Origin of the sequence: Rhodopirellula bahusiensis, from assembly GCF_002727185.1 — a bacterium.
In the GTDB taxonomy this organism is placed as follows: Bacteria; Planctomycetota; Planctomycetia; order Pirellulales; family Pirellulaceae; genus Rhodopirellula; species Rhodopirellula bahusiensis.
This window is the reverse complement of record NZ_NIZW01000018.1, coordinates 1-115,343: the sequence shown is the minus strand read 5'-3', so window position 1 is coordinate 115,343 and position 115,343 is coordinate 1. Positions and strand designations below refer to the sequence as shown.

Genomic DNA, 115,343 nt, shown 5'->3' with positions numbered 1-115,343 from the left:
CTGACAGCATGGATGCAGTGATGGCAGCAACAAGCAGGCTCGATTGGTAGGCGGTGCGTTTCGACATGTTGGACTCCGTTGATTGTTGTGAATCAGAAGGGGGCCGTCATTCTATGATGTGACAGAGGGAGGTGTTTCGAAATGGCTTGAGATCTCTCGCTATGCTTGCGTGGATGGTTTGATGTCGTGCAGCGTGACGCGAATGGTGTGGAGTGAGCTGGGTTGCGACGTGGCTTGGCCGTTGAGAGATGCCCGACGGAGCAGTTAAGGACAACTGTCCTGCTCTGGTGCAGGGACTTGGATCGCTTCGCGGACGAGATGCGCCGACATCGCCCCAGAGGGGCCGTCTTCAATAGCTCGGGGTGGAGGCCCCGAGAATGAAGATGGACTTTGGCTAGACCGCTTTCGAGACGAACGTTTTGAAGCGAGGTTGCATTTCGTCTACCGGCTTGAAAGCCCGTGCTAGGGTCATTCGGGTGACGGTTGGAACTCGCGAGCGAACCGTTGGACAACTGGTCGCTGGGTCAGACGCGGGTTGATGTGCGGTCGCTTCTCAAGCAGCCACGCTTGGGCTTCGTCGGGCGTCATGCCTTTGTGAGCGATCAGCCAGCAGATTGCGATCGTGGCGCTGCGAGCACGGCCGGCTTTGCAGTGGATGTAGACCGCTTTGCCGCTTTCGACGTGTCGCTGAATGAACGCGACTCCCGTCGTGACGTCTTGCAGACTGGGGTGGGTGAAGTCGGTGATCGGAAGGTGCAGTTGCTCTATGTCATGCTTGGCATACTCATCGACTGGGCCGCAGTATTCTTCGCAGGTGTTGACGACACCGCCGACGTTGAGCTTGGCCAATCCCTCGACGTCGCGTGCAAATGGTCGAGCACCGACGATCACCAAAGGATCGATCCAGTCGAACCAATTGCGAACTTTCAAGACGCGTCCGAGCAGCATGTTCCACCACAACGTTGGTAGGAACACGACGCGGGCGTACAGGCGCCTCAGCCAGCCAGATTCGGTAGGGCCACTCACGCCGTGTGGATCGCCCGATCGTCAACCGCCATCGCGGCTTCGTGAACCGCTTCCGAAAGCGTCGGGTGAGCGTGACAGGTTCGAGCGATGTCTTCGCTGCTGGCTCCGAATTCCATTGCGGCGGCGGCTTCCGCGATCATGTCACCGGCTCGCGGGCCGATGATGTGGACTCCCAGAACACGATCCGTCGCCGCATCGGCGAGAATCTTGACGCGACCATCGATGTCGCCCAAAGTGCGGGCTCGTCCGTTGGCACCAAGCGGGCAAACGCCCTTCTTGTATTCGATGCCGGCTTCCTTCAGTTCTTCTTCGGTCTTGCCAACCATCGCGATTTCGGGATGGGTGAAGACGATTGCTGGGATGACTTCGTAATTCATTTCCGACGCGATGCCGGCCATCAGTTCGACGCAAACGACGCCTTCCTCCATGGCTTTGTGAGCCAACATCGCGCCGCCGATGCAGTCACCCACCGCATAGATGCCCGGCACGGAGGTTTCGAACTGATGGTTGACTTGGATGAAACCGCGTTCGTCGAGTTTGACGCCGGCCTCCTCGAGTCCCATGCCTTTGGTTGCCGGAGCACGTCCGGTCGCCAGGAGCACTCGATCGCAACGGATGGGATCGCCATCTTTGATTTCGACGACGCAAGGTTTCTTGTCACCTGGGTTGGGATCGACTTTGGCAGATGCGACAAAGGTTCCGGTTCGAGTTTCGATGCCCTGTTTCTTGTAGCTTCGATGAGCCAGGTTGGCCATCTCTTTGTCGAGACCCGGCATGATGCGGTCAAAGGCTTCCAAAACAACAACGTGGCTGCCGAGTCGGTTCCAGACGCTGCCCAGTTCCATGCCGATGTAGCCGCCGCCGATGACAACCAGTTCTTCAGGGACTTCTGGGAAGGAGAGGGCCGTGGTGCTGTTTCCGATTCGTTCGCCGTCTTCTTCGACGAAGGGCAGTTTTGCTGGGACGCTGCCGGGGCACAGCATGATCTGATCAGCGGAGACCAAGGTCGGTTGGTCGTCGGCAGCGCCTTCGCTGGGCGTGATCTCGATCGTTTCCACATCGCGAAGTTTGCCGCGACCGTGATAGGCAGTCACACCGCGGCGATCGAACAGCATGTCGATTCCGCCGGTCAGCGATTCGACGATCTTCTCTTTGCGTTTCATCATCACGTCGAGGTCCACTTCGACGTTGCCGACGTTCAGCCCATGGTCAGCAAATTTGTGCTGAGCCTCTTCGTACAAGTGGCTGGATTCCAAAAGCGCCTTACTGGGAATGCATCCGACTCGAACACACGTCCCGCCATAGCGAGGGTTGTCGTCGATGCAGGCGACGTCAATTCCCAGTTGAGCGGCGCGGATGGCGGCGACGTATCCGGCTGGGCCACCGCCCAAAATGACGAGTTCGTGACGAGCCGTTTTCATAGCAATTGAGATCGAGTGCGTGGCGAGAATCGTTGCAAATCAGGATGAATTGTCAGATACGCGAAGCGGTTTGTCGACCGGAGCGCGGTTGCTTTGCCGAGACAGGGACTTTGCGACGCAGAACGATCGCCAAAGGACGGCGGGCGATTCCATAGACGGCGGGCGATTCCATAGTCGCTTTCGCCGCGTCAGCCCGCGGTCGCGAGCGAGAACAGACGCCGACTCACACGTGAAAGCGTGCCGTAGGCGTCAGGTGTGGAGAGCAAGCTGCAGACTCGAGTGAGCCAGCGTTGCGAATTCCGGTGGCCTTCGGAGTGGCTCACTGGCTGGCGATTGCGCCGTCCATCGCGATGGTGTCGGCAAAGTCGTACGGGTGGAAGACTCGGCCGATGCGTTCAGCCAGCATCTGCAAGTAGAGCTTGCGGAACTTCGACTCGGTCGTTTCGCTGGTGTATTGGCCAGCGGTTGCCGGGTACATGAATTCGTCGATTTCTTTTCGGAAGACCACGGTTTCGGTTTCCACGTCCAGAACAGTCAGCATCACAGCGGCGGACCCGCGATACAGCGTGGCTCCTTCACGAAGCTTCATGCCCGTGAGTTCGATTGCCAAAACCTTCTCTGCGTCCACACCCTTGCCGATGTCCAGGAAGTCTGAGTTTTCCCAGCCGTGGGTGTCGCGGAACTCTTGGATCTCATCTTCGCGAACGAGGCGAATGTCTTTGATTTTGTTGAGCATGATGTCGCTGACTTTTCGCGACAAAGTTCGAGCAGCAATGTCTTCGCTGTATTGGCTGCGGTCGGTGAAGGTCACGATGGCGACCTTCGAATCCTTCAGCAGTTCACATTCCGCAGGGACTTGGTCAGCACCCACGGCGTGCATCAGGTTGGACATCAAACCCAGGCAACCGGTTTGAGTTGTCAAAAGCAAACCAGAAATCAGCAACGACGAAACGGTGCAAATGAGAGCGGTGGATCGAGCTGGCATGTTGAACGTCAAAGGGCAAGCGGCAGGAAAGACGACCGGAAACTTGGTCGTAAGCACTGCCAGCATTTCGACGCCACCCCAATCCGAACCCGTTCGCAAAATGCGTGCGAAATTCAGATCGAACGCTTGGCCTGATGTTCGGCTTCGCCGCTACAGAACCACAGGTGCGACGATCAATTCGCGTTCGACTTGGAACAACGAAACCTGCCAATCCGACTCGTCCTCATCGCGTGAAGGAGTCCATTGCAGTTCGATTTGGATCACGCCCTTGAATTGCCCGGTCGGATCTCGCCAATACGTGTCAACTTTTTCGCGACCGTATTTCTGGAAGACCCGTGGTCGACGATCGAGTTCCCATTCGACATCCGGTCCGACACGTTTGACGTCGGCGTAGGCACCGCTGCGAAAATTCTCAAGTTGCTCTTGGGCCGATTGGTCCATCTCGTAGGCGGCGTCCAACTTCATGGTGGAAACCTGGCGGTTGGGGGCCGATTTCTGCAGCTCCAACGCCAGGGCTTCTTCGCCGTTGGCCGCTAGTTCCAGGTACTGCTGAGCGAAGTAGCTCGCCTGGTCGCCCAGCGTTCGGTATTTCAGGTAGTGGACGAAGAATCCCGTCGATCCGAACAAGCAGGCCAGCACCAAGCCGATTCGAGCGACCATGGTTCCGACCGGTTTTGCTTTGCCGTCGTGTTTTCGCAGTGCAAACAAGCAAATGACGAACGCCAAAGCGGGCAGAACCAGCATCGGCTTGGCGACGGCGGCGGTGAAGCTGGTCAGCGAAATCAGAAAGCCGATGAAGGCACTGATGCGTACTGGTGCGACGTCGTCGACCACGACCGCTTCGTAACCCGACTCCGCTCCCATGCGGGGAACATCCCGTTCGCGATTGGCGGCGGTGGCCTTGGCGGCGCCGCCCAAAAACAACGACTTGGATGATTCAGGCTGGTTCATTTCGGCGAGGTGTACGAAAAGAGGACCGCGGGGAAAGATGGACCTGGGCTCTTACGCAGCTTCCCGCATTTCGGTTTGCATGCGGAGAGAATTCTTTTCGGAGAGCGTTTCATCGACGCCGAAGAGCCGAGAACGCAGCAATTCGGCGGCTCGTTGGGACGCACCCGGGCTCGCATGCTCATCTCGCAGCTTTTGCAGATCGCGACGAATTTTGGCGTAGTAGAAGCTGTCTTGCAGCATCGCTCGCATGGTTTCGGTCAGGAAATCGACCGCGGGTGCCGGGTCGCCTACGGAAATGAACTCGGGGAAAAGTTTGCGGCCGGCCATCAAGTTCGGAAGCGTCACGCTGTCGATTTTCAAAACGCGTTTGCCGACGGCGTGCAAGACTCGGCCGACGCGGTAGATGACTGCTGCGGGAGTTCCCCGGGCCAGTAGTTCCAGGCTGACGCTGCCGCTGACCATCATCGCGCTGTGAGCGGCTTCGATGATCTCGGACGTGCAATCGACGTAGAAATCGATCGGCAGGCTTTTGTCTTGTTCCGACAACTGTTCGCGGCACCAAAGGCACTGTTTGTCTCGGTAGGCCGCTACCGCGAATCGCACGTTGTCGCCTGACTCACCCAATTCGCGATGCAATCGCCGGATTGTTTCCAACTGGATCGGAAAGTTCGAACGGACTTCGTGATCGCGTGATCCGGGCAGAACCGCGACGATTCGTTCACCGGTTGATTGTTGGGAGTGAAAGCGACGCATCACCGCGGTGTCGAGTTGTTGTTCGGCGACGGCGTCGAAGAACGGGTGCCCGACCAGGCTGACGGGGATTTGATGCTGGTTGAAGAAAGTCTTCTCGACCGGCAGCACGGCGATCACGTGGTCCACGCTGCGTTTCATCTTGCGGGCTCGCCACGCACCCCAGGCCCACAATTGCGGCGGGCAATAGTAGTGAACAGGAATGCCGTACTTCTTGGCTCGTTTCGCGATGTGCCAGTTGAACCCGGGGAAATCCACCAGCACGACCGAATCGACTGATCCGGATCGAAAAATGTCTTCGGCTTGGTCCGCGAAACGAAAGAATTCGCGGATTTTGGGCAGGACTTCCACGATCCCGACGACGGCGTGGCGGGTGAGGTCCAAATCGACGCGACATCCGGCCGCGAGCATCGATGGGCCACCGAATCCACGGCAAACAATTCGTTCGTCGTTTCGCATCGCCAAGCCGCCGGGATTCGCCAACTGACGAATCAATCGAGCGGCGTGTTGGTCACCGCTGGGTTCCCCGACGGAAAAAAAGATGGTCTTGGTCACGTGTGACGGTCCCCGGCGATCGTGGAGCAAAGTTCAGCGTAGTGATATAGAAAACCGCCCTTCGGGAACGCAAGTTCGATCCGCTCTTGCCACTCCACCAAACCCGCGATACGCTTCGAAATGTTGAACAGGATGTTTCACACCGTGATGGTCAAGGAGGCCGATTCGGATGCGAAAAAATGGACCCCATGAGGCAGGAAGCCTCTCAGCAACGCATCCGTCGGCGTCGCTCTTTGGCTCCGATTCGAACCAGCCAGCTGCTGGCGAGCCATCGATTTCGATGGTGTCAATCAACGAATCGGCATCGGACGAAGCCGCTGATTCTTTGTTTTCTTCCTCTGCGACCCCCGCGGACGGTTCCGGCACCAACGGTCAGCAAGAATCGTCTGAGAAGACCGAGGCGAAGTGGTCCAGTCGCATTCCTCGATTGCGAACCGATTCCCGAGTCTGGCGTTTATCGCCGCAGGGGAAATTCCCAAAGATTGGTTCAATCCAAGTCAAATTACTGACCGGGACTCTGGTTCTGGTCGCTTTGGTGATCACGCTTGGCGGCGTTGGAATCATCGGTCTGTATCAGTACCGAAACTTGGCGGACGCGATCAGTTCGCGAGCCAAGGAATTGCCGATGGCGACGCAAATCGCTCAAGCGGCTGCGAAGGCTCGTGACAGCAACACGCGGCTGTGCCAGATGCGTGCGCAAGCCACGATGATCGATCCTTTTGGAATGCCGCACTCCAATCTGCAAATGGAGAATGACGAATTCCAAACCACGATCAATGAATTGGATTCAGCGCTCAGTCGTTACTCGACCATGGTGACGGCGAAGATCGAGCAACCAAAAGAAGTCGAGGCCGGTTCGACGCTGATCAATCCCGAAACGCAGCTCGCTTCGTTGGACACCATCCGAAGCATCCTGAACAACATTCAAAGCAATCAAAACAACCTGGACTATTTGGTCATTGATCGAAGGTCCAGTCGCAACAAGCTTGGCGAAAAGCTGGATGAGTTGGTCGGTCAAACTCGCGATCACTTGGTGCTGATTCACAGCCAAATGGCGGCGTTCAGTGACCACGTCAAAAGTCGATATCGACTCGGAATCGTTGTCGCCTGGGTCGCCTTTGCTGCCGCGATGCTGATCGCCGCCGTGATGGTGTGGGTGTTTCAAACCAGCGTGCTGGCGCCCTTCAATAATTTGGTCATCGGTGCTCGCCTCGTTTCGCGAGGTCAGTTTGGGCACCGCATCGATCTTGGCACCGGGGACGAACTCGGTGAGTTGGCCATCATCTTGAACGAGATGACCGATCGCTTCCAAAACAGCATGGCTCACATCGAAAAGATGTGCGACGAATTGGATCAAGAAGTGAAGGTGCGTTCTCAAGAAGTCATCCGCAACGAACAGCTTGCCGGCGTTGGATTCTTGGCCGCAGGGTTCGCTCATGAGATCAACAATCCGATGGCCGCGATCGCTTGGAGCGCTGAAGCGATCGAGTCGCGAATGAATGACTTGATGATGTTGCCTGACGACGAGCGTTTGCTCGACAGTGAGATGACCGAGAACTGGCGAGAGAACTTGCAGCGCATCGAAGGCGAAGCGTTCCGTTGCAAATCAATCATCGAAAAAATGCTGCTGTTCAGCCGCATGGGCCAAGTCGAGAAAACATCCTTTGACATCGTGCCGTTGGTCAACGATGTGATCGAAATGGTTGGGACGCTTGGCAAATACAAGTGCCAATCAGTCCAGTTGTTCGGCGCGGATTCGGCGACCGTCTATGCCAATGATCAAGAGATCCGACAGGTCATTTTGAATTTGGTGACCAACGCGCTGGAAAGTGTTGACTGCGATGGCAACGTGAACATCTACATCAATCAAGGTCCCAAGACGTCGACGATTCGTGTCAAGGACACCGGTTGCGGCATGTCCGCTGAAGTCCAGGCCCACTTGTTCGAGCCTTTCTTCACGCGACGTCGTGATGGCACCGGCACCGGATTGGGGCTCAGCATTTCCCACCGAATTGTTTGCCAGCATGGCGGCCAGTTGAGTGCTCGCAGTGAAGGCGAGAACCGCGGCAGCGAATTTGAATTGCGATTGCCAATCGCTGCCATCACAGAAGAAGTCACCTCTCCCGCGTATGAAAGTTGGAAATTCCAAGATGCCCAGCAAACCCAAGCAGCCTAAAGCCGACGGCATGCACATTCTTTTCGCGGACGATGAACCTCAGTTGCAAAAACTGATGGGCACCGAATTGCCGCGAATGGGATACCGAGTCACGGTGTGCCCGGATGGCGAAACCGCGGTCGATGTCCTGTCAAAGGAATCAATCGATTGTCTGTTGGTTGACCTCGATATGCCCGGGATGAGCGGCATTGATGTCATCGCTCGTGCACGCGAAATCCGGCCGGAAATCGAAGCGGTAGTGATGACAGGAAAACCCAGTCAAGAAACCGCGATCGAGGCTCTGCGTCACGGCACGTTTGACTACTTGATGAAGCCTTGTCGTCTGGCGGATATCTCCGCTTTGATGGGGCGAGTCAGCGAACGCCGGGAATGGAACCGTTTGGTCGCCGCTCTTCGCCATCGCTTGCAGCGAGCTGAAGGCGACTCTGATTTGATTGGTGAGAACCAATCGATGAACGCAGTGCGGAAGCTGATCGCGAAAGTGGCCCCCACCGAGTCGACCGTCTTGATTCGCGGCGAGACCGGCTGCGGCAAGGAGTTGGTCGCTCGAGCAATCGCTGACGAAAGCCTTCGCAACGAGCAGCCCTTTGTCGCGATCAACTGTGGTGCTCTTCCGGAAACATTGATCGAGAGCGAACTGTTCGGTCACATCAAGGGTGCTTTCACGGGAGCTGACTCGGGACGCATGGGGCTGTTCGAAGTCGCAAGCGGCGGCACCTTGTTCTTGGACGAAGTCGGCGAGCTTCCTTTGGCGGTTCAAGCCAAGTTGCTTCGCGTTTTGGAAACTGGTGACATTCGTCGGCTTGGTGATAACCAGAGTATCAAAGTGGACGTGCGAGTCGTTTGTGCGACGCACCGCGATTTGGAAAAGATGGTGACGGAAGGCACGTTCCGCGAAGACTTGATGTTCCGCATCAACACGTTTGAACTTCGATTGCCGGCCCTGCGTGATCGCATTGATGATCTGCCAGCACTCGCCGAACACTTGCTGCGTCGCCATCGTGCGGATGGTGCCGACGGTCAGCTGTTCACGGAAGCCGCGATGGCTGAGTTGCAATCGCACCAGTGGCCCGGCAACGTTCGTGAGTTGGCCAACGTGATCGAGCACGCTTCGGTGCTATGTGATTCGTTGCCGATCGATCTGGAGCACTTGCCACAGCATTTCGCACGTCGGCAGCTTCGTGCGGACTTGGCTGATTCCGCTCCGATGACAATGCGAGAGATTGAACAGCGGGCGATCGAGCGATCGATGACTCGGCACAACGGCAACAAGAAGGCCGTGGCGGAAGAGCTCGGGGTGTCGCTGAAGACGCTCTACAACAAGCTGAACGCGGCATCCGAAGCAGCTGAAGCGGCCTAGCTCTTGCGTCACGCGATCGTTGAATCAACATCCGTGCGATGGACTTCCAAGTCCGTCGAAAGTCTTTGCCCCCGACGGACTTGGAAGTCCATCGTACTAGGAATTGGCCGATGGCTGGCTCGTCTATTTGTCGGGATTTGGTTGACTCGGGTGTTTGGGGGTAAGATATTTGCGCCGCCTCAATTTTGAATTGTGGGCACCCACACGCAAGTATCCCCATCCCGCCCGGTTTTCATGAAACTCATTCTTAGAACCATTGCCACCGTTTTCGCGGTTGTCATGGTGCCCGCTCTCACGCACGCTGAGACGAAATCGCCCAACGTCCTGATCGTCATGGCGGACGATTGCACGTACAACGATCTGCCGATGTACGGGGGCCAAAACGCGAAAACGCCGAACTTGGATCGGCTTGCGAAAGAAGGCATGACTTTCGACCGAGCATTCCTCGCCGAAGCGATTTGCCAGCCCTGTCGCGCCGAATTGTATTCGGGGCTGTACCCGATGCGGAACGGTTGCAATTGGAATCATTCCGCCAGTCGCGGCGACATCGAGAGCATGCCGCAGCATATTTCGAGAGCAGGCTATCGAGTCGGTTTGGCAGGCAAGGTTCACGTCTCGCCGGACTCCGCGTTCCCGTTTGAAAAGGTGGATGGTTGCGACAAAAACTGCGTTCGCAATCCGACTCGAGAGATGGAGTTGGATTCCATCCGTGAATTCATGGCTCGCGATGAAGACCAGCCCTTTTGTTTGGTGGTCGCTTTGGTCGAGCCGCATGTGCCTTGGGTGATGGGTGACGCCAGTGCGTATCCGCCTCGCAAGTTGAAGTTGCCACCCAACATTGGTGACACGCCCGAGACTCGATCGGCGTTTGGTCGCTACTTGGCCGAGATCACTTACATGGACGACCAGTTCGGCCAAATCGTCCGAGAGCTGAATGCGGTTGGGAAGTCGGAAGACACGCTCGTTCTGTTCACGTCCGAGCAGGGCTCGCAGTTCCCAGGCAACAAATGGACGAACTACAACACGGGAGTCCACACGGGTTTGATCGTGAAGTGGCCCGGAGTGGTGAAGCCAGGAACCAGGACCGATGCCTTGGTTCAATACGCCGATGTGTTGCCGACTTTGATGGATGTGGTTGGTGCGAAGTCGCAGACCGATACCTTTGATGGATCCACCTTCGCAAGCGTGCTTCGCGGCGAGAGCGACGCCCATCGCGAGTATGCCTATGGGACGCACAACAATGTTCCCGAGGGACCGTCGTACCCAATTCGGTCCATCACCGATGGACGTTACCACTACATCCGCAATCTGAAGAACGAGAACCTGTACATTGAAAAGCACTTGATGGGCATCAAGGGCAGGGGTGAGCTGAACAACAAGTACTGGCAGACTTGGGTGTTTCAGAGCTTTGAACAGCCGGAAATTCTACGACTGATTCAGCGGTACCAACTGCGTCCCAGTGAAGAACTCTATGACTTGACGAACGACCCGTACGAGATGACCAACTTGATCGACGATGCAAGTTTGGCCGGAGTTCGCGAGGAACTGGGGCAAGAGCTGGATCGATGGATGGAGTCGCAGGGCGACCCGGGCGCGGCGCAAGATACCACGGAGTCCTTGCGGGCAGCCAAACGTGGTGAGCATCGGTTCGGGGTTGGAACCGACAGGTAAGGTATGTTGGCGATCGGGGGCCCCGATCGCTTACTCGCGGGTCGACCGAGAGGCCTCGGTCGACTACAGCCAGAACGGTGGGCGGCAGGCGGATCGGTCGACTACAGCCAGGTCGGCCGGTGGAAGAAGGATCGGTCGTTTACAGGCGGATCGATCGACTGCGGCCAGGTTGGTCGATGGCAGCTTGCCTAGATCACTGGGCAGACGTCGAACCATTCGCGTTTTTGATCAAACAGCCACTGCGAGCATTCTTCCGGGCCCCACAGGCCGGTCGGATACGTGTGCAGTGGCGGTGCGGCTGGGCTGCGCCATGCTTCGATGATCGGATCGATGATGCTCCAAGCGAGTTCGACTTCATCGCCGCGGGCAAAGAGACTGGCGTCACCTTGAACCGCGTCGAGCAACAATCGTTGGTAGGCGTCGGGCATCTCTTCGCCGCCAATCGAGTCTTGGAAGTTGAAGTCCAAGTGATTGGTTCGGGTCTTCATTCCGGCGTCGGCAACTTTGGTTTCGAAGTGCAGCTGGATGCCCTCGGCCGGTTGGACTTGGATGACCAAGCGGTTGCCGAGTTTGGTCTTCGACTTCGATCCACCAAACAGTTGGTGAGGAACGTTTTTGAACTGAATCACGATTTGAGTCGTTCGGCATGACATCCCCTTGCCGCTTCGCAAGAAGAACGGAACGCCCTGCCATCGCCAGTTGTCGCAGTAGAGTTTCAGTGCGGCGAAGGTTTCGGTTTGACTGTTCGCTGGCACACCTTCTTCTTGCAGGTAGCCGGCGTATTGACCGCGAACGGTTTGGGCAGCGAAGTCGCCGCCGGTCATTTTGCGAACGCTGTGCAGCACCTTGACCTTTTCGTCGCGAACCAACGCGGCATCGAATTTCGCGGGCGGTTCCATCGCCGTGATCATCATCAATTGCAAGATGTGATTTTGGAACATGTCACGGAGAATGCCACTGTTGTCGTAGTAGCCTGCTCGGCGACCGATGACGACTTCTTCTGCCACCGTGATCTGCACGTGGTCAATGTAGTTTCGATTCCACAGCGGTTCAAAGATGCTGTTGGCAAACCGCAATGCAAAGATGTTTTGCACGGTTTCTTTGCCGAGGTAGTGATCGATCCGATAGATCTGGTCTTCTCGGAAAACGTGGTGGATCGATTCGTTGAGGCGTTGTGCTGTTTTAAGATCGGTGCCAAACGGTTTTTCGATGATGACACGTCGCGGTCCGGTCTTGTCGCACGCGAGACCCGCGGCACCAAGTTGTTGGATCGCTTCTTCGTACAACTGTGGCATCGTCGACAAGTAGTAGACTCGCCCGGTTGATTTGCCTTCTTCGATTTCGTCCAGGAACTTCGCGAGAGACTGAAACGAATCGGCGTCTTTGATGTCGCCGGCTTGGTAATAGATGTTGGGAGCGAACGAGTCCCATGCTTCGGCGCTGAACGATTTACCGACGAATTTCTCGGTCGTTTCGCGAAGAGATTTTCGCCATTCAGAGTGTTCGTAGGGGCTTCGCGAGACACCGACGATGCGAGTCGATTCAGGCAGACGGCCGCGAGAAAAAAGTCGGAAGAGCGCCGGCACCAATTTGCGGCTGGTCAGGTCGCCACTGGCACCAAAGATGACAATTGTATGAGACATGGTCTGCGCTGCGGGTCAAAAGGAATCGCGATCAAACGGAAACAGAAAAGAGATGTGCGTTGATTGGTCGGAACCGAAGTTCGCCGCAGAGAGCTTTGCCGTGAGGTCGCAAATCGCATCGCCGAGGCTCAGTCATCTTCATCGTCCGGCTTGTCGGGGTCGAAGGATTCCGGGTCGAGGTACTCTGTGCCACTGGGGTCAAACTCGCTCGAGCCAAATTCATGATCGTCCAGGAAGGCTTCGTCGACGTCATCATCGAACGATGCGAGATCATCGTCGATCGTGCCGGGATCCAAAAGGTGTTCAGGGATGTTGCGGCCGTCTTCGGGGATCCAGCGGATGGTCGGGCGAGGTGGATCAGACAGTGACTGGTCGCATTCCATCGCCAGCCAAGTTTGACCTCCGGGGCCGTCGGCGGTGTCGCCCGTCGTCACCTCTTCATCACCAGCCAGCAGGTACAGCGAAGCGTGTCGAAGGAAACGTTCCACGTCTTCGGCCACATATTCCGCGAGTGGGAAGACAGCTTCCATGTCGGGCAAATCGAATTGGCCGTTGCCGACCGTGTCCATGATCGCGAATCGGTTGTCGTCGACATAGACGCGGACGTTGGTCCACATGTCCAGTGGCGGCAGTTCCAAATTCCAAGCGTGATTGAGTCCTTGGCGCAGGACGTTTTCATCGCACAGAATTTCGCCGCCAGGATTGAAGTAGCAAATCGCATCGGGTGACTCGAGGATCGCTGCGACCGCTTTTGTCAAAAAGTGCAGCTCATCGATGGCTTCGTAGTCATCAGGGACGAGCGGCAGGTCGTCTTCATCCTCGTCGTCCTCTTCTTCCGTGCCCAAGACGTAGCTGATCAGCAAGCGAATGTGGCTGGTGTGTTCGGATTGGATGTCCGGCATGTCATCCCAGTGCCGGGTTTGGTCGCAGGCTCGGGAAAGGCAGCCGGGGAACGCAAGCGGACCGAATTGGCCCAGCGACCAAGCGACAAAACGCTCGGGCGATTCGTCTGGATCACCCATGTCATCGGGCCAGGGAATCGAGGCGGGAGTCACCAGCAGATGGCCGCCGACTTCTGGTCGGAAATCAAAAATCAGGGTTTCTGGCGAGTCTTCATCTTCGAGTGACTCCTGGCGACCCGCCAACTGAAATTGGCTCAAACGCGACTGGATTTCGTCCATCTCGAGCGGACGGCGCAATAGCACGCACATGCCCTGGGTGAACAATCCTTTCGCCATCAATCCAATTCTCCGTGTCCGGTTGGGTTCAAACCGCGAAGTTTACCCGCATTGCACCAGTCTCACGACCCCCGCACGCGCGGAGGGAATGAAGCGTGTTGGTCGTCTGCGATCAGGGGGAAAAGGCGCGGTTTGAAGCGTTGAGCCTACTCTGACGCAAACGTGACCGCGCACTTTTATGGCGTGTTGTTCGCCCTAGGGTGTTCATTCTAAAGGCGTGGGCCCCCTGGCGGCAATGTTGAGTCAATTGTGTATTCGGGCTTCACAATTTTACTTGAGTGGAGCGTCTCTCCACTTCGGCACACGTAACGGTTGTAAGATCTTTTCCTGTTAATGCGTTTGGTGATAGGGCGCAAAATTTTTCATGTGAAAGGCGATGGCATGCCGCCCAACCTGGGTACCCTCTCTGCGGATTTTGCGCTAAACTTGCGCGTTGGATGCAGACATTCCTGAGAAGGCAATGGTTGGTCTGCTTCACCTTCGAACCTGCAAAGTGCAGTGTTTAGTGATCCGAATGCGATGGCCGGTCGTAGAAAAGATCCAGTGGCAATTGGCCGGGGGTGGAGGGGAGGCCTGCCCTTTCATCGGCGGATGTTAAATCGGTACAGGCATTCATGATTGATGGAAACTTTTTGAAGGGGTTTCCAGATGATTACGTTTACCAGTCGTGTGACATAAATCGATTGAAAACACCCTTGTAGTGATGTAGTTTCAGCTACTGCAGGGGGGTAAAGTTGAGCGTTGTTTGATTTTCTAAATGTCTCTCTCGCTAGAGGGGATAGTTGGAAACATCCCTTTTTGCTTGCATTGCGTGTTTTTCCACGTGATTTGCATGGGGGGGATAGGTCACTCATCGCTCGGATGACCGGATCGTTCCTGGCCTCTTGGCGTTAATAAGCTAAGATTTGATGTGCAAAGGATCGTGCGGTGCGACGTCGATGGTTAGATGCGTCACATGTCAACTAAACCGGTTTTCGTTATTAGTTGCTTGAGTTACAACCCGCTATTTACCCCTTGATTGCCCAGCAGCCCTCCACGGCTCCCGCTCATACCTCTTCTCTGAATGGAAAAACTGATGTCAAAACGCCTACTGATCGTCGACGATCACGAAGTCTCCCGCTTGGGGACACTATCCGCCCTTGAAGGGACCGGAATTGATGTGGTCGCGCAAGCTGACAAAGCAGCCGACGCTCTGGAGATTGTTTCGAACACTCCACTCGATGCTGTCTTGCTCGATATCCGGATGGAAGGCGGAGATGGCCTGAACACTTTGGGCCGTATCAAGCTCGATCACCCAGACCTGCCGATCCTATTGTTCTCGGGTTATGACAACCCAACCTACGTCGCTCGTGCAGTTGCACTGGGTGCCTGTGGTTACATCCTGAAGACGGCGCCCGTTTCGCGTCTGATCGAAGCCTTGAACTTGGCTTTCGATGGTCAGCAGTCGTGGACCCGCGAAGAACTTCGCCGAGTCACCGGTGCCTTGGCGACTCCTCGCATGAACCAAGACATCGACGTTCCGTTGACTCAACGTGAAAGCGAAGTCCTGCGTCAAATGGCTTTGGGTTTGACCAACAAAGAAATCGCCAAGATGCTCGGCATCAGCTACGAGACCGTCAAAGAGCACGTGCAGCACATCCTGCGTAAGCTCGGCGTTTCGGATCGAACTCAAGCTGCTGTATGGGCCGTTCGCAAGAACTTGGTCTGATCTTTTAAAAGTTTGTCGATACCGGTCGCCCTCTCGCCATGATTGCGGCGATCGGAGAATGAAATTGACGTCTCGCACTTTGGCAACGCATTCACGCGGTTGCCGAACTTCTTTTCTGCGGACGTGTCTGGCATTGGACGAGTCGAATGATTCCTCGTCCCGCAGAGTTTGCAAACCACTTGCTGCTCAGACTGCCTGGCCACTCAGACTGTTCGTTTCGAACGGATTTTGGCCCGTGAAATGTTTTGAGAAAACGTTAAACTGCTCGCTCGTTCCATGACCCTCTTTTTTGACTTTTGTTCCGGACGTACTTGATGTCTCCTAGAAAAGGCAGCGATTTCGCTGGTCTGTCCACCGCCATTGTGACCCCGTTTCGTGATGGACAAGTCGACGAGAAACGTTTGGCTGAACAAATCGATTTTCAAATCGATGCTGGCGTGACATGTCTTGTCCCGTGCGGAACCACCGGAGAGTCGCCGACGCTGACACACGACGAACACGAACGCGTGATCTCGCTGACGATTCAGCACGTCGCCGGGCGTGTCAAAGTCATGGCGGGCACGGGCAGCAACAGCACGGCGGAAGCGTTGAGGTTAACTCGTCGTGCCGCTTCCGAAGGTGCCGATGCGACTTTGCAGGTTGCTCCGTACTACAACAAGCCAACCCAAGAGGGCATGTACCAGCACTTCAGTGCCGTTGCAGAAGCCGTTGACATTCCAGTTTGCGTTTACAACATTCCCGGACGCTCGGCGAAGAACATCGAAGTCGACACGATCGTGCGATTGGCGGAATTGCCAAACATCACGATGGTGAAGGAAGCCACCGGATCGTTGGACCAGTGCACCGCCGTCTTGGGTGCCACGAACCTAACCGTGTTGTCGGGCGACGACTCGTTGACCTTGCCAATGATGAGCGTCGGAGCCGAAGGCGTGATCTCGGTCGCTGCCAACTTGGTCCCATCGGTCTTGTTGGAAATGGTTCAAACCGCGGCAGCCGGCGATTACACCAAAGCGGCTGAACTGCACCATCGTTTGTACTCGCTTTGCAGCAAAATGCTGGGCCTCGCGACCAATCCAATCCCGGTCAAAGCGGCAATGCAAATGGTTGGTCGCGACACCGGTGAGATGCGTTTGCCAATGGTTCCACTGGACGATGCTGACCGAGCGATCTTGCAAGAAACGCTGACGAAGTTCGGCCTGGAATCGGCGATCACCGGTCAGTTGCAAACCAGCGGTGCTTAAGCGTTTGGTAAATCGGAATCACTGAAGCTGAAGAATGCGGCGTCTTTGGGATGCCGCATTTTTTTGCGCTTGTGGGGTGTTCGGCTGGCGTTGGGGTTTGGCGATTGAGTGGCCAACTGCCGGCATTGGGTTGGCGGGGGACGCCTCGCTTTGTTCCAAAGCATCGGTTGGGGCGCCAGGTTGAAACCTGGCCTACGTATAGGCACCGTCGACGGCTGGTTAGGACAGTGGCGAGAAGGGGGGCGTGCCGAGTCTGATATCACTCAAGCGGAGATTGGGTTACGCACCTGCTAGTTGAGCTTTGGCGTCGACGCTTTCGCCTGAGTGCCAGATGGTGAAATCGTTCTCGTCGCGAATCACTCGGTTGTAGGTCGTGTCGCGTTCGATCGGATCGCGGCCTGCTTCGCGAATCAGGTCCTTGATTTGATCGACGGACATGAACTCGGGGGTCTTTGCTCCAGCGTCGTGATAAATCAACTCATGGCGGACCGTTCCGTCGATGTCGTCGGCACCGTAAGCCAAGGCAGTCTGAGCGGTTTCGATCCCCAACATGATCCAGTACGCCTTGATGTGTTGGACGTTGTCCAGCATCAAACGGCTGATCGCCATCGTTCGCAGATCCATCAAGCCCGATGGCTTTTTTAGATCGGAAAGCTTGGTGTTGTCGGGGTGGAAGGCGAGCGGGATGAAGACTTGGAACCCGTTGGTTTTGTCTTGCAGTTCACGCAGTCGCATCAGGTGATCGATGCGGTGGTAGGCTTTTTCGACGTGCCCGTACAGCATCGTGCAATTGGTCTTCAAACCAATTTGATGGGCCGTTCGGTGGATTTCGAGCCACGCGGGCGTGTTGGCTTTGTGTTCACACAGTTGGTCGCGAACTTCGGGATGGAAGATCTCGGCACCGCCGCCGGGCATGCTGCCCAGACCCGCGGACCGCATGTCATCGAGGACCCATTCGAAGGACTTCTTGGTTTGAAAGCGGAACCAATCGATCTCGACAGCGGTCCAGGCTTTCAGGTGAATCTTCGGGTAGTTCTCTTTCAGCATCGAGATGATATCGCGGTACCACTCGTACTTTCTTTGGTGGTGCAATCCGCCAACGATGTGCATTTCGGTGCAACCGTTGGCCGTTGCCTCGGCACCTCGATGCAGGATCTGCTCATCCGACATCGCGTAACCGTTTTCGTCCCGCAAGTCTTTCCGAAAGGCACAAAACCGGCATCGATACACGCACACGTTGGTCGGGTTGAGGTGCGTGTTGATGTTGTAATAGCCGACGTTGCCGTTCTTTCGCTCGCGAACGAAGTTTGCCAGTTCACCGATCTGCTGAATCGACACTTCCGGTTCGTAGAGAAACAAACCGTCTTCCATCGACAGGCGTTGTTCTGATTCGACCTTGTCACGAATTTCGCGAAAACGGGCGTCTCGTTCGTTGGCTTGCATGGTGATGATTCGAGTGGAAAGGCAAATCGTAGGAGGAGTCGGCTGGCTCGTTCTTAACCGCTAAACGAAGCAGTCGATCACTCCGGCGGTCATCAGGATCACGCTGACAATCGCATTGGTATGAAAAAAGGCTTGGTTGACGCGAGACAGGTCGCTCGGCGAAACCAAGCGGTGTTGGTAAATGACCAAAGCGGCGGTCAGCAACACGGCAATCAAAAACAAAAACCCCAGGCCGGACGCACTTCCGGTCCAGGCCAGCAGCCCCAGTGCTAAAATCATCGCGACATGCGAGATCGCCGCAACCCGCAGGGCACCGGAAACGCCTCGTCGAGACGGGACGCTGTGCAATCCCTCCGCGGAATCGAACTCGGCATCTTGGCACGAATAGATGATGTCGAAACCCGCGACCCAGAACGCGACCGCGACGGCCAGCCATCCAGGAACCCAGAAATCGCCGGGGTGTTGAAGCACAACCTCGCCGCGAATCGCCGCCCAAACGCAGATCGGCGATAGGCTGAGCGCGATCCCCAGCCACAGGTGCGCCGACGAGGTGAAGCGTTTTGCCAGTGAGTAGCCGCAGAGGAAGAGCAGCACCGGGATGGAAGCAAAAAGCGGCAGTCGGTTGGGAAGAAAAAGCAGTGTCGCGGCAATGAAACCGAGGCCGCACACAACGGTGAAGCCGAGCACCGCCGGAGCAGACAGCTTTCCCGCCGGAATGTGCCGAGTCGCGGTACGTGGATTCGCGGCGTCAATTCGCCGGTCGACCCAGCGGTTGAATGCCATCGCGGCGCTGCGTGCCAGAACCATGCACAGCAGAATGCCGACGATATCCTGCAACCGGACGGTGGGATAAGTCGGCGGTGAGGTTCCCGGCATCGGCGTCGACCACGCCAGAAACGCAGCCAGAATCGCGAAAGGCAACGCGAAAATGGTGTGCGAAAAGCGAATCAGGCCGAGCCAGTCGTTCAGTTTTGCCATCGTGGTCAAATTCTCACGCGTCCTTCCATCGCTGGATCAATCCATTGTCCAAACCAATTTGGTCCATGATCCTGGCAACGACAAAGTTGACCAGGTCCTCGATGCGTTGGACGTCGTGGTACCAACCCGGCATCGCGGGCAGCATCACGGCCCCGGCTGCGGCGAGTCGGTGCATGTTCTCGATTTGCAGAACGCTCATCGGTGTTTCGCGAGGCACGATGACCAGTTTGCGGTGTTCCTTCAGGTGCACTTCAGCGGCTCGTTGAACCAGGTTCGATGCAGCCGAACGAGCGACGCCCGACAGCGTGCTTCCGCTGCACGGGCAAAGCACCATCGCGTCGGTCAGGAACGAACCGCTGGCGATGGGAGTCATGTAATCGTCGTGTTGGTGATAGTGCAAGCGATCGTCGCCCGCGGAGTCGATCGTATCGAATTGCGGAGCAGGTTCACTGGCCCAAGCCGGCACGCAAGCGAGCAACGCGTTGAGGTCAGGTGATCGCAGATCCAGTTGCAGGCCCATCTCTTGTTGCAGCACCGCCGCACCACTGGGGCTGATCGTCAGATGAACCTCCACGTTGGTGTCCCGCCGCATCACTTGCAGTAAACGGACCGCGATCGGAGCGCCCGAGGCTCCCGTGATCGCCAGCACAATTCGGCGGCGACGTTTGGAATCGTCACTCATGTCGCCACCAAGGCTTCACGTTCGCGATGAGCCGCCATCTCCGCGTGGTTGGTTTTGCCACCGGGCTTTTCGCCCACGTAGATCGTCGCGACACCCAGCGTCAGCGGACGGAAAGTGACGTGTTCCAGACCGATGTTCCGCATTCGATTGGCCAGGGCGTCGCCGCAGGGAAATTTGCCGACGGATTCAGGCAAGTACTCGTACGCGGATTTGTCGTTGCGAGCCATCCACTGGCCAATGCGAGGCAGGACGTGCCGGAAGTAAAAGTTGTAGGCCTGTTTCAAAACCGGCAGCGTTGGTTGTGAGAACTCGAGCACGAGGACTTGGCCGCCTGGTTTGCAAACGCGAGCCATCTCGGACAAGCCCTGATCGGTGTCGGCGATATTTCGCAAGCCAAACGCGACGGTCACGCACTGGAAGGAATCATCGTCGAACGGCAGCGCCATCGAATCGGCTTCCAAGAACGGGATCGTGTGTCGTCCGGATCCACCCGCCGCATCTCGCGTTCGTTTCGACTCTTTGTCTCGAGCGATTTCCAGCATCGCGTGGCAGAAATCGCTGCCGACGACTTGGACGTCTGCTCCCGCCGAATCGGCGATCGCGATCGCTAAGTCACCCGTTCCGCAACACAGGTCCAGAATCGGAGCATCCCCATCGATGTTCAACGTTTGAACGGCTTTGCGTCGCCACCACTTGTCGATGTTCAGTGACAACAGGTGATTCATCACGTCGTATCGCGGCGCGATTTGCCGGAACATTTCGCGAACTCGCTCACCGCTCTTGTCCAACCCCTCGTTCGACGGTGCGGGACTCGCCGACTCATCCGCCGAAGCATTGGACTGGTGGGACGGGTCAACGTTTGGGACACTCATGTGACAACTTAGGAAGACAACGAGATGGAAGGGGCAGTGGTTAGGTGCGAGTGTTGCTATTTGACATCGACGGGACGCTTTTGACGACCGCCGGTGGTGGGAATCGGGCGCTTCGGCAGGCGATTGAAGAGGAATTTTCGGTCGAGGATCCGGACACGCGAATTTCGTTTTCCGGCCGAACAGACAGAAGTCTGATGGTCGAATTGTTGCAACGGAACAAGGTTTCGCCGACGGAAGCCAACTGCGGTCGATTGCGACGGCGGTACGGAGGCCTGTTCGGAGCCGAACTGCGGCGATCGGGCGGCACCCTTCTGCCGGGGATCGTGCCGTTATTCGAAGCCTTGGACGGGATTCCTAATCTGGACGTTGCAGTTATGACCGGGAATTTCCCCGAGACGGCAACGAAAAAACTGGAGCATTTCGAGATCCGCCGGTGGGTTCGCTGGATCATCGGAGGCGATCTGGACGTGCACCGTGACGACATGGCTCGGCGAGCCGCCAGCGTTGTGGCGCGGCGTCATGGCGATTCTCACCAAGAAACCATCGTGATCGGCGACACCCCCGCGGATGTGTTGTGCGGCCGAGCGATCGGAGCGAAGACGTTGGCGGTCACCACCGGCGAATTCTCTCGAGATCAATTGGCGCCGGCCAAACCGACGTTGTTGCTGGACGACTTGTCGGACACCGATCGAGTGGTGCGATTCTTGGTCGATGACGAGCTTCTATCGGACTGACGGAGCCATCTTTTCGCACTTTTCGTTTCACGGCTGTGGACCGCGTTCTGGCGAACCAGCCGGCGGTCGGTCGGAGATTCTTGAGCAAATCCACTCGTTTTTTCAAAAGTCGATTCGAATCGGTGTTGTGACTTGCCCGATTCGTTTCGTAACGTCCCTGCCATGAACGTTTTTCGTCAACGCTCCGATATGGCTTTCCTCGCGGTCGCACTTGTGTGGACCTGCGTTGCAGTGGGCTGTTCACAAAACCCGTACTTGGCGGGCGGCGGAACTTCCGTGTGGCAACCGCCACCGAGCACCACCGCGGTCAATGGCATCCAGGCCCAGGTCGCTGAGCTGAACCGTCGGGTTCAATTGCTGGACGACAACAATCGTCAGCTGACAACGCAGTTGGCCCAAAGCGAGCAACAGTCGCAAGTTTATCGCGACGAATTGAACTTGGTCCGCAAACAGTTGTCGGACACGACTCAGCAATACGAGTCCGCTCGGATTGTCGCACAAGACGCTCAGAGTCAGGCACGCAGTTTTCAAGCGTCCGCACAAATGCGTGGCGGTGCGACGATTCGAGCCAACACAAACCTCAATCAAATGGCCGGTCGTCTGAACTTGGGCGGCTTGAAAGTCGAACAAGACGGTGAGGTGCTGCGAGTCATCTTGCCGAGCGATCAATTGTTCGCGCAAGGCACCGGACAACTGCAGCCTTCCGCGGGTTCGATTTTGGATCCGACCGCTGCTCAACTTCGTTCGGTGTTCCCTCGTCAGCGAATTGGCATCGAAGGCTACACCGACAACGCTCCCATGTATGGAGGAGCGGCCGGCAGCGCTCATCAACTCACGTCCGCTCAAACGGGCGCGGTGTTGGATTGGTTGACTCGCCGAAGCGGCATGCCAGCACAGCAATTGTTCACGGTCGCACAGGGATCGAACAACCCTCGCCAAGACAACACGACTCCCGCCGGACGCGCCGCGAATCGCCGCGTCGAGCTGGTGATTTATCCCGAGTCGTTCTAAGCGACGAGATCGACTTTGCCGTCGCTGGTTCCGAATTGTTCCGCTTCGATTCCCATCGCGTTGAACATCGAGACATACAGGTTGCACAGTCGGGATTTCTCGGGTGCAACCAGGCGTCGTCCAGTTCGAATGGCGCCGCCACCTCGACCAGCCAGCAGCAGCGGCAGGTTCTCGATGTCGTGTTTGTTGCCATCTCGGATCGTTGAACCGAACATGACCATCGAGTTGTCCAGCAACGTCGAGTCGCCTTCTTTCAATGATCGCATTCGGTCGATCAGGTAGGCGTATTGTTCGATGTGCCAAGTCCCAATGCGTTCGTACTCCGCAATGCGATCGGGCTCATTCCGGTGATGCGAGATCCCGTGAAACGAACTCTTCACGCCGTCGATGAACGAGAAGTTTCGACCGGTTTGGGCATTGCCCATCATGAACGTCGCGACGCGTGTTGAGTCGGTCCAAAACGCCAGGATCATGATGTCCATCATCAGACGAACATGCTCGATGTGTTGCTCAGGCAAACCCGGTCCCGGTCGCGGCACGTCGATCTTGCCTTCGTTGATCCAGCGTCTTTGAGGCTTCATCGATGCTTCGATGCGTTGTTCGACGCTTCGGACGCTTTGCAAGTATTCATCCAGCTTCGCACGATCCTCGCTGCCGAGTTGTCGCGACAAACCACGAGCGTCTTCCAACACGACATCTAGAACGCTGGTCGTGTCTCGTTGCAGCGACTTGGCGACTTGCGGGTCATGCAAATTCAATCCGGATACCGGAGGCGAAGCGGCACCGCCTCGGAACAGTCGATCGAATGCGAGTTGTGGAACGATCTCGTTGGGCAATGGCGTGTGACGGTCTCGCCAAGCGATGTGCGAGCCATAGATCCGAGTGAATCCGCCACCGACATTGTCGACTCCGGTGTACGCGGAATCGACGCCGAGTTCTAGGCTTGGCAATGGCGTATGCGATCCGATCTTCGACGCGATGAATTGGTCGGCTGACATGCTGCCGGTGTCCATGTCGCGGCCCGATGTTCGCAAAACGAATCCGCCGGATAAAAACGCGGGCACCTTGGGCCAGTGACCGTTTCGCATGTTCACATTGGGGTGATGCAGGTTCTCAAGCAGCACCACTTCCTCCCGAACGTCAGCCAAAGGTTGCAGCATCGGCGTCAGCTCAAATTGGTCGCTTTCGGCGATCTCTGGAGGCGTCCAGTTCGGTGGGTTCACGCCGTTGGGCATGAACAAGAACGCGGTGCGGACTGGCGGGCGGTCGAGCGGTTTGACTCTGCCGTTCTCGTCCACGACCGGAGGCGTGTCGTCAGGCGATTCACCCGCCATCGCATGCAGCCAAGGCAGGCTCATCCCCACCGCGGAACCCTGGGAGAGTCCGCGAAGCAACCGGCGTCGTGACAGGCGAGCTTGCTTGTTTCGAAACAGCATCGTTTAGCCTCGGTTTTGAAAGGGAGTGCTTTGGATGATCGCATGGATTAATTCGCGAGTTTGCAGGTTGTTGTCCTGCAAATGCTTGCGGATCGAATCGATCGTGCATGCGTCGGCTTCTTCGAGACTTCTTGCCAACGCGAATCCGAGCATGCGTCGAATGTACTCGTCCAGGAAAGCGTCTTGGCGAGCGACCAAAACAGCTCGCAGTTCATCGACCCCGTCGAATGTTTCTCCGCTGGGCAGGCGTCCTGAACTGTCGATCTTCGGAAGTTTCGCGACTTTCTCGGGTTCGCGTTTGACTTTCTTTTGCCAGTCCTCTTCGCTCGCCGGTCCGCGTTCATGATCACGCCATCGGCCGATCACATCAAAGTTTTCGAGTGCGAATCCGATGGGGTCGATCAAGTCGTGGCATGCCGCGCAGGTCGCATTGTCACGGTGTTGCTCGAGTCGTTGGCGGACCGTCTTCTTGCCGCTTTCTTTTTCGCCGCCGGGCAAAGAAGGCACATCTGGCGGTGGTGCGGGGACTCGTGTTCCGAAGATCGTTTCCAACACCCACGCTCCCCGAAGCACCGGACTGGTTCTTCGTGAATAGCTGGTTAACATGTGAACCGCGCCCAACCCCAACGCTCCGGTCCGTCGCGACGCCTCGAAATCGTCCGTCCTTTGGATCGCCACGAATCCTTCTTCGTTGCCCTCCAACTTTTTCGCGGCCGAGACCATGCCGTAGTGTTTGGCTAGTCGGTGGTTGATCACAACCGTGTCGGAATCGATCCAGTCCGTGACCGGTCGATTTTCGCGAATCATCCAGGCCATCGTCTGGCCGACTTGTTCACGAAGGTCGATGACCAATTCATCGGAGTAGGCCGGTTTGAAAAAGTTTGTGTCCGGGATGACTGTGTTGCCAACCGCGGCGGTTCCCAGCCACTGGCTCGCGAAAACGTCCGCGAAGCGTTTCGAGCGAGGGTCGGCGAGCATCCGGTCGACTTCCTTGCGAAGCGTTCCGGAATCGCTCAACTCGTTCCGCTCAGCCAATTGCAGCAAGCGTTCGTCGGGAATCGAATACCAAAGGAAGAATGACAATCGCGTCGCGAGTTCCAGGTCCGTGATCGGATGGATGCCGGGTTCGTCTTGGTCGGCTTCGCTGATGTAAAGAAAATGCGGTGAAGTCAAAACGGCTTGCAGAGCCAACTGCAACGCCGCGCGAGGTGACTCGCCACGATCAACGACATGGTCGAACAGTGACATCCATCGACCGATGGTTGCTTGCTCAACCGGGCGACGCCAGGCTCGTCGGGCAAAACGCACCAGCGCCAACTTCGCCTCCTCTCGAGACAATCGATGCGTCAACGCATCGTCGTCCGAGGATAGCCCAAGTAATTTCGCGGTTGCGGCCAAGCGTTTCGCCAACGACTCACGCCCGTATTCTCTGAATCCTCGATGGAATTTGGGTTCCAGTTGATCGATCGGGACTTCCGCGTTTTCTGTCGCAAACTCTTGAACGACTTTCGACATCTTCTTGCGGTCGCGTTCGATCTGCTGGCCTTTGCGATACTCAATTCGTGGCAATTGAAACAGACGGACTTGTTCGATTCGGGGCGACGGCGTGCCGTTTGAATCGGTCGTTGGTTCCGCTTGGACGGAAATGTGATGTTGGCCTTTGGGCAGCGAGAGCGTCATCCAATGCTGGCCATGTTGTTGGTCGCCGGCATCTCGTGTTGCAGCAACGATGCCATCCACTTTCACTCGAACCCGCGCGTCATTCCGAACGGCTTCAGGGAGTCGGATGGAGAGCCCGTATGTTTCGTCGGTGCTGCACAGCAACGTATGAAAGACGTTGCTTGCCGGATCATTGGTGTTGTCTTCCGATTCAAATTCAACGATGAGCGGCTTCAGTACAATCGCTTGGTCGATGACTTTGGCGGCGACTTCCAAGTATCGCTCCATCAACAACGGCGGCATGAACAGCGTTTCGCCGTTGTTGTTGAAACCTTCGCCGCCACCGCCATCCGCCGGAAAGGTTTCGACGAAGTCAAAGTTCAGACCTGTCAGGTCATTGATCGCGTGCGTGTACTGGTCTCGGTTGAGGCGTCGAGGCAAGGGACGCCCCGCGAACTCGCCGCCGGCACACGCGGTCGCCTTCAAGTGATCTTCAATCCATTGACTCAGTTGCAAACGTTCGGCTTCGGTTGGTTGGTCCGAATCCGCTGGCGGCATCGTGCGGTTGTGCAGTTGTTCGGCTGCGCTCGACCAGACTTCGCGGCGAAGTTGAATCTCTTCGGTGGTTGTTGACTTCAGGAAGCCGACCGGGTCATCCTCGTCGTCGGGTGCGTGGCAATCGCCGCAGTAGGTCGCAAGCAATGGGCGAATGTGGTCTTCGAAAGAGGTTTGCGAGACAGGTGTTGGGATCGCTGACGTGTTGTCTGCTTTGGAATCTTCGCCGAAACACAGCTGACAATCGGATATTGCGCAGAGAAACACGAATGACGCAAGCAGCACTGCGTGAAGCAAGAAGGCGAGCCTGGTTGGCATAAGCACTCGGCGAGCAAAAACAATCGCGATCACAACACGATTGCTTTGGGAGGTGGGGCGGGAGCGGCGAGGGAACTCGTGGCGGGACGTTTATTGTCACCGCTGGAGAGGGCCGATGCAAGTTTCTCAGGGTGACGTCTCGACCCGCAGCATGCTGAGGCTTTTCTGCGCCGCATCGATCTCGAATTTGAATTCACCGAGGTAGCTCATCCCTAGCATGGGATCGGCTCGCGAGGCGACCGGATCCAAGATCGCACAGGAGACATCTTTCGCTTCGAACGGGCCCACGCGAACGGAGTCCAGGTTGACTCGTTTGGCCGAGATTTCGTCGCCGTTCGCCATTACCAGACGCAACAGCGGCGCGTCGGTGGGGACTTCAATCTTCAATTCTTTCGCGGCTTCGGCGGTCAACGTCACCAGCGTCGCCCCGCTGTCGACGACCATGCGAACAGGTTGGTTGTTGACGCTGGCGGTCACGTAAAGCGAACCATTGCGTTCGATCTCGAGTGGGATTGATTCCGAAAAGACTTCCTGTTCGATCTTTGCCAGGCGCAGTTCAATTGTGTGCAGGATGTCTTCGGCTGATATCGAGGACGGAACACCCTGATTTGCATTCATGACCTGGATTGCAATTTTGACTTTGGCGTCTTCCAAAATCTTCCCGATCGAATCTCGCAACGCGTCCAAGTCCTTGCGGATTTGAAACACGGATTCAGCGTAGTCGGCTTGCTTTGAATTGAGCTCTGATCTTTGCTCGTTGGCAAGCTCTTGAGTCTTGGTTCGTTGTGATCGCAACTGGCCGACGCGAGTTCGGTTGGCATTGATCAAAGCCACAATTCGGTTGTTCGCGCCGACATCGTTTCCCGCGACGCGGGCCAATTGCAGGTTCAGTTCTCCGTCTTGATTCTCCGACACTCGTATTTGTTCGTTGATCTGCTGGACCTGGGCCAGCAATGCGTCGAGCTCTTTCTGTTCCAAGATCAGTTCGCGTCGCTGCTTGATCAGAGCAGTCATCGATCGGGCGATGTCAGCGGACTCATTCGCGACCAAGGATTTTCCGCTGCGTCGCAGGCCAGCGTCTTGCAAGATTTTTTCCGCCTTGGCTTCGACGCTTGCGGAATAACGAGTCACCTGGGTTTTGCCGGCGGGCTGTTCAGTTGCTTCGTCTTCGCCCGTCGTTGGGGCAGTGATGCCCAGGGTCGCGAGCAACAAGGCTGCGATGACCAAGTATTGGCCGGCCGAGGATCGGTGGCTCCAAACTACGACCGAGTTCACCGGGTGTGACGGTTGGTTGGTTCGATAGCCCGGCGGGAGGCGGCGATGGCATTTGGATTGCATCGGTCGAGCTTGACGAAAGGACGTGGGAAAGCCAGTTTGATTGACGAAGGCGTTGCGGCCGAAAGGTTGACTCGATCCAATCCTTTTGGGATCAACCGAGTGGGGCGAGTTTCGTGATTGAAAGCTTCACCGAGTGCAACACTGAATGATTGTAGCCGAGCCCTCCTGTGGGAGGAGGCCTTTTTCGGTCAAGGACGAACCTGCATCCGAATAATGCCGACGACGATTGACCAAGTGAACCGATTGAGGAGCCCATCATGGAACCGCCTGTCAGACTCAATTGCCCAACCTGCAGCCGCCGTTTTCTATCGGATGAGACGCCAGCGATGCCGTTTTGTTCCAAGCGTTGCCAGCTGATCGATTTGGGGCGTTGGATGAACGAGGAGATCGGTTTGCCTCACGAAGGCGATCCCGGCGACACGCCCGTTGAGTACTTGGATGATCGCGATCTGTCTCAGCCGACTCCTGAGCGGCACAACCAGAGTGCTCATCGATTTGACGGCTAGTATCGTGGGTCGGCAGTTCATAATTGCGCGGTTTGATTGCCGTTGAATGAATTGAATCGATTGGCCAGCTGGGGTGGCTTCAGAGCACGGCGTTGCAAATCGGGTGGGTCCTGGGACTGGACTTTTCAATCGGACTGGTCGACAATTCAGGATTGCGAACGAACCTTTCCCTTGGGGAAGGTTTCTTTTTTTATGTCTCCAGCCAAACACACGTAGGATCGCGACAATGGTCGAATCGGTGCCAATGACCCGAGAGGGCTACAACAAGATCAAGGCCGAGATCAATCGCATGGAAAACGAAGAGATGCCCGTGATCGTTCAGAAAATCGCGGAAGCTCGTGAAGAAGGCGACTTGAAAGAGAACGCGGAATATCACGCCCAGCGTGAGAACCAAGGCATGTTGATGGCGAAGATCAACGAGCTGCGGGACAAGATCGCTCGCGCGTCCATCATCGACGTGTCGTCGCTTCCCAAAGATGAGGTCGTGTTTGGCTGCACCGTGACGGTGGAAGACGTTGCCTACGGCGACGAAGAACAGTTCACCTTGGTCGGTGCTGGCGATGAAGACTACGACAGCGGCAAGATTCTTGTCACCAGTCCGTTTGGTCAGGGGTTGGTTGGCAAGAAGGTTGGCGAAACGGCTGAGGTCGATGTGCCCGCAGGAAAATTGAAGTTCAAAATCCTGAAAATTGAATTCGATCTGTGAGTTCGACCAACGATGACAAAGAACCGGCTTTGGATGATTCCGAGGCTGGTTCGGATTCTGAAACTTCTTCGACCAGTCCACCTGGTCAAGAGGCCAGCACCTCGGCGCAACAAGAACCGGGGTGCATGCCGATTGTGGTTGCATGCACGTTGCTGATGGGCATCGTGTCGTTCGTGTTCTGTGGCGTTACGACTTGGGTGTTGTTCCAAAAACGAACGGAAGTTGCCGTCCGAACATTGGTCGGCTACGTCGACGTCATCGAGCAGAGCCTGTTGCCACCGGACGAAAAGAAGTCGGTCATCGATCAGTTGGAAACAACGATCAAGCAAATGCAGGCGGACGACTACCCGCAGGAGCAGGCCTCTGCGGTGATGCAACGATTGGTGCGATTGCCGATCCCACAATACGGCGAACTCGACGTGATTGATTCGTTCGTCAAAGAGAATTTCGATGACGATGAACGCGACAACGCTCTGAAACAGATTTCGCGACTTCGGCGTGCGATCGAGCGAGGCAAGGCGACGGTGATCGACGTCAATGATGTTTTGCTACCGACAACCCAGGTCGATACCACGCATCCGCTTGGTCGCGTGTTGAAACAGCCTCTCGTCGAAGACGACATTCGCGACGTGGTTCAACGAGCAAAGTTGATTGGCGACCGCGACGATCTGGAGGATCAGTTCTTTGAGCGTAAGCCGATCGACGAGATTTTAAAGCGGGAACTGAGGGCAGCTATCGAGCAAGGCGGATATTAAGTTCGCTCGTACGTACGCTGCTATTGACCGTGCGCCAAAATGTCCAGTTCGGTATTGCTTGCAATCCAAATCGCTGGAACGGGGCTGGATAGTGTTTTCTTCAGCAAATCTTTTTATCGCCACAGGACGAATTCGGTTTTTGTGATGCGTTCCAAGCCATCGATTTGAGAACGCTTCTCATTTGGGGGGTGATGGAAGACACGCAAATCGTTGCTTGTTTGCCCGCCAGGCTGCCAGAAAGGCACTCAGGCCGACTGCGGATGCCCGCAGGGTCAAGCTAGGACGCACGAGACGGTGCGTTACTACCCCATACGAGCGACGGGAAGGGGGTTCTGAGTTGCAATTCCCGCCGTGGCTTGGAATAATGGGGTCGCTAGCGATCGAACAGACCGGCGACTGCCGGATCGCGTCGTCTCTTATCTCTTCGCCTATGGACACCGCCATGAAAACCAAACCATCCGGTTTCACTCTCGTTGAATTGCTGGTGGTGATCACCATCATCGGCATTTTGATGGGGCTGCTCATTCCAGCTGTCAACTCAGCTCGAGAAACAGCCCGCCGCAACCAATGCAGCACGCAGATCAAGAACCTGTCCTTGGCGGCGATCCAGTATGAAAACTCGAAAGGCGAACTGCCTGGATATATCCAGAGTTTTGGCCGATTTGCTGGCGGATCTGACCCATCCGACCCGTTGAACGGAAGCCTGCCCGCACACATGAAAATTGGGACGTGGACGGTAGCGTTGCTTCCATGGCTCGACGCACAGCCTACATACGAGCACTGGAGTGAAGATCGCTACCCGATCGTTCACCTAGGAGCCGCGGACACAGAGCATGAGCCAACGAGTGGTGCATCCGGCAATGATTTTCACTCGCTCGCTGCGCCAAACCTGGCAATCATGCAGTGCCCAAGTAATCCTGTTGCGCAAGGTGAAAGCGGGAAGAACAGCTACATTGCAAATACAGGGTTGGCCCACTTTTTTAGCACTACAGGCGGAGCCGTTGGTACACCTCTACCTATCGGAGGAAGCGTAACTTCGATGAGCGCGGATCAAGCTTTCGAGGAATCTCAAAGTCGAGCTAACGGAGTATTCAACTGCAAATACAATATTATCGGCGGGAAACACCAATACGAGGGTCCAAAGGTTCGACTCGACGATTTTAAAGATGGCGCTGGTAATACGATGTTGTTCTCAGAGAACGTTCAAGCGATGCCTTGGCATCGCGCTGGCTTTATTGATGCAGGGAACTTGCCAGCCGATGAAACTGTGACATTCAACAACTCCGACACGAGTTCTCCTGCTATTTTCGCTGCTCGGTTCTCCAACGGAATGGCTTGGCACTACGCCGATCCTGACGCCTCGAAAGGGAGTTCGTTTCCTTGGAATAGTAAAGTTGGTTCAGTGCCGATGGACACGGCTAACTTCACAAAACTACGTATCAATGGCGGAGGGACCTCGGTTTCGGATGAAATCTTCAATCTGCAAATGACCGCGGCAAATTCGCCCCAGCTAGCACGGCCTTCCTCGGCACACAACGACGGAGTTAACGCGGCGATGGCTGACGGCGGTACTCGGTTTATCCCCGATTCTATCGACTATCGAATCTACCAAGCCCTGCTGACTCCCCGTGGAAAGAGCAGTCATGTGCCTTGGCCTGAGTATGTACTAGACACAGAGGCGTTTTAATTAGAGCTTCGTTGCTGCGTCCTTTGAAGTGATTTGGTGCGAATGGCACTCGTTTTGGGTGCCATTCTTCGGAATCGGATAGAAGCTGTATTGTATCGCTGCTTTGGAGCGTTTTGTCTGACCTGAGCGATCAGGACTTCCAAGCGTTTCCTATCGCAGATGTTCGCCACAATGCTTTTGCGGCTATCGCCGAGTGTTGCTTCAGCGGACAATCTTGGGTGAAAGCCAGCGTCAGTCGCATATGACGCGGCACTAATGGCTGGCGGGAAGACCCTGGTTGGTTCATCAGCCATTGCGTAGAGGTCACCAACAAACGGCGACGGGAATTCTTTAATTTCAGCGGTTTCCTTTCGCCCCCCGCGTGGATCGGCTAGTTATACTTCCGGTGGTGGACTTGTTAGGTCAATTCCTAGCTCAATCAGACTCACGGTGCCGGAGAAATAACTTGTTTCGAATCATTGTTTTTGGTGCGATATTGCTCACTCTGCAATTGGCGACGTTAACTCTCGCAGATGCAGCCGTAATCGTTGATCAGAGCCAACTGGCTGGGGCGCCAAGTGGAACAGCAGGGAGCCTGTCACGTATCGCCGAGTTTTCTCAAAACGACCTTGCTCAATCGTTTCGCCCAACTCTAGACAATATTACCGGCGCCAGGGTGCATCTTTGGGGCGGCAGCGATGCTGGTATCGGCAGCGGCAACATTACGATCGAGCTTTTTAGTGCTCTGCCTAATGATTCGGGGGTAATGTTGGGTTCAGGTACGTCTAATAGCGTTAGCCCAGGACAATATGCAGTAGTTGATTTTGGGAGTGTTTCTGTTGTGCCCGATCAAACGCTCTATCTCGTATTTACTAGCACTAACGACACCTTGGCTCTATCTGGATCAGTTAATGATCCGTATTCACGTGGCAATACGTTTGCGAATACTGGTTATATGGCATTCCCAAACTTCGATTATACGTTCGAGACCTTTGGCGCTTCTGCAGTACCTGAACCTTCTGCTTTCGCCCTGCTTGGCATCGGTGCATGTGCGGCTATCGCGCGACGACGTAGACTGATACCGACTGCTGCGAGCTGACTTGCTGTTTGGGGGGGTGGTTACTGCGGCCATACATTTTCATGGATAGCGTATTGAACTTGCCGGGCTGGATTCGATGTCTAGGTCATCCAGGTTGACTTCGTCGAGGGTTTTGGCTGAGTCAGTATTGTTATATAGCTCTATTGATTCTGCTGATTCGGCAGGCATGTCCGTTTGGGATTCTTCTGCGGTTGCTGATCGAACCTGCAGTTTTCCGGCTTGGACTCGGACGACTTTGATTGGATCTCCGCTGTCAATTGGCATTCCGGTGCTTACTGCGTCGACTTTGTGGCCGTCGATGATGACTCGGCCTGCTGGTAGTAAATCGGATGCGGCGACTCCGTAGCGGCCGATTAGGTCGACCAGCGGGGTGCCGTCGGGGGTGGTTGCGACGGGAGCGGAGCTTTCTGTTCCGTTGGAACGACGGTTCAAGATCTCTTTGCCGATCGCGGTTTGCGGCCAGAATCTCAAGACGATGCTGAGCAGGATCGGCGTCAGTACGAGCAGGGCCAAGACGATCGCCAGACCGAAATTCAGGCTGACGGTGAATGCGATCAGAACCGCGGTGATCGCTGCGGCGACCGCGAATAATCCAAGCAGGCCGCCACTGGGTACGATGATCTCGGCAATCACCAAAGTCAGGAAGAGTACCAACAAGCCGATCGTGTAGAGAACCGGCATCAATCCACCGCCTCGACGGTGATTCGGTTTCCGAGGACTTGGATGACACGAATGGATTGACCGGCATCGATCGCGGTTGCGTCGCTCACGACCGGAACGATTGTCTCACCGAACCTTGCCTTACCGCTGGGCCGCAGCGGCGTGGTGGCTTCGCCGGTTTGGCCCATCAGATTGTCGTAGTGAGCCAAGCGTTCCGATTCATCCAGGTTGGCTTCGGGGACGCCCATCGACAATCCAGTCGCAAGAGCTGCTTGTGGCAGATACATCCGGACCAAAATCATGCCAAGAACGCAGCCGCCTAGTCCTCCAAGCGTGACCCAAAGGCCTCGTGTCAGTTCACCGAGCTGGTAAGCGTTCTGTGGAACGACGAACGTTTGGCTCATGAGCATCACGCCGATCGCTGTCAAAATCAGGCCGCCGACTCCGAAGACTCCAAAGCCAGGCAGCACAAATATCTCAATGCCGATGCAAGCCAGGCCAAGTCCAAAGGCGAGGAGCTCTGCCCACTCAGCGGTCCCGGCGAGATACTTGATCCAAAAGAAGAATGCGAAGCAAACCAGAGCGATGAACCCGGGAAAACCGAGTCCCGGGGCGCTTGCTTCGATCGACAGCATCATGAAGCCGACAACCAACAGCGACATCGCGAGTCCGGTTTGGCCTCCGAGTCGTTCAACCCAGCGAACCAGTCCGCGGTCCGATAGTTCTGGCGGGATGCCGTTCAGGCCGACTGCTGCGGAGGCTGTTTGCAGAGATTCGGATGTGCCATCGGCCAATCCGAGTTCCATGGCTTGGGAGGCGTTGAGACCCGACGCGAGTTCGATCTTTTCCATCCGCTGCCAATCGCTGGTTTCGTTTTCATTTGAGTCCAGGCGGATTTGATCCGAGGTTGCGTAGCGGACTCGTCCCGAGCGGCGGTGAACGTATCGGTGCACTGAAAGGGAAGGATCCAGCAATCCGCGAATGAGCGCGACGCTTCGGCCGGTCGAGTCCGCGACCATGTCGATCAGCTCTGACTGACGCTGCACGTCGGCGGGTGACATTGCGTCGGCGCCACTGCCGCCGATTGTCGAATCCGGCAACATGATTAGTGGTTGGCAGGCCAGCGCGATCAACGCCGCATCCCCGCGAGCTTCGCCGGTCACGCAGCCTCCCACCGCCTGAATGGCGATGCCGGGATCCGCCAGGGTCGCAGCGAGCGATGCACTTCGATTCAAATTGCCGCCTGGTGAATCGATGGCAATCAACCACGTGTTCACGTCTGGCGAATCGATCGTCGCGGCCAAATTGCTCTGCCACCGACGGACGCGAGATCCGGTGATATTGCCGGTGACTCGGACCAATCGCCCGACCGCTTCGTCCACTGATCGCGAATCGTCGCTTTGCAGTGCACTCAGTTCCAGCCAGTCCGAAACGGTCTCTTCTGAATCGACGATCGCCGCGGCGGCCCGAATTTGCCTGAGCTGATTGGCGTCCAAGACGAGTGGTTCGCCGGAATTGGCCAGGGTGTTTTCCGAAGCGACCCGCCCAGCCGAGCGAGCGTCCAGCAGCGATTTCCCGGACAAAAAGCTTGACTCACCGTCGATCAAATTGACCTTCGCAACTTCGAGACTGGAGTCGACCAAACCACCGACCAACTCCAGCGGTATCAAAGCCCTGCGGCGGGCGATGGATTGATACAAAACTCCGATCGTGTCGTCGAGCTGTGGCTCAAACCGACCGGCGTCACCGATCGATCCAGACGATGAAATCAGCAACGTTTCCGAAGCGAGCGGTAGCAGCACATCGTGCCCGGACACGGCTCCATCGACCCAGGCGACCACCCGGACGCGTTTGAGATCAGAACTGGAAACCGCTCGCGCGATCTTCAGTGCGTCCTCGAATGCAGTGGCTCCACCAGCGGAATTCCTGGCCTCTGAAGGCGTCGATTGTTCGCTGCTTGGCGCGGCCGAATCCGCTTGTCCACCTCGGCCGGTTTCTCCGAGTCGCAGGACCACAGTGGTTCGGCCTCTGTCAGATGCATCGCCGCGTTTGGATGCGACAGCGATCTGAGACAAGCGAGCCAAGATCCGATCAACGTCGCGACTGTTCAGAGGAGACGGGACGTCGATCAGCACTCCCGTTTTGGGCGACGTATCCGTCTGTGCCAGTCCAAGATGAATGGGCAACAGGCCAAGCAATATGACTAGCATGCACCAAAGTGATCGCCCCCAGCCGGGGACCACACTGTGCCGGAAACCAACCAAGACAAACCGTTGACCGCTCATGCAACGATTATACGGCGGATGGAAGGCAAAAGAACATGACGGATCCAATTCGCCAGCGTTTATGAGGCCAGGATGAAGATCCGATGTTCCAGTGCTCTCGCGAGCAAAGGCGGATCGCTTTCTATGAAGTTCTCGATGGTTCGGGGTCTGGGATCGTCGTGCCCACGACCGCCGCACCGATGCTGTCGCCCAAAACGTTGACCGCGGTTCGGAATCGATCGAGCAACCAATCCACCGCGAGGATCAGGCCAAGGTATTCCAAAGGCAATCCGACAGCTCCCAGGACAATCAGCATCGTGACCAGCCCCGCCTCCGGTATTCCCGCGGCTCCGATTGCGGCCAGCGTCGCGGTGACCGCCACGATCAATTGGTCTGAAAGTGTCAGGTCGAAGCCGATGGCTTGGGCGATAAAAATGGCCGCGGCAGCTTCGTACAACGCGGTGCCATCCATGTTGATCGTCGCTCCCAATGGGATCACGAATTCAGTGGAACGCTTTGAAACGCCAGCGGATTCAGCGCACTCCAGTGTGACCGGCAACGTCGCCGATGAGCTGGCGGTTGAGAACGCTGTCAGCAACGCTTGACTCATCGCCGCCATGTAGTGATAGGGATTTTTCTTGGTAACCAGATAGTAAATTGTCGGAAGGATAACGAAGCCGTGGATGGCCAAGCCGATCACCACCGCGGCGAAGTACCAACCGATCTGGCTGATTTCTTCAAAGAAGCGACCGTCGGCTTGAGCTTTTCCGAATCTTGCAGCCACCAGGCAGAAAATCCCGATCGGTGCGAGCTTCATCAAAGCCATGACAAACCGCAGCAGCAAATCATTGGCTTCGGTGACCAAAGTGGCGATCGACCGAACGCGATCCATCATGGTTGTCATCAGCGCCCCGATTGCGATTGTGAACACGATGATCGGCAACAACTGAGTGTCGGCTGCGGCAGCGAACAAGTTGTCCGTGATCAGCATCAACGCAAGATTCTCGAGCACAACGCCCATGCCGGGTGCCTCTGTTTGACCGTTTGGAAGTTCGGCGCTCTCAGCAAACTTTTCGAGAACGGCAGGATCGACCGTTCCGACTCCCGGGCGGATGACATTGACCACGACCAATCCAATGACCACGGCCAAGACGGTCGTGCACAGGTAGTACCCCACCGCGGTCGCGCCCGGACGGCCTAGTTGCCGGACATCGCCCAACCCCAAAACTCCACACAACACGGAAGTGAACACCAAGGGCACCACAATCATCTTGAGCGCCCGAAGGAACAGTTCGCCACCGATTTCGAAGTGCACCGCGATATTCGGAGCAGTCAGTGCAACTGCGATCGCCGCCACAATCGCACCCGCAATCCAATACGTCAGTGACTGATTGTGCTTGGGTGATTCCGTCATGCTTGTTCCTTGGGGGCGTTCATCACGCGGGTTTGGCTGTCTACAGCGTCACAAAATAGCGGTTTCTTTCCGAGCTCGCACGGCGCTGCCAATGAGAGCGACCTAAGTTTTGGATGGAATGGTTCGTTCCCCACCCTCCTGTATTTCTTTTGGCCATTGGCCACGCCTCAGCCCAATCAACGAGTAGTCTCGGATGCCCTCCTCAAAACGACGTAACACTCGACGTGCAGCAGTCGGCAGCGTTTTGTTTTCGGCCGGTCTCTTTTGCGGAACCCTTGTCGCCGTTCCCAAGCTTCATCGGGCATTGTCGTCGGAACAAACTCCCGTCGAAATGACTTGTGCGGAGCTGGTTCAAAACGGAATTGGCGAGTCGTCGGTCGTTCGGCTGACTGACGCGACAATTGCAGAGCCATCCGAAGAGATGGACTTCGCCATGTTGGCACCCGATCCCAATGCGGCTCAAGCGTTGCCTGTCGGCACGGGGATGCGAGCTTGGATGTCGGGTGACAAAGTTGCGATGGCCAAGTCGACCATCTCGAAAACACTGAAGCACCCAAGGTCCAAGAAGCTAATTGACCAGATGGTGCGCGGCGAAGTCATTCCGCGGGACTTTGTCGGCGCTTCAATGCCACAACCGCTCAAACTCTCGCCCGGTCGCGACATAGCTGCCTTGGCTTTAGAAGAAGTCAAAACAACCGGAACGTTGACAGCTTTCGTCACGGAAGATCCAACATCGAAGTGGATTGCCAAATCAGGTGACTACCTGGGTGTCGAACTACCAGAGCCGTTTGTGAAGTCAGCTGAAATGGATCAGTACTCTTTGCACCCCATCTCTCAAACCGAATCCGTTTCAAACGCCAGCATTTGGATCGGTGCGTCCGCCTTTTCGATGACCATCGGATGGTTGCTTTGCAGTTCGGCTGGTTGGGGGCTTTGGATCCTATTCTGTCCCGTCGCCGCGATTGTCGGTGTGTTCGGGATTCCATTGCGGTCCGGTCGTGGCAACCGAGTCACATGGATGCTGGCGTTCTTCGTCGGTGGATTCAGTTTGGCCGCCGCATACGGGTTGGCATTTGTTCTCGGTGGATTGGGGCAAGCTCAATCGATGTGGACGATGCAGGCCGCCGGTTTCATCGCGGCTTGTGCCGGAATGGCCACTTGGTTGGGGATTCGCGGGAGCATAAAGACCAAACGCAGCATGGTGTTGTCGCCAGGATCACTGGACGATTTAATCCTGCCAAAGAAAGGTCGAGCGAAGAATGCAAAGCCTTCGAAAAAGCAAAAGCGAGCGAAGAAGTCCAGCGGCACGGATGTCGACGCGGATCAGTACACAACGACTGGAGTTCGACAAGACGCGTTGCAAGAAACGCTGAATAAGAACGCCAGCTATTCTCGCAAGTATTTGGATCCTCGATTGAGCGTGCCTGCCAACGCACAAGCATCACCCGAGGCGATGGAGCACAACCTGCTTTGGCAAAAAGCTGATTTCGAAGAACCGTTGTTGGTGGAAATTGGTCGCGGCGATGCGGCATGCCAAGCTACGATCCAGGTCGGGTGTCAGAATCTGGTTCTAGGCATGACGGATGAGCTTGACGGGCAAGTTCGTCTGCGGATGATCAGCGTGCTGGAGGACGGGCACTGTTTGGTGAGTGTCGACGACTCGTATCCCGACCTTCAAATCGGTGGTGCCAACGAACAGGCAACCTTGTCCATGTATGAATCTGTTAAAGCACCGAAGTTGCTCGCGAAGCACTTGGAGAACGCCGCCGATCTGGCTGAGAAACGCAGTTCAGGTTTGGTAACACTGGATAGCAACGAGTGGCGTGATGTCGTTCTGCTAACGGAACGGGTGCTCAAGTCCGTCTTGCACGACGAAGGGCATCAAAAGTGGGAGATCTACGACATGACCTATGGTCGCTTTTCCTATCCGGTCCAAGATGTTCGGATGTTTGAAGAACCATCGCCCGTCTGAGGCAATCCAAGCTAGCGAGCCATCGAAAAACGCGAACGACTTAGCGAGGCGGGATTTCGTAGACTCCAAACTCAGCCCACACCGGCATGTGATCGCTGACCTTCAAGGCTTCTTCTTCGGTGATGCGAAGTGCGGATTTTAGGTCCAGCACGCCCGCTCGTCCGGTGAATTCTCGAGTCGTCGCTGAATCAATCAGCAGGTGATCGTAGGTCTTCGTCTGCAATGTGTTGGTGGGTTTATCACCGACCAGTGATGTCACGTTGGAGATGCGTCCCGTTTCCAAGAGCCACTGCGTGTCGACATTTAAGTCGCCCATCAGGATGAAGTCTTCTTCGCCGGTGCTTTGGTATTCGTACATTCGAACGCTGTGAAAAACATCGTCCAAGACGTTCATTTCGTTCTTCGGAGTGTCGCCCATGCGGGATCCGACTTCGTCTGGGTCCGTGTGTGCATTTAGCAATGTGAATCGGAATGGTTTGCGAGTCGCTGTGGGAGTCACGCGAGTTTGAAAGCTAGCCACCATCGGTGCGCGATGCATCCGATCGAGTTCGTCACTCACCAAGTAGTCAGATTCCGGGATCAGATCAATGCGATCGGTGTCCCAGACGTACCCGTATCGTTCGGTTTGTGATGTTCTGCCTTGGGGAGCGCTCACGGTCGCGTCATACCGACCACCCAAACTGGCAATTTCGTCCAGCAGTCCATTGATAGGAAGTGCTGGATCACCTTTGATCTCTTGGATCGCGACAACATCGAACAACAAACAAACCTGAGCGAGATGACGCATCACTTCAGGCTTCGATGACTTGCTTTTGCCAAACACTTGAATGTTGAAAGTCGCCAGCCGAATGGACGCGTCGTTCTTCTGATTCCGACCGCTGACGGGCGTCACCAAACTAACCGGTGCAATCTCGCCAATGGGTGCTCTCCCGGAGTAGCCACGGGACGCCATTTGTTCGGGCGTCAAAGATGCGGCCAATGGGTCTTCGTAGACCGGTTCTTCGTTTCCTCGAAGCGAATCCAAGGTCGGCAAGTTGACTTGTCCGGTCAACGCAGCGATGACCAGTGCGATGACTCCGGTGACCGAGATCCCAGGCGTGAACCAGCGCAGGATGGAACCGCTGGATCGACGAGACCGTCGCCGCGATTTGGATTTATCGCCCCAGATCAATTTCCATAACAGTTTGATCACCACGGCCTCCTTGCCGCGTGTATCACAAGCTCATTGGCGGTCGCTGAGAATCTTTCTCGATGCGTTCCAATGGCTCTCGCGAGTCACTTTTCTGTTTCACGATCTGTACGAAATGCATCGCCATGCGGCGGAAGCGTCAAGCGATCAATCGATAGCAGAACCAACTTGGGCGATAGCCAATCCGTTTCAATCGCGTCAACTGCAATATCAGGTGTACACCTGCTAGCCCGCATGATCGCATCCCCCAGTTGACCGATGATGTCTGTCGAGTCGAAGCGAAAGAGACCGCGTGCAATCGTGTCGTAAATTTGAACAGCTAAAACTGTTTTTCCGCTGTTTCAATTGTGTCAGCATGTCACTCTGCATCAATCGCTTTCCAGTCGCGTCCGTGATCACCGGGCTGGTCCTCGCCATGACCGCCATCGGTTTGTTGCAGATGCCTCGCTCTTCGATGTCGGCAACCGAGAACGATGCAGCGGAGAGTGAACCATTGCAATTGGCGCCTGCCCAGGAAGGCCTGTTGATCACGTCGGTGGTGAACACGCCCAGTGTCGAAGGTGCCGCGGCAAAGCCCGTTGATCCGCACTTGACCATGGGCAGTGAGACTTGCGTCAAGTGCCATGCCAACGAAGTGAAGGTTTGGAAGGCGACGCCTCACCAACGCACGTTCGATGAACTGCACCGTCGTCCAGAAGCGAAAGCAATCGCTTCGAAGCTTGGCATCCGTTCCATCAAGTACGACGGTCGGTGCGTCGATTGCCACTACACTCAACAGGTTGATACGGCTTCGGGCAACGTGCATGCGATCGAAGGAGTCAGCTGCGAATCATGTCACGGATCCGCCAAGCAGTGGTTGGACCTGCATCATGACTATGGTGGCGAACAAGTCACACGAGCGATGGAAACTCCGGAGCACCGTCAACTGCGTTTGGCACAAAGTGTTGCTGCCGGCATGCGAAATCCCGTCAACGTTTACCTTGTTGCACAAAGCTGCTTGCGTTGTCACACAACGGCCGACGAAGAACTCGTCAACGTCGGCGGCCATTCGACGGGCAGCCTTGACTTCGAATTCGTTTCGTGGAGCCAGGGCACGATCCGCCACAACTTCATCGATTCCGATGGTCAGAACAACGACCAAAGCAGTCGCGATCGTTTGCGAGTCATGTTTGTCAGTGGCATGATCGCGGATTTGGAAGCCAGTCTTCGAGCGACTGCCGAAGCGACCCAAAAAGCGAAGTATGGTGTCACCGCGGCAAAGCGAGCAGACCGGGCAGCGAAACGACTGTTATCCGTTTCTCAGAAAATCACTTCAAAACACATCGAAGATGTTTTGCTGGTCTACAGCGGCGTCACTTTGAAACTGAACAATCGTGAGCAACTGGTTCAGGCAGCCGATACGATCGCCGAGATTGGTTTCCGCTTTGCCGCCGAAACAAACGGTCACGTGCTCGCGCCGTTGGACGCTTTCATTCCGCCTGCGAATCGCTGGAAGTAGCAAAGAGTTCGTTGACCTGCCGCCTCACCGCTTTGGGCAGAGGGCCTGCGGATGCAAAGTCGGCGATTTGTTCGGGGCGATGAGCACCCACGAGGGCCGCCGTGACTCCGGGTTGCGAGACCGCCCAAGAGATCGACAAATTCGCAACCGAGCGACCTGTGTCGGCTGCGATTACTTTGAGTTGATCGACGATGTCATGGGCTCGTTCGCGGGCCGCGCCTTGAAAGATTGGATAGTTGGGTCGGCTGTCACCTTCGGCGAAGACATGGTCACGCTCAATCTTGCCGGCCAGCAAACCCTTCATCAGCGTCCAATAAACCCAAGCGTCGCAGTCATGCTCTTTCGCGTCTGCGATTTCGTTTGAAAGAGGCTCCTGCTGAAGGCCATTGAGCGGACACTGAATCGCGGAACATGGAACGACGCTCGCAAACGCCGCACGTTGCTCTGGGGTGGCGTTGCAGACCCCCACTCGTTTCGCCATACCGCGTTGCATCAAACGCTGCAGCGCCCAAGCACTCGCTTCGATCGGAACTTCCTCATCGACGCAGTGCAGCATCAACGTGTCAAAGCACCTGATTCCGATGCGTCGCAAAGAGTTTTCCGCGTCGACGACCAGTGTCTCGGGATTTCCGTCGTTCACTCGGGCACCATCCTCGCCGTATCGCTGCCCGACTTTTCCGATGATTTGAATCTCGTCGCGAGTTGGCCCGTCGAGGTCTTTTAGGACCGCCCCCAGGCGTTCGTCCGCCTCCCCCTGCAGGCCGTAACTGTAGGCGGTATCGAATTGGCGAATGCCAGCATCAATGGCCGCATGAATGGTTGCGATCGCGTTTTCGCGAGTCACGCCAATCGTGGTGACGCCCGCGATGGGCCAGAGTCCCAAAATGATGTGTTGGTTCAAAACAGTTGCGAGATTGAAAAAGGGAACTAAGTTGGGCGCAGGACGTGGTTAATTCGTAGTGAGAATTGATGATCGTTCAATCCGATGACCTCTAAGAAGAACAATTCAACAGCAAGATGGCAACGACACCCACCACCGCAACCACGGTTGCCCCCGGGATTACCCGAGTCGAAAAGAACAACTCGAAGGGCTACGTGGTCCGCGTTTGTCGCGATGGCGTGCGAAATTCCGAGTACTACTCCGACAAAATGTGCGGCGGAAAACGCAAAGCGTTGCAGTTGGCAAAGCAAAGCCATGCCGCGTTGCTGGAGGTTCTCGGCCCGGCGAACAATTCCACCAAAGACAAATTGACCAGTCGAAACACCACCGGCAAGGTGGGGGTGCACTTGGCCCATTCAGTCGACAATCGCTATCCCGGTTGCGAGTACCAAGCGTATTGTGCGTCGTGGAAAACGGAGGACGGACGACGTCAGAAGATCAGCTTCGCGTTCAACCGATATGGCGAAGACGAAGCCTGGGAACTCGCCTGCATCGCTCGGGATCGTGAGACGGTCGACCGAGAAGAAGTGATCGCAGTTCGCGAACGCCAACTGAAACGGAAGAGTCGCAAAACCAAAGCTCGCCGGAAATAGTTGGTGACAGGACGGATCACTTTTTCAAGCAGTACCGATTGAGCGTTGCAGCTAGACCAATTGCGTTGCAGGAACCGGTGCTAACGCACATCGGCTGATACGCTCAAACTCTGACAATGAGTCACCTGGGTTCGGCGAAGAATCGTCGGACCCTTTTTTGATTCTGGCTCTGCAGAATCGAGCCAGTCAATCGTCTTGGCAACGGCTCACGAGAGCAGCAATTGCTGACCGGGTTCCGCGTCGTCGATCTCTCGGCGGATCTCACGCAAACCGTAGGCACACAGTTCAAACTGGTCGCTCAACCGATCCAGCAACTCGCATGGTGGTCGCGATTCATCGGCTTGAATTGTCGATGCGATTTTGTAGGACCGTTTACCGTGTTGGAAATAGTCCAGAAGTTGATCCGGTGAGTCCTTGCCATCGCCACGCACGGACTCAGGAAACATCCCGGCCCAAAACAAAGTCACGTCGCCGATGTGGCGATGCACTTCTCGCTTGGCGATCCCGATTCGGCGTTCAGCCTCGCACAACAACTGGAAAACTTCCGTTGCTGGGCGCCCGTCATTGCGACGCATTTTGTGAACGGCATCGATGCGAACAAATCGAAGCATCAGGTCGCTGACGTAACCGATCAACTGGACGTCCGTGACGCCCAACTTGGTTTGGAAGATCGACTCACTGAGGCCGCTTAGGAAGCGATCAAGTGCTGATCGTTTTTCAGGTGTGTGTTCAGTTGCCACTGCATCATCCCCTTGTTCAGGCTGCGAAAGGGGGCCAATTGAAAGACCTGAAATCCACAACTAGTAGCCCGCGAACCCAAAGTCAAGACATCTTTTGGCGTGCATGATGCCCCCGCCGGTTCAACATGGTGTCCGCGTGAGATTCAGCTTCAAGGATTCTACGGCGTGATTGAGCACGTGGTTCCGTTGAAAAACCCTAGCGGAAGAAACCTCTTCACTGATTCTGGTTCAGCGTTGCGGGCGGCGACGCGTAGGTCGGTCGAATCCCATTCAAAATAGCTGCACCAGAAATGGCAGATAAGAATGCAATCAGCAGCCATGCACCGCGAGCGACCATCGGGCCGTAGTGCTTTTGAATCGCCGCGATCGAACGAATTTGATAGGGGGCGGTCCATGGACCGATCGCAATCGCGGTCGTGATGGCCGCGACTATCAAAGCCAAGCCGCCAACCAAGGTGTCATCTTGAATCACAACGTCTTCCTACACTCGAGTTCAGACGTCGCTTTGACGCAGACGGCGACGGATGACTCGACGTTGCATGCGAGCGGTTTCGACATCGGGATTGATGTCCAGGCAACGGTTCAAAGCATCGAGTGCCTTGTTGCCTTTGCCGAGTAGAACTCGAACCTTGGCCAGGCTCTGCCAAGCCGTGTAGTGAAACCGGCAATGCCACAAGCATGATTGATAGGCTGCTTCAGCTTTCTCAAAATCTTCCAGCCCGTGCCAGCAAATCGCGAGTTGATGATGAGCCTCGGCGTACAGCGGGGCTTGGTCAATCAACACCATCGCGGGCGACAATGCCGCGGCGTACTCGCCGCCATCGATCAGGTGGATGACTCGAAGGAGCTTTTGATGGTGCAACGGAGCCGCGTCGCGAACGATGACTGAGTGGAATGAGTCGTCAGCAACCAAACGCACTCCGCGATCGCAATCCGAGAGAGCTCGTCCCAAGAAGTCGACCGAGTGGCGATCGCCCAACATTCCCAGTGCCAACGCCGCGGCTCGTCGATGTTCCACTTCGCCACGCGAAAGGAGTGCGGTCAGGGTGGCCGACGTGTAATGTTCGTCTACGTCGTGAGCGAATCGGGGAGCGTCCGCTGAGCCGAGGTATCGCCGGTAAGCAGCGACCAGGCGAGTCGTGTGGACGATGGGAGCTGTCACGTTCGATTCCACCTTGGGCTAGTCAGGACGGTCTGGGAGGATTGGGCGGGTCAAACGGCCTGGAGCCGACGATTCACTTGCAATTTGGCTGCTGCGGTTTGACTTCTCGATGTTAGACCGATCAAGCTGTCGGGCAAGACGGCACACCAAAAGAACTTTCCAACGCACGGATTGTCGGATGCTATCCCAACCGCTTTTCCACCTTCGCTCTCCTCTCGCGAGCGTGTGTCGACCCCGCGAAAACACGGTGGTTCAGGCGACAAGAGGCTGTCCATCGGTCATGCAAGCGTTGCCCATGCGGACGGTTTGGAAACCTTGCGTGAGACATTTTTTGGCCGCTTTGTTGGGCGTGACGTTTTCCTTTTGCTCGACATTATCGGCGTTTTGTCAGCCGCCAGCGGATTCGCCAATACAAGCGGCCGCGTTCACTCGGACTGTCATCACGATTTCGTTGGATGGTCAAACGGCGGAAGAGGCGATCAACCAAATTGTGTCGCAGGTCAGCTCCGGCAGCCCCGACCGAAGGTGGACTTGGTGGCGAGATGGCGGCGTCGACCCAAACAAAATCGTGTCGCTGAATTTGGCCGGAGGCTCCGCGGCAGAGGCGATGACCCAACTGACCGGTCCGCTGGGCTGGGAAGCTTTTCCGATCCCGGGAATTTTGCTGGTTGGGCGACCCGAATGGATCGATCGGACGCTCGGTACTTTGGTGACTTCCGCCAAGCAGCAAACCATCGATTTGAAGCTGCCTCAAGGAACGTCTTCCAGGGCGACGCTGAACACCATTGTTGGCCAAGCCGAGAACCGACGTCTGGATTTGGATCGCTCGGAATCTAGCCAAGCGATGGGACTGCAATGGCTGCCTCACGATGTGTGGCCAGAGATCCATTTGCAGCAAGTCGATCCGTGGCATGCGGCTTCGCTTGCCTTGTCTGAATTTCAGATGGCAGCGCGTCGAGGAAGTCCACTGGCGCGATTGCGTTCGCGCGATGAGTCCTTGCCCGATGGCGTTGAAATGGTTGAAGACAGCGACACGAGTTGGCGAGACACCAAGTTTTTGATGACCTACCCAACGGAAGAGAGCGAGGCCGAGGTGCGCCGCGCCGTTCAGGCGGTGGATGCATCCGCGTCGTTCCGTTCGGGACGCGATCCAAAGACTCGCAAGAAGTCGTTGCGAGTTCACACGAATCCGGCCGGGCACCGTGCGGCGCTCGCTGCTCAGTGGAATGCTGCTGCGGCACCGGCCCAAATCGCGGCTTCCGGACGCGAAGCCACTTACGATCTAAAGCTGCTCAACAAACCAGCCAACGAAGTGTTGCAACAATTCGCTGGCGCGGCGGCGAAGAAGCTGGCCATCGACGAGGATGCCAAGCTGAGAAGCCAGACGATCGTGAGTTTGGATGCGACCAAACAAACCCTCGAGCAGTTGGCTCAATCAATTGCCGATCAAGCCAACTTGCACGTCGTCTGGGGTGACCAAGTCGTTCGCGTCAGTTTGCCGAAAGACTAAGCCTTGGGCTCTTTGCGAAGCTGGATCCATTCGCTGTGGAAGGTGCCTTCCTTGTCCAATCGCTGGTAAGTGTGGGCACCGAAGTAATCGCGTTGGGCCTGCAGCATGTTGGCTGGCAAGCGTTCCATGCGGTATCCGTCGTAGTAGCAAAGCGCGGTGCTGAACGCGGGGACGGGAATGCCCATGATCGACGCAACCGCGACAACCTTTCGCCACTTCTCTTGTGCGTTTTCGACCGCATCTTCGAAGTATTTTGCCAGCAGCAAGTTTTCCAGGTTTGGATCGGCATCGAATGCTTCTTTGATGCGATCGAGGAATTGTGCACGGATGATGCAGCCACCTCGCCACAGCAACGCAGCGGCACCGTAATCCAAGCCCCAGTTGTGCTCGGCCGATGCGGCTTGCAGCTGAACGAAGCCTTGTGCGTAGGAAACGATTTTCGAAGCGTAGAGAGCTTGGCGAACCGCTTCGACGAATTCAGCTCGGTCGCCGACCAGCGATTGAGCGATCGCACGCATTTCTGGGTTGGCCGATTCAGCAGGACCGTTGAGAGTCTTGCTGGCACGAGTCCGTGCTTCTTTCTGTGCTGACAATCCGCGAGCGAACACGGCGGTTGTGACCAGCGTGCTAGGAACGCCGAGGTCGAGAGCCAATTGGCTCATCCATTTGCCCGTGCCCTTCGCACCAGCGACGTCCATGATTTGGTCGACGAGGTAGCCGTCGCCGCCCTGGTCGTCTTTAACGCTGAAGATGTCGCGTGAAATTTCGATCAAGTAGCTTTGCAGGTCACCGCGATTCCATTCGTCGAAGACGTCGTACAGTTCGTCGTTGGACAAACCGCCGAGCTCTTTGAGCAATTGATAGGCTTCGCAGATCAACTGCATGTCGCCGTATTCAATTCCGTTGTGAACCATTTTGACGTAGTTGCCCGCACCGCCGGCACCCAGCCATTCGCAGCAGGGGATGTCGTCGTTCGGGCCGACCTTCGCCGCGATCGATTGGAACATTTCTTTGATGTGAGGCCACGCGTCGGCACTGCCGCCGGGCATCAACGAAGGACCCTTCAGGGCACCCTCTTCGCCACCGCTGACGCCGCAACCGACGTACAACAATCCCGCAGCTTCGACTTGTTTGGTGCGACGTTCGGTGTGAACGTAGTACTCGTTGCCGCCGTCGATGATGATGTCGCCGGGTTCGCAGTGCGGCAAAAGTTGCTCGATCAACGCGTCGACGGCGGGGCCGGCTTTGACCAGCATCATCAATTTGCGAGGCCGTTTGACTGATTTGACGAATTCTTCGATCGAGTGACAGCCGACGAAGTTCTTGCCCTTCGCACGACCTTCCATCAAAGCGTCAACTTTGGAGGTGGTGCGGTTGTAAACGGCGACTTTGTAGCCGCGGCTCTCGACGTTCAAGGCCAAATTTTCGCCCATGACGGCCAGACCAATCAGGCCGAAATCACAATCACCACTCATAGCTGTACTTTTGTTCGTGTGTTTGACGGGGACGTGACAACCCGGGGTGCGGCAATCCAAGCGTGCCGCAGCGGCTCACGCGGGCCAGCAGTGTAAATGACTGGGGCACGGCGAAAAGGCCCATGCGAGGTTTGTACCCCGCGTTTGGCTCCATACACTCTGGCTCTCAAGCGTTTCAACCGTCGCAACCCGCCCATTCTCGGCACTCGCCCGCGTTGACCAGACGTCCCGGAGAGCAGCCAGCCGGGACAAATCACTTTCTAAACTGCACCCATCAGCCGTTGGCCGTCAGGCCCGGTTGGATCGTGGAAAACGCTGCGAACGCACTGCGGCTGAGATTCCGAAACCCGGCGATTGAATCACACAGGAAAAGCCAATCAGGAATTTCGTTGAGGTTTCCGGCGTCCGTTATTAGACTGATCGTCGGCTGCCGGTCGGAATCCGATTGATGTCGGCCCTCATTCTCACCCTCGACGTTCTTCTCTGCAAAAGAATCCACCGATGCGACTGATCGATCGCCACTCTCGAATTCGCACCTTGGCCAGTTTCGCGTTCGCAGCGTTGTTGGCGACTGCTCTGGCACCCTCCAGCTTTGGCCAGGACGGCGGTGGCGGCGGAGACGTCACAAATAACTTCGGCACCCAGCCCGCCGGTGTGGATGTCGATGCGACCGGCGTCCTAAAAGTTCGGACAATCGACCCGCGTCTGGCTCGCCAGCAGTGGATGCAGTCGCGAGCCAATGCGACTCCCGGCGAGTCGATGGAAACAAGCAAACTGCGAAAAGTCTCGCTGAACCGTTTGGAAGCAGCCATTTCTGAATACGTCGAAGCGGATCGTCCGCTCCCAAGTGAGATGCTGGCAATGGCCGGGCTGACTTCGGTTGAGTACGTGTTCTTCTATCCCGATTCCAACGACATCGTTTTGGCTGGTCCAGCCGAAGGTTACGTCGCCGATGCAACCGAACGTTTCGTCGGCATGCAGTCGGGACGTCCCAGCGTTCTGTTGGAAGATGTCGTCGTTGCTCTGCGAGCCTTTCCTCCACAAGGCAAGCCTGCCCGAGTGATCTCGGTGTCGATCGATCCAACCCCAGAGGGTTTGCAGCGAATGCAGCAGTTCCTGATGCGAGTCGGTGGCCGGGCCGGACGTGGTGACACACTGCAACTCGTTCGTGGACTGAAAGAAAACCTCGGGCTGCAAACGGTTTCGATCGAAGGCATCCCAGCCGCCAGCCACTTCGCTCGCGTGTTGGTGGAAGCCGACTATCGAATGAAGTTGATCGGCATTGGTTTGGAACAACTGCCCGTTCCCGTTCGCAGCTACGTTTCTCGCACCAACCCCGTCACCGTTTCAGCCAATTCAATGGAACGTTGGTACTTCCAACCCAACTACGACGGCGTGTCGGTCAGCGAAGACAACCTGGCAATGCGAATCAATGAGCGTGGCGTTCAATTGGTTGGTGCCAATGAGCGTGTTCAAGGCGACGGTGCTCGCGTCGGGACCGGCCGAGTGAATCGTGCCAGCCAAGCGTTCACGAAAGAGTTCACCGAGAAGTACAACCAAATCGCTGACCGCGTTCGCGTTTACGCTGAGCTGCGTCAGTTGATCGATTTGTCGATCGCAGCCGCCTACATCCACGAGCAAGACTTCTACGGCCAAGCCAACTGGGACATGCCCGTTTTGGGCGATGAGGGCAAGGTCAGCGTGCAGACTTACACGGCTCCAGAGAAGGTCGAAACCGCTGTGAATGCGATCTGGAGAGGCAACACTTTGATGACTCCGTTGGGTGGCGGCGTCAACGTCCAGCCACGGATTGCACTGAAGAAGGACCGCGTCACAATCGACACCGAAGGCCAGCATGTGCAGGTCAAACATTCCTCGGGGCCAGATCAATTGGCACCCGGCCAATGGTGGTGGGACTGATTCAAGATGAAATCGACTGATACAACTCTCTTCGCCGTCGCGGCTCGTTTCGCGGCGGCGTTTTCTTTTGTCGCATGCTTCAGCTTCGCGTCGCCTAAGGACGCCAGCGGAAACGAAAGCACTGGGCGGCCACAAACGATGCCGTTAATCGTTGCGCATCGCGGGGCATCGCATTCCGCACCGGAAAACACGTTGTCCGCGTTCAACCTGGCATGGGAAGAAAACGCCGACGCGATCGAAGGTGACTTCTACCTTTCGTCCGATGGCGAAATCGTTTGCTTGCATGACAAGACAACTGCTCGCACCGCACCGGGGTCACCCTCGCTGAAGGTCTCCGAAGCGTCATTTGCACAGCTTCGCAAGCTGGATGTGGGCACTTGGAAGAACGAGCGATATGCCGGCGAAAGCATCCCAACTTTGAAGGAAGTCATGGCGACAGTGCCCGATGGGAAGGGAATCTTCATCGAAATTAAATGTGGGCCGGAGATCCTGCCAACATTGAAGAAACAATTGGAAGAATGCTCGTTGAAACCGGAGCAGATCACGATCATTTGCTTCAATGCCGAAGTCGTTCGCCAGGCTCGTCAGACAATGCCTTACGAGGTCAATTGGTTGTCTTCGTACAAGAAGCAATTGACCGGCGGTTGGAAGCCGAGCGTGAGCAGCGTGACCGACCAATTGAAGTCAACTAATGCAACCGGGTTTGGGACTCAGGTCAAAGCCGGGTTGGTTGGTTCGGTTCTCAACGAAGCATTCTGCGACGCCGTGCGTGGCACGGGCTGTGGCATGCACGGTTGGACGATCGATGATGCCGCGGTTGCCAAGCAGTTGGTTGAACTAGGGTTCGTTAGCATCACGACGAATCGCCCGGCCTACATCCGAGACGCTTTGGCTGATTGAAGTCAGCGAAGTTCGAGAACTTTGCGGATCTTCGTGGCGACGTGAAGGTCCGATTCGACTTTCAGTCGTTCGTGCAATCGTTGTTGGACCGTTCGGTTCTTTGACGGGGCCAAGATCGAAAGCACGTGCAAACGAACATGACGGTCGCTGTCGTCAAGCATCATTGATAGCCACGGCCAAGCGTTCAGGCCGCCGGACTTCAGCATCGAGTCGATCAGCGTGATCCGATCGCGGGGTTCGGCGATCGCGATTGCGGTGCCAAATTCCAACTGAACTTTCGTGAACCCACGCTCGGTCAGTTCTGCTCGAGCTTGTTCGGCCAGCGAAGCGTCTGGGTTGCCCAGGTGCCGCAGAATCGTTTCGTCATCCATCGCAGTGAATGGAGACTGAGTCAGCTCCGCGTTGACGCGAACGACTCGTCCTTCGGTGGACTTTGCCAGTCGAGGCATTTCAGGAACGCGGTGGACCGGAGTGTCCGAGGTGGCTGGAACCTGAGTCAAAGGTACCGTGACTCCTTCAGGGACTGACTCAAGTTGTCCGCTGTCTGGATCAGAAGTTCCCGGCGACTGCAAACGAGTCGCTGTTTCTTGAACTTGGACGGACTGCGATTCGGATGTTCCCGAGCGGATGATTGCGACCGGACGCGATGGTGGCCAATCCGTCCACATCGAATCCGTGTCAGCACTCGGCAATTGGTTTGCTTCGTCAGACGCAACCGGAGCTTTCGCGAGCGTCCGTGTTGATTGATCGAGTTGGGCCAGCGTATCCCGTGAGCTTTGCGACACTTCTGCAATCAGCTCTCGAAGTTCAGTGCTCATGTCTGACTCGCCCAGCGTTTCGGTGCCGGCAAATTCCAGCATCGTCTGGCGAAGCAACGAACGTGTCCGAGCCGTTTGGCGAGGCGTCCATTCCGCGAATGGCTTCGCCTTCAGATTCTCGCGAACACCGGCGATCAGATGTTGGTGCGACCGAGCGGCCATCTCCGGAGAGAGCGTGGTCCAGTCATTTTGAAGTTGATTCAGGAGCCCAAAAGCGACTTCCGAGACCGAGTCTTCTTCGTCGATCAAAGTCGCGGCCAGCGGTTCAATCGCGTCGATCCCGAAACCAGCAATCTGGAACAATCGATCATTCTTGTCCGACACGCTGAGCGTGGGCAGTTCTTGGACGAGCTGGTTCAACAAATACTGTTTGCCGTAGACTGTCACCAACAACCAAACCGTGGTGATAGCCGCTGCAATTCCTAGGAACTGAAGGGCGTGCACGAACCGCTGCTTCGCTCCGCTGGCGGGAGGCAAAGCAATCGAAAAAGGGTTCGGCGTATCGGCCGCGGAAAGCGATTCGGAAGGGGGCGTCGGCATGGGGGGATTGTGCCGATCCAGGCCATCCGACAACAAGATCAATTCGAAAGCGTGCCATTCTGCTTTCTACACACGAACTACAAGCGTTCGCCATGATTCGCTCCGGGCAGCTCATTGCGTCGTGATTTCGGTGGAAAGATACGCGGGTTGCGCAACGGAGTCCTCTCGATTCGATAGGTAGGGTAGATCAGTTTTTGAAGGATTTACCGTTTCCTCCGGGAATCTGGCTAAGCCTTTTCGATCCGGCGGACCGATACTACCCGCACAACCCAATGCGGTTTGCTCAAAAAGTGGGGCGGCGGCGGGACTTAACAGTGATCAGCAGTGACGTTGGTTGAGCGAGTTCTCAATCGAACGTGACGGCAACTCCTAGCATGACGGTGGAACAACGATGTCGGTACGGAAGCTGACTGCAAAACTATTGGCAGCCCTGGCGGTATTTGCTGGTGGCGCTTCGGTGTCTGCCCAGGAGCATGCTTTGGCGGACCCCTTCGCGTTTGACCCAGATTTTCAATGGTTCGAGCCGATCTACGATGCTGACATCGTGGACACGAAGCCAAAGAAGCGGGCTCATACGGGCTGGTTCGGAACTTACGACAAGCTGCACTTGTGGGGCAAACGCCCTGACGAAGCAAGCGGAATCGGCGACGGTTATCAACTGGACTTTGGCGAAGGCAACCGATACGAATTCGGTTACATGACGCCGGGCAAAGACACCGGGTGGCTGTTCGGTTGGTCCGACTTGGACGTCGCGGCAGCCGATGTGACTCGGTTCGATCGTCTCAATCGGCTGAACGACGAACAACTCGACGGAGAGCCAGAGTTTCCTGGCGGCCAGTTCGGGACGAACGTGTTGACTTCGGACAACAACAACTTCGGTTACGACACTCGGTTCTACGAAATTGGTCGTTCGACCAACATCGTCGAATACGACAGCTACGAAATCAACAAGACTTGGCGAATGGAGCCGTACCACTACGGCGGAATTCTTGAACCCATGCTTGGCGTTCGATTCGTAACGATGGACGACTCGGCGTTCAACCGGAACTACAGCCGAACGAAGGATGCAACCACGGCACCTTCTGCTTCAGCCGCACCGTACTTCACTGACCTCGGTGTCTCCGCGGATGCATATGAAATCTTGGATGAAGAGCTCCAGGAAATTCAAAACGAGATGTACACCATCCAAATGGGTTTCCGGTACTTTAAGTTCGTCAATCGCTTCCGCTACTCAGCTGAGTTCCGAGCCTTCACCGGATTGAACTTGCAGAATGCGATGCGACGTACCCGGCAGGAAACGACCTACTACGATGGGTTCGACACTGGTGCAGAAGTGACCGACTACTTCAGTTCGGAAAGCTTGGTGACGTACGAACGCAGCGATGAGTTCTTCATCGGATACGACGTGCGAGCTGAGGTTGGATACCAACTCACGCAAATGATTCACGTTCGCGGCGGTTTCCAACTGCTCGATCTGGCCAAGGGCGTGTGGCGAAACGAACGTGCTGGCAACAGCAGCAACTTGAGCTACGGGGCCACTGACCAGAACTTCCTGGCCGTTGGCGGAACCTTCGGGATCGAACTGAACCGCTAATTCCGACACCGTCCCACTGCTAGCTGATCACATCATTGAAGCCGGCGAGGTGAATTCACCTCGTCGGCTTTTTGCGTTGAGTCGTGGCGTTTCATTGGATCGATCTTCGATTGGTGCATTTGATCGCTTGGTGCGTCTGACGTCGGCGGATGAGGTATGATGCGAGTCCAATCGCTACGGCGATTCCCCGCCTCAACTTTCTCCCCCGCCTCAAATGGAGTCTTGCCATGCGTCATGTCAAGAATCGACGTTCTTTCATGAAGTCCGCTGCGATCGCCGGCTCAGCGATCACGCTTCCCGCGTTGCAGTATTCTCGCGTCTACGGCGCCAACGATCGTCTGCAAATTGCGAGCGTCGGTACCGGCGGCAAAGGTTGGAGCGATTTGCTCGGGGTTGCCGCCAGCCCGCAAGTGGAAGTGGCCGGGCTGTGTGACATCGACAGTTCCGCGAAACACCTCGGCCAGGCTGCCGATCGGTTCACCGCGGCACGTCAGTACGATGATTGGCGTCAGTTGCTTGATGAAAGCAGTGATCTGCAAGGTGTCTTGGTCTCCACGCCTGATTTCATGCACGCACCAATCTCGCTCGCGGCGATGCAATTGGGCAAGAACGTGTTTTGTCAAAAGCCTTTGACCCACACCGTCTTGGAAGCCCGCCAGATGCGAAGGGCGGCCGACAAGTTCGGCGTGGTGACGCAGATGTGCAATCAGATTCAATCGCACTCAGCCTATCGCACAGCCGTTCACTTGGTTCATGAAGGAATGATCGGCAAGGTACGCGAGGTGCATTCGTGGCAAGGTGGCCAACCGTCCTGGCCTCGACACATTCCGCGTCCAAGCGAGAGCGATCCGGTTCCGGCGAACGTGCGGTGGGACTTGTGGCAAGGCGTTGCTGCCGAGCGTCCCTACAAGATTGGTATGTATCACCCGTTCAATTGGCGAGGATGGCAAGCCTACGGCACCGGGCAGTTGGGTGACTTCGGATGCCACATCTTGGATCCGGTCTTCAAAGCACTGGAGATTCGTTCGCCGACGAAGTTGACGGTCGATGCACCCGAGCTGATGCCAGAGACATGGACCGATCGAGCAACGGTGCAGTACGAGTTTCCTGGTACGAAGTACACGGCGGGATCAACGCTGCCGGTCACCTGGTACGACGGTGTTGGCGTGTCGCCGCCGCGAGAGACGCTGGCTCACATTCCAAGCGACGCGAAACTGCCGGGCGCGGGCTCGGTGCTGGTTGGCGACAAAGGCACGTTGGTGATTCCACATGTCGCGATGCCGCAGCTCTATCGGCCTGATCAATCCGTTGCTGCCGATCTACCGGTGATCCCTTCCGTCGACCACTACACCCAGTGGGCGGACGCTTGTCGCGGAATGGGAGAAACAACTTCGCACTTCGATTACGCGGGGCCGCTGACGGAGACGGTCTTGCTGGGAACCATTGGGATCCGCTTCCCAGGTCAAAAACTGCAGTGGGATGCGGAGGCGATGAAGATCACCAATCACGCGGAAGCCCAGCAATGGATCTCCAAGCCTTACCGCAAAGGCTGGGAACCGAACTGGATCTAGGTTGTTGGAAGTTGGTCACACCAATCTCCTCGCTGATGGTATTCGTTCTGTGCCTATGAGCCGGAAATGTGCGTACTTGTCGGGCTCGAGGGACGTCCTACGATGAATCCAAAAGCACGGAGCGGCGATGCGGATTGCACGTCGCTGCCTGCTGGGAACGGATCACGCCGTTCGACTGGAACGCGTTTTCGCATCGGTTGCGTTTGCTGTGTCTCGCGGTCGGGCGACCACAAGCAGGAACACCACGATGAAAGCCGTTGCATACAAGACTCCTGGATCAATCGACCGGGACGACTCTTTGCAAAACATCACGCTTGAAAAACCCACTGCGGAAGGTCGTGATCTGCTGGTCAAGGTCCACGCGGTTTCGGTCAATCCCGTGGATGTGAAAGTCCGCAGCAAAACTTCCCCGGAAGGCAGCGAATGGCGGGTGCTTGGGTTCGATGCGGCTGGCGTGGTCGAATCAGTTGGTCCGGAAGTGGAAAGTTTTCAACCCGGAGATGCAGTCTTCTATGCGGGGTCGATCGCACGCCCGGGCACAAACAGTGAGTTTCACCTGGTCGATGAACGCATCGTCGGGCACAAGCCTTCTACCTTGAGCGACACCGAGGCCGCGGCGCTGCCACTGACCGCGATCACCGCGTGGGAGATGTTGTTCGATCGGCTCGATGTGGAACGTCCAACGCCTCAGGGTGGCGACACGATCCTGGTCGTGGGCGGTGCAGGAGGAGTTGGCTCGATCACGATTCAATTGCTGCGAGCGTTGACGGACATGACGATCATCGCCACCGCTTCGCGGCCCGAAACCCAAGACTGGGTCCGTGAACTTGGTGCGCATCACGCCATCAACCATCGTCAGCCGATGGCGCCGCAGGTGAAGGCACTCGGAATCGGCGACCCCGGTTTTGTGTTCTCAACAACTCACTCCGACCAACATCTCGAAGACATTGTCGAGTTGATGGCACCGCAGGGACGTTTCGGATTGATCGATGATCCGCCGCACCTTGATGTTAGCAAGCTGAAACAAAAAGCACTGTCGTTGCATTGGGAATTCATGTTCGCTCGATCGCTGTTTGGCACACCCGACATGGACCAGCAACGCAAATTGCTCAATGAAGTTGCCTCGTTGGTAGACGCTGGGAAGATTCGATCCACCGCAACGGAAACGGCGGGCAAGATCAACGCCGCCAACTTGAAGCAAGTCCATGCGAAGATCGAGAGCAACACCGCTCGCGGCAAGATCGTGCTGGAAGGTTTCTAAGCAACGCAAGAAGAACAGTCGTCAAACTTCGTAGTGGATGAGGCAACAAATCATGTATCTCAAGACTATCGCCCAACCCTTTTTTGCGATGACAGCATTGCTTGCCGTCTGGTTGGTCTCGAATGCGACGGCGTCGGCTCAAACGACAGCGGTTGAGTCGGGGCAACTGTTCGGCCGTTAGGCAACGGTCCGGCTGCTGATGGCTAATCGATTCAGGTCAAACGCAACCGTTGGCAGGCAAACTGGATCGCATCCATCAGAGCGTCAACGTCGTCACGCGAGTTGTAAACTCCGAAGCTTGCTCGCACAGTCGCGCTGACGCCCAGCAGATCGTGAAGCGGCATCGTGCAGTGGTGACCATGCCGGACGAAGACACCCTTTCGATCGAGTAATTGCGCCAAGTCTTCCGGATGGGCTCCGTCGATTGTGAAGCTGGTGATCGCTCCTCGGTGCTCGACGCCAGGACCATAGATCCGCATGCCGGGGATTTCTTGCAGACGATTGTAGGCGTATTCAAGCACATTCCGCTCGTGTTCCTGGACCTTGTCCATTCCGAGCGTGCCCATGTAATCAATCGCCGCGCCCAACGCGATCGCTTGAGCGATCTGAATCGTTCCCGCTTCGAACTTGGCGGGAGAAGAAGCCCATGTGGAGTGATCTTTGTATACGCGATCGATCATGTGACCGCCGAATAGGATCGGGGCGGTCTGTTCGAGCAGTTCGCGTTTTCCATACAGCACGCCAACGCCGCTCGGCCCGTACAACTTGTGTCCCGAGAACGCCAAGAAGTCGATCCCGCTGGCGACAACATCAGTGTGCTCGTGAGGAACGCTTTGCGCTCCGTCGACAACGATCACCGCGCCGGCGTCGTGAGCTTTTTTCGCGAGTTCATCGATCGGGTTGAGCGTGCCGAGCATGTTCGACATGCCGGTGACCGCCACAATTTTGGTTTTGTCGCTCAGCACTTCGCCGATGCGGGCCATTTCCAAACGACCATCATCGGTCAGCGGGAGAAAGCGGCATGTCGCTCCCGTTTGCGCGGCGAGTTGTTGCCAAGGAACGAAGTTCGCATGGTGTTCCATCTCGTTGATGAGGATCTCGTCGCCGGCTTTCAGGTTTCGCTTTCCCCAGCCACTGGCGACCAGGTTCAACGACATCGTGCAGCCGGAGGTGAAAACGATCTCGTCGGAGTGTTCGGCACGGATGAACTGCCGGACTTTCTCGCGTGCACCTTCGAGCTCCTCGTCAACGATCGCACCAAATCGGTACACGCCGCGATACGCGTTGGCGTAATAGTTCTCGTAGACCTCTCGTTCTTTATCGATGACGCACTGTGGCTTTTGCGCCGACGCTCCACTGTCGAGATAGACAAGCGGCAAACCCTTGGGAAGCGGTTTCTGCAGAATCGGGAAGTCGCCGCGGACGGCTTCGATGTCGAGTGGAATCATGATTGGGCCTCTGCCTGGACGGCTAGTTCTCGAACGCGTTGGACCATGCTGTACAGCCCGTTCCGTCGTTGCGGACTGAGGTGCCGCTCGAGTCCCAGTTTCTTGAACGCCTCTTCGGCATTGATCGAGATGATCTCCTGCGGTGTCTTGCGGGAATACAACGCTGCGATCACCGCAATCAAACCGTTGACGATCACAGCATCGCTGTTCGCCAGAAACTCCACAGTCGGTGGGTTGGACTTTTTGATGTCGGCAACCAACCAAACATTGCTCTGGCAGCCATGAACTCGGTTTTCCTCGGTTTTGGATTCCGCGGGCAACTCAGGCAAGCTGAAACCCAGGTCAATCAAGTAATCACAACGCTCGTCCCAATCGGGCAAGTCCTCGAATTCCTCGTACAATTCTTCGATCGTTAAATCTTGCAATCCAATCTACCTCTGTTTGTGGTTTCGCCTTCTTCGCTGCATTCACTTCCCTAGTTTGACGCAGAAACGCCGATTCCAATAGGTCACACGATCTTGGAAAGCTGCGTGGACCGGCCGATTCCGCCCGATTGAAGGGGCTCACCCAGGACAATTTGTTCCGACCGGCCTGGTGACCGCTGCAGTGTTGACGTGGAAGGCCACTCGAGCAACATCCAATCCGCCGTCAGCACATCGCTTGCCAGCACAACGATTGCCTGCCCAGCAAAACTATACGTGCGTGCATAGATGCGGGGCCATGCTCGCAGCATCCTGCGAATGCCGCCCGCGAGAAACTCTGCTCCGCGTCACCACCTCATCCCACCGCGTGACGGGTTGTTGATTTAGTCGTATACCGAATGGCAATTATTAGCCGATGAGCGTTCGCACCGGATTTCGAGACGCAACCGGGCCTAATGTCCGTCGGCTGATGAAGGCCGTTTGAAACGGTGATTTGCCAAGCACGAATTTGTGTTCAGAAATTCTGGGTTTGGGTTCCGGCGTGCGGTCGATAGCGGCCGGCCACCAACGAAAATGAGCCGAGGCTGCATCAAAACAGCGTCGGCTCGTGGGGGGAAAAGAAGGGAATTGCGCCAACCGAATCAAAGCATTGGCTGAAGGGTCTTGAGCTGCGTCGAAATCTTCTCGAAGACGATATCGACGTCGACTTCTTCGCCACCGTGAAGCGTGTTGTCGAGTTCTCCAAACGCGTTCATGAGTGCTTCCGTGGCCTCGCTCACAGTGTCCTGCTGTTCGCTCGAGAGATCAGCCTTCTTCGCCAGTTCTGGCAGGCATTCGATCAAGTGTCCAATTTCGTGAAGTTCGCCATGCGCGTCGTTCGGTTTGCCGCTGGCGAACGCTGTCGTGATCTTGCTACCCATTTCTTCGATTTGTTCCACGGCTTGGTGAAGCGTTTCAGGGTCGCCGCATTCCTCGGGTTTCCCGATTCGGGACGGGTGGTTCCCGCTTCAGTGTCCATTGCAGCGAGCGACAACTCACATCCACCAAGGCTGTTGGATCCGGGATTTGACAAATTCGATTTTGAGAGTTGACTAAATCGCCAGTGGCTGTAGAGTACAGGTAGATGGCTTTTGGAAACGGGTGCGCCCTACACGCACGCCCGTTTGGTTGACTGGTCGGTCAACGTGAAATCGCAACTCTAACGGTGCAGAAAGATGAGCTCATTGGAAACTCGTCACGTTCGACTTCCCCGTCTCGCGTTCGTTGTGCGGAATCTCTTCGCGCTCTTCCTGTTCGGCACGGGAATCATGACGATGGGGTTTGGATTGAACGGGTACCCGGTCGATCAAACGCCTGACGAAGTGGGGCGGTTCATGATTGCACTCCAGGCAACGGGCTACCTGATCTTTTGGGTGGGCCTGTTCAAGACAATCGCGGGCGGGTTGATGTTCTTTCCACGCACCGCCCCACTCGCGATCCTGATGTCACTTCCGTACGCGTTCAACATCCTGCTCTATGTGACGCTATTTGCTCATCAATTCTTGGTGATTGGGCTACCGGATTTCGGGGCATGTGTGTTTCTGCTTTACTGCTATTTCGATTGGTATCGACCGATCTTCGCTGCCCAAAATACGAGTTCGCTTCCCGATCCAATGAAGGATGCAAACGCAGTTTGATTCGGAGTCCTCGCCCGGATTCGCGATTGGGCGCGTCGCCTCTCTGATTCGATCTGAAATGGCGTCGGTGTTGAAGAACGCAGATTGGCCATTTTCACCGGAAGAAACACAGACCTTGATCACGTTGCCTGACGCTGGCAATCCACGCTCCAGGAGCGAATTGGCATCTCAAATGATCTGTCCTGCCGTTGCTGGATGACTTGGGGAAAGCAACGCTCAAGGGCATTTCAAAATCTGAGCTCAGCGGGATGCGACTCGCTCTTCCAAAGATGCAACAGAACTTGCCGAAACGACTCGAGTGCGATCGTTCATAAAGACGCGCAATCCGCGATGGGCAGCACGCATCGGTTTCGCATTGCAAATTCAGAAGCGTCACGCTCTCGATTCGAAGACTGACGTGGCGGAAGGAGAACCCCTTTGACGTTTTAACGATGTGATGCAACTTCCATCTGCAAACGGAAACGACTGAGATGAACGAAACGACTAACAAGACCGCGATCGTGACGGGGGCATCGCGAGGGATCGGCGCCGCCGTTGCAAAGCGGCTCGCCAGTGATGGTTTCAACGTCATCGTCAATTACGCTGGCAGTCAGGATGCGGCAACCGAGGTTGTGAACACCATCGAAACGGCGGGTGGTCATGCCTTTGCGGTCCAGGCCGACGTTTCCGATTCCGCCGCGGTCAAACGAATGTTCGATCGTGCTGAGTCAGAATATGGCGGTGTGGATGTGCTGGTGAACAACGCGGGCATCATGAAGTTGGCGCCGATTGCGGAATGCGATGATTCCGTGTTTGACGATCAAGTCGCTGTCAACTTTCGTGGCACGTTCAACACGTTGCGGGAGGCTGGAAAGCGATTGCGAGACGGCGGGCGAATCGTCAACTTTTCCACGACCGTCGTGGGATTGAAGTTCGAGACGTACGGTGTTTATGCAGGCATCAAAGCCGCGGTCGAAACAATGACCGGGATCATGGCGAAGGAAATGCGAGGAAGGAACATCACGGTCAACGCCGTCGCACCTGGACCGACGGGCACTGCGTTGTTCCTCGACGGCAAATCCGACGAATTGGTGGAGAAACTATCCAAAGCGGCTCCATTGGAACGACTGGCGACGCCGGAAGACATCGCAGGTGTTGTCTCGTTCTTGGTCGGCCCCGATGGTGGCTGGGTGAACGGTCAAACGGTTCGTGCCAACGGAGGCATGGTCTGAGCGATGGAGGCGTTGAACGCTTCGGCTGCCGGGTCCGGAACAGTGTCTGAACGGTAAAAGCGTTGCGCACCAACTTGAAGAGGGCAGAACCACGAAGATCCGAGTTGCCGCATGCTGAGTTGCGAACTCGACCGTACAAGAATCCTCACAGAGCAAAGTTTGAATCGATGGCAAAACGCCCCGAAAGGGAACTGGAAGTGATCCGGTCGACTCCCATCACCGAGCATATGTTGCGCATTACATTGGGCGGCGAAGAGCTCGCGAGCCTTGCCGCGGATCAAGAGAGCGCGTATGTGAAGTTGTTGATCTCTCAGAGTGATGGTGAACCGCCTTTGAAACGCAGTTATACGATTCGCCACCAGCGACCGACAGAAATTGACATCGACTTTGTCTTGCATGAGTCGCCTGGACCGGCGTCTGCTTGGGCGATCGGTGCTCAACCGGGAGATCGGATCACTGTCGCGGGGCCAGGCCCGAAAAAGCTGATCAATCACGCCGCGGACTGGTTCCTGTTGGCGGGAGACATGACGGCGATTCCGGCGATCAGTGTGAACTTGAGGCAATTGCCCGAGGACGCAATTGGCTACGTCGTGATCGAGGTCCCCAGTCCGGCGGACATTCAGGATCTGGAGCATCCGGCAAAGGTGGAACTTCATTGGGAGGTCAACCCGGAACCTGATGTCGATGGCTTGTTCCTTGCTTCGAAGGTTCGAACGCTATCGTGGTTGGAAGGCCAACCTGCGGTTTGGGCCGCCTGTGAGTTCAACAGCATGCGGGTGCTGAGAAGTTTTCTGGGAGAGCACGACAATCTTCCCAACACGCATCTGTACCTGTCGAGTTACTGGAAGCTCGGCCAATCCGACGAAGGTCATAAACAAGCCAAGCGACTCGACAGCGAACAGGAAGAGGTGAACAAGGGAGCGTGACGCATTGCTGTCTCCTGACGAAAGCAGCGGCGGGAGGTTGACCACGATTCGTTGAACGAGCTTCCAAGCGAAGCTTCAATCGCCCTTCCGACTGAATGGTCGGTAGGCGAAACCTCATCTCGAATCGCATCATCCAGCCGATGGCCGTTAGGCCCGGTTCAGTCGTAGAACTGGTGTGAACGCACATCGGCTAATGTTCTCAACGTCTTCGATGTATCTGCACTGTGGACGCAACTCCTTGGATGGTGTTTTGATTCCGTTTGTGCTACCAAAGCAACCAGTCAAACATTGATCCTCTGACCAACCGAAAGAGTCGCTATGAGTGATGCTGAACTTGAGTCTATCGAGAAAGCGGCGGAAGACTCGGCGTCCGAGCCATCCACCACAGAGCGTGTCGCGAACGAGTTGAGTCCACTTCGAGTTTGGCCAGCGGTTGTGCTGCTGGTGCTGATGGCGATCGCCCGATTTGTGCCTCCGACGATTGAAGACGCTCCGCTGATCTTGATGATGGTGGCGGTGATTGGCCCGGTGGTGTTGGGGGCATTGATCTTGCTGTGGTGGCTGACCTTCAGTCGTGCCTCGCTGAAAGAACGCTTGGTCGGGTTCTTCGGAGCGTTGTTGATCGCCCTTGGTTGCATCTTGTCGTTGGACAAAACGATGATCGGCCCGGGCATCATGATGGTGACTGTTCCACTTGGCACGGCCGCGTTTGGCATCGGGGCCGTGTTGCTGAGTCGTTGGCTTTCTTTCAACCGAACGATTGTCGCGCTGCTACTGGCATTGTGCGGGTTTGGGTATTCGACGCTCCTACGAAGCGAAGGCATGTGGGGGCACTTCGCTTTGGATCTTCATTGGCGTTGGGAACCGACGGCGGAAGAGTTGATGCTGGCCGATCGAGCGGATGCACCGACTAGCGATGCTGCGATCAGCTCGGACGCCGAAATGGACGAGTGGCTTGCCGATCCACAATGGACTCAGTTTCGTGGACCAGGACGAGTGAGCCAACAGCACGGACCAGCGATCCAGACGGACTGGTTGACGAACAAGCCCGAACTGATTTGGAAGATTCCCGTTGGTCCCGGGTGGTCGTCGTTCGCCGTGGCTGGGAATTTGTTGTTCACACAGGAACAACGCGGCGAACAAGAGACCGTGGTTTGCTACACCGCCGATGAAGGCATCGAAGTTTGGTCGCAGGAAATCGAATCGCGGTTCTTTGATCCGCTGGGTGGGCCCGGCCCAAGAGCCACGCCAACGCTTTTTGATGGCAGCGTTTTTGTTCAAGGAGCGAGCGGGCAACTGCAGCGACTGGATGCCAAAACTGGGGAATCGATTTGGGAAGTGGACGTGCGAGAGGTCGCTGACCGGGAGCCGCCGGTGTGGGGATTCTCTTCGTCTCCCTTGGTCGTTGGTTCGGCCGTGATCGTTCACGCGGGAGGCGAAGATGACAAGGGCACACTCGCTTTTGAAATCGAGTCGGGCGAATTGAAATGGTCCACCGCGGCTGGCGATCATTCCTACAGCTCCCCGCAATTGCTGAATCTGTTCGGCGAAGACTACGTGGTGATGTTCACCAACGCTGGCATGAATATTCTGGATCCAGAGTCCGGCGAATCGCGTTGCGACTTCGAATGGAAACTGGAAGGCTACAGTGCCGTGCAACCTCAGGTCATCGCGGGCAATTCGATTGTGCTGGCCAGCCAACAAGAAACGCGGTGTTTGGACCTGACCCAAACGGCAGACGGATTCGAGGTCGAAGAGCGTTGGGCCTCTCGAAAGCTGAAGCCGGACTTCAATGACTTCGTGATTCACGACGGTTATGCGTACGGCTTCGATGCGGAGATCTTCGCATGCGTTGACTTGGAGACTGGCCAACGAGAATGGAAGCGTGGACGTTACGGGAAGGGCCAAGTTTTGATGCTCGCCGACTCCGGTGTGTTGTTGGTGATCGGCGAACGGGGCGAACTCATTTTGTTGGCGGCGAATCCGTCGAAGCATGAAGAGCTCGCGAGCTTCGAAGCCCTCGACGGCAAAACTTGGAACCATCCGGTGGTCATTGGCGACCGGTTGTACGTTCGCAATTCGCAAGAGGCAGCCTGTTATCGCTTGCCGGTGGAGAACGAGTCAGAAAATCCTGATGACTTGGCGGGTCAATCAGCTGCACCGCTCTAGCGGCGAGTTCGGTTCGCTGTCCGATGCTCTGCCGCACTGAACGCTCTGATTGATTTCGGCCTCGTATCGAACCGGAGTCGGTTCGGATACAGTTCATGATCAATCCCCTATCTGTGGCCGAGGAAAGCATGGCAAAAGTCGATCAACCAGCCCCGAAGAACGATGACTCCGAGGACGTCGCCGATCACACGGCGACCATCAAGTCGCAGATTCTCGAAAAAATTGGCAAGCCGCCGCGATTGGATCGCGTCGAAGTCTGTCGTCATCACAATGGAAATTATCGCGTCAACGTCTGGGAGGAGCTCGAGCCTCTGGGAGAGTTCTCGTTGTCGAAACGGATCCACATCGGGGCGTCCTACTACCTGAAAGTTTCCGATTCGGGCGAAATCATTCACAGCAACCCGCCGCTGGTGAAACGCAAGCACTCGTCGTGAAACCATCCTCCCCATCGACGGCCAAATGGAGCGTCGTTGATCGTAAAATCGGCCGCAGATTGATTGCATAGAAGATTCAACATGTTGATAGAGATTGGCGGCACGTATGACTTGGAAGTGGTCAAGAAAACCGACTTCGGAATGTTCTTGGACGCCGGAGATCTAGGCGAGATCTTGCTGCCCACAAAACACACTCCGGCCGACCTGGGTCCGGGCGACATCGTCGAAGTCTTTCTATACCTGGACTCGGAAGACCGGCCGATCGCGACGACTCAGGTGCCCAAGGCGGAAGTTGGCGAGTTCGCGTACTTGGAAGTCAAGGAGAACACCCCGATTGGCGCGTTTCTGGACTGGGGATTGGATAAAGACGTTTTGGCTCCGTTCGCGGAACAGCATCGCCCGATGGTCGTGGGAAAGTCCTACCTCGTGTTCTTGTATCTCGACAACCAAGATCGAATCACGGCGACATCGAAAATTGACAAGTACGTGAGCAATGATCCCGAGCATGGTTTTTACGCTCAGCAGGCTGTTGAATTGATCATCGCCAACAGCACTGAAATGGGATTCAAAGCGATCGTCGATCAGAGCCATTGGGGTTTGTTGTACAATGACGACGTGGATCAGCGGCTGAGTTTTGGTCAGACCATCGAAGGCTACGTCAAACACGTCCGAGCCGACGGGAAGATTGACTTGAGCCTGAAGAGCGGTCAGCAAATTCGCGATGACTACAGCCAGATCATTGAAGACTATTTGCACGATCACGAAGGGTTCGCACCGGTTCACGACAAGTCGCCACCAGAACAAATCTCCGAGCTATTTGGGATGAGCAAAGGGCAGTTCAAGAAGGCGATTGGTGGGCTGTACAAACAGCAACTCATCACGATCGCGAAGGACGGGATCCGATTGGTTTGATCGCCAGGACGTAAGAAGCGGAGCCGTTCGGATCGACAGAGCTGGAAACGCCAAGCATTCGGAGATGAGCGATGCATCGAACCATTCCGCAGAAATCGTTCGCTGTTCGGTCGATTCAGTCGCTTGATCGAGACACGCGGATGATCCCAATCGTTCGGGAATGCGTTTCTGTCGTTGCTTTCGTCATCGTCCTAATGGTCGCAGTGAGGACTGGTTGGTCGGAAGACGACGCAAAGCTTTCTGCAGAAGCAAAACCAACTGCCGATCAACTCGATTTCTTCGAGTCCAAGATTCGCCCGTTGCTGATCGATCATTGCTACGAGTGCCATGGAGAGGAATCGCAAGAATCCGAACTTCGAGTTGATACGCTGGCGGGGATGTTGACGGGCGGATTGGCCGGAGCGTCGGTGGTGCCAGGAAAACCCGCGAGCAGTTTGCTGATTACGGCGGTTCGATACCAAGACAATGATCTGAAGATGCCGCCGGACGCGAAGTTGTCCGAGATACAAATCGCCAATTTGGTGCGATGGGTTGAGATGGGGACGCCGCATCCCGATGCAGATTCCGTTGGCCCGATCGCTCAGCGAGGTGCGGTCGATATTCAGGAAGGCCGCAAGCACTGGGCGTTTCAACCGCCCATCAAAGTTTCCCCGCCATTGATTGAGAGTTTGCCATCGCCCAACGAGGCAGTCCCCTATCAAAGTGCTGCCAATCCGATCGACGCGTTTGTGCAGGCCGAACTGACCAGCATGGGACTGCGTCCGAACCCACCCGCCGACAAACGCACGCTCATTCGTCGGGTCACATTTGACTTGATCGGGCTGCCCCCGACGACAGGCGAGATTGATGCATTTCTAGCGGATCAATCACCCCTCGCGTTCGCGAAAGTAGTCGACCGGTTGCTTGCTTCGCCGCACTATGGAGAGCGATGGGGGCGACATTGGCTGGACATTGCTCGCTACGCCGATTCCAACGGTCTCGATGAAAACGTGGTCCACGGAAACGCTTGGCGGTATCGCGACTACGTTGTGCGTTCACTGAACAGTGACAAACCCTACGATGAATTCGTCGTTGAACAACTGGCGGGCGACTTGCTGGAATCTGGCAATGACACACAGCTTCGCCACGACCGTTTGATTGCGACGGGATTTCTGGTCCTCGGACCAAAGGTTCTGGCTGAGCAGGACGAAGCCAAAATGGAGATGGATATCATCGATGAGCAGATCGACACCGTTGGTCGCAGTCTCATGGGCCTGACACTCGGCTGCGCACGCTGTCACACGCACAAGTTTGATCCGATCAGCCACCACGACTATTACGGTTTGGCTGGGATCTTCAAAAGCACTCGAACGATGGACAGCTACGCAACCGTCGCGAAGTGGCACGAGAACACAATTGAGTCAACTGAGCAAGTGACTCAACGGGAACTGCATGAAAAGCAAGTTGAGTCCCTTGAGCAGCAAATCGCTGGACAAATCTCAGAGGCGGCTTCCTCTCTCAATCTATCGGAAGTCGAGGCAGCACCCGACGAGATCGAAAAACACCTTCCCGATGAGACGAAGGTGAAGATAAAGTCTCTCCGCGGAGAGTTGGCGAAATTGGAAGCTTCGGCTCCGGTTTTGCCGACCGCAATGGGCGTTGTCGAAGGGGAAGTGGCGGACACGAGCGTGCATCTTCGCGGCAGTCATCTCACTCTCGGTGACGTTGTTCCTCGTCGCGTTCCGGAGGTCCTGGCGATCGGTGGCCAGCCCGCTATCGCGTCTAATCACAGCGGGCGACTTGAGTTTGCACATTGGCTGACCAGCGGCGATCATCCACTCACCGCTCGGGTGATGATCAATCGCTTGTGGCGAGGTCACTTTGGACGAGGACTGGTGAATACGGTCGACAATTTCGGCTTGAAAGGCAGTCCACCAACGCACCCCGAATTATTGGATTGGTTGGCGGTCCAGTTTATCGAGGAAGGTTGGTCGATCAAAGCGATGCACCGCCTGATCCTATTGTCACAAACCTACCAGCGAAGCAGTGACTTCAATGCGACGAACGCGGAGATGGATCCCGACAACAAATGGCATTGGCGATTCAACATCCGGCGACTGGAAGCAGAAGCCATTCGTGATGGTTTACTGGCCGTCAGCGGGCAACTGGATCGCACGACGGGCGGCAATATCATGCCCTACGGAAATCGCGAGTACGTCTTCAATCACACTTCGGAAGACAAGTCGAAGTACGATACGAAGCGGCGTTCAATCTATGTGCCGGTGATTCGAAACCATCTGTACGACATGTTTCAACTGTTCGACTACACCGACGCGAGTGTTTTAACCGGGGACCGAAACACCAGCACGATCGCGCCGCAAGCTTTGTTCTTGATGAACTCAGAGATGCTGGCGGACCGGACGTTTGCGATGGCGGATCGCTTGTTGAACACCGGCGAGAATTCAGTTCAACGAATCAGCCATTTGTACCTGGAAGCGTACGGGCGACCTCCCACGGATTCGGAGTTGTCAGATGGCGTGCGATTTCTCTCGCGGTTCGAGAGCGGAGTGCGAGAAAATTATGTTGTTTCCGGTGTTAGCAACTCTTACCCAGAACGATTGGCGTGGCAGGCGTTGTGCCAAGCTGTTGTCTCCTCCAGTGAGTTTGTCTACATCCGCTAACGCTCATTCAGAGATCTAAACATCTTAGCGGAGCGGCGCAAGCCGCCCGGTCCTGACGCGTGACCGGAGGGCTTGGGTCCTACCGCTATCATGGCTCCTTCCACTTGGTCAATCTGATGCAATTCTCACGACGACATCTCTTGCAAAACACCGCGGCGGGTTTTGGATCGCTGGCGTTGGCGTCGTTGTTGGCTGATGAAGTTCGAGCGTCCAACGGTACCGGAGCGTCGCCAGGTTCGGGGACCCCGCATTTCCCACCAAAAGCGAAACGCGTCATCTTTCTATTCATGAAAGGGGGCCCGTCGCACATGGACACGTTTGACTACAAACCGCAGTTGCAAAGGGACGACGGCAAACCGTTGCCTTTTGAAAAACCACGCGTCCAATTCGCTCCGACCAGCAACCTGCTGGCTTCGCCGTGGAAATTCACTCGACACGGAGACAGCGGCATCGCGGTCAGCGAATTGTTCCCGCATGTCGCGGAGTGCGTTGACGATCTTTGCATCATCAATTCACTGCATGGAACCAATCCGGCGCACGGAGGCGCCAGCATGAAGTTGCACACCGGCAGCGATGTGTTCGTGCGTCCCAGCATGGGATCGTGGGTCAACTATGGATTGGGAACCGAAAACCAGAACCTACCCGGATTCATCACGATCTGTCCGACTTTGGCTCACGGTGGAACGAAGAATTGGGGATCCGCGTTCCTGCCCGCTAGCGTTTCGGGGACCCCCATCGGCAACGCCAGCCAATCATCCGATCAGGCTCGTGTGAAATACGTCCAGAATTCGCGAATGTCTCGCGAAGCACAGAGGATGCAACTGGATCTGACGCAGTCGATGAACCGTGAGTTTCTGAGGACGGCTGGACCCAATTCGGAACTGGAGGCTCGTATTGAATCGTTTGAGCTTGCGTTTCGAATGCAGACTGAAATGCCGGACGCTTTGGATTTGGAAGCCGAAACGGAGGCAACGCACAAACTCTATGGGATCGACCAAGAGACCACCGCCGACTTTGGCCGCCAATGCTTGATGGCACGTCGATTTGCCGAACGCGGTGTGCGGTTTGTCCAGATCACTCACAGCAACACGGAAGTGCAGTGGGATCAACACGGCAATCTTCGCAAAGGTCACGAGCAGAATGCGGCAGAGGTTGATTTGCCGATTGCCGGGTTGTTGAAAGATCTGAAGGCACGTGGACTGTTGGATGACACGCTGGTTCTATGGGGCGGCGAATTCGGACGCACGCCAACCTGCGAAGGCTCTGGACGGGATGGACGCGACCACAACCCGGAAGGCTTCACGATGTGGATGGCGGGCGCCGGCTTAAAGACCGGAATCCAGTATGGAGCCACGGATGAATACGGCTACTACGCGGTCGAGAACAAAGTCCACATCCATGACCTGCATGCCACGATGTTGCATCTTCTCGGGCTAAACCACGAGCAACTCACCTACCGTCGCGCCGGCCGGGATTTTCGCTTGACGGATGTGGCCGGCAAAGTTGTCCACGACTTGTTCGCATAGACGCGTCAGAACAATCACTCAAGATTTTTGCGGTGTCGATACGTGGTCTGATGTGGCTTTCGTCGCAAATGGATTGGGGTGCACTTCGCCGACGATGTTGTTCTGCGAGCTGATCCAACTACGGATTTGACCTTCGGATTGATAGCCGACATGGTCGCCCAATTTTTGTCCATTGCGGAACAGCATCATTCGCGGGATGCCGGTGATGTTGTACTTGTACGCGAGGTCTTGATTGGAGCAGACGCTGAGGCAATGGATCTCCAAACCTTTTGGCGAATCGGATTTGATCGCAGCGAGTTCTTCGTCCAATCGGTTGCACGGTCCGCAGGTGGACGATCCGAACTTCACCAAGATCAACTTGTCTTGATCGATCAACTGTTCGAACGATTCCTCGCTGTACGCTCCCGTGATTTCCGACATGCTGCAACCACCACCACCGAACCCAATGATTGCAATCGAGAGGAGCAAACAAAACTGAGCCGCAATCGGATGATTCATCTGGATGTCGTTCGAGGTGAGAAACGTGCAATCACCGCATCGAAGCGGGATCAGGTGACCATGGTCCTTCGCGGGAACTCTTGGTCGCAAATGACCTCTTGTCAAATGTTTTGGGAAGAAGCCAGAGTCATGACCACGACTGAAATGCTTTTCTTCTCGCTGCCGCGGATGCATGCGGCTGCGATGTGGTCGGAACTAGAGTGCCGCAACACCGCACTTGGGGCACGTCACTCCAAAGCTGAATGGCCTCGTCCGCGGTTCTCGCCAACCGTCTCATTCGGTTGCCCAAACGCTCCGTCCGTGTCATCAGCGAAGAAGCAGGAGACTCGCTTCGCGTCAACGTCGTGAAGGTACAAGGAAAGGCAACCACGATTTCGTGGATGGCTTTGCGAAGATTCAGATTGGTGTGCTGGTGAACGCCTCGTTTAAATCACTGCTTGGTTCGTCTTTCGACGTCGCAATGCGAGTCCCACACCGCCCATAGCAATGATCGCAAGTGAGCTTGGTTCGGGGACAGCAGTCGGTACCGTTGAATGTAAAATCATCGAGTGAGTACGTAGTTCAGGGCTTTGTTCCCGTATCAAATGTACTCTAAGCGTAAAGCCTAAATTCGATTGTCGAACCGATGCCTTGATACTGTGCACCTGTCAAACTAATCGTCTCACCGTCAATATCTGCTACTCCAATATCTGATCCGAAGCCGTCCAGGCTTGAACGCAGTGCAAACTTCGTTGGTCCAATCGTTGCGAGTGGTGATCCACCGAACGTTTGGAACCCGGAATAGTCGAAGCTTTCGAAGTCAATTGCGAATCCTGCGAGAGGACTGATTTCGAATCCGAAGGAAGTACATCTCAAGGGAGGTGTCAAGATCGCTGGTGATTCTATGCATTTCGTCTGATGGGTTCCCCTTCACTACGGCAGGTGCGTCAATGAAACAACATGCCGCGGGCGGTGAGGTAGCCGACGAGGAAGCCGATGGCGGTGAAGGCGAGGATGCTGGCCAACCAGGTGATCGTTGAGATGCCGATCGCTTGAGAAGGTGCTGAGTTGGGGGCATCCGCCTGAGGTGCTTCGGGTGGTGGTGGCGGGGTGATGGATGAACTGCTGCCTGAAGCAGGGGGTTCGGCGGACGCACCATCGGAGCCGATGTTGTCCCAGCTCATTTCGTCAAGCATTGATTCGCCGAGCGAGTCTTCGGGGCGAGGGATTCCCGCCGCGGGAATTGCAACGGGCTGCATGCCTTCACCGATCTGAATCGACCCGGCATCGTTCGTGTCAGCGTCCATCGTTGCCCAGGGGCTCAATCGCATCACGACTTCGGCGGCGGTGGTGATGCGTCGAGACACATCCTTTTCCATCATGTCGGCGATGGTGTCCACAAACGCTTCGCTGAGGTCCGGCGCATGTTGAGTTGGCTTGAGCGGCATCTCGTTCAAATGCCGACGGCACTTCGACTTCGAATCGCCACCCGGGAACGGGACCGAACCGGTGCAGGCGTAGTACAGCGTGCATCCGAGCGAATAGATATCGCTGGGAGGTCCGACTTGATCCGGCGTTCGGATCTGTTCGGGTGAAAGGTAATCCGCGGTACCCACCACCATGCCGGCTCGCGGATCATCGTCGGGGCCGAACGATAAAGCCGCCAGCCCAACGTCTGAGACTTTCGCGTGACCATCCGGCGTCACCATAATGTTGGCCGGTTTGACATCGCGATGGACCAAGCCGGATTCATGCGCATAGGCCAGACCCGCGGCGGCTTGAGCGATGATCGATGCGGCTTGTTGCATCGACAGTCGGCCGTGCTCTCGAACCAGACGACGCAGATCGGTGCCCGGGACATACTCCGTAACCAGGTAATGGACCTTGCCGTCTTTGCCAGCGTCGAAGGCTCGAACCAAGTAGGGGCTGTCCAAGTTCGACTGCAGCCGAATTTCGCGAGCGAAGCTTTCCAGGCTCAGCGGATCGGACTTTTGCAGCGGAAGCACTTTGATCGCACACTGCCTGCCCATGATTTTGTGCACGCCACCGAAGACCTGACCCATGCCACCTTGGCCGAGGAACTCAGTGATGACGTAGTTGCCCAGAGTCAGCTTGGTGCGTCCGGCTCGAATTTGCTGGGACTGGTAAGGCGTCAAAATTCGATCGCGAACGAGAACCTTGGACATTTCCTCACAGACCAACTCGGGATCCAATCGGTCTTCGCTCGCCAGGTTTTGCTTGACTTCTTTGGCCGCGCGTTCCCATTGTTCTGCCTTGAGCAGATCAGAACGCAAGGCGGCTTCGCGAAAAACGGCGACGGGAGAAAGCGACTCGGACATCAGCTCACTTGTTGGTGTCAAAGACGACGCACAAGTGAGTCACACCGTGACCCGAGGACGCCCATTCGATTCGATCGTCTTCGCATTTCACCTCGCCATCAATCGATGCGGCGTCGATGGTTTGAATCGAAACGGGTTTCGGCGAAGACGAGTCATCGCCCGTGCCATCACCAAGCGGTCGCGACAAGGGGGAGATCGGATGAGCCAAGGCAACCGGTTGGCAGAATCGCACGACGCCACGAATCGATTTGCTGGTTGTTTGAATCGCTCGCAAGTGCATCACCATTCGGCCATCGTCCAGCAAGCCGGTCGCGACGACTTGAACGCGGACAGTCGATGGCGAGGAGTGCATCAACCACGATCCAGCCGGCACTCCTTTTCGAATCATTTGCCCATCGGGAACCTGCAGCACGGTCGGCGAGCGCCAAGGTTGCATGGCCGCATCGATCGGGTGCGGTACATCAAAACCAAACGCGAATTCGTGCCAAGGCGAATAGCCATCAGTGGCTTCGTCTGATGAGGTCGCTGCGTTGGCGAGAGGCAACAAGGTCTCGAGGAACCGGTCTTCGCTGCGGCGATGGAAGCTGTTGCCGTGGGTGGCGACCAAGGTTTGGCATTCGTCTTCTTCGTGAACAAAACCAAGTGGCGCGAGGAATCGCCGAGCGCTCGTCCGGTGCAGTTTCTCTCGCACGATCGCTCGCACCACGGGGCTGGCACCTGGAAAGGCCATCCGCAGGACCGGGTGATCGATCCAGTTCAGCGGGCCGTCCGCTTCGGATGATTGGTCGGATGTGCTGATCGGTGCTTCGAAACGAACTCGGTATCGAACCAAACGGCTGCCGCGTACCAGTTCAATTTCCGACTGCCAATTCAAGGGTGATTTCGCGGAGGGCAGTTCGATGGAACCTTGCAGAGCAACAATCCCTTTCGAGACGGAGTTTTCCTTGATCTGCATCGAATTACATTTCGCAACGAAGCCGTCGGGTGTCTCGCCGCTGGACTTTCGCTTCGCAGGAACAAATTCGATTCGCGTTGACATACGATTGCCGCGGACCTTTCCGCTGTAAACGCCTTGGATACCACCGTGTTCCGGATTGATGTTCAGTTCCAGGAATTCGTTGCTCATTCGATCGCCATCCACGATCGCGCCGGGCCCGCGACTCATTGATCGACCAAGTTGCTTTGCCCATCGGATCAAACGAGGATTGTCGCCGTCGGTGGGATTCGATGTTGCTGTGTTGGTCGCGTTCGTCAGCAATGCTTTGGCGGCTGAGTCGGAACTGGTCCATCGGTAACCCCAGGCAGGGACGTCCAGCACCGCGTCCGTGTTGCCTCGGTCGGCGTGAGCATGAAAGATCGAACGATCGTTCGTCGGCAGTTTGCCTTTGACGATGACGCGTTGACGAGTTGGAACGCCGCTGCCGTTGACGACCAAAATACTTTCGGTTGGTTTCACACCGCTCGCCGAATCGACAACCGCCGACACTTCGGTGCAGTCCGTCAGTCCCAGCGATTCTGCCAAGCCGAGTGATGAATCGGTTCGACGCGGGTTGGCCAACATCGACAGACCGTCGGCATCACGTTTGGATTGTTGGCAAACTTGGGAAGCGTAGTGCGTTGCGGAATCTCGAGCCGCGGTAGCACCGGCTCGCATCCGATCCGCTGGCGAATCTTTCCAAGAAGCGGACGAGCCATGGTGATAGGGGTGTTCGCCGTCGATGAAGTACTCGTCGATCTTCCAAAACCGTCCCAGTGCGAGCGTCCACGTCGCGGCACGGTTCAAATCGTCAAAGCTGTTGCAGCCTTCACCGGGCCAGTGCACCAACAACGCGGTCGCGATTTCTCCCGAGTCGATCGCTTCGCCCAATCGAGTGCCCAAGGTCAGGAAAGAAGACTCGTTCTTGGCGTCGATCGGTTTGGCAGTCAACGCTTCGATTTCGTGACCGCTTTCTCCAAGAATCACTTTGGCCTCATCGCCGAAGCCGGTTCCGTTCAGGAAATCGATCGGCAGCAAACCACGGCACTGACCTTGTGATTGGCCGTCGTGCTTGTGGCTGGCGAGCGCCGCGACGATCTCCGGTGTCGTGCTTCCGCCCAATCGAGCGTGAACGACCATCGGTTGGCCGACCGCACGTTGGACTTGTTCGATCGACTCACGCAGTGATCGTTCCATTTGGTCGATCGTTAGTTCGTCGTAGCAAACCGACGAGGCTGGTCCGCCGCCCGCCCAAGACATCGCATCGCCGGACAAGCGATTTTGAAAAGCAGTTTGTACCGATGCATCTGAGTTCAGAATCGCGTCGGCGACGGCTTGATCAACCAACGCGTTGCGAGGCGTCGACAGGATCGCTTCGGTTTCGGGATTCGTCGGTTCGGGCAATTCCAAGAACCGATCGACCGTTGATGGTGTTAGCAACGTCAGGTCGATCAACGACGGGTCGGAGGCGAAGTAGTGATCACGTTCTTCGGCCAAAGCGTCAAAGCAATCGTGCAACGCCGCGGCGGTGGCTTCCGCATCGTTCCGCGTCCAGGCCTCGGCTGCGTCGAGAACTCGCGTTTCGAAGTAAACTTGATCGAGGTTGCTGGTGTAGCGAAGCTTTCGCGTCAAAACCTGGATCTGCCACCACGTGTAGCCAAGGGCAAAGAAATCCGCCTGCGAGATTTCGCGACCATTTTCGGTCGTCAGACGAACGTCGGCAGTGAGAGAGGAAGAAAGATTCGGCCAATCAGCGTCCGGATTCTTTTTCACCGAGCTCGAGTCGCCGAACCAATCGGCTTGGATCGACGAATCAATGAGTGCCAATGCGTCTTCGCGACTTTGGCATCGAACACGGATGTCGCGATGGGAATCGAGTTCGACTGTGGCGCTGCGATTGGCGGAGTCTCTGCTCGGCAAAGATTCGCGAACGGAGGCGGTCAATTTCGACAGGCTGGCTTCCGGTACCAGGAGCAAACGTACCGGACCGGCGATCGATGGTGCGGATTCTTCGGGCGATGCCGTTTCGGAGGATTCCGCGAGGCTGCCAATCGGAGTCGGAGGCGAAGGCAAATCGTCGGCCCGATGCCAGGTGGGTAGTCGCCCCGCCTGAGTGAGCAGGCGAGGGTGCCAGGCTGCGGTCAGCGTGCCCAGCAGGCTTCGGGCGGCGTCATGATCCAACCGGGAGGGGAAATCTTCGATCGTGGAGCAAGGAATTAGGACGCAACATTCGGCAAAGGACGGCATGAGCGACTAAAATTTGACGTGAAGGAGCGAAAAGGGGATACTAGCGGTTTGGCGAGATCGCCGGCACCTCCCGGACTCGCCCCTGGTGTCAACTTTAGCTGACACCTCTCATCGATTTGAAAAATCTTGTCTCTTCGTGTTGAAAGTAAACCATGGCCGGATCCGGCGGCGTTTGGGGAATTGAAATTGGTCAGAGCGCGCTCAAAGCGTTGCACTGCGTCAAACAGGGCGATGAGATCGTTGCTGATGCCTTTGATCTGATCGAGTATCCCAAAATTTTGGGACAAGCCGATGCGGATCCAGACCAACTGATCGCCGATGCGCTCGATCAGTTGATGCAGCGAAACGACGCGATCCGTGACCGAGTCTGCATCAGCGTTCCTGGTCAGAGCGGTCTGGCGAAGTTCTTCAAACCACCACCGGTGGAACTGAAGAAAATTCACGACATCGTCAAGTACGAAGCCAAGACGCAGATCCCGTTTGAGCTTTCCGACGTTGTTTGGGACTACCAAACGATGCCGGGTGCCACCATCCAAGAAGGCTACGCGCTGGAAAGCGAAGTCGGTTTGTTCGCGATGAAACGTGAACAGGCCTACCGCCAACTCGCACCGTTCAAAGAAGCCGACATCGAAGTCGACATGGTGCAGTTGACTCCGATTTCGCTCTACAACATGGTGGCGTACGACCGGTTCCATGAGCGGATTGAAAACGAGTCGTTTGATCCAGACGAGCCACCGACATCCAGCGTTCTGTTGTCGATCGGTACCGACAGCAGCGATCTGATCGTGACAAACGGTTTCCGGATCTGGCAACGCAGCATGCCGATCGGTGGTAACCACTTCACGCGTCAGCTAACGAAAGACCTCAAGCTGACTTTCGCGAAAGCGGAACACCTCAAACGCAACGCTCGCGAAGCCGTCGATCCAAAGCTGGTCTTCCAAACCATGCGACCGGTCTTCAATGACTTGGTCACTGAGGTCCAGCGTTCGATTGGTTTTTTCCGCAGCATCGACAAGAAGGCTGAGATCACCGAATTGTTGGTGACCGGCAACACGGTCAAAATGCCCGGCCTGGCCGCGTACCTCGGCAAGAACCTCGGCTACGAAGTCCACACGCTCGACCGATTCAATCGTTTGTCTGGCGACGACGTTCTCAGCATCCCAACCTTCCGTGACAACGCGCCGACTTTCGCGGTTTGTTACGGGTTGTGTTTGCAGGGACTCGGACTGAGTCAGATTCACACGTCGTTGATCCCGGCCGAGATCAAGACCGAACGCATGATCCGTGCAAAAAAGCCTTGGGCTTTGGCGGGCATGGCAGCTTTGTTGTTGGGAGCGACCACTCAGTACGCGTTGACTCAGCGGTCTTGGCAAACGACGCACGAAGACCTTTGGTCCAGTGCGTCGCAAGCCGTCAAGAACATGTCGTCCCACAGTGCTGATCAAAAGTCAGAGGACACGTTGTTGGTCAGTCGTCTGACCTTTTTGAACCGTCTTGGTGAAGAAATTTCGGGCAACGCCGAGCGTCGTTTGGTGTGGTTGGAAGTCATCAACGCGGTCAACGCCGCGATTCCGCGAGCGGAATATCCGGATGACAAAATTCCGAGCATCAAAGAGTTGCCGTTGGAGGATCGCATCGATTTCCACATCACGGAGATCGATACCAAATTCTACGAAGACCTTGCTGAAGACTGGTATTCGGAGCGACTTGACACTCGCTACAAAGAAGAGATGGTCAACTACTATGACTTGATGTACGACACGGCGCCTCCGGAAGAACTCGCCGACGATACCGGTCCCGAAGAAGAAGGCTGGGTCATTCAGCTGAAGGGATACCACTACTTCAATGCCCCGAAACACAAGGGCGAAGAGGGCAGCCAACACGTTCGGAAATACCTGACACACAATTTCCGACAAAAGCCAATCACATTGATCGATCCGGAAGGCAACCCGATCACGTTCACGCCGGAGGAATTCGGATTCAGCTACCCAATGCTGCTGAACGACAACCAGCCGAAGTTGACGCAGGTTCCCAACCCGGACTACGACCCGGTCGCCGCGATGACTGCGATGCAGTTGAAAGCCGAAGGTGACGAAGATGTGGAGGTCGAAACGCAGTACCTCGAAGTTCTGCGACTCGATTTCGTGTTCCAAGTCGTTTGGAAAGAAAGCGTTCTGAGCGAACGAATCGAAGCAAAACGATTGGCCGAAGAAGAAGCGGCTGCGGAAGCAGAAATGGAAGGCTCGGGTGACGATTCGGGATCCGAGGATGACTCGGATGCCGATCCCGATTCGGTCGCGATGGCCAACTGATTGAAACCCTGGCGATAGCCTCGCCACCCACACACAACCTTTTCTCTCTCGACTCGGTCTGATCGATGGATCAACTCAAACAATCATTCGCTGCCGCAGCCAAGTATGGCTTTTGGATTGGCACCGGCGTCATCACCATCGGTGCATTGGCAATCTGGTTCATCGTCACCGGTACCCTTGTGGAGGAGAACGAGAGTCGGGCGCAGAAGATCAAAGGCGAGGTCAGTTCGGTTTCGGCACTTCGGTCCGAATTGAGCGAACATCCCAATGAGATTTCCAAGGCGGCGATGGATTTGCTGGTCGAGGGCCGGCAAGAGGAAGTCTTGCAGGTCTGGCAAGAAGTCTACGACGCGCAGCGCGACATCCTGGTTTGGCCGGAAGAAGAGCTTGGCGAGGAATTTGTCGACGAATTTCGCGACTTGGTTCCAATCGAAACTCACATTGCATTCCCGCCTGAACCAGACGAAGAGAAACCGACTTCGTTTCTGAATCTCTATGCCTTCTACATCAAGAACGTGTTGCCGAGCATCGCGGAAATTGCCAAGGCTGAATGGGAAGCCGAATTTCGTTCCGCTGGCGCTGGCGGGATGGACGCCATGATGGGTGGCGGCATGGATATGGGAATGGGGATGGACATGGGGTACGGCGGAATGGGCCGTGGTCCAATCAACATCGCCGGAGTCGAAGACGTGCCGTTGGTCGATTGGCCTGTCAGTTCCCAATCGGCAATCATCACGGAATTGTTTCCATGGCAAGGGCGTCAGCCTACGACCTTGGAAGTCTACTACAGCCAAGAGAATCTTTGGATCTTGCGTCAATTGCTAGCGATCGTCGCCGATGTCAACGGCGACGCTCAGCAACCCTTCGAAGCCAAAATTCACGTCATCAACCACCTCTCTCTCGGTAAAAAGGTCAAGTTCACCTCCGGTGCCATCCAAAAACCTGGCGTTGCCATGACCGGCGGCATGGGAGGAATGGGAATGGGCATGGAGATGGGGATGGGCGGAGATGACATGTACGGTGATATGGGAATGGGCGGAGGCGACATGTACGGCGACATGGGTGGCATGGGAGGAACCATGGAACTTCCCGATCCCGGCGACAATCGCTATGTCGATACCGCCTACGAGCCCATTGATGGGGCGACGTTGCGATCAGCTTTGGAAAGCGAGTCCCCGGAGGATGCACCGTTGAAGGTGGCCAAACGCGTGCCAGTCATGATGTCTCTGCAAATTGACCAGCGTTACATTCCTGAACTGTTGGCGGCGTGCGGTAGCGCTCCATTGATGGTGGAAGTCAAGCAGACCCGGATCCTTCCAAAATCGGCTGGTTCCAGTGCCGTTGGTTCGATGGGTGGCGGCGGCATGGACTCCATGATGGGCGGTGGCATGGGGATGGGGATGGATGAAGGCATGGGAATGGGGATGGATGGCGGTATGGGCATGGGCGGCATGGGCATGGGCGGAATGATGGGAGGCGGAGCGTCCCAAGGTCCCAAAGAGAAGTTCCCGCTTGATGTCACCGTCGAGGTGTACGGTCTGATTCACATTTACAACCCGCCAGATGAAGACAAACTCGGTGTCGAACAGGTGACTGAAGACACGATGCTGGATGGCGAAACGATGGCCGAGAGCGCAGAAGATGACTTGAAAGAAGCCAGCAACGGCACCAAAGCTGCTACCGATGGGACGGCACCTGTTGGTACGCCAGACTCCGCTTTGCCACCGCCTGCCGCCGACCCCGCGACGTCAGATCCAGCGGATAATACGACGGCACCTGATGCAACCGACGGAGCACCCGGTACTGCCGAAGAAGCAGCCGTTCCTAGCGGATCTGCTGCCGCGACAAGTTAGCTAGAACTTCCAGCGTTGAAGTTGGTTGAGGCGACCATCCAACTTGAATCAGTTCAATGAACCGAGTTGTCGCCAACGTTCCCTTTTCCTTTTCGTTCGTGCGAGTCAAACCATCATGGATGCCGACAAAATCAAACAATTCTTCATCCATCATGGTGAAAAATTTGTCGTCGGAATTGTTGTTCTTGCGGCGGCCTGGATGGTCTATGCCGGCCTGCAGATGCCCAACATGCTCGATGAAGTCCAGCCGGAACGCTTGACCACCGATGCCAACACGGTTCGCAACAGCATCGACGATGATCACAACGAAAACATCCTTCCGGAACGTGAGCCCGAATTCGATATTCTGGCCGAAACCGCTCGCAAGCGAACGCCGGTGGATTCGACGGCTTACAAAATGCCTCACCTGCTGGAACGCAAAACAATCGACACGTCGATCCGTCGGACTGATCCGGTGATTCACGCTCCCTTGGAATTGCGAGTGGACAGCCACATCGCGTCCATTGCCATGCTGTCCTCTAGCGGCGATTACGCACTCAAGGACCTAGAAGGAGCTGAGGCACTGGAAGTTGTCGAAAAGGAAAAACCGCGTCCCACTCGACGGGGACGTCGCGGTGCGATGAACGGAATGGGAGACATGGAAGGCATGGGCATGGATGGAATGGGCATGGAAGGAATGGGCATGGATATGGGGATGTACGGTGCCGACATGGGCATGGGAATGGAGATGGGCATGATGGGCGGTGGCATGGGAACGATGTCAGCGACCGCTGCGGGACGTCGATTCGACCCGAAGCACAACTTCGGATTCGCTGCGATTCCGAAGGACAGTATGAAACCCGTGCCGCAGTACGCTTGGTTCATCTCCGGTACCGCGGTGATCCCGCACAAGGCGATGGCGGAATCATTCCGCGAAGCATTTCGAGAAGCAGACGGTTACCTTCCAATCCGAGATCAACCGTTGTATTTCAACTACGAAGTCCAGCGTGCTGATGTGACGAGCAAGGGCGTCGACGAATTGACGGACGAAGATTGGATCGTTCGTTACACACGTGAACAGAACGTCTTAGAAGCCGCAAAAATTTGGGCAGGTTATGCAACTGAAGTGGTTCCTGAGGAATACCGTGACATGAACGTCACTGCTTACATTCCGCCGATTCTGCTTGCTGACTACAAAAAATTCGTGACTCACCCATTGATTCCGATGGTGTCTCGCCGCGAGGAGCAAATGAAAGCTCGCGAAGAGATGATGCAAGAAGAGCAGTTCGGTGTAGACGACCTCGAGTTGGCCGGACCTGGCGCAACCGGAATGGCGGGCATGGGTGGCATGGACATGGGGATGGACATGGGCATGTCGTCCATGGATATGGACATGGGAATGGGAATGGGTGGCATGGGCGCGTATGGCGGCATGGCGATCGTCGAAGAAGATCCCGTCGAGTACAAGCTCATGCGATTTTACGACTTCGCGAGCAATCGGGACAAAAACACTCCGCTCCCCGGTCGCAAATACGTTTATCGGATTCGCTTGGCCGTTGTTGACCCGAACTTCCCAGCGAATGCGTTGCAACAACCAAAGGTTGCATCGTTGTCAGGGGAAGTTTATCAGCGTGTATCCAAGTTGATGGAAGCCGCTGAGACAGACAAAAGTCGCAAAGGGCACTTTCAACGTTGGTCGGACTGGAGCGATCCAAGCCCCACAATTTCGTTGCCGACTTTCAATAACTACTACGCGGGTCCAGTCGAACGATCGCGAACGAAGACCTTGCAAGTTAAAGGCAAGACTGTGGAGTATTCGTCCGACCCACCGACCGCGAAAGCTGTCAATCTTGGCTACAACATCACGTACAAAACGACGATGCCAGTGTGGATGGAAAGCCTGAAACCCGGGTCGGTTCTGTCCTATGAAGGACCGGCTGAGTTGATTGATCCGATTGATCTCGTCGTCAAAAAGGTGGAAGATGCGAAGATAGCTTCGCAAACCACGGTCATCGACATCGACGGTGGCCGAGTGCTTCCCATGACGGGCGAATCCGAATTGGAGGAACCTGGGATGATGTTGCTTTACGACGAGAATGGCTCGTTGAAGGTGACTGGCGAAGTGGAAGATCAAGAGATGTATCGCATCTACTCCTTTGCCGAAGAACGCGGTCTGTAATAGCGAATGCCACGATTCAACGCCTTTGAATACCTTTCCTCGCCCGAATCCACTCAGGCGGGAAATTGCATCGGCGTTGTCTACGGTGTCGACAGCACGCTGCGGAAATGGGCGATCGATGCGATCGTCGGCGAGAGCGAGTGGACGCAAGTCGACGGCGAAGTCTGCAAATGGTCCGATCTTCGCGACGATCTAGCGACCGCATCGCTGTTCGATTTCGATGGCGGTGACAAACGGACGCTGGTTGTTCGTTCGGCCGACAAATTTCTGTCGAATCATCGAACAGAAATTGAAAAGTACGTTTCCGCCCCCGGTGACGCGACACGGTTGATTCTGGAATTGGAATCGCTGGCCAGCAACACTCGTGTGTACAAGGCGGTCGACAAATCGCACTTGCTGGTTGCTTGCACCAGTGCCACTGATGCCAAGCTCGGAATCACCGCAGCATCGCGGCGGAAATTCTTGACCACGTTTGTTGCTGGGCGTCACAAGACACAACTTGCCGCGGCTGCCGCGGATGCGTTGGTCGAAATGTTGGGCGAAGAGATCGGAATGCTCGACACCGAGATCGCGAAATTGGCGTTGTATGTTGATGTTGGCGGAAAGATCGAAGAACCGCTTGTCCGTGATGTCGTGGCGGGATGGCAAGGAAAGACGGTCTGGCAGATCACGGATGCAATCGCGGCGGGCGACGCGGCCGAAGCTTTGCGGCAACTGGACAAGCTATTCAGCGGCGGACAACGAGCGATCGCATTGCTGCCACAGATCGCATGGTCATTGAGACGCCTTGGAATGACCACTGCAGCGATTGAATTCCGAGAACGCAGTGGACGGCCTTGGCAGTTCGAGGATGCTTTGGCAGCCGGCGGAATCCGTCGTGGGTTTGAGATCCAATCCGCGAAAAAGCAACTGCAGTCGATTGGTCGTGAACGAGCCAAGCAATTGCTGCCTTGGTTGCTGGATGCGGATTTGCGGCTCAAAGGTACGCACAGCGCCGAAGGTCGCGACCGATTTTTGCTCGAGCAACTGATCCTGAAGTTGGCTCGACAGGCGTAACAGCGGAAAGTCCGCTCAGCCTGCGTAAGCCGGTTGGGTCATGATCGCAGCCGCCGCATTTTCGCGTGGCCATGTGAAGTGGAACGCGGCTCCTTCGCCAGGTTTCGATTCCGCCCATGCGTCACACCCTTGGACCTGAACCAAACGTTTGACCAGGTGCAGTCCCATGCCGGTACCCCGCCGGTCTTTTCCGCTCTCGAGCGTTTGGAACATTCCGAAGATGCGTTCCTGAGATCCCTCCGGGATTCCCGGCCCGAAGTCACGGACGGTGAATTGGTACTCGTCGCTAGAGATTTTCGCGGTGACGGAGATTTGCCGACTGTTCGCGGCGTGTTTGATGGAATTGCCAAACAGGTTTCGAAAGATCTGTTCCAGCGGTCCGCGAGCGGTCGACAAGCCTGGAAGTTTCTCGGGAACCACCAATTTCATCGTTGCCGGAGGAGACATGAAGGCGAAGATTTCTGGCAGTGCGATGTTCAGGTCGACCCACTCCACGGTCTCCGTCTGACGGGTCACTCGAGCGTAGGCCAACAGGTCATTCAACAACATGTCCATTCGGCCGACTTGCGTTTGAAGCATCTTCAAATGCTCACGCACGTCTTGGCCGACTTGGCGAGGCATGTCTTCATCGATCCACTCGGTCAAGTGCATGATGCCTCTTAACGGAGCTTTCAGATCGTGCGATGCGATGTAGGCAAACCGGTCCAAATCTTCGTTGCTGCGTTCTAGTTCTTCTTGTTTGCTCTGCAGTTCCATTGAAACGCGATGGCGTTCGGTGATGTCAGTGAACGTTGCTAGGGTCATGGGTTGATTTTCAATTTCGATCGCCGCCGTGACCAAGTTGATTCGCATGGCGGTTCCGTCCGCACGCACAGTCTCAAACTCGAATTGCGTGTTCGCCGCCGCTTCACGAGAGAAGCGATCTCGCGGAGGAGTCAGCCGATCGTGGAATTCCGGTGGAACCAAATCGGTCAATCGCGTCGGACGATCTTGAGTCGGCTTCAATTGATACATCGCCTCAATTCGCGAATTGATCAGTTGAAGCTGGTGTGCAGAATCAATCAGCACGCTGCCCATGGGGCTTCGTTCGAAGAGGTTCCGAAACTGAGCCTCTTGTCGAGCGAGAGCGTATTGAGTTTGTTCGATTTCCGTGATGTCGGTGCCGACGACCAAGATGCGTTTGTCTTCCGCGTGAAGCGATGGCATCGAGTACTTGTCGATCAGCATCTTAAAGTTTTCGCCGTTCTTGTTCTCCAGCGTCTCTGGGATGCGACGGACAGGCTGGGTGCCCTGCATCAATTGTCGATCGGACGCTTGAAAACGTTCGCCTTGCTTGGGGTAGACTTCGCTAGTGAGTTTGCCCTCGATTTGATCGGCGGACATTCCGGACGCATCGGCGGCGGCGCGATTCACACGAAGGATTCGGTGTGACTCGTCTTTGATCCAAACGAGCGTTGGAATGGTGTCGAGAATCGTTTGAATCTCCTGGTGGCTTGCTTCGAGTTCTTGCTTGGAACGCAGACGATCGTCAACGTCATGCAGCACGCCTAACCAAAACGCGTCCTGCTGATCACCCGGTGTGATCCGTCGACCTCTTTCCTCGGTGTAGCGGTAAGTGCCGTCGTTTCGTCGCAGTCGGTATTGCAGCGGTTCAGCGTCCGCATCCGATTTGCGCTCATTCGCCCAAACGCGTCGATCCAATTTTTCACGATCGTCCGGATGAACGAGATCCAGCCAACCCGAAACGGCGCTCTCCGCGTCGGGAGCTTCGAACCCCAGAGAGGAGAAGCACAACTGACTGAACAACGGAGGTTGGGGAGGGCCGGTTTCACCCGAACTCGTTCCGTTCGATTTCAATGGCCGCAGGTAGAACCCGCATGTGGCAAGCTCCAGCACATCGAAGAACAGTTCCCCGTGGGACTGGAGGTAGTCGCGGAGAGCTTTCATGGGGAACAAGATGGGAGAAGAGGTACTGGTCATCGAATGCAGCGGTTCGTTTATCATCGGCAGGTCCAAGACTCACCCACCGGTTCATTTTGAAATCCCCTGAGAGGCTTTTCACTGGTCGAATCTTGAGGGGGAGTATTCAAGGCGTTTTGGCTGGGGCATCGCCAAAGTGAGCTTCAGATGTAGGGTGAAGTGAGTGGATCCGACCAAGCGTGTCGGGCATATCAGTTCGTTTTGCGATCCGCCGCCAGGCTGACTTGTTCGGCATGACGAAGAGTCCTTCCGCGGATGCAGAGCACGGGCGGCGGAAGCAATGTGTTCTTTCAACATTTCGCATGTGCATCAGATGTCGATCTCGCTATCTCGTCCGCAGTCCAATCTCGGATAGTGCGGACGTTCGCAGGTTGGAAGCGGAGTGTCTTAAACAGGTGCGGAACTCCGAAGAAGGCGTCGTTCTGTGCTGATCCATTGTCTGTGCTGATCCATTGGTGTACGGCGAAGAAAAACCATTGATCAGTTCGCAAGTGCTAAGCTGACGTCACCGCCTTGGCACCAGTTCGAATTGGCGATCCAAAGCAACCTGCTCCGCCACTGAGTTCCCATTGTTCAGCCTGACCAAACCGTCCCACGACAAGATCCTTCGGAAGATTGCGCAGCGATCGCGAATGCCGTTCAATTACCCGGATGTAGGAGCGAGCACGGGCGAATTTCCTGAAGGCTATGAGCACCACCGTCATCGAATTCGCTTGGGGCGGGGGCATGACACCTTCAACCGTGCGAAAGACGCCCTGGAACATTGGCGACAGTTCGACGTCGGTTGGGCGAAGGCAATCCCGAGCGACACGTCGATCACGATCGGGAGCACCGTTGCAATCCGTGTTCGGATCTTCGGTATTTGGGCACTGGCTTTTGATCGAATCGTTGACGTTCACAGTGAGAGCGATAGGGATCAACAACGCTTCGGATTTTCTGTTGGGACTCTGATGGATCATCCCGAGCAAGGTGAGGAACAATTTTCAATCGAGATCGACGGCGATGGCCAAGTGGATTACGAAGTCGCCGCTTTCTTTCGTCCAAACACTTTCGCTGCGAAGATCGCTTGGCCCTACCTGCACCGAAGGTTCAACCAGTTTCGAGATCAGTCCGCGGAAGCGATGAGGCGACAAGTCGATTCGGTCGAACTATCCCAGTGAGACGTCGAGAACCATCATCACTGCGAATCCCAGCATTAGGAACAGCGTCGCCAGATCCTCGTTGCCCTTCTGGTGCGTTTCGGGAATGAGCTCTTCCACAACGACGTAAACCATCGCTCCCGCTGCGAAGCTCAAGGCAAAAGGCAAGACAGGAGCGGCGTAGACAACAATCGCGGCTCCGATCACCGCAGCGATCGGTTCGACAATCGCGGACGCTTGACCAATCATCCATGCTTTCGTGCGACTCATTCCTTCGCCGCGGAGTGGTACCGCGACAGCGATGCCTTCGGGGATGTTCTGAAGTCCAATACCGATCGCCAACGCGGTCGCTCCGCTCAACGGTGCTGATTCGATGCCGGCGGCGGCACTGCCAAATGCAACTCCCACAGCGAGTCCTTCAGGAATGTTGTGCAGCGTGATCGCGGCGATCAACAGCACACTTCGCTGCCAAGCTGTCTTGGGGCCTTCGGCGGATTGGGTTGGCAGGCCACGGTGAAGGTGCGGCAGACTGCGATCCATTCCGTACAAGAACGCACCACCAAATAGAAAGCCAACGGCCGCGGGGAGCCAGCTTGGCCACCCTTGTTCGCTAGCGGCTTCGATGGACGGAGCCAGCAAACTCCAATAGCTGGCGGCCAACATCACTCCGCCTGCGAACCCGAGCATCGCGTCGAACAACTTGCGATTCACGCTCGTGAGCCCGAACACGACACCCGCGCCCATCGCCGTCAGTGCCCAAGTAAAACCGCCGGCGAGCAAGGCTTGGAAAACTGGACCCTGCTGTTGAAACCAATCCGTCATGAAATTGTTTGCTGCGTGGTTGTTGGCTGATTGAACGGTTCAATCAAAAGTTGATTTAGCGGTGGACGACGCGTTGCCCAAACAAGCGTACTGCCACAAACACAGCCACGCACGCGGCGCGCCACTTGCTCGACGCAGAAGCATGCCTATGTTGAATGAACTTTCGTTGCCGATCAACATCGTAGTCTTCGCGATCGGTGCAACCCTGGTCTGGTTCGCCGGCACGAAGCTCAGTCAGTACGTCGATTTATTCGCCGATCGAACTGGACTGGGAAAAGCGTTCGCCGGAGCGTTGTTGTTGGGCGGTGCGACCAGCCTTCCAGAGCTGGCAACCACGATCACGGCGTCTTGGTCCGGTGCGGCGCAACTTGCGGGGGCAAACCTGTTAGGCGGGGTGGTGATGCAAATCGCCGTTCTGGCGATGATTGACGTTGCCGTGTTGCGAGGTCGTCCGCTGACTCTGTTCTCGCCACAATCTTCGTTGCTGATGGCTGGTGTCTTGCTGATCTCACTGGTCGCTTTGGCTTCAGCGGCAGTGACGGCGGGAGAGTTGGTCTCGATTGCCGGAATCGGTTTCTGGCCGGTTGGCTTGTTTTCAGCTTACATCCTTTCGATTTGGGTGATCTATCGCTACGAAGGTGACCCGAGATGGCAGCCGCGAGGTGAGATCGCCCAGCCGCCTGAGTCGGCCCGTGACTTGAAGGACGCTCATCAATCGGCCTTTGAGTCCGTCTCCACCAAGAAACTGGTCGGATATTTTTTAGCCGCGTCCTCCGTGGTTCTGGTGGGCGGTTTTTTCGTCGCCAAAACCGGAGAATCGATCGCGAATCAAACCGGGGTCGGGCAAAGTTTTGTCGGCGCGACGCTGGTTGCATTGGCGACCAGTCTGCCTGAGGTCAGCACGACGTATTCGGCCGTCCGGTTTGGAGCCTACAGCATGGCGGCGGCAAACATCCTGGGCACCAACAGTTTAGAGATCGCTCTGTTTTTGCCGGCCGATCTGGCCTATCGCGAAGGAGCCATCTTCGATGCGATGAACCCCTCCGATGCGTTTCTGGCCTCGATCGGAATTGTGGTGACCGGCATCTACCTGTGGGGAATCTTGGAACGTCGCGACAAGACCATCTTCGGAATGGGAGTCGACTCGTTCGCGGTGCTGGTGGTGTACCTCGGCGGCCTGGCGATCTATTGGACCCTGTGAACTCTACGGCGCGCTGTGAGCCGACACCCACTGACCTTTGGCATGATGCTTGCTCGACCGTTGCTGTAAGCAGGAATGATTGGGCTAAGTCCCGTGAGCCGTTTGGGCGTTAACCCCGGTTGTTCGCGGAACCGTGGCCAACGCCAAACGGCTCACATGCCCCAAAACACCTGCGTACTCGCTTGGTCAATAATGTCTATTCTCTCGGCAGGAGCATCATGTCTGAACAACCAACCTCGGGTCAGCGTCCAGCGGTGATCGTGACCGGCAGCACGGGAATGCTGGGTTACCCGGTCTGCCTGAGACTTGCTGATGCTGGATACCAAGTCTTTGGGTTCGACCGTGTCGGCATGCCTGAACCGCCCAAACAGCATGAGTTTGTTCGCGACATTCAGTGCGACTTGACCGATTCTGCTTCTGTTCGAGCTGCCATGGCGAAAGTGCATGAGCTAGCGGGTGGCCGGCTCGCCAGCGTCATTCATATGGCGGCCTACTATGATTTCTCAGGCAAAGACAGCGACCTGTATGAGAAAGTCACGATCAACGGAACTGATCGGATTTTGAATCAACTCGAGGACTTTGATTGCGAACAGTTTGTCTTCACCAGCACCACACTTCTCCATGCTCCATGTGCGGTCGGCGATCACATCAGCGAAGACGATCCTCTTGAAGCCAAGTGGCCATACCCGCAAAGCAAAATGGAAACCGAACGTTTGATTCGCGATGGGCATCCAAACGTTCGGTCGGTGTTCTTGCGAATCGCTGGTGTCTATACCGACTATGGGCAACAGCCGACAATCGTGCAGCAAATTAAACGTATCTATGAAAAGGACTTTCAGGGGCACTTCTTTCCTGGCGATAGCGAAGCCGGTCAATCGGTTGTGCACCTGGATGACACCGTCGATGCCATTGTCCGCACCGTTGAGCGACGCGAGGCGATTGAGCCGAAGACCGCGATCCTGATCGGCGAGGCTGATCCGGTCTCGTATGAGTCGCTCCAGAATCAGATCGGGAATGAACTGCATGGTGATGAATGGGCGACGCTTTATGTGCCGCCCGCGATAGCGAAGGTTGGTGCTGCGGTGACGGACGCCGTTCAAGGTGGGGACGCATTCATCAAACCCTTCATGATAGAGATGGCCGACGATCACTACGCTCTGGATATTTCGCGTGCGAAGGAATTGCTCGGTTGGGAACCGGAACACCGTCTGTCGACTTCGTTACCCGGTATGACGAACCTCCTGAAGTCGGATCCCGATTCGTGGTATCGCAAAAACGGGTTGAAATGATGTCGAACGTGACCATTCCGGTGGACGACCTGAACCGAAACGTTCCGCCCTACAAACACAACCCTTCCGCTTGGAGTCAGCGGATTCCGATCTGTCTGCTGGCATTTGTTGCCGCTGGGATCTCGGCCCATCTTTCGATGTATCAATGGGGCCTGATCGAAAATGCATACGATCCGGTCTTCGGAAACAGCAGCAATGACGTGTTGAAGTCGGACACTGCCAAGACAATGTACGGCATCCTCGGAATCCACGACGCTGCTCTTGGTGTCCTAGCTTATCTCGGTGATGCGATCCTCGGATTTGCTGGGTCGACACGGCGTTGGCAGTATCGACCTTGGCTGGTCATCTTGTTCGGGATCGATGTGATTCCACTCGGGATTGTGAGTGTGGTGTTGGTTGTTTGCCAAGCGTTCCTGGTGGGTGAGTGGTGCTTCTTGTGCTTGGTGACCGCGGCCATCTCATTGGTCCTTGTCTATTGGGCCTGGGACGAAGTGCGAGTGTCACTGGCGTATCTTCGTATTGTCTGGAAAGAGCACCACGACAAGCGTTTGTTATGGGATGCGGTGTGGGGCAATCGAAACGAGCGATTGGACGCGGCAGGTGAACAGCTTCTTGCACGGGAGGTCCGCTGATGTGGGGACGAGTGATTGAAATCATGACGGCGGTTTGGTTGGCGGCGAGCCCGTTTGTGTTTGGCGTTCAGGCGGACCCAGGTTTGTTGTGGGCCGACCTCGGCGTTGCCCTGCTGATCTGCGTGCTCTCGGCATTGTCCTATTGGCATCCGACTCGCCATGCACACTTGCTGATTTTGTTGGTCTCGCTCGGCTTGATCGTTTGGGGGCGGTTTGCGGTCGTGCCGCCGACTCCACCTCATCAGAATCACATCGTCGTCGGCGTGTTTCTTTTGATGATGGCATTGATCCCGAACGAAGCTTCGTTGCCACCCCGAGTGTGGCGCGAACGCCCGGCGGGCGAACAGGTTCCGTGAGCGATCGCCTGGTTGAAATTGGTGTGATTGTGGCGGGATCACTGGATGAAGTCGACGAAGCAGCGGTCCGACGTGCGCTGGGGCAGTTTCGCGAATTTGTGACGTCACGATTTCCAGATTTCCGATGGGAGATCACTTCGTCCCGAAGACCCGAAGCGGTTGCGTCGAACCGGACGGCGCCCAGTGCACTGTTGCAACAGGCGCTAGAGGAACGGGACGAGCAGCATTGGGATTTCGCTTTCGCGATCACGGCAGCCGAACTCGAGAGCCACTATTCGCATCACTGTTTCGCGGCTTTGAGTCGACCGTTGGATTCTGCCGTCTTTTCGCTGTCCTTGATCGACCCGCGAGCGATCGGTCGTGCCGCGGAATCAGAAGAACGAATTGCTACCATCGCGAAACGGTTGAGTCGCCTGATGCTGCATGCTGTTGCCCATTTGTTGGGCCTTGCTCGGGATTCGAGTCCGAACAACCTGCTGTTTCATCCAACGTCGGCGGAACAACTGGATGCGATGGAGGAACTGACGGAATCGCAGGTCGAAAGACACAATGCGGCACTGAAGGAAATTGCCGACCAGCGTCTGGAGGAGCAAACTGGCAACCCGACCACATCGCTTGGCTTCATGCTTCGATCGGCAGTGATCAACGCTCGCGAAATATGGCAGGCCATCGGGGCGGCCCGGCCGTGGGAGTTTCCACGACGGTTGAGCGGTTTGACTTTGGCGGCTGTTTCCACCTTGGTCGTCCTGCTTTTGACGGCGGAGTCGTGGGACTTGGCGTTGTCACAAAATAATTTCAGCACATCCGTTCTGGTCCTGTTGTCTTGGGTCGGCACGACAACTTACGTCGTGTTTCGTCAACAGTTGATCATCCCAAACCGCACCCGCCAGAGCGAGCAAATGGTTGTCACCAACCTTTCCGCGATCGGAATTGTCTTCGCCGGCATGTTGGTGACATGGCTGGCACTTACGGCGGCGGCCTTGGCGATCGCAAGTTTGCTGTTCGGTCCCAACTTGATCGCTGAGTGGGCAAGTTCACTCTCTCAACCAGCGTCAGAAATCGGCTGGATGGAACGATTTCAGATGTCCACGTTCAGCGCGTCGTTGGGGCTGATGATCGGTGCGTTGGGAACCAGTTTCGAATCGCAGCACTACTTTCGCCACATCATTTTTGTGGACGAAGAGATCTGACGGACTGGTCGGGACGTCAAAGCCCTATTGCGAAATGCTTTCGTAAGCTTGCCGCACTTCGAGATCCGTTGGTGGCATCGTCAGCAGGATCATTTTCGCGGAAGCCTTTGCTTTTTCAGTTTCACCCGACGCGGCAACTGCTCGGATCCAGCCAACCATCGCAGTGTGCCAGGCGGGAGTGCCTTGCTGCAGACCGTCAGCCAAACGTTTCCACCATGTTGCGGCGTGTTTCTGATCGGATTTTGACTGAGACACCGCGTACGACGTCGCTGCCCTTCGGCACCACTCATCTGCTTCGGATGGTGATCGCTGCATTTTGGTCGAAATCAACTCCTCTGCGTCGTCTCGTTGGCCTGACCAAATGAGCCATCCCGCCCGTTGGATGTCCGTTGGGAAGTCGGAGTCCGGTGGCAGCGATAGCAGGTAGCGTCCGACGGCAACCCGGCGAGCCGGATTCAGCACGACGTCCAGCTCCAATCGTTCCGCCAACACGCGACTCAGTCCGGTCGGCGGTGGTGCTTGGATCGATTCCGTCTGGGTTTGGCGGAATGCCCTCAACTCGTGGTAGAAACCTTCGCTCGTTTCGTTTTGCAGTTCGCTCCAGCGACTGTCAGAAATTTCGGCGAGCAAACACGTCAGGTCGGCATGAGTTCGCCGGACAATTTCAATGTGGTCGCGTTCGTGAAACGATTGGTGCATCGCTGAGATGACTTCCGCGGCAGGCTCACGCATCCAAGCGATTGTCCAAGCTCGTATGGCTTGCTCGCGAACTGATTCTGGTGTCGAAACATCGCTCGTCCAGTGAACCTCTGCAAACTCGACTGAGATCTTCGCCGCCTCCAGCCAATCGGAGTTCTGTTCGGCCCAGTTCATTCGCCAACGGGTGGCTGCAAAAGCCGACTGGGACTCCGGCCATTGCTTGGCGATTTGAATCAGCATGGCTTTGACGTCGGATTCAGAAGCGACAGATGGCCCTGCGGCTTGGCCAATCGTGGCGGCTTGCAACAACGCGTCGGCCGACCTCACTGAGTTTGGATGTCGCTGGCTGATCCGTCGCAGCAACTCGATGGCAGCCTTGGAATTGGATTGTCGTGAAAGGATCGCGGCGGCTTTCAAAGCCGAGTCCACACTTCGTGACGCGACGTCGTCGGAGGCGGCCGCTTTTGCGAAGTGCAGCGCTGATTGCATGTGTTGGCCGCGTCGCAGGTAGTACATGGCATCGGCAATCCACAAACGTGGGTCGGAACCATCGGCTGGTGGGCTGGAGGAATCTATTCCCAATTGCACGCGAGTTTGAGCAACAATTGTGTCCGCCCGATCTTTTGCGTTGGCACCGTGTCGTTCGCGGATGCTTTCCAACCAATCGGCGACGGAGCGTTCATCTTGTTTTGCTAATAAGAAACGAAGCCGAACCAAATCCATTCCAACGCCCGCGTTTGCTGCAATGGGATCACTGCCGTAAACGGCGTTCAGCATTCGTTCAGCAGTCTGCAAATCGCCGGCCGACAAAGCGACACGGACCTGAAGGGCTCGCACGGATTCAGAGCTCGTTACCGGATCGGTGCTGGCTTGGAGCGTTGTTGCTGTTTCTCGCAGGATGGCCGCCGCGGAACGTGCATCGCCTTGCCGCAGATGGGCCTCGGCCAGCAATCGCAGGACCTCCATCCGAGCAACTCCTTTCGCGGGCAGCGCCAGCAGCGCCGCCTCGGCGATTTTCACCGCTTCGGCTGCCGATGCCACACCGTCGCCGCTTCCCTCGGCGAACAACTCCGACTTGAGCACCGCCAGCTCAACGCGAGAAAGCCACAGCAAACTCCTCTCGCGAGCGGATTCGGGCGATTGCAACTCATTCAGCTGCGACTTCAACTTCGCATCTGCTTCGCCGACGTTTGTTAGCAGGATAGAAAGCTTGTCGTCCGGGATCGGCCTCGCAATCACTTCGATCAGATCTTGGCGAGTCGACTGAATATGACTATCCGCGGATCCGGAATCGACCAACCGCCCCGAGCGGATCGCTGCGTTCGCCGCCGGAGTTTTTGGTTTCGTTTGACCCGAACAGTTTGGGAGCTTCAGCATCGGCAACAGCACCAACGAACACCCGATCAATACGACTCGTTTTGCACAACGATTCATTCTGTGGAACGCTCCGCTGGCGATCCTGCATTTTCGCTTCCCGATCCATCCGCGGAAACGGCCATGTGAACTCGTTCAAATCCTGCCAACCGAACCAGATCAACGGTCGCGACGGTGATTGCCATGGAAACGTCGCCATCCGGATCAACGATCACTGGCGGAGAGATCCCGAGGTCTGCGATCGCTTCCAGTCGTTCACGCAACGACGCAACGGAATTGAAACGAGTGGTCCCCAAGACGTATCTCGCGGACTTCGATCCCGCTCGTTCAATTCTTAGAACCAACTCTTCCATTGGCACGTCGGTGGTTTCTTCCGGAGGCAGCGACTTCGATGAAACGGAGGAGGCTTCCGCGGTGACAGCCAATCCGCCTGGCATGTCTTGTTCGGGGGCATCGAAACTGCTGGTCCAGACAAAAAACACCAACAGCAGAAACACAACATCGATCATCGATGTCATGCCCACGCTGTGTTGTGAACCGCTGCGGATGGCTGGTCGCTTCATCGAGACGATCCCGGTTGGTTGCTTGACGGCAACGTCGCGATCGAGAGATCACGCACACCGATTCGGTTGATCCGATGAAGAACCGGTTCGACAAATTGATACGCGACCGCTTGGTCGACTCGTAAACGCACGGGTGTGTCGACGATCGATTCAGTCTGACTCAGTCGAGCGATCATTTCATCCAGTCCGACCTCTGTCGCGCCCAGCCATAGCTGATGCGATGAATCCATGGTCAGGTTGATCGGCGCGGCGTTCGGATCACTTTCGATCGACGATGACGCGGTGGGCAGATCGACGGCGTGCCGGTTTTCTTGCCGAGCCAAGTGACTCGAAACGAGAAAGAAGATGATCAGCAAGAACACGACATCGATCATCGGCGTCATGTTGATTTCGTCCACTCGGCGTCCGTTGTGAATCGAGTGGGTGGGTGAACGCATAGGAGAAAGATGAGAGCGAGATGGTCACGATGGTTCGAGACCACTATCGTAATGCATCTTGCCCGTTTGTTTGCCACGCGAAAATCTGCATGACGTCGGAATCATCCCAGACGCCCAAACATCACACCTCCAGCGATTCCTCGGCCCCTCGCGGTGGGGCGTGGACGTTTGTGAAAAATTTCGCACGAAACCCCAACCAGGTTGGTGCGGTTTGGCCCAGCAGCCCTGGTTTGGTCAACCGAATGGTTGAGTGGTTTGACTGGGAAACCGCTCGCGGGGTCGTCGAATTTGGGCCAGGAACGGGTGTCTTCACCGAAGCCATCCAAAGTCACTTGCACGACGACGCGAAATTTTTCGCGATTGAACGATCGCCCGAATTGGCCGCGATCACCCGAGCCCGTTGCCCGCAAGTCGATGTGGTGGAAGAGTCCGCTGAATCGGTTGCGCATCTTTGCCGCGAACACCAGATCGATCAGGTTCACGCGATCATTTGCGGTTTGCCTTGGGCGTCGTTCCCGGACAGCCTGCAAACGAGCATTCTGGAAGCCACCTTGGACGTGCTGGCACCCGGCGGCCAATTCGCGACGTTCGCTTACTGGCAGGGAGTCGTCTTGCCGGCTGGGCAACGATTCTCAAAGAAGCTTCGGGGCGCGTTCACCGAGGTTCATCGCAGCCCCACGGTTTGGCGGAACATGCCGCCGGCGTTCGTCTATCGCTGCGTCAAACGATAAACACGCGGTCACTGCGGAAACGGGTTTGCTTGTCGAACCGAGACGAGCATTGGCCAGAGGCCAGCATCGGCGGACAATCCGCCAGCGGTGACGTAATTTCCGTCCGTTGAATGGTAGGGAAGACGATTGATCATTCTTGTGTGAGCAGCGACAATTGAGCGTGTCATGTCGGTTCATTCTGGCATCGCTCGTCACAACTTTCGCGACGTCGCTCGCGCTTTGAAAATCTTTCGCAACCAAACCTTCGTAGGAAACCCATCATGCAATTGGATTGGATCTCTCGAACGTCCACACGTCCTTTCGCCCCGACCACTTTCGGATTGCTTGTCGCTTCCGCGATCTTTGTGGCGAGTTCCATGACGTCGACGTTGAAAGCGCAAGAGGCTGCGACCAGGGACGCTCGGACCGCAGATCAACGCATCGATCAAATGGTCAATCGCGGGATCGAATTCTTGCGAACTCGCGGACAAAGCGACGAAGGTGCCTTCAGTGGCGAAACAGGTGCCGCCGTCACGGGTTTGTGCGTGCGAGCGATCTTGGAACATCGTCCCGAAGCCGTCTCGACTGATCCGGTGATCAAGAAGGCGATCGAATTCCTGGAAGCCAAAGTGCAACCGGATGGCGGGATTTACGCGACCGGTTCAAAGCATCGCAATTACGAAACCACGACCGCAGCGATGGCTCTGAACAAAGCCAACAAGGACGGCCGATTCGACAGCCAACTGGAACGAGCCAAGAATTTTTTGAAGGACATCCAGTGGGACGAAGCGGAAGGTGCGAAGCCCGGTGACACCGCTTATGGCGGAGCCGGCTACGGCAGCCACTCGCGTCCCGATTTGTCGAACACGGCGTTCTTGATCGAGGCTCTTCACGACCTCGGCACCGATGCACAGGACGAGTCGATTCAGAAGGCGCTGATGTTTGTCAGTCGCACTCAGAACTTGACCCAGCACGGCAATGACACCGATCACGCTGACAAGATTGGCGACGGTGGTTTCTACTACACTCCCGCCGCCGGTGGTCAAAGCAAAGCGGGTGAATCGGCTGACGGCGGACTGCGAAGCTACGGTTCGATGACCTACGCTGGCTTGAAGAGCATGATCTATGCGGGGCTGACTCCCGAAGACCCTCGCGTCAACGCCGCACTCGACTTCATTCGCAAGCACTACACGCTCGATAACAATCCTGGCATGGGCGCCCAAGGTCAGTACTACTACTACCACACGTTTGCCAAAGCACTTGATGTCGCTGGATTAGAAGTCGTTGAGTCGTCGGATGCTGGCCCGCGGGATTGGCGGATGGATTTGATCAACAAGCTTGAAGCCGAGCAGCAAGAAGATGGCTCTTGGGTCAACCGCGAAGCCGAGCGTTGGATGGAAGGCGACCGCCAACTTGTCACCGCGTATTGCCTGCTGGCTTTGAAGCACGCTCGAAAGTAGTCAACCGATGTGGCGTGCGGGCATGATCGCGTACAATTGGGTGACTCAACTTGTTTCATCCAATGACGGACCGACCCATCAATCCTTCGCCCCCAGTTTCGAACGGCGCCGATTCGCGTCCTCCCACCGCACCACCGGATGGGTACGTGTGCCGGTACGGATCAATGCGATTGCTGGGGGTGATGAGCGCGGCGGAAGAATTCCGCTACGGCGATGAGGTCGTGATTCGTAGCGATCGCGGCACTGAAATCGCAACGGTGCTGTGCGAAGCAACGGACGAGGCGGTCGGGCAAGTTCCCACGAAAGGCAACGCGGAACCCGTTCACGGAAAGATCATCCGCCGGCTCGACACGACCGATCGTGGCGATTGGTCGCAAATGTCCGAGATGACTCGCAAGGACTTGCTGGCGGCCAAGAAGTGCGTCGATCAGTTGAAATTGCCCATGCAATTGATCGATGTCGAACGTTTGCTGGGTGGCGAACGCGTGATCGTGTACTTCGTCGCCGATGGCCGAGTCGATTTTCGCGAATTGGTCAAATTGGTCGGCCGCGAATTTCAGACTCGGATCGAGATGCGTCAGATCGGAATTCGGGATGAAGCGAAGTTGCTGGCCGACTACGGCGATTGCGGACAAAAAGTCTGCTGCAGCCGTTTTCTCAGCAAAATGCCGCCCGTTTCAATGAAAATGGCGAAACTGCAGCGAGCGTCGTTGGATCCTGCCAAAATCTCAGGGCGATGCGGCAGACTTAAATGCTGCCTTCGATACGAATTCGAAACCTACGAGGAAATGGCGGAGGAACTCCCCCCAATCGGCAGCGAAATTCTGACTCGCGACGGATCGGCAAAGGTTCTCGCCCAAGACATCTTGGCCGGACAATTGGTGGTCAAGACCGATGACCATCGACGCGTTATGATTCCTGCGGGTGACGTTGTCAGCGTGACAAAGCGGGGTTCCGGGGAACCTACGAAACAGCGTAAACGCTGATCCCACTCGAATCACTTCCTTTCATCTCCTCGATTCTTCGCCATGCCTTCTCCCGTCAAAGCGATGCAGGATCTCCTGCGAGACGACACTCGATATAAACTCGAGGCATATCAATTCATTCGCGAAGCGTTGCAGTACGCCCACGAGAATTTGGAACAAATCGGACCACTCGGGTTTGGCCCAACCGACGACCCCAGCAGCGACGCGCCTCGGCACCTGACCGGGCAACAACTTTGCGAAGCGTGTCGCTTGTACGCGATCGACCAATTCGGGTACTTGGCCAAAATGGTGCTCGAGAATTGGGGCCTTCACCGAACCGGCGATTTTGGCGAACTGGTTTACAACCTGATTCGCATCGAGCAGATGCGGAAAAGTGAATCGGATCGACGCGAAGATTTCGACGACGTTTACGATTTTGAAAACGCGTTCCAGCCCAAGTTTGAATTGGCTCTCACCGACGAAGACTGATTGAAACCGGGCGACGCGACGACGACTCCCTCCACCCCGCGAAAAAGCATCATGCGTTTCTCTCTTTTGCTCGCCCTTTGGATGATGGTCGGCCTGGCAGCCATCACCTCGCGAAACGTGTTCGCTGATGACTTGGTCGAGGCGGATGCAACGGAAACGGTGGCTCGTCAAAACGAAAAGCCGCGGCCAAAGGAAAAGGCTCGTCGGACGTACATGGGCCGCATCGTCGCCCAACCCATGTCGCACCGCGGTGCCGCCTGGTTGGTTCGTCCGGAACGAGACGACGAAGAGAAGGCAGGCGAATCCTTCGACCGCTTGGGGTTGGAACCCGGCATGACCGTCGTCGACCTCGGTTGCGGCAACGGCTACTGGACGATCCCGATGGCTCGCGCAGTCGCGGTCAAAGCCAACGCGGAATCCTCCGACGTGGATCCGCCGGGAGAAGAGAATGACGAGTCGCCCAACGCGGACGCGGCTTCCGAGTCGCTGGACGGCAAGGTTCTGGCGGTGGATATCCAGCGAGAGATGCTACAAATGCTGCAGCGAAATGCCGCTCGAGCAAAACTCGACAACATTCAGCCGGTTCTGGGTGCGATCGACGATCCGAAGTTGCCCGCTGGCAAGGTCGACCTGGTTCTATTGGTCGACGTCTACCACGAGTTCTCGCATCCGGAATCGATGCTTTGGGCCATCCGGCAATCTTTGAAACCAGACGGCGTGATCGCTTTGCTGGAATACCGCGCCGAAGATCCCGCGGTCCCAATCAAACCGCTGCACAAGATGTCAAAGTCGCAAATCATGCAGGAATACAAAGCGTCAGACTTGAAACTCGTTCGCGAGTACAACGCTCTGCCGTGGCAGCACCTGATGTTCTTCGCTCGCGATGACAGCCCATTGCCCGAGATCGAACCGGAACCGTTCACTCAAAAGTGAAGAACTGGCTTAGCAACGAGCGGACAACTACTGTCGTGGTGGACGAGGTGAGGGAGGAGTCTCGCTCGCGGGCTTGTAGGTTGGCCACTCTTGGCCGACGTCCACTCAATCGACAAACCTTCGCGCGTCGCGTTTCCATTTGATCTAATCGACGGACTTGGAAGTCCGTCGTACGGAAGGACAGATCGCTGTTTGCGAATCACTCCGCGAACAGCTTCGTGACTTCCTTCGATTCGCGGTCGATTTGGTAGACCTGTTTCGTTTTGGGATCGGAAACGATCACAGAATCGGCGGTGGCACTCAAGCCGACCGGGCCGAGCAGCAACTCTTCGTCGAACCACTTTTCGGTCGCGCCATCGGCGGTGAACTGCCAAATGCATTTGCCGTACACATCGGAGACGAATCCCATTCCGTTGTGCCAAGCGATTCCTCCCGGGAACCCGTACGGGCGATCCGTGACAACCGGCTCGCTGGTTTTTTCCGCCACGTTGATCTTCACGACCGCATCCGCGTCGGGCGTGACCGCGTACAGGGCACCTTCTTCGTCGAAGACTAATCCACGAGCGTTCACGCGAACGACCAATTCGGGTTCACCGCCTTCGATCGGCAGCGCGAAGGTCGCACGTCGTTCGGCGTCACCCACGTAGATCGTCTTGCCATCGGGTGAAACAGCCAACGCCATCGGGATTCCTAGGAATCCGCCGTTGAGCGGTTTGGCATCCTGGCCACCCGGTGCATCGGCATTGGGTGTCACGTGATAGATCTCACGAGTCGCCGAATCGCCCACCAAAACGCCGCCTTCGGGGTGCGGCGTTGCACTGAAGGGGCGGTTCATTGTCTTTCGGAGGTATCGCGATCCGGTGACGAATCGCATCGGCTTGATCGCTTCACTCGCGGGCCACGGCACCGTCCAGACTCCCGGTGCGTCGGAATCGACCACGAACAACGTGGTTGGGGACATCACTGCGCCACGCGGGTAGACCGGGCTCTCAACTTCCGTCCAGTAATCATCCGGAAAAGTCTCTGTCTCGGCCTCGGTCTCAGCGGGAGCCGTTTCGGTCTCCGCCGCATCTTGGGCCGACGCGGTGTGAGCATGCAGTCCGGAACTGGAGACGGCGGCGGCGATCAGCAGGCTTCGCAGGCCTGTTCGACGGCTGAAAACCGATGCCGTGAAACTCGCGGGCGTGAAACGGTGTGCGTTTGGGAAGATGAAACCGAAAATTCCGGTTGGGCAAGATTTATTCATGAGGTGGGTTATGACGTCCGATAAGAAGAAAGTTCCATGTCCCTATTCCGGCAATGACGTCCTATGATAACCATTCCCCGTCGATTGTTGTGCCTCGTCGCCTGCTTCATTTTCGCGTTCGCGTCACTGACGTTGTCCAGCGCCGACGCAGCCGACCAGCTGATTCGCAGCCGGCCCGTTTCCCAGGGAAACCCGAACTCCTTGGGAAACAACGCCACGACGCAATCATCACGCACGCAATCCGGATGGTCGCCTCAAAGTAGCAACCGGACGGCTCAGCAGAGCCATTCGGCGGCAAATCGCCAGCCGACACTGGTGGCCAGGCCAGCGAATGGCTCGGTCAAGCAAGTTGGTTACTTGGATGGCGGTTGCGATTGCGATGCTTGCTCGACATCGGGTGTGATGGGCGGCCCAGACTGCGGCATGGAAGTCAGCTGCGGACTGGAAATGGGTTGCGGTTTGGAAGAATACGGCGTCTGCAGTTGCGACGCTTGCAGTGGCAACGTGATGTCGGGTTGCGACAGCGGATTCTGCGACGGTGGATGCGATGGGATGTGTGGCGGAGCTGAGATCGATTGCTTCCCGTTGTTCTTGCCCATTCTGCGAGTCGACTGGAGCCGATTCTCGTTCTTCGCTGGATCGCAATCCTTCAAGTCACCGCTCAACTACCCCGCCTTGGATGCGGTTGGCGATCCTCGCGGCGGAAGTGGCAGCTTTGGTTACTACCAAGGTTTCAATGAAGGCCGCGACCTTCGCAATTGGTTGGGGCTCGATCTGTCCGCTCAGCTTGGCGTGCGTGCGACCCAAACCAATTTGGAAGGCGAAGAATTCACCAGCGGACGAATGCACCAAGTCTTCGTGACAGGCGGATTCTTTCGCCGCGTCGACTACGGATTGCAGTACGGATTGGTCGCCGACTATCTGAACCAAGATTGGTACTACCAAAGCGACCTGCTTCAGCTTCGCGGCGAGTTGAGCTGGAAAGTTTCCGCGTGCCACGAGTTTGGATTCCAATTCATGACCGGGATGACCGATCAAATCGTGACCACTGAAGCCGGCGGCTTCACGAGTTCAGAAACGATCGAGCCCGTCGATCAGTACCGAGCGTTCTATCGTCGCACGATGGGAACGACCGGGCAAATGACCGCGTTCCTGGGCGGTACCAGCGAAGAACACTTTATCTGGGGTAGCGAGATGGAGATCCCATTGCAAACCAATTGGTCCTTGCTGGTCGGATCGGCCTACTTCAGCCCTGGCGACGACACCGCGTTGGACGCAAACCAAGCCGAAGGTTGGAACCTGTCTCTCGGGTTTGCCTTCCGTCCCGGCGTCACCGGACCAAAGCAACGCTACCGCAACCCACTGTTCAACGTCGCAGACAACGGATCGTTCTTCGTCTTTCGACAGTGATCGGAGATGACCAGTCGCACAAGTCGATCAGGTGTTTCCGCCGGTCGTTAGCGATCTTTGTGTTGCCTATTCGGCATCGCCGCGTGACGTGAAGCCCTCATAGGGCGGTGGCGCAATGATGACGGCTACATACGGAAGTTGGTGTTTGGTCCCGACTGGCTTTCGCTCTGCACCATCACCACTAAAAATCTGCACCGTGCCAACTGCTCGGCTACCAGGTTCATCCGGCAGCGAGACTCGCGCCTCGCAACCGGCAAAAGGCAACCAGCCAGCAACGCTGACCAGCACACGTCCGTTTTCCCGTTCGGGGATGTCTCCACCAGCAGGGCAAAAGGCGTTTCTGCCAGACAGGCCGCCATCCCACACGCGATTGTCGATGGCATCGTGTTCCAGCAGTGCGTCGCAAACAGGCACCCAACCAGTGACAGCAAAATATTCGGTTTCGCCCAGTTGTTGAAGTTGCTGGGCAACCCACGACTCAACGACTGGTCCGTCCTGTTTGGGACTACGAGAGGTGACGGGCACGATGACTTTGACGAACACTTGGTTGAGTTGTCGCAACGCGGCCGGCTCCGGAGACTGAGCCGGTAAGTCGGCGGCACCGACCGCGAGCATGCTGAGGACCACGAGGCAAACAAAACGATGACGCGTCATAGGGGACCTCACCTTGTATTAGTATCAGTAGCAGGCAGAACGGCGTTGATCGAGACTCTCGCTTCGGTTCATGTCATCGTTGCGTTTCTATTCTTCTGGGAGATAGGTTTCCTCACCTTCAAGCCGTTGGATTTTGACGTACGATCCCTCCGTATCGCCAACGATGTGCGTCAATGCTTTGCCTTCGCCGGTTTGACGCGAAAGGCCAACCGATCCTCCGTGTGCGTACGCTTCGATGCTTGCCGAGTTGATCCGGTTGTCATTCGTCAACATCACCTGTCGCTCTGCGTCACGGCACGGTAATCCGTCGCATCTTGCTTCTAACGTCCGAGCAATTCGGTGCGTGGCTTGCGAGCCTCCAACTCCGCGACTCGCCGCTCAAGCGAGTCAATGCGTCCGACAAGGTTTTGGACAATCATTCGTACTTCGGCGTCGGCTATCTTCGCGACATCGAGAACCGCGGCTTCGACTGGAAGTCTAGCCGCCACCAATATTTGAGCATCAAGTGCCTTGACGCGTGGGTGTTCTTTGCCGAACTCCGCGACAGTCTTTGCGCGCTCAACTAGGAGCGAATGGGTGTTCGGGTTGAATGCTGCTGCGGGTTCATCGCCGGCCAATGTGTTGTAGACGCCAAACAAAATCATGGCGGCCAGTGCAACGCCTGCGAAAGCGAATTGGGACGGACGTTTCATTGGGATTTCCGTTGCGAAGGGGGCTGAACGCCTGATTGAAGAAGAACTTCAGCAGGGCAACGATGTGCTCATCTCCAGCCGCGTTGCCCGAGGCTAGTTTGGGGGTGCGGTGCACCGATGTCAAGTTTTTCGTGGCTGTGCGAACCGTGGTTCGCTGGGGTGCACGCTTCGTTCACCGGCGAGGAGGTCGTTTTCGATTCGGCAGGGGCAGCCGGGGAGCAACAACAGGATGCCGGCTTCGTAAGTTGTCGATTGCGGGCCCTAGCGGTTCGTCACGATTTATTTTTAGGGTAGTGGACGAGGCGACGAGTCCTGAACTGGCGTCAAAACCAAGGACTCGTCGCCTCGTCCACTACGAACATCCCTAACTTTTAACTTTGACAGACCATTAGCGGTGCGTCACTGAAAAGACTGAGTGTGACATCGGACGGCTCGCGTTGGACTGCTACCAATCTTAGCGACAGGGTGCGAGCTCTCCGGTTTGTCCAGCCCAAAGATTCAATCCTGACAAACCACGATCGCTCGCAGTCGTGACAAAATTCCCCATATCACTCCGCCCAGAACCGCCGCTGAGATTCCCGCAGGCTCTTCCGCGGTCTACCCGATCCCCGGAACAACGCGCTCAGCGAGTCGGTAGAGCACGAGCCCATCACGGTATCGAATATCACCGCGAAAATTGGACGCATCTGATTTACCAGAAATCTCACAATTCACGATGATGTCGAATTCGCTTTTGGAGTGATCATCGTTGTCATCGATCGACGGTCCATAAAAGTGGTTGTCGTCGTCGCATCGAAAACGTCCAGTGCCGTTGATGAATTGCTGGATATCGCGAAAACCAACCGTGCCAATTGTCGTTTCATTCATTTCTCGCGGCCCATTGATGGGTGCGGGCTCGTCAATTGGCCAAAATACGGTGACGACGACTTCGCAGTCAGCTTGCGATGCGGAATCGTATTTCAAGTCGACCGTTGCGCGCGCCGGTCGGACGGACGGTTCAGTGGGCCCTGGAGACAGGAGAGTGCCGTCACTTGAAACAAGCGGAATTGCAATTTGTGACGCACGGCTAAGGGATTGTGAGGGACTCTGCAATCGCAGAGAGTACCGCGCCGTGACGGTGTCAAAGTAGTGACCTGGCCACCGGTCTTCGAGCAACCCGCGTTTGGGTTGCGAGTCAAAACGCGCGGTCCGGGCACTGCATCCAGCGAGCGAAGTGGTTGTGGCCGAAAAAGCGAGAAAGCGGAGTGCGGTGCGTCGGTCCATGACGTTCTATCCAGCGTTGGAAGATTTCAGTCGGATGAAGATTCCACCTCTGTCCAAATGCACCGATGGGAGTCATCTGTCGAAAATGACCGGCGACTCGGCCCCGCGATCTGGCAGTGCGCGAGCCTGTTGCAGTCACTCCACATACCAGACACAAGAACAGGCTCTACGCGATTATTCTCGCACTGTACTTCGACAAGTTCAACTCCGTTTGCTGCTTCTTCAACGACAAAAATCGACGAGCCAACGTTTCATCATGCCCGTACATTCAGCGAGTTGCGATCAATGTCAGTCGCATCGCAGGTGTCACTCGAGAAGCAGTGACGTGCCGGGTTCGTCGAAACGGAAAGATGGTGAAGAGCAAGAATGTTGCGGGCGAAGCAATTGCCGGCAACTTCCTGCCGCACGAGATTCAGACAAGCTGCATGAAGATCCGCGATGAACGAAGCAACCGAAAGAGAAAGCGACTCAACCGCCGCATCCAAGTGAAGTCAGATCGCTATTGGCTATCCGCCTTGTTTCGCAGTGCATGGAAAACCAAGCTGGCAACACCATGCATCAGAAACACATAAACGGTCGAGAAATACGACCGGCGTTCAGACGTCTATTTTCGAGACGCAGCTCGGTAAAGCAGAAATGCACCTCCGATGAAGATGCAAAGAATGACAGCGATGATTAGCAGTTCCATGAAGCCGGGCATTTGTACTTTCCAGTCGAAGTGGTTGATCAGTTGATTCTAGTGGCGTGTTCGTTTCGAAGGATCAGATATTGGCAAAAAAAACGTTTTGAAGAAATGCGCTTTTCCGGAGGAAGAAGCGAGAGCTTCCAACAGCCGCGGTGACTTCGCTGCCGGACGGTCGACGCGTTGACGTCGTGACCAGTCTCGCGTGCGGACGCAACTTAGGAACCGTTCGGAATCAAGTTCGGCTTTAGCGGAGCGGCGCGAGCCGCCCGGTGTGTCACCGGAGGGCTCGCGCCCTTCCGCTACCTTTTTTAGATCCCGAAGTTGTTTCCGAATGGTTCCTTAGTTAGTCGTCGTCAACCCGCTATTCGATACCGGTATAGTATGTGATCAGCCCGGTAAGAAACCAGAACAGACCGGCGATTCCAATGATGACGGTCCAGATCCAAATGATCCCCAAGAGATAGTGCGTGCCAGCGGTGCTGATCAATCCAATGAGAAAGAACGGTCCGCCTTGCCACATTTTTGCGGTGGCCCGGTCTTTTGCTGAGGGGCCATCGAGCCAGGGTTTGTTGCTTGCCATGTTGCTCCGATTCCAGGTACACAAGCTATGGTTGGGAACGCTACACATCACCGATCGAAGACGGTCGATTCTCGATTTGTAAAACCACGCAAACCCGGCTTCGTTGCAGTACGCCCAACATGGGCGTGATCTTTGGGGATGCCACTTCGTTCGGGAAGCCAGTCCCCTGGGCTGAGTTCCGGTTTCTTTCACAACGATTCAAGATACGAAATGTAACTCAGAAGTAAGACAGGACGAAGCGAGGGCAACTGTAGGGAGGTGACCAACCGTGGGGAGCAAGCCTGCAAAGATGCTCGGTCATCCTGCAAAGAGGTGTCGCTCGACATCTTCTCGACGAGGACCACTTGCCAGGTGGTGCGGGTGGTGTTCCGGGCTACCGGGACCCAACCCGACCGAAATGGTTCTGCATGATGAGAACCCTGTGTGCAGCTAATCATCCCAAACATGTGCGACCAAAAATTTGCCGTCGATTTCTTCGAGCGCAAGAAGAACGAGATTGACAGCGACGGAGTTTGCGTCTCGCCTTCGCTCATAAAATAACATGCAGATGGTTCGATCTTTCGTCATCCCATATGCCTTTGCGATGACATCAGCAGGAACGTCGGCTTCCTCCTCAGTGACGTTCTTACCTCGCTGACGCATGTGCCGCAAAATTCGATCTTTGAGATGCTCTTGTTCGCCATCACGTACCAAGTAGATCTCACGAAGCCGCAGTTCCGGCAATGGATTCGCATTTTGAATTTGCTTCTGCTCTCGGCGCAAGTCTCCCAAGAGGGATCCTGGCTTTCCGCGTTTGCGAGTGGCACCTTTTTTAACGAGCGGTTCGACTTGGCCGATGTCGCCTTGGATCATTGCTGCATTCACAAATTGCATCGCAACTGAAACAGCGTCCCGATCTGTCGCGAACGCTGATTCAGCCTGCAAATGAACGATAAACAGCGATGTAAGAATAACGATTGCTTTGTTTAGCATCAGCGTGCCTGTATTGCAGAACGGTCGCGTTGACCGAAGTGCGAATGAACGGTCAGCAACCAGGGTAAAGTGTTGTTGAGCACTTCGGTCCGACGCGTGGTTCGCACCTCCACGCGTAATTCAGCACCAATCGATGATGCCGAAATGCACTCATCGTACCACACCACTTTTGACGGTGAGGTCAAGAATGGGCCAAAGAAATGAGCCACGGATTCACACTGATCAACACGAATGAGTGCGCTCTTTTCAATCTGTGTTCATCGGTGTCCATCCGTGGCCAATCAACACATGCCAACGCCGTTTCCGAGTCAGGTAATACCCCATCGAACCGAGACCGCACGCCAAGCATCCGCTTGATCGTTTGGGGGCCCGGGCAACTGGGCCCCTATTCCTGATTCGCATGGTCTCCTGATTCGCATGGTTTATTGCTTCGAAATGTGTTTCGAGTGAATGCGAGTTGGACTACGGCATCAGGGTCAACGAGGGTTCCCCTGTTGTCTTGTCAACTTCAACGCATACCGGGCCGCTTTGGAATTGCCACTCAGCCTCGGGATCGTCGAGTCGAGAGTATATCACCACCCACAGCGAAGCGCCGTCACTAGCAACCTCGTCACGTACGCATGAAAACTCCAGATCAACAATGCCGGAACGTTGGAGATAGGTATCCGCGATATGCTTCGCGCTTTCAGCTGTGTATTTGGCAGTGGTCAAGGTGAAAGGCAGCTCATATACGTGCGAGGCTCTAAATCGGTCGATGTCGGTTGGGGGCGCCGGGGCCACTCCGATGGGCGGCCATTATTGAAAAAAAGTTTGAGGCCTCCGCGTGCATCTCAGTGTTCTGCCTTGCGTTGGTTGGTGTCAGTCGTCAGACATAAATGCCACCCGGTATTCTCCATTCCATTTCTCAATCGCGAATAGAAAGAATCCGGTCTCAAGTTTGTTGTTTCTCTTGTTGAGTGCATCAACGAAGAACAATGCGATAGTCCGGCCGGGCAACATTCCAAATTTAGTACGCAATTGCTCAGCCGGGATGGGATCTGGATGCCAGCCTTTCTTGCCCTTTCCTTCAAGGTATTCCAAAAAGCGAGTTGCAACCCTATCAGTTTCATCCGCTTGAGCGAAAAAGACTTCACGAAGTCGGAGTTCGGACGGAGTTGGTCCTCTCCCTTCATTGATCCTTTTGAGTTCTTGTCGCAAGTCAGCAAGGGCAGACCCCGGCTTGCCGGCTTTGCGAATTGCAGTTGGCGAAAGCAGTTTCTCGACCTTTTCAATGTCGCGTTCTACAAGAAGTGCGTTGTAAAAATCAAGTGCTAGGTCTTCTGGTTTCCGCTCATTCGCACAAAGATCGCTGCAACCAAGTGACAAGGAAAACAAAACTAGTACAAGGGTTCTCATAGCAGCTCAAATTTTCGCAGAAGTATGTGTCGGAACAAAACGCCACTTGGCACCAGTCACGAGCGAAGTGAAATACGAATCAACGACTTCGGTCAGATTGCCGGCTTCGACGAGTTCACAGCTTTCGTGGAGAAACCAAAACACCTTTTCACCAATGGCAAGCAGCCGGTCGCCAGTCTTGTTTGTATAGAACCACAAAGCACGGTCAAGGTCGGAAACGCCATCAGAATCAGGGATTTGTAGCGATGAATTGTCGAACCTAAGACTGGACAGATTATTGAAACCACCGGCTTCAAACACATCGCCCTCAATCGTTCCATCAATGAGTTCGTAGAGGTCTTGCAACGCCACCGGTAAATCAAAAAGCGGTTTGTTGGAGGCAAGCCGGAAGTCACTGGAATGCCTTGGGTGTGGCAAAAAGCCCCGAACGAATACTTCCGTTTGCACAGTTGGACCACATTCGGCCCGATGGAGGTGGAGCCCGCATTGATTCGTTTCAGCCATCGCCAAAAGCCAGTTCTTCATCCCGGTAATCCGTGCTCGTCGAGCCAGCCAAGTGAAGTACGCACGTGGGTTTCTGTGAATTGCAGCATGGTGGTCAGTCAAGTTGTCAGTGAACGATTCAAGGAAGGTAGTCGGAACCGTCTTCAGACTGACGCCCGGCGGAAGATAGAGCGACTCACCACCAAACGCATTGGACCGCATCTCGTACCTTCGATTTTCCATGATCTTGCTCAATTGCCCAACGATGGCGATCACGCGTTGGTGGTTGATTAACCACATCCTTCAACATGACTTCGCGGCTCGCCGTGAGTCGCGTTGTTCCATATTCTAAACGGTGTTCGTCGGTCGGGGGAAGGTTGTACCACGAAGGACGCGAAGAGCGCGAAGGCGAAACAATCGCAGGACGAATCGCTTGAGTCCATCCATGAGCTTGGCCACGTTGAAGGTGATTAGCAATCCTGTCTTCAACTTGGAAAGTTTCATGTCGGTCAGCAGTTGTGCTTCAAGAATCCCAGACAGTCTGTCCATATTGTTCATTTGCCGATTCAAGCAGTTCCCGACCCTACGCCCGGTGGACTTCAATCGCACATCCAATCACGCGATGCGAAAGGCCGTCGATTTCCATCCTTCGTGCTCTCCGCGTCCGTCGTGATTGAAAAACCCCACCACGATCCATTCAGTTGTGGAACGGTTGGGATCACCGGGTACGAACGGAACGGTCGCAATTTGGAAACTTGCTGCTGAGTCCATCGGTACACAGCATGGTACGTCGCTAGCGAGGTATGCGATCGGGAAATAGGTAGCCAAATTCCAGCATCGCTACAGCCGCCTCAGGATTCATCCCCGTCTGTTCGGTCTCATAGCTCCACCCAATTCTACCAGCCAACATGAGGTCCATACCCTTCGTAGCGGCGGCAACACTGGCCAATGTCAACAGAAACTGAAAGTGCTGCTGATCTGACGAAGCGTTCTTTTCGGGTGTGTCAGCTATCCATGTTGGAGTCCAAACTGCGTACGCGAATACCAAGTGGTCATTCTCTTCCATCTTGAGCTTGCTGCATGGACCTAGACTCCTTTCAGCTGCCGGCAATGGCGACCATCGCTTGGTTACAGACACTGGCGCGATAGGCATTAACGGATCTGGAGTGTACGGATGAATGACGGCGAAGCCAGCGGGGTCACTCATCTGTTCTTCGATGTCGCACTGCGATGACATCGCGGAGGCAAGCTTCTCGATCGCTGGCAGTTCGGCGTCACGCCTTAGGAGACAAAGCCAATAGGCAAAGGTATCGCCTACCGTCGATTTTGTAACGAAACGCTCAAAGTCCCATTGCTTCACCGTGTTGCAGATATCTGTCATTCAATAATCGCCGAAGTGCGGTGGTTACCGCGTCAGCGCAGTAGACCGGAACTCAAAAGACAAACTCGACTCGCCGACTGTGGTGCAACCGATGGTCCACGCGTCGGGATACGACGATAAGTTGAGCCATGGCCGCTCTTTGTCAATGTACTCGATCGGAATCGTCAAAGGAAACCTAGCGTCTGAACGAACGGCCCATCCATCCCTCGCTGGTCGCCGCCATAGAAGTAAGCGGACGTTTGGAGCCACAGAGATCTCAGAAGACACAGAGCACAACCGTATTCCACTCTGTGACCTCGGTGTCCTCTGTGGCAAACGGCAGGGGTTGACTTTTGCTATCTTCAGCTGAGTCAACCGCGCACCGATCGGACGTTGGCATCAGGAGACAAGAAAACGAAAGAAAGAAACACCTTAAGGAAAAACATCGATGCTGAAGAATCCATCTATGCGAATTTCCTTGACGACGAACGGTCGAAATCACGGGGAACGGGCGAAAGACTTGCAAGCAGACCAGAAAACGGACCACCCGTCCTTCCGTGCATTTCATGATTCGCCGTCATTTCCAAGTTGAAAATTTGATGACCGTTTCGTTTACTAATCTGCGCGTTTCGGTTGCTCGGGCTTGGGAAAGCAGCATTCGCATCGCGGGCATTGTCCGGTCAACTGAGTGGATGTGAATCCGTGATCGCATTGTGGACAGACATACTTACGCGCGTACATCCGCTCGATTGCGCATTGCATTCGCCGGTCGTGTGTCGTGAACGTGTCAGCGAACAGGCCAGCAGCCGGCCCGAGCGTCAGTCCGGCTAGCAATATCAACATTGCCGTGTGCTCGTTCTCGCAATAGCTTGCCGCAAATCCTGCAATGCAAACGCTCATGGCCGTGCATGCGACTAAGGGCGTTCGCATTTTGTTCCAGGCTAGGATGGCTAAGAGGAGCACAATCCCATATCGACTCCAAAACGCAAACGTGGCTGAAGGCAATATTTGACTAGCAAGGTCCATGTTGGCACAACCAAACGCTAAACATGATGAATCATCTCAGGAATTGAAATTCCGATTTGAGGTAGATCGACGAACGCTACGCGTAACTTGGAACGCACGAAAAGGTTTCTAACGGCCAAGTCGCTCGGCTCGCGTTCTCAGGTGCACGCGATAGTTCCCCGCTTTGATCGATTATCTAGAAGGTTGCTTGAGTAACCGCTTGAGTAGAGCGTCAAGTCGCGATGATTCCGCTTGAGCTACCTCTTGTACTGTGCATGTCCCGAGCCCCAAGTTTCGTCGTGCAATTACCTCGATGTCTTTGATTCGCTTTTCGTACAGCAATGCCGAATTTGCGATCTCGGCTTCCAGTGACGCGTGCAGCAGCCTTTGTGCTGACTGAAGCACCACGTTCACTGGAGATCTCCCGCTATCGAACTCGCCAAGCCGAACGTTGTATTCGTGCAAAGCGATACTGTGGTGTTTCGTCATTTCTGCTGGAGCATCCGCGGCAGTCTCGCGGTGATCATGCACTTTCGACGCGCTGCGCGTTGGTGGTTCCGCTGTAGCAACTGATACGGTGAAGAATGAGGCGAGTAAGACGGCAAAACGTGTCATGGTTCGAGTCCTTTGCGGTGCGAAGAACGGAGGGTATCTAATCAGCAGTAGATGAGTATCGCAGTTACAGGGGTACGGTGCCAGCATCAGAACCGTTGAGAACTGTCAGTCGGGGAACGATTGCCGTCACCGTGCACGGCGTTTGCGGTGACCACGTGTGAAAACCTGATGCCGTGCTCCGTGTGCACGGCGTGGTTCGCCGCAATCGCAGCGGGTCAAGACTACGACCGCAGGTAAAGCTTAACGTGCGAATCGACGCACCGCGAAAAGATCGGCTAGTCGAACCCAGCGAGACATGTGTCTCGGAAACGTTGAATCTCCAACTTGGTCGGGAAGTGGTCCAGCGCAAGTCGATCTTCGATTACATCTTCGGGCTGGTCTTCTGACGCGCCGCTTGCGACTACCACGGGAATTGTCCAGGAATCGCCCGACGAATACCAACCTTTGTGTGCGGCGAAGAGTATGTACGAGTCATCGTCGTGGAACACACCCAAAGCACGGACCGATTCGTCGTTCTCCAGAACCCATAGTGAGCAGCGTGAAGGAATCTTGAGGTCACGCCGAAGCTCAACTGAGATTGCAGTTGGGGGCAACCACGCGAAACAGATCGCAGCGATGGAGGCAACTACAAGCAGAATGATTAGACGATAACGAAACATTGAACGTCAACCATCAGTGCTTATCATGTCGGCGAACGTTACACATCAACGAGTCGGGACGGTTGATGTTCCATTCGCAAAAGGCCGCAAGCCCGACTTCGGTGCATGTGATGGTTCAAGTAAGCCGCTAACGCGGCGGTTTCGGTTTGGTGGTGGAACGGACGCGTGACGGATTGTTGGAAGCAACCTTTCAGGAGGAGCTGTTCGCTGGGAACAGCTCAGCAACTCCTCCTGAAAAGGAACACAACATGTCCAAGTTTAGCTCAAACGGTTCGCAAGATGCACCTGGATCCCACTTCTCTGAATGTCTTCGCCTGAGGCTCTCCGAAGACTTGCACCTGACCGGCAAGGCCAAACGAACTCACGATGGCTACATCCGAGCGGTCAGGCAGCTCTCCGATTTCGCCGGTTGCAGTCCCGATCAGGTGAACGAGCAGCATGTTCGGCAGTTCTTCTTGCACCTGAAAAACGATCGCAACTTTGCTTATGGATCGCTCCGCGTGGCATTCTCGGGCATCAAGTTCTTCTTCACGCACACCTGCAAGCGTGACTGGGAAATCATCAAGATGCTCAAACTCCAAAACATCACCACGTTGCCGGAGGTGCTGACGATCGAGCAGGTTCATGAACTGATCGGCTCAGCGACCACGCAGCGAATGTTCGTCTATTTCTGGACTGTCTATTCGCTGGGACTCCGACTCAATGAAGCGTTGCATTTGCAGGTTCAGGACATCGACGCCGAGCGGGGCTGGGTTCATGTCCATCGTGGCAAGGGAGCCAAGGATCGGTATGTGCCGCTGCCGACGACGACCGTTCGACTTCTGCGAAACTACTGGGCCAGTCACCGGCATGCCTGCCTGCTGTTTCCGGCTGATGGACGAAAACATGACCTCGCCAAAGACGGTATCAGCCAAGCGACGACTCCGATGAGCGAAACGGCTGTTCAAGGAGCGATGAAGCAGATCACAAAGAAGCTTCGCTTCGGGAAGAAGGTTGGCATTCATACGCTGCGTCATTCCTATGCGACGCACTTGCTCGAAGCGGGCGTGGGACTGAAGGTGATTCAAAAGTACTTGGGGCATTCGTCGCTGCAGACCACGATGGTCTATCTGCATTTGACTGATACGGCCGAGGCCAACGCTCGCGAAGAAATTGAGAACTTGTTCGGCAGGCTACCTGGCAGCGACGAGTAAACCCGCTCTCGCAAATGCCCACGGTTGCGGAGGCTCTTCGCCAATTCGCACCGGCATACCTGCAGCAACACGCCGATTCGATCTCGGTCGCCGAAGACAAAGTTCTTGGCGCGATCACTCGTTGTCGCACCGGTGCACTGGGTGGTGTTCACTACCAGTGCGGCGGCTGCGGAAGCGATCACTGGGTCGGGCGTTCGTGTGGCAATCGGCACTGCCCGAACTGCGGTCACCAGCGGACGCAGGCTTGGATTGAAATGCAGGCTGCCAAGCTGATGCCGGTTCATCACTTCTTGGTCACTTTCACGGTGCCCCGGGAGGTTGGCTTGGTGCTGCGCGTTCACCAACGTGACGGCTACCGATGCTTGTTCGATGCCAGCAGCCAGAGCATTCGCGACGTGGGCGCGGCAACCAAAAGTCTGAAAGGATGCCAACTTGGGTTCTTCGGTGTGCTTCATACTTGGGGTCGCGATCCGGCCGTCTATCATCCACACGTTCACTATGTCGTTCCTGGCGGCGGAGTGAAACTGGATGAGCATGGCCACGCCTTGTCATGGCAGAGCACTCCGAAGAACTTCTTGTTCCATCATGGAACATTGATCCGCACCTACAAGGCAAAGCTCGCCGACGAGCTTCGTGCCGCTGGGCTGTATGCCCAAATCGATCATGAGGCTTGGACGAAAGACTTCGTCGTCGACATCCAGCCGGTTGGGCACGGCGTTGCAACGCTGAAGTACCTGGCACCGTACGTTCATCGAGTCGCGATCAGCGACAGTCGCATCATCGATGTCAGTCCGGAATCGGTGACCTACCGAATTCGTCGCAAGGGAAACTTGTATCAGAACAAGACCGTTGCAGGCGAAGACTTCGTGGGCAACTTCTTGCAGCACGTGCTGCCGACGAACTTCATGAAGATCCGCCACTACGGCTGGATGAGCGGGAACAGCAAGGTGAAAGTCGAGGAGGTGAAGTGGTTTGTCTGGCTCGCCCTTGGCTGGACGTTCTGGTTGGGCAGCGGCTACGCGCCGCAAGCGGAACCGTTGACCGTGCCGATGAAGTGTCGCCTGTGTGGCGGTGTCATGCGAGTGATCGAGGTCAGCTACACCTCATTGTCTTTGCAGGGCATCCGCCCCGAGCATGGGCTGACTTACTACGACAGTGGGTAACGCATGAACCAGGGAAGTGAAACGACCGGACGAATCCGAACGTCTTCAGGAGGGCGAAGGGGGACGATATGGCGCGACGGCAATCTCAAGCTCAAAACTCACCTGGCAATGAGCCTCAATCCGCTTCCATCCAACTCGTCCCCAGCGAAACTGGCCCAGGGCAAACGGCCGACCAGGAATTCACTTGCTTCAAAACCAACCTGCCTCTTCGCTAGAGAACGCAACCGGGAAGCAATTCCCAAGAGAGACTCAATCAACGCCTCGCCATTCACCCCCGGGCATCTTGAACAGAGGACTTGAGCTTCGGCTAGGCGACGCGTTCTGAACCACGCCGAACGAAGCAACATGAAAGAGAAAGTGACTCAACCGCCGCATCCACGCGAAGTCAAATCCTGGTAAGCCGTCCATTGAAACAAAAAATTG

97 protein-coding genes and 1 pseudogene (1 of these 98 running past the window's edge) are annotated in these 115,343 nt (G+C 55.9%); 49 read left to right on the top strand and 49 right to left on the bottom strand.

What is annotated here, in order from left to right:
* The 6 genes from CEE69_RS21650 to CEE69_RS21625 form a co-directional block, all read right to left on the bottom strand.
* Nucleotides 1-67, bottom strand: the beginning of a protein-coding gene (locus CEE69_RS21650) for an SIMPL domain-containing protein (RefSeq protein ID WP_099262695.1). Its footprint begins 803 nt before the window's first position; only the first 67 of its 870 coding nucleotides appear in the window; the start codon lies at nt 65-67; its stop codon lies beyond the left edge, outside the window.
* Between the two features lie 401 nt (nt 68-468).
* Entirely contained in the window at nt 469-1,026 is a 558-nt protein-coding gene (locus CEE69_RS21645) for a phosphatidylglycerophosphatase and protein-tyrosine phosphatase 1 family protein (RefSeq protein WP_233215504.1), read from the bottom strand.
* Complete coding sequence (lpdA, locus tag CEE69_RS21640) at nt 1,023-2,447, bottom strand: dihydrolipoyl dehydrogenase (RefSeq protein ID WP_099262694.1); 1,425 nt, start codon at nt 2,445-2,447, stop codon at nt 1,023-1,025. Before lpdA ends, CEE69_RS21645 begins: the two co-directional genes overlap by 4 nt.
* A gap of 319 nt (nt 2,448-2,766) precedes the next feature.
* Nucleotides 2,767-3,531, bottom strand: a complete 765-nt coding sequence (locus tag CEE69_RS21635; protein ID WP_099262693.1) for a hypothetical protein — start codon at nt 3,529-3,531, stop codon at nt 2,767-2,769.
* Nucleotides 3,532-3,582: 51 nt separating this feature from the next.
* A complete protein-coding gene (locus CEE69_RS21630) occupies nt 3,583-4,383 on the bottom strand; it encodes a hypothetical protein (RefSeq protein WP_099262692.1) in 801 nt (266 codons plus the stop codon).
* A 51-nt stretch (nt 4,384-4,434) separates the two neighbouring features.
* Entirely contained in the window at nt 4,435-5,688 is a 1,254-nt protein-coding gene (locus tag CEE69_RS21625) for a lipid-A-disaccharide synthase (RefSeq protein WP_099262691.1), read from the bottom strand.
* A 280-nt stretch (nt 5,689-5,968) separates the two neighbouring features.
* On the opposite strand from CEE69_RS21625, the gene CEE69_RS21620 reads away from it, so the two are divergent.
* From CEE69_RS21620 to CEE69_RS21610, 3 genes are all read left to right on the top strand, one after another.
* Nucleotides 5,969-7,864: a sensor histidine kinase gene (locus tag CEE69_RS21620; protein ID WP_099262747.1), complete on the top strand. Its 1,896-nt coding sequence runs from the start codon at nt 5,969-5,971 to the stop codon at nt 7,862-7,864.
* A gap of 10 nt (nt 7,865-7,874) precedes the next feature.
* Entirely contained in the window at nt 7,875-9,224 is a 1,350-nt protein-coding gene (locus tag CEE69_RS21615) for a sigma-54-dependent transcriptional regulator (RefSeq protein WP_099262746.1), read from the top strand.
* 234 nt (nt 9,225-9,458) lie between these two features.
* Nucleotides 9,459-10,895 carry a sulfatase family protein gene (locus tag CEE69_RS21610; RefSeq protein ID WP_099262690.1) on the top strand — a complete coding sequence of 479 codons (1,437 nt, stop codon included), beginning with the start codon at nt 9,459-9,461 and terminating at the stop codon, nt 10,893-10,895.
* 188 nt (nt 10,896-11,083) lie between these two features.
* Here CEE69_RS21610 and zwf read toward each other — a convergent pair whose 3' ends face one another.
* Nucleotides 11,084-12,538, bottom strand: coding sequence for a glucose-6-phosphate dehydrogenase (gene zwf / locus CEE69_RS21600; protein WP_099262688.1), 1,455 nt, complete (start codon nt 12,536-12,538; stop codon nt 11,084-11,086).
* Between the two features lie 128 nt (nt 12,539-12,666).
* The gene (locus CEE69_RS21595) at nt 12,667-13,776 is read right to left on the bottom strand and encodes a DUF4261 domain-containing protein (RefSeq protein ID WP_099262687.1); all 1,110 of its coding nucleotides are present in this window, start codon (nt 13,774-13,776) and stop codon (nt 12,667-12,669) included.
* 1,075 nt (nt 13,777-14,851) lie between these two features.
* On the opposite strand from CEE69_RS21595, the gene CEE69_RS21590 reads away from it, so the two are divergent.
* Together CEE69_RS21590 and dapA are read left to right on the top strand one after the other, a co-directional pair.
* Nucleotides 14,852-15,484, top strand: coding sequence for a response regulator (locus CEE69_RS21590; protein WP_099262745.1), 633 nt, complete (start codon nt 14,852-14,854; stop codon nt 15,482-15,484).
* 314 nt (nt 15,485-15,798) lie between these two features.
* A complete protein-coding gene (gene dapA, locus CEE69_RS21585) occupies nt 15,799-16,725 on the top strand; it encodes a 4-hydroxy-tetrahydrodipicolinate synthase (RefSeq protein ID WP_099262744.1) in 927 nt (308 codons plus the stop codon).
* A gap of 279 nt (nt 16,726-17,004) precedes the next feature.
* Here dapA and mqnE read toward each other — a convergent pair whose 3' ends face one another.
* From mqnE to ubiE, 4 genes are read right to left on the bottom strand one after another with little or no spacing between them, the layout of a single operon-like run.
* A complete protein-coding gene (gene mqnE / locus CEE69_RS21580) occupies nt 17,005-18,168 on the bottom strand; it encodes an aminofutalosine synthase MqnE (RefSeq protein WP_099262686.1) in 1,164 nt (387 codons plus the stop codon).
* 60 nt (nt 18,169-18,228) lie between these two features.
* Nucleotides 18,229-19,146, bottom strand: a complete 918-nt coding sequence (locus tag CEE69_RS21575; RefSeq protein ID WP_099262685.1) for a UbiA-like polyprenyltransferase — start codon at nt 19,144-19,146, stop codon at nt 18,229-18,231.
* A 13-nt stretch (nt 19,147-19,159) separates the two neighbouring features.
* A complete protein-coding gene (locus CEE69_RS21570; RefSeq protein ID WP_099262684.1) occupies nt 19,160-19,828 on the bottom strand; it encodes a UbiX family flavin prenyltransferase in 669 nt (222 codons plus the stop codon).
* Nucleotides 19,825-20,700 carry a bifunctional demethylmenaquinone methyltransferase/2-methoxy-6-polyprenyl-1,4-benzoquinol methylase UbiE gene (ubiE, locus tag CEE69_RS21565; protein WP_099262683.1) on the bottom strand — a complete coding sequence of 292 codons (876 nt, stop codon included), beginning with the start codon at nt 20,698-20,700 and terminating at the stop codon, nt 19,825-19,827. Before ubiE ends, CEE69_RS21570 begins: the two co-directional genes overlap by 4 nt.
* A 44-nt stretch (nt 20,701-20,744) precedes the next feature.
* Between ubiE and CEE69_RS21560 the strand changes: the two genes are divergently transcribed.
* Both CEE69_RS21560 and CEE69_RS21550 read left to right on the top strand, forming a co-directional pair.
* Nucleotides 20,745-21,434 carry an HAD family hydrolase gene (locus CEE69_RS21560; RefSeq protein WP_099262682.1) on the top strand — a complete coding sequence of 230 codons (690 nt, stop codon included), beginning with the start codon at nt 20,745-20,747 and terminating at the stop codon, nt 21,432-21,434.
* Between the two features lie 162 nt (nt 21,435-21,596).
* A complete protein-coding gene (locus tag CEE69_RS21550; protein WP_099262680.1) occupies nt 21,597-22,445 on the top strand; it encodes an OmpA/MotB family protein in 849 nt (282 codons plus the stop codon).
* Here the strand turns inward: CEE69_RS21550 and CEE69_RS21545 are convergent.
* From CEE69_RS21545 to CEE69_RS21535, 3 genes are all read right to left on the bottom strand, one after another.
* Nucleotides 22,442-23,881 (bottom strand): DUF1552 domain-containing protein, encoded by a 1,440-nt coding sequence (locus CEE69_RS21545; RefSeq protein WP_099262679.1) that lies wholly within the window; start codon nt 23,879-23,881, stop codon nt 22,442-22,444. The genes CEE69_RS21550 and CEE69_RS21545 overlap by 4 nt on opposite strands.
* A gap of 3 nt (nt 23,882-23,884) precedes the next feature.
* Complete coding sequence (locus CEE69_RS21540) at nt 23,885-26,413, bottom strand: DUF1592 domain-containing protein (protein ID WP_099262743.1); 2,529 nt, start codon at nt 26,411-26,413, stop codon at nt 23,885-23,887.
* A 126-nt stretch (nt 26,414-26,539) separates the two neighbouring features.
* Nucleotides 26,540-27,751 (bottom strand): retropepsin-like aspartic protease family protein, encoded by a 1,212-nt coding sequence (locus CEE69_RS21535; RefSeq protein WP_233215502.1) that lies wholly within the window; start codon nt 27,749-27,751, stop codon nt 26,540-26,542.
* A 257-nt stretch (nt 27,752-28,008) separates the two neighbouring features.
* Here CEE69_RS21535 and yacG point away from each other — a divergent pair, with 257 nt between their 5' ends.
* From yacG to CEE69_RS21510, 5 genes are all read left to right on the top strand, one after another.
* Nucleotides 28,009-28,257 (top strand): DNA gyrase inhibitor YacG, encoded by a 249-nt coding sequence (gene yacG / locus CEE69_RS21530; RefSeq protein WP_099262677.1) that lies wholly within the window; start codon nt 28,009-28,011, stop codon nt 28,255-28,257.
* A 226-nt stretch (nt 28,258-28,483) separates the two neighbouring features.
* On the top strand, nt 28,484-28,963 hold the full coding sequence (gene greA, locus CEE69_RS21525) for a transcription elongation factor GreA (RefSeq protein ID WP_099262676.1): 480 nt from the start codon (nt 28,484-28,486) through the stop codon (nt 28,961-28,963).
* Complete coding sequence (locus CEE69_RS21520; protein ID WP_099262675.1) at nt 28,960-29,718, top strand: hypothetical protein; 759 nt, start codon at nt 28,960-28,962, stop codon at nt 29,716-29,718. The genes greA and CEE69_RS21520 overlap by 4 nt, the downstream gene beginning before the upstream one ends.
* A 442-nt stretch (nt 29,719-30,160) precedes the next feature.
* Complete coding sequence (locus CEE69_RS21515; RefSeq protein ID WP_449314206.1) at nt 30,161-31,405, top strand: DUF1559 family PulG-like putative transporter; 1,245 nt, start codon at nt 30,161-30,163, stop codon at nt 31,403-31,405.
* A gap of 445 nt (nt 31,406-31,850) precedes the next feature.
* Complete coding sequence (locus CEE69_RS21510) at nt 31,851-32,483, top strand: PEP-CTERM sorting domain-containing protein (RefSeq protein WP_199169916.1); 633 nt, start codon at nt 31,851-31,853, stop codon at nt 32,481-32,483.
* Between the two features lie 39 nt (nt 32,484-32,522).
* On the opposite strand, the gene CEE69_RS21505 is transcribed toward CEE69_RS21510, so the two are convergent.
* From CEE69_RS21505 to CEE69_RS21495, 3 genes are all read right to left on the bottom strand, one after another.
* On the bottom strand, nt 32,523-33,164 hold the full coding sequence (locus CEE69_RS21505) for an NfeD family protein (protein WP_099262674.1): 642 nt from the start codon (nt 33,162-33,164) through the stop codon (nt 32,523-32,525).
* Nucleotides 33,164-35,428, bottom strand: coding sequence for an NfeD family protein (locus tag CEE69_RS21500; RefSeq protein ID WP_099262673.1), 2,265 nt, complete (start codon nt 35,426-35,428; stop codon nt 33,164-33,166). Before CEE69_RS21500 ends, CEE69_RS21505 begins: the two co-directional genes overlap by 1 nt.
* A gap of 121 nt (nt 35,429-35,549) precedes the next feature.
* Nucleotides 35,550-36,821 carry a dicarboxylate/amino acid:cation symporter gene (locus CEE69_RS21495; RefSeq protein WP_099262672.1) on the bottom strand — a complete coding sequence of 424 codons (1,272 nt, stop codon included), beginning with the start codon at nt 36,819-36,821 and terminating at the stop codon, nt 35,550-35,552.
* Between the two features lie 193 nt (nt 36,822-37,014).
* Here CEE69_RS21495 and CEE69_RS21490 point away from each other — a divergent pair, with 193 nt between their 5' ends.
* Nucleotides 37,015-38,793 carry an MFS transporter gene (locus CEE69_RS21490; RefSeq protein ID WP_099262671.1) on the top strand — a complete coding sequence of 593 codons (1,779 nt, stop codon included), beginning with the start codon at nt 37,015-37,017 and terminating at the stop codon, nt 38,791-38,793.
* A gap of 40 nt (nt 38,794-38,833) precedes the next feature.
* On the opposite strand, the gene CEE69_RS21485 is transcribed toward CEE69_RS21490, so the two are convergent.
* The gene (locus CEE69_RS21485) at nt 38,834-39,988 is read right to left on the bottom strand and encodes an endonuclease/exonuclease/phosphatase family protein (RefSeq protein WP_099262670.1); all 1,155 of its coding nucleotides are present in this window, start codon (nt 39,986-39,988) and stop codon (nt 38,834-38,836) included.
* Nucleotides 39,989-40,337: 349 nt separating this feature from the next.
* On the opposite strand from CEE69_RS21485, the gene CEE69_RS21480 reads away from it, so the two are divergent.
* The gene (locus CEE69_RS21480) at nt 40,338-41,480 is read left to right on the top strand and encodes a multiheme c-type cytochrome (RefSeq protein ID WP_099262669.1); all 1,143 of its coding nucleotides are present in this window, start codon (nt 40,338-40,340) and stop codon (nt 41,478-41,480) included.
* Here CEE69_RS21480 and CEE69_RS21475 read toward each other — a convergent pair.
* A complete protein-coding gene (locus CEE69_RS21475; protein WP_099262668.1) occupies nt 41,452-42,381 on the bottom strand; it encodes an aldo/keto reductase in 930 nt (309 codons plus the stop codon). The two genes, CEE69_RS21480 and CEE69_RS21475, sit on opposite strands and share 29 nt — an antisense overlap.
* Before the next feature lie 116 nt (nt 42,382-42,497).
* Here CEE69_RS21475 and CEE69_RS21470 point away from each other — a divergent pair, with 116 nt between their 5' ends.
* On the top strand, nt 42,498-43,013 hold the full coding sequence (locus CEE69_RS21470; protein WP_099262667.1) for a transcriptional regulator: 516 nt from the start codon (nt 42,498-42,500) through the stop codon (nt 43,011-43,013).
* Nucleotides 43,014-43,219: 206 nt separating this feature from the next.
* Here the strand turns inward: CEE69_RS21470 and CEE69_RS21465 are convergent, their stop codons facing one another.
* From CEE69_RS21465 to CEE69_RS21455, 3 genes are all read right to left on the bottom strand, one after another.
* Nucleotides 43,220-43,753 carry a hypothetical protein gene (locus CEE69_RS21465; RefSeq protein WP_099262666.1) on the bottom strand — a complete coding sequence of 178 codons (534 nt, stop codon included), beginning with the start codon at nt 43,751-43,753 and terminating at the stop codon, nt 43,220-43,222.
* A 214-nt stretch (nt 43,754-43,967) separates the two neighbouring features.
* The gene (locus CEE69_RS21460; RefSeq protein WP_099262665.1) at nt 43,968-44,225 is read right to left on the bottom strand and encodes a hypothetical protein; all 258 of its coding nucleotides are present in this window, start codon (nt 44,223-44,225) and stop codon (nt 43,968-43,970) included.
* A gap of 21 nt (nt 44,226-44,246) precedes the next feature.
* Entirely contained in the window at nt 44,247-44,915 is a 669-nt protein-coding gene (locus CEE69_RS21455) for a HEAT repeat domain-containing protein (RefSeq protein WP_233215500.1), read from the bottom strand.
* Between the two features lie 319 nt (nt 44,916-45,234).
* On the opposite strand from CEE69_RS21455, the gene CEE69_RS21445 reads away from it, so the two are divergent.
* Nucleotides 45,235-46,425: a hypothetical protein gene (locus CEE69_RS21445; RefSeq protein WP_233215499.1), complete on the top strand. Its 1,191-nt coding sequence runs from the start codon at nt 45,235-45,237 to the stop codon at nt 46,423-46,425.
* On the opposite strand, the gene gnd is transcribed toward CEE69_RS21445, so the two are convergent.
* A complete protein-coding gene (gnd, locus tag CEE69_RS21440) occupies nt 46,422-47,900 on the bottom strand; it encodes a decarboxylating NADP(+)-dependent phosphogluconate dehydrogenase (RefSeq protein WP_099262662.1) in 1,479 nt (492 codons plus the stop codon). The two genes, CEE69_RS21445 and gnd, sit on opposite strands and share 4 nt — an antisense overlap.
* A gap of 501 nt (nt 47,901-48,401) precedes the next feature.
* On the opposite strand from gnd, the gene CEE69_RS21430 reads away from it, so the two are divergent.
* Both CEE69_RS21430 and CEE69_RS21425 read left to right on the top strand, forming a co-directional pair.
* Complete coding sequence (locus CEE69_RS21430) at nt 48,402-49,820, top strand: DUF1598 domain-containing protein (RefSeq protein WP_233215498.1); 1,419 nt, start codon at nt 48,402-48,404, stop codon at nt 49,818-49,820.
* A 6-nt stretch (nt 49,821-49,826) separates the two neighbouring features.
* Nucleotides 49,827-50,720: a glycerophosphodiester phosphodiesterase gene (locus tag CEE69_RS21425; protein WP_099262659.1), complete on the top strand. Its 894-nt coding sequence runs from the start codon at nt 49,827-49,829 to the stop codon at nt 50,718-50,720.
* 2 nt (nt 50,721-50,722) lie between these two features.
* Here the strand turns inward: CEE69_RS21425 and CEE69_RS21420 are convergent, their stop codons facing one another.
* Nucleotides 50,723-52,078 carry a hypothetical protein gene (locus tag CEE69_RS21420; RefSeq protein WP_233215497.1) on the bottom strand — a complete coding sequence of 452 codons (1,356 nt, stop codon included), beginning with the start codon at nt 52,076-52,078 and terminating at the stop codon, nt 50,723-50,725.
* A 391-nt stretch (nt 52,079-52,469) separates the two neighbouring features.
* On the opposite strand from CEE69_RS21420, the gene CEE69_RS21415 reads away from it, so the two are divergent.
* From CEE69_RS21415 to CEE69_RS21400, 3 genes are all read left to right on the top strand, one after another.
* Nucleotides 52,470-53,672: a hypothetical protein gene (locus tag CEE69_RS21415; RefSeq protein ID WP_099262657.1), complete on the top strand. Its 1,203-nt coding sequence runs from the start codon at nt 52,470-52,472 to the stop codon at nt 53,670-53,672.
* 227 nt (nt 53,673-53,899) lie between these two features.
* Nucleotides 53,900-55,243: a Gfo/Idh/MocA family protein gene (locus CEE69_RS21405; protein WP_099262655.1), complete on the top strand. Its 1,344-nt coding sequence runs from the start codon at nt 53,900-53,902 to the stop codon at nt 55,241-55,243.
* Nucleotides 55,244-55,490: 247 nt separating this feature from the next.
* On the top strand, nt 55,491-56,504 hold the full coding sequence (locus tag CEE69_RS21400) for a zinc-binding alcohol dehydrogenase family protein (protein WP_099262739.1): 1,014 nt from the start codon (nt 55,491-55,493) through the stop codon (nt 56,502-56,504).
* Between the two features lie 212 nt (nt 56,505-56,716).
* Here the strand turns inward: CEE69_RS21400 and CEE69_RS21395 are convergent, their stop codons facing one another.
* From CEE69_RS21395 to CEE69_RS21375, 3 genes are all read right to left on the bottom strand, one after another.
* Nucleotides 56,717-57,952, bottom strand: a complete 1,236-nt coding sequence (locus CEE69_RS21395; RefSeq protein WP_099262654.1) for an aminotransferase class V-fold PLP-dependent enzyme — start codon at nt 57,950-57,952, stop codon at nt 56,717-56,719.
* Nucleotides 57,949-58,377, bottom strand: coding sequence for a SufE family protein (locus tag CEE69_RS21390; RefSeq protein ID WP_099262653.1), 429 nt, complete (start codon nt 58,375-58,377; stop codon nt 57,949-57,951). The genes CEE69_RS21395 and CEE69_RS21390 overlap by 4 nt, the downstream gene beginning before the upstream one ends.
* A gap of 638 nt (nt 58,378-59,015) precedes the next feature.
* Nucleotides 59,016-59,294, bottom strand: coding sequence for a hypothetical protein (locus CEE69_RS21375; RefSeq protein WP_158231057.1), 279 nt, complete (start codon nt 59,292-59,294; stop codon nt 59,016-59,018).
* A gap of 294 nt (nt 59,295-59,588) precedes the next feature.
* On the opposite strand from CEE69_RS21375, the gene CEE69_RS21370 reads away from it, so the two are divergent.
* The 9 genes and pseudogenes from CEE69_RS21370 (at nt 59,589) to CEE69_RS21330 (ending at nt 69,888) form a co-directional block, all read left to right on the top strand.
* Nucleotides 59,589-60,050 carry a hypothetical protein gene (locus CEE69_RS21370; protein WP_099262649.1) on the top strand — a complete coding sequence of 154 codons (462 nt, stop codon included), beginning with the start codon at nt 59,589-59,591 and terminating at the stop codon, nt 60,048-60,050.
* Nucleotides 60,034-60,364, top strand: a pseudogene (locus CEE69_RS33300) (hypothetical protein). The gene CEE69_RS21370 and the pseudogene CEE69_RS33300 overlap by 17 nt, the downstream one beginning before the upstream one ends.
* A 156-nt stretch (nt 60,365-60,520) precedes the next feature.
* Nucleotides 60,521-61,261: an SDR family oxidoreductase gene (locus CEE69_RS21360; protein ID WP_099262648.1), complete on the top strand. Its 741-nt coding sequence runs from the start codon at nt 60,521-60,523 to the stop codon at nt 61,259-61,261.
* 167 nt (nt 61,262-61,428) lie between these two features.
* Nucleotides 61,429-62,187 carry a siderophore-interacting protein gene (locus tag CEE69_RS21355; protein ID WP_099262647.1) on the top strand — a complete coding sequence of 253 codons (759 nt, stop codon included), beginning with the start codon at nt 61,429-61,431 and terminating at the stop codon, nt 62,185-62,187.
* 318 nt (nt 62,188-62,505) lie between these two features.
* Nucleotides 62,506-64,356, top strand: coding sequence for an outer membrane protein assembly factor BamB family protein (locus tag CEE69_RS21350; protein WP_099262646.1), 1,851 nt, complete (start codon nt 62,506-62,508; stop codon nt 64,354-64,356).
* Between the two features lie 95 nt (nt 64,357-64,451).
* Nucleotides 64,452-64,790 (top strand): hypothetical protein, encoded by a 339-nt coding sequence (locus CEE69_RS21345; protein ID WP_233215496.1) that lies wholly within the window; start codon nt 64,452-64,454, stop codon nt 64,788-64,790.
* An 81-nt stretch (nt 64,791-64,871) separates the two neighbouring features.
* Entirely contained in the window at nt 64,872-65,702 is an 831-nt protein-coding gene (locus CEE69_RS21340; RefSeq protein ID WP_099262644.1) for a CvfB family protein, read from the top strand.
* Between the two features lie 194 nt (nt 65,703-65,896).
* A complete protein-coding gene (locus tag CEE69_RS21335) occupies nt 65,897-68,362 on the top strand; it encodes a PSD1 and planctomycete cytochrome C domain-containing protein (protein WP_390179993.1) in 2,466 nt (821 codons plus the stop codon).
* Between the two features lie 116 nt (nt 68,363-68,478).
* Entirely contained in the window at nt 68,479-69,888 is a 1,410-nt protein-coding gene (locus tag CEE69_RS21330; RefSeq protein WP_099262643.1) for a DUF1501 domain-containing protein, read from the top strand.
* A gap of 18 nt (nt 69,889-69,906) precedes the next feature.
* Here CEE69_RS21330 and CEE69_RS21325 read toward each other — a convergent pair whose 3' ends face one another.
* The 4 genes from CEE69_RS21325 to CEE69_RS21300 all read right to left on the bottom strand — a co-directional run bounded on the left by CEE69_RS21325 (nt 69,907) and on the right by CEE69_RS21300 (nt 75,861).
* Nucleotides 69,907-70,386, bottom strand: a complete 480-nt coding sequence (locus CEE69_RS21325) for a thioredoxin family protein (protein WP_099262642.1) — start codon at nt 70,384-70,386, stop codon at nt 69,907-69,909.
* Nucleotides 70,387-70,811: 425 nt separating this feature from the next.
* On the bottom strand, nt 70,812-70,931 hold the full coding sequence (locus CEE69_RS33725) for a PEP-CTERM sorting domain-containing protein (protein WP_099262640.1): 120 nt from the start codon (nt 70,929-70,931) through the stop codon (nt 70,812-70,814).
* A 381-nt stretch (nt 70,932-71,312) separates the two neighbouring features.
* Nucleotides 71,313-72,704 carry a serine/threonine protein kinase gene (locus tag CEE69_RS21305; RefSeq protein WP_099262638.1) on the bottom strand — a complete coding sequence of 464 codons (1,392 nt, stop codon included), beginning with the start codon at nt 72,702-72,704 and terminating at the stop codon, nt 71,313-71,315.
* A gap of 4 nt (nt 72,705-72,708) precedes the next feature.
* Nucleotides 72,709-75,861, bottom strand: a complete 3,153-nt coding sequence (locus CEE69_RS21300) for a hypothetical protein (protein WP_233215494.1) — start codon at nt 75,859-75,861, stop codon at nt 72,709-72,711.
* Between the two features lie 218 nt (nt 75,862-76,079).
* Here CEE69_RS21300 and pilM point away from each other — a divergent pair, with 218 nt between their 5' ends.
* From pilM to holA, 4 genes are all read left to right on the top strand, one after another.
* Complete coding sequence (gene pilM / locus CEE69_RS21295) at nt 76,080-78,239, top strand: type IV pilus assembly protein PilM (RefSeq protein WP_099262637.1); 2,160 nt, start codon at nt 76,080-76,082, stop codon at nt 78,237-78,239.
* A 65-nt stretch (nt 78,240-78,304) separates the two neighbouring features.
* Entirely contained in the window at nt 78,305-80,092 is a 1,788-nt protein-coding gene (locus CEE69_RS21290) for a hypothetical protein (protein WP_099262636.1), read from the top strand.
* A gap of 115 nt (nt 80,093-80,207) precedes the next feature.
* The gene (locus CEE69_RS21285; RefSeq protein WP_099262635.1) at nt 80,208-82,250 is read left to right on the top strand and encodes a hypothetical protein; all 2,043 of its coding nucleotides are present in this window, start codon (nt 80,208-80,210) and stop codon (nt 82,248-82,250) included.
* Nucleotides 82,251-82,256: 6 nt separating this feature from the next.
* Nucleotides 82,257-83,306, top strand: a complete 1,050-nt coding sequence (gene holA, locus CEE69_RS21280; protein WP_099262634.1) for a DNA polymerase III subunit delta — start codon at nt 82,257-82,259, stop codon at nt 83,304-83,306.
* 15 nt (nt 83,307-83,321) lie between these two features.
* Here holA and CEE69_RS21275 read toward each other — a convergent pair whose 3' ends face one another.
* Complete coding sequence (locus CEE69_RS21275) at nt 83,322-85,286, bottom strand: PAS domain-containing sensor histidine kinase (RefSeq protein ID WP_099262736.1); 1,965 nt, start codon at nt 85,284-85,286, stop codon at nt 83,322-83,324.
* A 632-nt stretch (nt 85,287-85,918) separates the two neighbouring features.
* On the opposite strand from CEE69_RS21275, the gene CEE69_RS21270 reads away from it, so the two are divergent.
* Nucleotides 85,919-86,446 carry a DUF1990 family protein gene (locus tag CEE69_RS21270; protein ID WP_099262735.1) on the top strand — a complete coding sequence of 176 codons (528 nt, stop codon included), beginning with the start codon at nt 85,919-85,921 and terminating at the stop codon, nt 86,444-86,446.
* Here the strand turns inward: CEE69_RS21270 and CEE69_RS21265 are convergent.
* Nucleotides 86,435-87,247, bottom strand: a complete 813-nt coding sequence (locus CEE69_RS21265) for a ZIP family metal transporter (protein WP_099262633.1) — start codon at nt 87,245-87,247, stop codon at nt 86,435-86,437. The two genes, CEE69_RS21270 and CEE69_RS21265, sit on opposite strands and share 12 nt — an antisense overlap.
* 142 nt (nt 87,248-87,389) lie before the next feature.
* Between CEE69_RS21265 and CEE69_RS21260 the strand changes: the two genes are divergently transcribed.
* From CEE69_RS21260 to CEE69_RS21240, 5 genes are all read left to right on the top strand, one after another.
* Nucleotides 87,390-88,448, top strand: coding sequence for a sodium:calcium antiporter (locus CEE69_RS21260; protein WP_233215493.1), 1,059 nt, complete (start codon nt 87,390-87,392; stop codon nt 88,446-88,448).
* 218 nt (nt 88,449-88,666) lie between these two features.
* Nucleotides 88,667-89,737 carry an NAD-dependent epimerase/dehydratase family protein gene (locus CEE69_RS21255; protein ID WP_099262632.1) on the top strand — a complete coding sequence of 357 codons (1,071 nt, stop codon included), beginning with the start codon at nt 88,667-88,669 and terminating at the stop codon, nt 89,735-89,737.
* A complete protein-coding gene (locus CEE69_RS21250; protein WP_099262631.1) occupies nt 89,737-90,369 on the top strand; it encodes a vitamin K epoxide reductase family protein in 633 nt (210 codons plus the stop codon). The genes CEE69_RS21255 and CEE69_RS21250 overlap by 1 nt, the downstream gene beginning before the upstream one ends.
* Entirely contained in the window at nt 90,369-90,725 is a 357-nt protein-coding gene (locus CEE69_RS21245; RefSeq protein ID WP_099262630.1) for an SPW repeat domain-containing protein, read from the top strand. Before CEE69_RS21250 ends, CEE69_RS21245 begins: the two co-directional genes overlap by 1 nt.
* Nucleotides 90,722-91,915 carry a hypothetical protein gene (locus tag CEE69_RS21240; RefSeq protein WP_099262629.1) on the top strand — a complete coding sequence of 398 codons (1,194 nt, stop codon included), beginning with the start codon at nt 90,722-90,724 and terminating at the stop codon, nt 91,913-91,915. Before CEE69_RS21245 ends, CEE69_RS21240 begins: the two co-directional genes overlap by 4 nt.
* 24 nt (nt 91,916-91,939) lie before the next feature.
* On the opposite strand, the gene CEE69_RS21235 is transcribed toward CEE69_RS21240, so the two are convergent.
* The 3 genes from CEE69_RS21235 to CEE69_RS21225 are packed head-to-tail and all read right to left on the bottom strand — an operon-like array spanning nt 91,940 to nt 94,988.
* Complete coding sequence (locus tag CEE69_RS21235; protein WP_099262628.1) at nt 91,940-94,048, bottom strand: tetratricopeptide repeat protein; 2,109 nt, start codon at nt 94,046-94,048, stop codon at nt 91,940-91,942.
* Nucleotides 94,045-94,551 (bottom strand): ExbD/TolR family protein, encoded by a 507-nt coding sequence (locus tag CEE69_RS21230; protein ID WP_099262627.1) that lies wholly within the window; start codon nt 94,549-94,551, stop codon nt 94,045-94,047. The genes CEE69_RS21235 and CEE69_RS21230 overlap by 4 nt, the downstream gene beginning before the upstream one ends.
* Nucleotides 94,548-94,988 (bottom strand): ExbD/TolR family protein, encoded by a 441-nt coding sequence (locus CEE69_RS21225; RefSeq protein ID WP_099262626.1) that lies wholly within the window; start codon nt 94,986-94,988, stop codon nt 94,548-94,550. Before CEE69_RS21225 ends, CEE69_RS21230 begins: the two co-directional genes overlap by 4 nt.
* 89 nt (nt 94,989-95,077) lie before the next feature.
* Here CEE69_RS21225 and CEE69_RS21220 point away from each other — a divergent pair, with 89 nt between their 5' ends.
* Nucleotides 95,078-95,719 (top strand): class I SAM-dependent methyltransferase, encoded by a 642-nt coding sequence (locus CEE69_RS21220; RefSeq protein ID WP_099262733.1) that lies wholly within the window; start codon nt 95,078-95,080, stop codon nt 95,717-95,719.
* Nucleotides 95,720-95,727: 8 nt separating this feature from the next.
* On the opposite strand, the gene CEE69_RS32565 is transcribed toward CEE69_RS21220, so the two are convergent.
* A complete protein-coding gene (locus CEE69_RS32565; protein WP_158231056.1) occupies nt 95,728-95,886 on the bottom strand; it encodes a hypothetical protein in 159 nt (52 codons plus the stop codon).
* A 93-nt stretch (nt 95,887-95,979) separates the two neighbouring features.
* On the opposite strand from CEE69_RS32565, the gene CEE69_RS21215 reads away from it, so the two are divergent.
* The 4 genes from CEE69_RS21215 (at nt 95,980) to CEE69_RS21200 (ending at nt 99,545) form a co-directional block, all read left to right on the top strand.
* Entirely contained in the window at nt 95,980-97,158 is a 1,179-nt protein-coding gene (locus CEE69_RS21215) for a prenyltransferase/squalene oxidase repeat-containing protein (protein ID WP_099262625.1), read from the top strand.
* 164 nt (nt 97,159-97,322) lie between these two features.
* Nucleotides 97,323-98,144 carry a PSP1 domain-containing protein gene (locus tag CEE69_RS21210; RefSeq protein WP_099262732.1) on the top strand — a complete coding sequence of 274 codons (822 nt, stop codon included), beginning with the start codon at nt 97,323-97,325 and terminating at the stop codon, nt 98,142-98,144.
* 42 nt (nt 98,145-98,186) lie between these two features.
* Complete coding sequence (locus tag CEE69_RS21205; protein ID WP_099262624.1) at nt 98,187-98,612, top strand: Minf_1886 family protein; 426 nt, start codon at nt 98,187-98,189, stop codon at nt 98,610-98,612.
* A gap of 51 nt (nt 98,613-98,663) precedes the next feature.
* Nucleotides 98,664-99,545: a class I SAM-dependent methyltransferase gene (locus CEE69_RS21200; protein WP_233215490.1), complete on the top strand. Its 882-nt coding sequence runs from the start codon at nt 98,664-98,666 to the stop codon at nt 99,543-99,545.
* A gap of 199 nt (nt 99,546-99,744) precedes the next feature.
* Here CEE69_RS21200 and CEE69_RS21195 read toward each other — a convergent pair whose 3' ends face one another.
* On the bottom strand, nt 99,745-100,791 hold the full coding sequence (locus CEE69_RS21195; protein ID WP_233215489.1) for a hypothetical protein: 1,047 nt from the start codon (nt 100,789-100,791) through the stop codon (nt 99,745-99,747).
* A gap of 63 nt (nt 100,792-100,854) precedes the next feature.
* Between CEE69_RS21195 and CEE69_RS21190 the strand changes: the two genes are divergently transcribed.
* A complete protein-coding gene (locus CEE69_RS21190) occupies nt 100,855-102,201 on the top strand; it encodes a DUF6666 family protein (RefSeq protein WP_099262623.1) in 1,347 nt (448 codons plus the stop codon).
* Nucleotides 102,202-102,267: 66 nt separating this feature from the next.
* Here the strand turns inward: CEE69_RS21190 and CEE69_RS21185 are convergent, their stop codons facing one another.
* From CEE69_RS21185 to CEE69_RS32125, 4 genes are all read right to left on the bottom strand, one after another.
* On the bottom strand, nt 102,268-102,855 hold the full coding sequence (locus tag CEE69_RS21185) for a hypothetical protein (protein WP_099262622.1): 588 nt from the start codon (nt 102,853-102,855) through the stop codon (nt 102,268-102,270).
* 87 nt (nt 102,856-102,942) lie between these two features.
* Nucleotides 102,943-103,128, bottom strand: coding sequence for a hypothetical protein (locus tag CEE69_RS21180; protein WP_099262621.1), 186 nt, complete (start codon nt 103,126-103,128; stop codon nt 102,943-102,945).
* 47 nt (nt 103,129-103,175) lie between these two features.
* On the bottom strand, nt 103,176-103,547 hold the full coding sequence (locus tag CEE69_RS21175) for a hypothetical protein (RefSeq protein ID WP_143549303.1): 372 nt from the start codon (nt 103,545-103,547) through the stop codon (nt 103,176-103,178).
* A gap of 597 nt (nt 103,548-104,144) precedes the next feature.
* Complete coding sequence (locus tag CEE69_RS32125; RefSeq protein WP_143549302.1) at nt 104,145-104,510, bottom strand: hypothetical protein; 366 nt, start codon at nt 104,508-104,510, stop codon at nt 104,145-104,147.
* A 416-nt stretch (nt 104,511-104,926) separates the two neighbouring features.
* Between CEE69_RS32125 and CEE69_RS33720 the strand changes: the two genes are divergently transcribed.
* Nucleotides 104,927-105,382 (top strand): transposase, encoded by a 456-nt coding sequence (locus CEE69_RS33720; RefSeq protein ID WP_099262618.1) that lies wholly within the window; start codon nt 104,927-104,929, stop codon nt 105,380-105,382.
* Nucleotides 105,383-105,856: 474 nt separating this feature from the next.
* Here CEE69_RS33720 and CEE69_RS21160 read toward each other — a convergent pair whose 3' ends face one another.
* From CEE69_RS21160 to CEE69_RS21125, 6 genes are all read right to left on the bottom strand, one after another.
* Nucleotides 105,857-106,075, bottom strand: a complete 219-nt coding sequence (locus CEE69_RS21160) for a hypothetical protein (RefSeq protein ID WP_099262617.1) — start codon at nt 106,073-106,075, stop codon at nt 105,857-105,859.
* A gap of 429 nt (nt 106,076-106,504) precedes the next feature.
* Nucleotides 106,505-107,047, bottom strand: coding sequence for a hypothetical protein (locus tag CEE69_RS21155; RefSeq protein WP_143549300.1), 543 nt, complete (start codon nt 107,045-107,047; stop codon nt 106,505-106,507).
* An 858-nt stretch (nt 107,048-107,905) separates the two neighbouring features.
* Nucleotides 107,906-108,442, bottom strand: coding sequence for a hypothetical protein (locus CEE69_RS32560; protein WP_099262613.1), 537 nt, complete (start codon nt 108,440-108,442; stop codon nt 107,906-107,908).
* Between the two features lie 6 nt (nt 108,443-108,448).
* Nucleotides 108,449-108,946: a hypothetical protein gene (locus CEE69_RS21135; RefSeq protein ID WP_158231055.1), complete on the bottom strand. Its 498-nt coding sequence runs from the start codon at nt 108,944-108,946 to the stop codon at nt 108,449-108,451.
* A 327-nt stretch (nt 108,947-109,273) separates the two neighbouring features.
* On the bottom strand, nt 109,274-109,483 hold the full coding sequence (locus CEE69_RS33295) for a GxxExxY protein (RefSeq protein WP_233215488.1): 210 nt from the start codon (nt 109,481-109,483) through the stop codon (nt 109,274-109,276).
* 235 nt (nt 109,484-109,718) lie between these two features.
* Nucleotides 109,719-110,306 (bottom strand): hypothetical protein, encoded by a 588-nt coding sequence (locus CEE69_RS21125; protein ID WP_099262611.1) that lies wholly within the window; start codon nt 110,304-110,306, stop codon nt 109,719-109,721.
* A 2,410-nt stretch (nt 110,307-112,716) separates the two neighbouring features.
* Here CEE69_RS21125 and CEE69_RS21105 point away from each other — a divergent pair.
* Together CEE69_RS21105 and CEE69_RS21100 are read left to right on the top strand one after the other, a co-directional pair.
* The gene (locus CEE69_RS21105) at nt 112,717-113,757 is read left to right on the top strand and encodes a tyrosine-type recombinase/integrase (protein ID WP_099262729.1); all 1,041 of its coding nucleotides are present in this window, start codon (nt 112,717-112,719) and stop codon (nt 113,755-113,757) included.
* Between the two features lie 14 nt (nt 113,758-113,771).
* Nucleotides 113,772-114,920 (top strand): IS91 family transposase, encoded by a 1,149-nt coding sequence (locus tag CEE69_RS21100; RefSeq protein ID WP_099262607.1) that lies wholly within the window; start codon nt 113,772-113,774, stop codon nt 114,918-114,920.
* Nucleotides 114,921-115,343 lie beyond the last annotated feature (423 nt).

Excerpts from the sequence above, each read along its gene's own strand:
- lpdA (WP_099262694.1), bottom strand. The coding sequence starts at position 2,447 with ATGAAAACGGCTCGTCACGAACTCGTCATTTTGGGCGGTGGCCCAGCC.
- CEE69_RS21630 (WP_099262692.1), bottom strand. The coding sequence starts at position 4,383 with ATGAACCAGCCTGAATCATCCAAGTCGTTGTTTTTGGGCGGCGCCGCC.
- CEE69_RS21620 (WP_099262747.1), top strand. The coding sequence starts at position 5,969 with ATGGTGTCAATCAACGAATCGGCATCGGACGAAGCCGCTGATTCTTTG.
- CEE69_RS21615 (WP_099262746.1), top strand. The coding sequence starts at position 7,875 with ATGCACATTCTTTTCGCGGACGATGAACCTCAGTTGCAAAAACTGATG.
- CEE69_RS21610 (WP_099262690.1), top strand. The coding sequence starts at position 9,459 with ATGAAACTCATTCTTAGAACCATTGCCACCGTTTTCGCGGTTGTCATG.
- zwf (WP_099262688.1), bottom strand. The coding sequence starts at position 12,538 with ATGTCTCATACAATTGTCATCTTTGGTGCCAGTGGCGACCTGACCAGC.
- CEE69_RS21595 (WP_099262687.1), bottom strand. The coding sequence starts at position 13,776 with ATGGCGAAAGGATTGTTCACCCAGGGCATGTGCGTGCTATTGCGCCGT.
- CEE69_RS21590 (WP_099262745.1), top strand. The coding sequence starts at position 14,852 with ATGTCAAAACGCCTACTGATCGTCGACGATCACGAAGTCTCCCGCTTG.
- dapA (WP_099262744.1), top strand. The coding sequence starts at position 15,799 with ATGTCTCCTAGAAAAGGCAGCGATTTCGCTGGTCTGTCCACCGCCATT.
- mqnE (WP_099262686.1), bottom strand. The coding sequence starts at position 18,168 with ATGCAAGCCAACGAACGAGACGCCCGTTTTCGCGAAATTCGTGACAAG.
- CEE69_RS21575 (WP_099262685.1), bottom strand. The coding sequence starts at position 19,146 with ATGGCAAAACTGAACGACTGGCTCGGCCTGATTCGCTTTTCGCACACC.
- CEE69_RS21570 (WP_099262684.1), bottom strand. The coding sequence starts at position 19,828 with ATGAGTGACGATTCCAAACGTCGCCGCCGAATTGTGCTGGCGATCACG.
- ubiE (WP_099262683.1), bottom strand. The coding sequence starts at position 20,700 with ATGAGTGTCCCAAACGTTGACCCGTCCCACCAGTCCAATGCTTCGGCG.
- CEE69_RS21550 (WP_099262680.1), top strand. The coding sequence starts at position 21,597 with ATGAACGTTTTTCGTCAACGCTCCGATATGGCTTTCCTCGCGGTCGCA.
- CEE69_RS21545 (WP_099262679.1), bottom strand. The coding sequence starts at position 23,881 with ATGCTGTTTCGAAACAAGCAAGCTCGCCTGTCACGACGCCGGTTGCTT.
- CEE69_RS21540 (WP_099262743.1), bottom strand. The coding sequence starts at position 26,413 with ATGCCAACCAGGCTCGCCTTCTTGCTTCACGCAGTGCTGCTTGCGTCA.
- CEE69_RS21535 (WP_233215502.1), bottom strand. The coding sequence starts at position 27,751 with ATGCAATCCAAATGCCATCGCCGCCTCCCGCCGGGCTATCGAACCAAC.
- yacG (WP_099262677.1), top strand. The coding sequence starts at position 28,009 with ATGGAACCGCCTGTCAGACTCAATTGCCCAACCTGCAGCCGCCGTTTT.
- greA (WP_099262676.1), top strand. The coding sequence starts at position 28,484 with ATGGTCGAATCGGTGCCAATGACCCGAGAGGGCTACAACAAGATCAAG.
- CEE69_RS21515 (WP_449314206.1), top strand. The coding sequence starts at position 30,161 with ATGAAAACCAAACCATCCGGTTTCACTCTCGTTGAATTGCTGGTGGTG.
- CEE69_RS21505 (WP_099262674.1), bottom strand. The coding sequence starts at position 33,164 with ATGCCGGTTCTCTACACGATCGGCTTGTTGGTACTCTTCCTGACTTTG.
- CEE69_RS21500 (WP_099262673.1), bottom strand. The coding sequence starts at position 35,428 with ATGAGCGGTCAACGGTTTGTCTTGGTTGGTTTCCGGCACAGTGTGGTC.
- CEE69_RS21495 (WP_099262672.1), bottom strand. The coding sequence starts at position 36,821 with ATGACGGAATCACCCAAGCACAATCAGTCACTGACGTATTGGATTGCG.
- CEE69_RS21490 (WP_099262671.1), top strand. The coding sequence starts at position 37,015 with ATGCCCTCCTCAAAACGACGTAACACTCGACGTGCAGCAGTCGGCAGC.
- CEE69_RS21480 (WP_099262669.1), top strand. The coding sequence starts at position 40,338 with ATGTCACTCTGCATCAATCGCTTTCCAGTCGCGTCCGTGATCACCGGG.
- CEE69_RS21470 (WP_099262667.1), top strand. The coding sequence starts at position 42,498 with ATGGCAACGACACCCACCACCGCAACCACGGTTGCCCCCGGGATTACC.
- gnd (WP_099262662.1), bottom strand. The coding sequence starts at position 47,900 with ATGAGTGGTGATTGTGATTTCGGCCTGATTGGTCTGGCCGTCATGGGC.
- CEE69_RS21430 (WP_233215498.1), top strand. The coding sequence starts at position 48,402 with ATGCGACTGATCGATCGCCACTCTCGAATTCGCACCTTGGCCAGTTTC.
- CEE69_RS21425 (WP_099262659.1), top strand. The coding sequence starts at position 49,827 with ATGAAATCGACTGATACAACTCTCTTCGCCGTCGCGGCTCGTTTCGCG.
- CEE69_RS21420 (WP_233215497.1), bottom strand. The coding sequence starts at position 52,078 with ATGCCGACGCCCCCTTCCGAATCGCTTTCCGCGGCCGATACGCCGAAC.
- CEE69_RS21415 (WP_099262657.1), top strand. The coding sequence starts at position 52,470 with ATGTCGGTACGGAAGCTGACTGCAAAACTATTGGCAGCCCTGGCGGTA.
- CEE69_RS21405 (WP_099262655.1), top strand. The coding sequence starts at position 53,900 with ATGCGTCATGTCAAGAATCGACGTTCTTTCATGAAGTCCGCTGCGATC.
- CEE69_RS21400 (WP_099262739.1), top strand. The coding sequence starts at position 55,491 with ATGAAAGCCGTTGCATACAAGACTCCTGGATCAATCGACCGGGACGAC.
- CEE69_RS21395 (WP_099262654.1), bottom strand. The coding sequence starts at position 57,952 with ATGATTCCACTCGACATCGAAGCCGTCCGCGGCGACTTCCCGATTCTG.
- CEE69_RS21375 (WP_158231057.1), bottom strand. The coding sequence starts at position 59,294 with ATGGGTAGCAAGATCACGACAGCGTTCGCCAGCGGCAAACCGAACGAC.
- CEE69_RS21370 (WP_099262649.1), top strand. The coding sequence starts at position 59,589 with ATGAGCTCATTGGAAACTCGTCACGTTCGACTTCCCCGTCTCGCGTTC.
- CEE69_RS21360 (WP_099262648.1), top strand. The coding sequence starts at position 60,521 with ATGAACGAAACGACTAACAAGACCGCGATCGTGACGGGGGCATCGCGA.
- CEE69_RS21355 (WP_099262647.1), top strand. The coding sequence starts at position 61,429 with ATGGCAAAACGCCCCGAAAGGGAACTGGAAGTGATCCGGTCGACTCCC.
- CEE69_RS21350 (WP_099262646.1), top strand. The coding sequence starts at position 62,506 with ATGAGTGATGCTGAACTTGAGTCTATCGAGAAAGCGGCGGAAGACTCG.
- CEE69_RS21345 (WP_233215496.1), top strand. The coding sequence starts at position 64,452 with ATGATCAATCCCCTATCTGTGGCCGAGGAAAGCATGGCAAAAGTCGAT.
- CEE69_RS21340 (WP_099262644.1), top strand. The coding sequence starts at position 64,872 with ATGTTGATAGAGATTGGCGGCACGTATGACTTGGAAGTGGTCAAGAAA.
- CEE69_RS21335 (WP_390179993.1), top strand. The coding sequence starts at position 65,897 with ATGGTCGCAGTGAGGACTGGTTGGTCGGAAGACGACGCAAAGCTTTCT.
- CEE69_RS21330 (WP_099262643.1), top strand. The coding sequence starts at position 68,479 with ATGCAATTCTCACGACGACATCTCTTGCAAAACACCGCGGCGGGTTTT.
- CEE69_RS21325 (WP_099262642.1), bottom strand. The coding sequence starts at position 70,386 with ATGAATCATCCGATTGCGGCTCAGTTTTGTTTGCTCCTCTCGATTGCA.
- CEE69_RS33725 (WP_099262640.1), bottom strand. The coding sequence starts at position 70,931 with ATGATTTTACATTCAACGGTACCGACTGCTGTCCCCGAACCAAGCTCA.
- CEE69_RS21305 (WP_099262638.1), bottom strand. The coding sequence starts at position 72,704 with ATGTCCGAGTCGCTTTCTCCCGTCGCCGTTTTTCGCGAAGCCGCCTTG.
- pilM (WP_099262637.1), top strand. The coding sequence starts at position 76,080 with ATGGCCGGATCCGGCGGCGTTTGGGGAATTGAAATTGGTCAGAGCGCG.
- CEE69_RS21290 (WP_099262636.1), top strand. The coding sequence starts at position 78,305 with ATGGATCAACTCAAACAATCATTCGCTGCCGCAGCCAAGTATGGCTTT.
- CEE69_RS21285 (WP_099262635.1), top strand. The coding sequence starts at position 80,208 with ATGGATGCCGACAAAATCAAACAATTCTTCATCCATCATGGTGAAAAA.
- holA (WP_099262634.1), top strand. The coding sequence starts at position 82,257 with ATGCCACGATTCAACGCCTTTGAATACCTTTCCTCGCCCGAATCCACT.
- CEE69_RS21275 (WP_099262736.1), bottom strand. The coding sequence starts at position 85,286 with ATGACCAGTACCTCTTCTCCCATCTTGTTCCCCATGAAAGCTCTCCGC.
- CEE69_RS21270 (WP_099262735.1), top strand. The coding sequence starts at position 85,919 with ATGCCGTTCAATTACCCGGATGTAGGAGCGAGCACGGGCGAATTTCCT.
- CEE69_RS21265 (WP_099262633.1), bottom strand. The coding sequence starts at position 87,247 with ATGACGGATTGGTTTCAACAGCAGGGTCCAGTTTTCCAAGCCTTGCTC.
- CEE69_RS21260 (WP_233215493.1), top strand. The coding sequence starts at position 87,390 with ATGCCTATGTTGAATGAACTTTCGTTGCCGATCAACATCGTAGTCTTC.
- CEE69_RS21255 (WP_099262632.1), top strand. The coding sequence starts at position 88,667 with ATGTCTGAACAACCAACCTCGGGTCAGCGTCCAGCGGTGATCGTGACC.
- CEE69_RS21250 (WP_099262631.1), top strand. The coding sequence starts at position 89,737 with ATGTCGAACGTGACCATTCCGGTGGACGACCTGAACCGAAACGTTCCG.
- CEE69_RS21245 (WP_099262630.1), top strand. The coding sequence starts at position 90,369 with ATGTGGGGACGAGTGATTGAAATCATGACGGCGGTTTGGTTGGCGGCG.
- CEE69_RS21235 (WP_099262628.1), bottom strand. The coding sequence starts at position 94,048 with ATGAATCGTTGTGCAAAACGAGTCGTATTGATCGGGTGTTCGTTGGTG.
- CEE69_RS21230 (WP_099262627.1), bottom strand. The coding sequence starts at position 94,551 with ATGAAGCGACCAGCCATCCGCAGCGGTTCACAACACAGCGTGGGCATG.
- CEE69_RS21225 (WP_099262626.1), bottom strand. The coding sequence starts at position 94,988 with ATGCGTTCACCCACCCACTCGATTCACAACGGACGCCGAGTGGACGAA.
- CEE69_RS21220 (WP_099262733.1), top strand. The coding sequence starts at position 95,078 with ATGACGTCGGAATCATCCCAGACGCCCAAACATCACACCTCCAGCGAT.
- CEE69_RS32565 (WP_158231056.1), bottom strand. The coding sequence starts at position 95,886 with ATGACACGCTCAATTGTCGCTGCTCACACAAGAATGATCAATCGTCTT.
- CEE69_RS21215 (WP_099262625.1), top strand. The coding sequence starts at position 95,980 with ATGCAATTGGATTGGATCTCTCGAACGTCCACACGTCCTTTCGCCCCG.
- CEE69_RS21210 (WP_099262732.1), top strand. The coding sequence starts at position 97,323 with ATGCGATTGCTGGGGGTGATGAGCGCGGCGGAAGAATTCCGCTACGGC.
- CEE69_RS21205 (WP_099262624.1), top strand. The coding sequence starts at position 98,187 with ATGCCTTCTCCCGTCAAAGCGATGCAGGATCTCCTGCGAGACGACACT.
- CEE69_RS21200 (WP_233215490.1), top strand. The coding sequence starts at position 98,664 with ATGCGTTTCTCTCTTTTGCTCGCCCTTTGGATGATGGTCGGCCTGGCA.
- CEE69_RS21195 (WP_233215489.1), bottom strand. The coding sequence starts at position 100,791 with ATGAATAAATCTTGCCCAACCGGAATTTTCGGTTTCATCTTCCCAAAC.
- CEE69_RS21190 (WP_099262623.1), top strand. The coding sequence starts at position 100,855 with ATGATAACCATTCCCCGTCGATTGTTGTGCCTCGTCGCCTGCTTCATT.
- CEE69_RS21185 (WP_099262622.1), bottom strand. The coding sequence starts at position 102,855 with ATGACGCGTCATCGTTTTGTTTGCCTCGTGGTCCTCAGCATGCTCGCG.
- CEE69_RS21180 (WP_099262621.1), bottom strand. The coding sequence starts at position 103,128 with ATGTTGACGAATGACAACCGGATCAACTCGGCAAGCATCGAAGCGTAC.
- CEE69_RS21175 (WP_143549303.1), bottom strand. The coding sequence starts at position 103,547 with ATGAAACGTCCGTCCCAATTCGCTTTCGCAGGCGTTGCACTGGCCGCC.
- CEE69_RS21160 (WP_099262617.1), bottom strand. The coding sequence starts at position 106,075 with ATGGCAAGCAACAAACCCTGGCTCGATGGCCCCTCAGCAAAAGACCGG.
- CEE69_RS21155 (WP_143549300.1), bottom strand. The coding sequence starts at position 107,047 with ATGCTAAACAAAGCAATCGTTATTCTTACATCGCTGTTTATCGTTCAT.
- CEE69_RS32560 (WP_099262613.1), bottom strand. The coding sequence starts at position 108,442 with ATGAGAACCCTTGTACTAGTTTTGTTTTCCTTGTCACTTGGTTGCAGC.
- CEE69_RS21135 (WP_158231055.1), bottom strand. The coding sequence starts at position 108,946 with ATGGCTGAAACGAATCAATGCGGGCTCCACCTCCATCGGGCCGAATGT.
- CEE69_RS33295 (WP_233215488.1), bottom strand. The coding sequence starts at position 109,483 with ATGAACAATATGGACAGACTGTCTGGGATTCTTGAAGCACAACTGCTG.
- CEE69_RS21125 (WP_099262611.1), bottom strand. The coding sequence starts at position 110,306 with ATGACAGATATCTGCAACACGGTGAAGCAATGGGACTTTGAGCGTTTC.
- CEE69_RS21100 (WP_099262607.1), top strand. The coding sequence starts at position 113,772 with ATGCCCACGGTTGCGGAGGCTCTTCGCCAATTCGCACCGGCATACCTG.